Origin of the sequence: Allobaileyella intestinalis (assembly GCF_009695865.1) — a bacterium.
In the GTDB taxonomy this organism is placed as follows: domain Bacteria; phylum Bacillota; class Clostridia; order Peptostreptococcales; family Anaerovoracaceae; genus Allobaileyella; species Allobaileyella intestinalis.
The window spans coordinates 229,762-345,104 of sequence record NZ_VUNB01000002.1 but is presented as its reverse complement, the minus strand read 5'-3'; the positions used below and the strand labels follow the sequence as shown (position 1 = coordinate 345,104).

92 protein-coding genes, 1 tRNA gene and 1 other annotated feature (2 of these 94 only partly in view) are annotated in these 115,343 nt (G+C 47.1%); of the genes, 8 read left to right on the top strand and 85 right to left on the bottom strand.

Annotation, left to right across the window (positions count from 1 at the left end; genetic code table 11):
• The 5 genes from FYJ66_RS03450 to FYJ66_RS03430 form a co-directional block, all read right to left on the bottom strand.
• Positions 1–951, bottom strand: partial view of an FtsW/RodA/SpoVE family cell cycle protein gene (locus FYJ66_RS03450; protein ID WP_338071116.1) — the 5' portion only. The gene continues 678 nt to the left of window position 1, outside the view; 951 of the gene's 1,629 nt are visible here — the first part of the coding sequence; it begins with the start codon at positions 949–951; its stop codon lies off the left edge, out of view.
• Positions 952–1,136: 185 nt separating this feature from the next.
• Entirely contained in the window at positions 1,137–2,789 is a 1,653-nt protein-coding gene (locus FYJ66_RS03445) for a glutamine--tRNA ligase/YqeY domain fusion protein (protein ID WP_154572104.1), read from the bottom strand.
• A gap of 161 nt (positions 2,790–2,950) precedes the next feature.
• Positions 2,951–5,428 (bottom strand): ABC transporter ATP-binding protein/permease, encoded by a 2,478-nt coding sequence (locus tag FYJ66_RS03440; protein ID WP_154572103.1) that lies wholly within the window; start codon positions 5,426–5,428, stop codon positions 2,951–2,953.
• Positions 5,429–5,431: 3 nt separating this feature from the next.
• Complete coding sequence (locus tag FYJ66_RS03435) at positions 5,432–7,825, bottom strand: ABC transporter ATP-binding protein/permease (protein ID WP_154572102.1); 2,394 nt, start codon at positions 7,823–7,825, stop codon at positions 5,432–5,434.
• Between the two features lie 368 nt (positions 7,826–8,193).
• A complete protein-coding gene (locus tag FYJ66_RS03430; RefSeq protein ID WP_154572101.1) occupies positions 8,194–9,660 on the bottom strand; it encodes a hypothetical protein in 1,467 nt (488 codons plus the stop codon).
• Positions 9,661–9,757: 97 nt separating this feature from the next.
• Here FYJ66_RS03430 and FYJ66_RS03425 point away from each other — a divergent pair.
• Positions 9,758–9,831: transfer RNA gene (locus FYJ66_RS03425), tRNA-Gly, on the top strand.
• 531 nt (positions 9,832–10,362) lie between these two features.
• Here FYJ66_RS03425 and FYJ66_RS03420 read toward each other — a convergent pair.
• From FYJ66_RS03420 to FYJ66_RS03345, 17 genes are all read right to left on the bottom strand, one after another.
• A complete protein-coding gene (locus tag FYJ66_RS03420; RefSeq protein WP_154572100.1) occupies positions 10,363–13,551 on the bottom strand; it encodes an EAL domain-containing protein in 3,189 nt (1,062 codons plus the stop codon).
• A complete protein-coding gene (locus tag FYJ66_RS03415) occupies positions 13,535–13,786 on the bottom strand; it encodes a PAS domain-containing protein (protein WP_154572099.1) in 252 nt (83 codons plus the stop codon). Before FYJ66_RS03415 ends, FYJ66_RS03420 begins: the two co-directional genes overlap by 17 nt.
• Before the next feature lies 1 nt (position 13,787).
• A complete protein-coding gene (locus tag FYJ66_RS03410; protein WP_154572098.1) occupies positions 13,788–14,858 on the bottom strand; it encodes a GGDEF domain-containing protein in 1,071 nt (356 codons plus the stop codon).
• Positions 14,859–15,483: 625 nt separating this feature from the next.
• Complete coding sequence (locus FYJ66_RS03405) at positions 15,484–15,825, bottom strand: HIRAN domain-containing protein (protein WP_338071114.1); 342 nt, start codon at positions 15,823–15,825, stop codon at positions 15,484–15,486.
• A complete protein-coding gene (locus FYJ66_RS09290) occupies positions 15,818–15,976 on the bottom strand; it encodes a hypothetical protein (protein ID WP_235897339.1) in 159 nt (52 codons plus the stop codon). Before FYJ66_RS09290 ends, FYJ66_RS03405 begins: the two co-directional genes overlap by 8 nt.
• 2 nt (positions 15,977–15,978) lie before the next feature.
• Positions 15,979–17,091 carry a PDDEXK nuclease domain-containing protein gene (locus FYJ66_RS03400; protein ID WP_154572096.1) on the bottom strand — a complete coding sequence of 371 codons (1,113 nt, stop codon included), beginning with the start codon at positions 17,089–17,091 and terminating at the stop codon, positions 15,979–15,981.
• Positions 17,092–17,096: 5 nt separating this feature from the next.
• Positions 17,097–17,255, bottom strand: coding sequence for a hypothetical protein (locus tag FYJ66_RS03395; RefSeq protein ID WP_154572095.1), 159 nt, complete (start codon positions 17,253–17,255; stop codon positions 17,097–17,099).
• Positions 17,256–17,277: 22 nt separating this feature from the next.
• Positions 17,278–18,582: a DNA (cytosine-5-)-methyltransferase gene (dcm, locus tag FYJ66_RS03390; protein WP_154572094.1), complete on the bottom strand. Its 1,305-nt coding sequence runs from the start codon at positions 18,580–18,582 to the stop codon at positions 17,278–17,280.
• 101 nt (positions 18,583–18,683) lie between these two features.
• Entirely contained in the window at positions 18,684–20,153 is a 1,470-nt protein-coding gene (locus FYJ66_RS03385) for a Sau3AI family type II restriction endonuclease (protein WP_154572093.1), read from the bottom strand.
• 7 nt (positions 20,154–20,160) lie between these two features.
• Positions 20,161–20,337 carry a helix-turn-helix domain-containing protein gene (locus FYJ66_RS03380; protein WP_154572092.1) on the bottom strand — a complete coding sequence of 59 codons (177 nt, stop codon included), beginning with the start codon at positions 20,335–20,337 and terminating at the stop codon, positions 20,161–20,163.
• A 714-nt stretch (positions 20,338–21,051) separates the two neighbouring features.
• Entirely contained in the window at positions 21,052–22,317 is a 1,266-nt protein-coding gene (locus FYJ66_RS03375; RefSeq protein ID WP_338071113.1) for a toxic anion resistance protein, read from the bottom strand.
• A 39-nt stretch (positions 22,318–22,356) separates the two neighbouring features.
• Positions 22,357–23,637 carry a 5-bromo-4-chloroindolyl phosphate hydrolysis family protein gene (locus FYJ66_RS03370; protein ID WP_154572091.1) on the bottom strand — a complete coding sequence of 427 codons (1,281 nt, stop codon included), beginning with the start codon at positions 23,635–23,637 and terminating at the stop codon, positions 22,357–22,359.
• 665 nt (positions 23,638–24,302) lie between these two features.
• Complete coding sequence (trmB, locus tag FYJ66_RS03365; RefSeq protein ID WP_154572090.1) at positions 24,303–26,225, bottom strand: tRNA (guanosine(46)-N7)-methyltransferase TrmB; 1,923 nt, start codon at positions 26,223–26,225, stop codon at positions 24,303–24,305.
• Positions 26,226–26,281: 56 nt separating this feature from the next.
• On the bottom strand, positions 26,282–27,079 hold the full coding sequence (locus tag FYJ66_RS03360; protein ID WP_154572089.1) for an energy-coupling factor transporter transmembrane component T family protein: 798 nt from the start codon (positions 27,077–27,079) through the stop codon (positions 26,282–26,284).
• A 3-nt stretch (positions 27,080–27,082) separates the two neighbouring features.
• On the bottom strand, positions 27,083–28,918 hold the full coding sequence (locus FYJ66_RS09285; RefSeq protein ID WP_235897338.1) for an energy-coupling factor transporter ATPase: 1,836 nt from the start codon (positions 28,916–28,918) through the stop codon (positions 27,083–27,085).
• 272 nt (positions 28,919–29,190) lie between these two features.
• On the bottom strand, positions 29,191–29,412 hold the full coding sequence (locus FYJ66_RS03350) for a tautomerase family protein (RefSeq protein ID WP_154572087.1): 222 nt from the start codon (positions 29,410–29,412) through the stop codon (positions 29,191–29,193).
• A gap of 93 nt (positions 29,413–29,505) precedes the next feature.
• Positions 29,506–30,504: an ornithine cyclodeaminase family protein gene (locus tag FYJ66_RS03345; protein ID WP_338070515.1), complete on the bottom strand. Its 999-nt coding sequence runs from the start codon at positions 30,502–30,504 to the stop codon at positions 29,506–29,508.
• 207 nt (positions 30,505–30,711) lie between these two features.
• Here FYJ66_RS03345 and trxA point away from each other — a divergent pair, with 207 nt between their 5' ends.
• The 3 genes from trxA to FYJ66_RS03330 all read left to right on the top strand — a co-directional run bounded on the left by trxA (position 30,712) and on the right by FYJ66_RS03330 (position 33,323).
• Entirely contained in the window at positions 30,712–31,017 is a 306-nt protein-coding gene (gene trxA, locus FYJ66_RS03340) for a thioredoxin (protein ID WP_154572085.1), read from the top strand.
• Positions 31,018–31,327: 310 nt separating this feature from the next.
• Positions 31,328–32,869 (top strand): 4Fe-4S dicluster domain-containing protein, encoded by a 1,542-nt coding sequence (locus FYJ66_RS03335; RefSeq protein WP_154572084.1) that lies wholly within the window; start codon positions 31,328–31,330, stop codon positions 32,867–32,869.
• A 169-nt stretch (positions 32,870–33,038) separates the two neighbouring features.
• Positions 33,039–33,323 (top strand): hypothetical protein, encoded by a 285-nt coding sequence (locus FYJ66_RS03330; protein ID WP_154572083.1) that lies wholly within the window; start codon positions 33,039–33,041, stop codon positions 33,321–33,323.
• Positions 33,324–33,560: 237 nt separating this feature from the next.
• On the opposite strand, the gene tuf is transcribed toward FYJ66_RS03330, so the two are convergent.
• The 39 genes from tuf to FYJ66_RS03130 form a co-directional block, all read right to left on the bottom strand.
• Positions 33,561–34,754, bottom strand: coding sequence for an elongation factor Tu (tuf, locus tag FYJ66_RS03325; protein ID WP_154571841.1), 1,194 nt, complete (start codon positions 34,752–34,754; stop codon positions 33,561–33,563).
• Positions 34,755–34,848: 94 nt separating this feature from the next.
• A complete protein-coding gene (gene fusA, locus FYJ66_RS03320; RefSeq protein WP_154572082.1) occupies positions 34,849–36,912 on the bottom strand; it encodes an elongation factor G in 2,064 nt (687 codons plus the stop codon).
• 43 nt (positions 36,913–36,955) lie between these two features.
• Positions 36,956–37,426, bottom strand: a complete 471-nt coding sequence (rpsG, locus tag FYJ66_RS03315; RefSeq protein WP_270303507.1) for a 30S ribosomal protein S7 — start codon at positions 37,424–37,426, stop codon at positions 36,956–36,958.
• 107 nt (positions 37,427–37,533) lie between these two features.
• Positions 37,534–37,947 (bottom strand): 30S ribosomal protein S12, encoded by a 414-nt coding sequence (gene rpsL, locus FYJ66_RS03310; RefSeq protein WP_154572081.1) that lies wholly within the window; start codon positions 37,945–37,947, stop codon positions 37,534–37,536.
• A gap of 178 nt (positions 37,948–38,125) precedes the next feature.
• On the bottom strand, positions 38,126–42,163 hold the full coding sequence (locus tag FYJ66_RS09280; RefSeq protein WP_235897337.1) for a DNA-directed RNA polymerase subunit beta': 4,038 nt from the start codon (positions 42,161–42,163) through the stop codon (positions 38,126–38,128).
• Between the two features lie 15 nt (positions 42,164–42,178).
• Positions 42,179–46,003: a DNA-directed RNA polymerase subunit beta gene (gene rpoB / locus FYJ66_RS03295; RefSeq protein ID WP_154572080.1), complete on the bottom strand. Its 3,825-nt coding sequence runs from the start codon at positions 46,001–46,003 to the stop codon at positions 42,179–42,181.
• 373 nt (positions 46,004–46,376) lie between these two features.
• Positions 46,377–46,745: a 50S ribosomal protein L7/L12 gene (gene rplL / locus FYJ66_RS03290; protein WP_154572079.1), complete on the bottom strand. Its 369-nt coding sequence runs from the start codon at positions 46,743–46,745 to the stop codon at positions 46,377–46,379.
• 97 nt (positions 46,746–46,842) lie between these two features.
• The gene (gene rplJ, locus FYJ66_RS03285) at positions 46,843–47,373 is read right to left on the bottom strand and encodes a 50S ribosomal protein L10 (protein ID WP_154572078.1); all 531 of its coding nucleotides are present in this window, start codon (positions 47,371–47,373) and stop codon (positions 46,843–46,845) included.
• 69 nt (positions 47,374–47,442) lie between these two features.
• Positions 47,443–47,553 (bottom strand) — a sequence feature (ribosomal protein L10 leader region).
• 7 nt (positions 47,554–47,560) lie between these two features.
• Positions 47,561–48,256 carry a 50S ribosomal protein L1 gene (gene rplA, locus FYJ66_RS03280; RefSeq protein WP_154572077.1) on the bottom strand — a complete coding sequence of 232 codons (696 nt, stop codon included), beginning with the start codon at positions 48,254–48,256 and terminating at the stop codon, positions 47,561–47,563.
• A 50-nt stretch (positions 48,257–48,306) separates the two neighbouring features.
• The gene (gene rplK, locus FYJ66_RS03275) at positions 48,307–48,735 is read right to left on the bottom strand and encodes a 50S ribosomal protein L11 (RefSeq protein ID WP_154572076.1); all 429 of its coding nucleotides are present in this window, start codon (positions 48,733–48,735) and stop codon (positions 48,307–48,309) included.
• Positions 48,736–48,751: 16 nt separating this feature from the next.
• Positions 48,752–49,342, bottom strand: coding sequence for a transcription termination/antitermination protein NusG (nusG, locus tag FYJ66_RS03270; protein WP_154572075.1), 591 nt, complete (start codon positions 49,340–49,342; stop codon positions 48,752–48,754).
• A gap of 26 nt (positions 49,343–49,368) precedes the next feature.
• Complete coding sequence (secE, locus tag FYJ66_RS09275; RefSeq protein ID WP_154572074.1) at positions 49,369–49,677, bottom strand: preprotein translocase subunit SecE; 309 nt, start codon at positions 49,675–49,677, stop codon at positions 49,369–49,371.
• 23 nt (positions 49,678–49,700) lie between these two features.
• Positions 49,701–49,850, bottom strand: a complete 150-nt coding sequence (gene rpmG, locus FYJ66_RS03260) for a 50S ribosomal protein L33 (RefSeq protein WP_270303530.1) — start codon at positions 49,848–49,850, stop codon at positions 49,701–49,703.
• A gap of 212 nt (positions 49,851–50,062) precedes the next feature.
• Positions 50,063–50,788 carry a 23S rRNA (guanosine(2251)-2'-O)-methyltransferase RlmB gene (gene rlmB, locus FYJ66_RS03255; protein WP_277007933.1) on the bottom strand — a complete coding sequence of 242 codons (726 nt, stop codon included), beginning with the start codon at positions 50,786–50,788 and terminating at the stop codon, positions 50,063–50,065.
• 339 nt (positions 50,789–51,127) lie between these two features.
• On the bottom strand, positions 51,128–51,619 hold the full coding sequence (locus FYJ66_RS03250) for a dihydrofolate reductase (protein WP_154572073.1): 492 nt from the start codon (positions 51,617–51,619) through the stop codon (positions 51,128–51,130).
• Between the two features lie 53 nt (positions 51,620–51,672).
• Positions 51,673–52,503, bottom strand: coding sequence for a thymidylate synthase (thyA, locus tag FYJ66_RS03245; RefSeq protein WP_154572072.1), 831 nt, complete (start codon positions 52,501–52,503; stop codon positions 51,673–51,675).
• Positions 52,504–52,509: 6 nt separating this feature from the next.
• Positions 52,510–52,959, bottom strand: coding sequence for a Mini-ribonuclease 3 (locus FYJ66_RS03240; RefSeq protein WP_154572071.1), 450 nt, complete (start codon positions 52,957–52,959; stop codon positions 52,510–52,512).
• Positions 52,960–52,996: 37 nt separating this feature from the next.
• A complete protein-coding gene (gene cysS, locus FYJ66_RS03235) occupies positions 52,997–54,397 on the bottom strand; it encodes a cysteine--tRNA ligase (protein WP_154572070.1) in 1,401 nt (466 codons plus the stop codon).
• A gap of 88 nt (positions 54,398–54,485) precedes the next feature.
• Positions 54,486–55,064, bottom strand: coding sequence for a chromate transporter (locus FYJ66_RS03230; RefSeq protein ID WP_154572069.1), 579 nt, complete (start codon positions 55,062–55,064; stop codon positions 54,486–54,488).
• 11 nt (positions 55,065–55,075) lie between these two features.
• Positions 55,076–55,669 carry a chromate transporter gene (locus FYJ66_RS03225; protein ID WP_154572068.1) on the bottom strand — a complete coding sequence of 198 codons (594 nt, stop codon included), beginning with the start codon at positions 55,667–55,669 and terminating at the stop codon, positions 55,076–55,078.
• 194 nt (positions 55,670–55,863) lie between these two features.
• Positions 55,864–57,648 (bottom strand): proline--tRNA ligase, encoded by a 1,785-nt coding sequence (locus FYJ66_RS03220; RefSeq protein ID WP_154572067.1) that lies wholly within the window; start codon positions 57,646–57,648, stop codon positions 55,864–55,866.
• Position 57,649: 1 nt separating this feature from the next.
• Positions 57,650–58,864: a 2-C-methyl-D-erythritol 2,4-cyclodiphosphate synthase gene (ispF, locus tag FYJ66_RS03215; protein WP_154572066.1), complete on the bottom strand. Its 1,215-nt coding sequence runs from the start codon at positions 58,862–58,864 to the stop codon at positions 57,650–57,652.
• Positions 58,865–58,939: 75 nt separating this feature from the next.
• Positions 58,940–60,049, bottom strand: coding sequence for a PIN/TRAM domain-containing protein (locus FYJ66_RS03210; protein ID WP_154572065.1), 1,110 nt, complete (start codon positions 60,047–60,049; stop codon positions 58,940–58,942).
• 69 nt (positions 60,050–60,118) lie between these two features.
• Positions 60,119–60,592, bottom strand: coding sequence for a CarD family transcriptional regulator (locus tag FYJ66_RS03205; protein ID WP_154572064.1), 474 nt, complete (start codon positions 60,590–60,592; stop codon positions 60,119–60,121).
• 266 nt (positions 60,593–60,858) lie between these two features.
• Positions 60,859–62,265, bottom strand: coding sequence for a HAMP domain-containing sensor histidine kinase (locus FYJ66_RS03200; RefSeq protein WP_154572063.1), 1,407 nt, complete (start codon positions 62,263–62,265; stop codon positions 60,859–60,861).
• A gap of 31 nt (positions 62,266–62,296) precedes the next feature.
• Positions 62,297–62,989 carry a response regulator transcription factor gene (locus tag FYJ66_RS03195; protein WP_154572062.1) on the bottom strand — a complete coding sequence of 231 codons (693 nt, stop codon included), beginning with the start codon at positions 62,987–62,989 and terminating at the stop codon, positions 62,297–62,299.
• 127 nt (positions 62,990–63,116) lie between these two features.
• Positions 63,117–64,481 (bottom strand): DNA repair protein RadA, encoded by a 1,365-nt coding sequence (radA, locus tag FYJ66_RS03190; protein ID WP_154572061.1) that lies wholly within the window; start codon positions 64,479–64,481, stop codon positions 63,117–63,119.
• Between the two features lie 119 nt (positions 64,482–64,600).
• Positions 64,601–66,544, bottom strand: coding sequence for an elongation factor G (locus tag FYJ66_RS03185; protein ID WP_154572060.1), 1,944 nt, complete (start codon positions 66,542–66,544; stop codon positions 64,601–64,603).
• A 116-nt stretch (positions 66,545–66,660) separates the two neighbouring features.
• On the bottom strand, positions 66,661–68,055 hold the full coding sequence (gene asnS, locus FYJ66_RS03180) for an asparagine--tRNA ligase (RefSeq protein WP_154572059.1): 1,395 nt from the start codon (positions 68,053–68,055) through the stop codon (positions 66,661–66,663).
• 162 nt (positions 68,056–68,217) lie between these two features.
• Positions 68,218–68,712, bottom strand: a complete 495-nt coding sequence (locus FYJ66_RS03175) for a methylglyoxal synthase (RefSeq protein ID WP_154572058.1) — start codon at positions 68,710–68,712, stop codon at positions 68,218–68,220.
• A complete protein-coding gene (locus FYJ66_RS03170) occupies positions 68,709–70,046 on the bottom strand; it encodes a replication-associated recombination protein A (protein ID WP_338070521.1) in 1,338 nt (445 codons plus the stop codon). The genes FYJ66_RS03175 and FYJ66_RS03170 overlap by 4 nt, the downstream gene beginning before the upstream one ends.
• An 8-nt stretch (positions 70,047–70,054) precedes the next feature.
• Positions 70,055–71,227 carry a SpoIIE family protein phosphatase gene (locus FYJ66_RS03165; protein WP_154572056.1) on the bottom strand — a complete coding sequence of 391 codons (1,173 nt, stop codon included), beginning with the start codon at positions 71,225–71,227 and terminating at the stop codon, positions 70,055–70,057.
• Positions 71,220–72,890 (bottom strand): [Fe-Fe] hydrogenase large subunit C-terminal domain-containing protein, encoded by a 1,671-nt coding sequence (locus tag FYJ66_RS03160; RefSeq protein ID WP_154572055.1) that lies wholly within the window; start codon positions 72,888–72,890, stop codon positions 71,220–71,222. Before FYJ66_RS03160 ends, FYJ66_RS03165 begins: the two co-directional genes overlap by 8 nt.
• A gap of 215 nt (positions 72,891–73,105) precedes the next feature.
• Positions 73,106–73,264, bottom strand: a complete 159-nt coding sequence (locus FYJ66_RS03155; RefSeq protein ID WP_154572054.1) for a FeoB-associated Cys-rich membrane protein — start codon at positions 73,262–73,264, stop codon at positions 73,106–73,108.
• 81 nt (positions 73,265–73,345) lie between these two features.
• Positions 73,346–75,370, bottom strand: a complete 2,025-nt coding sequence (feoB, locus tag FYJ66_RS03150) for a ferrous iron transport protein B (RefSeq protein ID WP_154572053.1) — start codon at positions 75,368–75,370, stop codon at positions 73,346–73,348.
• A 69-nt stretch (positions 75,371–75,439) separates the two neighbouring features.
• Entirely contained in the window at positions 75,440–75,664 is a 225-nt protein-coding gene (locus tag FYJ66_RS03145) for a ferrous iron transport protein A (RefSeq protein WP_154572052.1), read from the bottom strand.
• 219 nt (positions 75,665–75,883) lie between these two features.
• Entirely contained in the window at positions 75,884–78,526 is a 2,643-nt protein-coding gene (locus FYJ66_RS03140) for a heavy metal translocating P-type ATPase (protein ID WP_154572051.1), read from the bottom strand.
• Positions 78,527–78,571: 45 nt separating this feature from the next.
• Positions 78,572–78,940, bottom strand: coding sequence for a metal-sensing transcriptional repressor (locus FYJ66_RS03135; protein ID WP_465250556.1), 369 nt, complete (start codon positions 78,938–78,940; stop codon positions 78,572–78,574).
• 230 nt (positions 78,941–79,170) lie between these two features.
• The gene (locus tag FYJ66_RS03130) at positions 79,171–80,151 is read right to left on the bottom strand and encodes a DJ-1 family glyoxalase III (RefSeq protein WP_154572050.1); all 981 of its coding nucleotides are present in this window, start codon (positions 80,149–80,151) and stop codon (positions 79,171–79,173) included.
• 153 nt (positions 80,152–80,304) lie between these two features.
• Here FYJ66_RS03130 and FYJ66_RS03125 point away from each other — a divergent pair, with 153 nt between their 5' ends.
• Positions 80,305–81,651 carry a BaiN/RdsA family NAD(P)/FAD-dependent oxidoreductase gene (locus tag FYJ66_RS03125; protein WP_206156978.1) on the top strand — a complete coding sequence of 449 codons (1,347 nt, stop codon included), beginning with the start codon at positions 80,305–80,307 and terminating at the stop codon, positions 81,649–81,651.
• Between the two features lie 81 nt (positions 81,652–81,732).
• On the opposite strand, the gene FYJ66_RS03120 is transcribed toward FYJ66_RS03125, so the two are convergent.
• The 3 genes from FYJ66_RS03120 to surE all read right to left on the bottom strand — a co-directional run bounded on the left by FYJ66_RS03120 (position 81,733) and on the right by surE (position 85,075).
• On the bottom strand, positions 81,733–82,983 hold the full coding sequence (locus FYJ66_RS03120; RefSeq protein ID WP_154572048.1) for an MFS transporter: 1,251 nt from the start codon (positions 82,981–82,983) through the stop codon (positions 81,733–81,735).
• Positions 82,984–83,082: 99 nt separating this feature from the next.
• Positions 83,083–83,787, bottom strand: a complete 705-nt coding sequence (locus tag FYJ66_RS03115; protein WP_206156977.1) for a B3/B4 domain-containing protein — start codon at positions 83,785–83,787, stop codon at positions 83,083–83,085.
• A gap of 10 nt (positions 83,788–83,797) precedes the next feature.
• Positions 83,798–85,075: a 5'/3'-nucleotidase SurE gene (gene surE, locus FYJ66_RS03110; protein WP_154572046.1), complete on the bottom strand. Its 1,278-nt coding sequence runs from the start codon at positions 85,073–85,075 to the stop codon at positions 83,798–83,800.
• Positions 85,076–85,242: 167 nt separating this feature from the next.
• Here surE and FYJ66_RS03105 point away from each other — a divergent pair, with 167 nt between their 5' ends.
• Complete coding sequence (locus FYJ66_RS03105; RefSeq protein WP_154572045.1) at positions 85,243–86,274, top strand: biotin--[acetyl-CoA-carboxylase] ligase; 1,032 nt, start codon at positions 85,243–85,245, stop codon at positions 86,272–86,274.
• Positions 86,275–86,371: 97 nt separating this feature from the next.
• Here FYJ66_RS03105 and pdxR read toward each other — a convergent pair whose 3' ends face one another.
• Both pdxR and FYJ66_RS03095 read right to left on the bottom strand, forming a co-directional pair.
• On the bottom strand, positions 86,372–87,868 hold the full coding sequence (pdxR, locus tag FYJ66_RS03100; protein WP_154572044.1) for a MocR-like pyridoxine biosynthesis transcription factor PdxR: 1,497 nt from the start codon (positions 87,866–87,868) through the stop codon (positions 86,372–86,374).
• Positions 87,869–87,878: 10 nt separating this feature from the next.
• The gene (locus tag FYJ66_RS03095; protein ID WP_154572043.1) at positions 87,879–88,931 is read right to left on the bottom strand and encodes an FAD:protein FMN transferase; all 1,053 of its coding nucleotides are present in this window, start codon (positions 88,929–88,931) and stop codon (positions 87,879–87,881) included.
• 68 nt (positions 88,932–88,999) lie between these two features.
• On the opposite strand from FYJ66_RS03095, the gene FYJ66_RS03090 reads away from it, so the two are divergent.
• Complete coding sequence (locus FYJ66_RS03090) at positions 89,000–89,380, top strand: NusG domain II-containing protein (protein ID WP_154572042.1); 381 nt, start codon at positions 89,000–89,002, stop codon at positions 89,378–89,380.
• Positions 89,355–89,906 carry a Gx transporter family protein gene (locus FYJ66_RS03085; RefSeq protein ID WP_154572041.1) on the top strand — a complete coding sequence of 184 codons (552 nt, stop codon included), beginning with the start codon at positions 89,355–89,357 and terminating at the stop codon, positions 89,904–89,906. Before FYJ66_RS03090 ends, FYJ66_RS03085 begins: the two co-directional genes overlap by 26 nt.
• Positions 89,907–90,063: 157 nt before the next feature.
• Here FYJ66_RS03085 and FYJ66_RS03080 read toward each other — a convergent pair whose 3' ends face one another.
• The 19 genes from FYJ66_RS03080 to FYJ66_RS02990 form a co-directional block, all read right to left on the bottom strand.
• Positions 90,064–91,263, bottom strand: coding sequence for a pyridoxal phosphate-dependent aminotransferase (locus tag FYJ66_RS03080; RefSeq protein WP_154572040.1), 1,200 nt, complete (start codon positions 91,261–91,263; stop codon positions 90,064–90,066).
• Between the two features lie 120 nt (positions 91,264–91,383).
• Positions 91,384–92,745: a cation:proton antiporter gene (locus FYJ66_RS03075; protein WP_154572039.1), complete on the bottom strand. Its 1,362-nt coding sequence runs from the start codon at positions 92,743–92,745 to the stop codon at positions 91,384–91,386.
• 249 nt (positions 92,746–92,994) lie between these two features.
• On the bottom strand, positions 92,995–93,897 hold the full coding sequence (locus tag FYJ66_RS03070; RefSeq protein ID WP_154572038.1) for an RnfABCDGE type electron transport complex subunit B: 903 nt from the start codon (positions 93,895–93,897) through the stop codon (positions 92,995–92,997).
• 12 nt (positions 93,898–93,909) lie between these two features.
• Positions 93,910–94,491: an electron transport complex protein RnfA gene (locus tag FYJ66_RS03065; protein ID WP_154572037.1), complete on the bottom strand. Its 582-nt coding sequence runs from the start codon at positions 94,489–94,491 to the stop codon at positions 93,910–93,912.
• Positions 94,491–95,210 (bottom strand): electron transport complex subunit RsxE, encoded by a 720-nt coding sequence (gene rsxE / locus FYJ66_RS03060; RefSeq protein WP_154572036.1) that lies wholly within the window; start codon positions 95,208–95,210, stop codon positions 94,491–94,493. Before rsxE ends, FYJ66_RS03065 begins: the two co-directional genes overlap by 1 nt.
• Positions 95,210–95,788 carry an FMN-binding protein gene (locus FYJ66_RS03055; RefSeq protein WP_154572035.1) on the bottom strand — a complete coding sequence of 193 codons (579 nt, stop codon included), beginning with the start codon at positions 95,786–95,788 and terminating at the stop codon, positions 95,210–95,212. The genes rsxE and FYJ66_RS03055 overlap by 1 nt, the downstream gene beginning before the upstream one ends.
• The gene (locus tag FYJ66_RS03050; RefSeq protein ID WP_154572034.1) at positions 95,778–96,752 is read right to left on the bottom strand and encodes an RnfABCDGE type electron transport complex subunit D; all 975 of its coding nucleotides are present in this window, start codon (positions 96,750–96,752) and stop codon (positions 95,778–95,780) included. The genes FYJ66_RS03055 and FYJ66_RS03050 overlap by 11 nt, the downstream gene beginning before the upstream one ends.
• Positions 96,752–98,065: an electron transport complex subunit RsxC gene (gene rsxC / locus FYJ66_RS03045; protein ID WP_154572033.1), complete on the bottom strand. Its 1,314-nt coding sequence runs from the start codon at positions 98,063–98,065 to the stop codon at positions 96,752–96,754. Before rsxC ends, FYJ66_RS03050 begins: the two co-directional genes overlap by 1 nt.
• Before the next feature lie 202 nt (positions 98,066–98,267).
• Complete coding sequence (locus FYJ66_RS03040) at positions 98,268–99,725, bottom strand: aminotransferase class I/II-fold pyridoxal phosphate-dependent enzyme (protein ID WP_154572032.1); 1,458 nt, start codon at positions 99,723–99,725, stop codon at positions 98,268–98,270.
• A 161-nt stretch (positions 99,726–99,886) separates the two neighbouring features.
• Positions 99,887–101,158: a serine--tRNA ligase gene (gene serS, locus FYJ66_RS03035; RefSeq protein WP_154572031.1), complete on the bottom strand. Its 1,272-nt coding sequence runs from the start codon at positions 101,156–101,158 to the stop codon at positions 99,887–99,889.
• 180 nt (positions 101,159–101,338) lie between these two features.
• Positions 101,339–103,255 carry a glutamine synthetase gene (locus FYJ66_RS03030; RefSeq protein WP_154572030.1) on the bottom strand — a complete coding sequence of 639 codons (1,917 nt, stop codon included), beginning with the start codon at positions 103,253–103,255 and terminating at the stop codon, positions 101,339–101,341.
• Between the two features lie 311 nt (positions 103,256–103,566).
• A complete protein-coding gene (locus FYJ66_RS03025) occupies positions 103,567–106,479 on the bottom strand; it encodes a UPF0182 family membrane protein (protein WP_235897335.1) in 2,913 nt (970 codons plus the stop codon).
• 139 nt (positions 106,480–106,618) lie between these two features.
• The gene (locus tag FYJ66_RS03020) at positions 106,619–109,384 is read right to left on the bottom strand and encodes a zinc-ribbon domain-containing protein (protein WP_154572029.1); all 2,766 of its coding nucleotides are present in this window, start codon (positions 109,382–109,384) and stop codon (positions 106,619–106,621) included.
• Positions 109,385–109,828: 444 nt separating this feature from the next.
• Positions 109,829–110,179 (bottom strand): hypothetical protein, encoded by a 351-nt coding sequence (locus FYJ66_RS03015; protein ID WP_154572028.1) that lies wholly within the window; start codon positions 110,177–110,179, stop codon positions 109,829–109,831.
• 177 nt (positions 110,180–110,356) lie between these two features.
• A complete protein-coding gene (locus FYJ66_RS03010) occupies positions 110,357–111,583 on the bottom strand; it encodes an aspartate aminotransferase family protein (RefSeq protein WP_338071108.1) in 1,227 nt (408 codons plus the stop codon).
• 89 nt (positions 111,584–111,672) lie between these two features.
• On the bottom strand, positions 111,673–112,575 hold the full coding sequence (gene argB, locus FYJ66_RS03005) for an acetylglutamate kinase (protein ID WP_154572027.1): 903 nt from the start codon (positions 112,573–112,575) through the stop codon (positions 111,673–111,675).
• A gap of 1 nt (position 112,576) precedes the next feature.
• Positions 112,577–113,800 carry a bifunctional glutamate N-acetyltransferase/amino-acid acetyltransferase ArgJ gene (gene argJ, locus FYJ66_RS03000; protein ID WP_154572026.1) on the bottom strand — a complete coding sequence of 408 codons (1,224 nt, stop codon included), beginning with the start codon at positions 113,798–113,800 and terminating at the stop codon, positions 112,577–112,579.
• 18 nt (positions 113,801–113,818) lie between these two features.
• Complete coding sequence (gene argC / locus FYJ66_RS02995; protein WP_154572025.1) at positions 113,819–114,850, bottom strand: N-acetyl-gamma-glutamyl-phosphate reductase; 1,032 nt, start codon at positions 114,848–114,850, stop codon at positions 113,819–113,821.
• Positions 114,851–115,028: 178 nt separating this feature from the next.
• Positions 115,029–115,343, bottom strand: partial view of a polysaccharide biosynthesis protein gene (locus tag FYJ66_RS02990; RefSeq protein ID WP_154572024.1) — the final stretch only. Its footprint extends 1,317 nt past the window's final position; only the last 315 of its 1,632 coding nucleotides appear in the window; its start codon lies beyond the right edge, outside the window — the gene reads right to left on this strand; the stop codon is at positions 115,029–115,031.

The window sequence follows — 115,343 nt, the reverse complement described above, 5'->3', positions numbered from 1 at the left end:
GAACACCATCAGGTTTCTCTTGTCAAACAGCTCTTCCAGAGTGGCTGAGCCGATACAGATAAAGGCTATCTTGACCAGCTCGGAAGGCTGGACAGAAACTCCTCCGATATTTACCCAGTTGGCAGCACCGTACTTGATAGTACCGAAAACCAGGTTGAAGGCCAGAAGGCCTACGGAAAGCCAGATGAGAACAGGTCTTAGTTTCTTTGTTCTGTTCAGGTCTCTCAGGTAGATACACATGAAAAGGAACAAGCAGATTCCGATGACTATGGCAGCCAGCTGTTTAATTGCCGACGCCGGTGCAGAGGAGGCCGTTACCGCCATGGAGATGGTGGACATGAAGAAAGCGATGAGCTCCATCTCGAAACCTCTTGCTCCAAAGGAGCGGGATACAATTACGTAGACCCACATTATCACGGAAAGAAGAAGCATGGAAAAAACAGCCACCGGAGTAATCTTGGTACCCAGGGCAATAATAAGCTGGATAATAGTAAGAATCTGGAAAGCCGTAATGGCAATCATGGTTTTCCACGGCCTCATGGGCTTCTTGTCCAGTTTCCTCAGTTCTTCATTGTTGTTGCTCTCCTCGATGCTGACCGTTGCCAGAGTACACCTGGTTCCACCCATCACTATCTCATCTCCGGGGTTTATGATGTACCTTTTGCTTGGGATCAGCTGAGTTCCGTTTACAACAGTTCCGTTCTTTGAGTCCAGATCCTTGATCAGCCACTTGCCGTCCTTCCTGCGGATCAGTATGCACTGATTTTTCGAGATCGTGGGATTCTGCAGCCGTATGTCAACAGATTTGGATCTGCCGATAACGTTCTCCCAGTGAGTAATTGGAATTCCTACTCCATCTTCCACATAAAGATATCCCCAGACCTCAGGGGTTGCTCTTGTGGAAAGAAGGGAGAGAATGCATTTCAGGAGAATATATATGGCCAGCACCACAAACACCCATCTCAGCGTGGTGGTAAAAACCTTTGCAAAGACAGGCTGTGTATTGGCTATTCCTACTATTGTGTAAAATAAGCTGTTAATAGCACTCCTCCCTGTTCATAATCTTCAACATCTGGTGTATACAGATTATGCTCAGCAAGATCCTTAGGAGAACTGCTGAGCATAATAAAATTATTCTATTTCTTCCATGAGCTCTTCAGGCTGACAATGCTGTTGAACACCTTCTCTGTATCGGTGGTCAGCTTAGTATCTGCAATGTAATAGCCTTTTCTGAAGAACTGGAATCTCTCTCCCGGTTCAGCTTTTGCCAATGAAGGCTCTGCATAGCCCCAGGTTTCTTTCAGAGAGTCCTGGTTGAATTCCATTGAACCGTCTTCCAGGGTGTTCATCATGTGACCGTATTCTCTGATCCTGATTCTGACTGCTGAATCGGCTTCAACGAAATGAATGGTACCCTTTACTTTACGGCCGGCATTTACTCCGCCGCCACCTGTGGCAGGGTCATAGGTGCAGTGAAGCTCCTTGATTGTGCCATCTTCGTTTTTCACTACTTCATTGCAAGTAACGAAATATGCACCCTTGAATCGCACCTCGTTACCTGGGAAGAGACGGAAATATTTTTTTACAGGAACTTCCATGAAATCATCTCCGTCAATCCACAGCTCTCTGCCGAAAGGCACCTGTCTGTCTCCCATCTCAGGCACGTTTCTGTTGTTCTCAACGGTAACCATCTCTTTCTGCCCCTCTGGGTAGTTGGTGATGATAACCTTGATCGGGTTCATTACCACGTTTCTTGCAGGCACTTTGTTCTGCAGATCGTCTCTCACTGCTGCCTCCAGCTGAGCTGCGTCTACAGTGGAGTTAGCCTTGGCCACGCCGATTTCCTCGCAGAACTTCCTTACTGCTTCCGGGGTGTAACCTCTCCTCCTGATTCCTGCAATGGTAGGCATTCTCGGATCGTCCCATCCATCTACTCTGCCCTCATCTACCATCTTCTTCAGATATCTCTTGCTCATCAAGGTATCTGTAATATTGAGGCGGGCAAATTCAATCTGGCGTGGAGGGTTTGGCCAGAAGCCTACTTCCTTGAGAACCCAGTCATACAGAGGTCTGTGATCCTCGAACTCCAGGGTGCACAGGGAGTGGGTGATTCCTTCGATAGCATCCTCAATGGGATGAGCGAAATCGTACATCGGATAGATGCACCACTTGTCTCCCGTATTGTGGTGAGTTGTATGTGAAACTCTGTAGATTACAGGGTCTCTCATGTTTATGTTAGGGCTGGCCATGTCAATCTTAGCTCTCAGCACAGCTTCTCCATCACCGAACTCTCCGTCTCTCATCTTGTGGAAGAGTTCCATGTTTTCCTCGATTGTCCTGTCTCTGTACGGGCTGTTCTTGCCTGGCTCTGTCAGCGTTCCTCTGTACTCTCTGATCTGGTCGGCAGTAAGATTGCAGACGAAAGCCTTGCCCTTTTTAATAAGTTCTTCTGCTGCCTCATACATGGTATCGAAGTATTCTGAAGCCCAGAGTCTCTTGTTCCACTGGAATCCCAGCCACTTTACATCTTCTTCTATGGCATCTACATATTCCACGTCTTCCTTTACAGGGTTGGTGTCATCGTATCTCAGGTTGCAGGTGCCTCCATATTTCAAAGCCGTACCGAAGTTCAGGCATATGGATTTAGCATGACCTATATGAAGATATCCGTTAGGTTCAGGGGGAAACCTGGTAGCGATCTTTGTTACCTTACCCTGGGCCAGTTCTTCATCAATGATGTCATGGATAAAATTGTTCATCATTTCAGAATTGGTGTTATTTTCACTCATATGTTTTCCTCCGGTTTTCTTGTATATTAACGGAAAAATTATATCACTTTGATTGTACGCTTACAAATAAACCAGGCGGTTTTCCCGCGAAACAGGGAAGGGGCCGCCCGGTTTTCAGATCAGCTATCAAGTGTCATATGTCATATATCAGATTTCAGTTATCAGATATCGGTTCTGCTCAGTATCTGGGCCGGTCTCTTGCTCAGAGTTCTCCATACAGGAATAAGTCCAACCACGATATTGAAGGCCATCATCAAAACAAAGGACAAAACAGCCACCGACGGAGTGACCATAAACTGGCTGGCCAGGAAGCTGGTGATCTTTATTACATTGGTCATGATGTAGTAGATCAATATGAGCCCCGGTATGGCCGTGATGGTTGTAATCACTATTATCTCGCCCAGGAACATGGAGTAAATGTCTTTCTTCTTGAGACCGATGGCTCTCAGTGTTCCCACTTCCTTTATTCTGGAAAGGAAGGATGACCTGAGCATCAGGTACATCTCGATGAGAGCGATGGCAAGGACTACTCCTGCAAGAATAAGAGCATTTCTGGTCATGCTCTTCTGAGAATCTTTAAACTCGGCTTTATCTCTGTCGTAGTTAACCTGACCATCCAGGCCTGCGGCCTTCAGCTCCGATACCAGTTTCTGTGGATTATCAGAGTAAACGGACATCACTTTCTGCTTGCTTACGTAGTTGTTGTATATGGTGCTGCTGTTTACGTAAGTGTTGTCCTCCGGTGTATCGTTAGTGTAATATCCCACTACCTTCAGAGGAGTGTTGTTCATCTTCTTGCTGATGGTCTTGTTCAGCGGGAACTCCTCTGCATGGGAGTAATTTACCAGCGCCTCGTAATCGTTCTCAGGAGCCCTGCCTTTTTTTATCTTAAGGCCCGACGGTCTGAGGGCGTAATCTATTACAGATGAAGCCGCTGCTCCTGTCTGAGCTTCTTCCTGATCTCCTCCCTGGCTCACGTCAAAGGCTGAAGAATCTCCCATGAGCTGGTTCTGTCCCTTAGGGGAATTGGCGATGTAGTACATCACCTGATCCTGGGGAACGTAAATTGAAGGAGAACCTGTGTCTGTTATTCCGGTGATCACCCGGTCCCCTACGTTTGGAATAGTCACCGTCCTGTTGAGGAACTGGTCATAGGAGGTGATGCCTGCAGTTTTCCCAGCCTTTGCCTTCAGATATCTGCGGATCATCATTTTGTCCACGGCCATCTCGCCGCTGCCTGCCGGCAGCCTTCCGTATTTAACGTCTTTATCCGTTATCATATCGGATCTGACTATTGAACCGCTCAGGGCTGCAGATGCCATTGATGTCTGAATGTAGTCATTTAGAGGCACCTTTATGGTAACTGTGGAATCTCCCGGCACCACATAAGTGCTGTTCTTCATCTGGCTTACCCGGTTGATGAGATCCGTGTTTTTTGAAGGATTCGACACTGTAACGTAATGTCTGTCCGAAAGCATGAAGTCGTTGTCATCTATCTGGAGAACTCCCAGCACGTTGCTGGTTGCCACAAAGGTGAACATGGCTGCAAAAACGAAGCCCAGAAGCAGCAGCTTCTTCAGCCGCCTGAAGCCTTTCACGGTCTTGAAGCCCTTGGCCACCATGTTGAATGGAGTGTACACGGACCTGTATTTTGCCTTGAAATTCTCCGGCATGTACTTGTCGTACTGGAATCTTTCATCCTGGTATACACTTTCATCCATGGCAGAGTAGTGATCATCAATGAGCTGGATATTGCTGGTCTCGTCGATGACATTGTATTTTCCGCCGGTGTCAATGAAGAGGTTTCCCCCTCTCAGCACCATCTTTATGTTGCCTTTCTCCCAGGGCCTGTCGCTGTACACAGAAACAGTCATATCATCTTTGCGGAACCGTCCTGCCACAGGCATATCCTTCAGATAAATCCTGTTCTCCAGCTGGTAATCAAGATACTTAGATGAATCGTTAATCTTGTCAGAAAGAACCTTTCCGTCCTTCATTTCCAGGATTCTGTCAGAATAGAACTGGGCTATCTCCCTTTCGTGGGTAACCAGCAGCACCAGCCTGTCCCTGGATATGGTCTTGATGATATTCATGACCTGAATAGTATTTACGCTGTCCAGGTTTCCTGTGGGCTCATCGGCAATGATAATTCTCGGGTTCTTCACGATGGCCCTTGCGATGGCCACCCTCTGCCTCTGACCTCCTGAAAGGGCACCTGCATCTTTATTCCTGAACTGGTATATTCCCACAGCCTCCAGGCAGTAGTTCACCCTCTCTTTAATTATTTTCTTATCTTTGATTCCCACCATGCGGAGAGCCACAGCCACGTTTTCGAAGACGGTCTGATCATCCAGCAGGTTGAAATTCTGGAAAATATATCCGATTCTTGCATTTCTTATGTCGTCGATTTTTCCGGTGCTGTGGCGGGTTATGAGCTGGTCGTCAATGTAGATTGAGCCAGAATCCACCTTGTCCAGTCCGCCTATTGCATTGAGGAGGGTGGTCTTTCCGCATCCGGAAGGTCCCAGCATGGTTACGATGCCGGAATCAGGCAGTTCCACAGAAGTGTTGTCGATTACATGAATCTCGTTCTGTTTCCGCCTGTTGTAATACTTATTTACTCCGGTAAGTTTTATCATCACCTATTCCTCCTCTCTGTATGCACTCATGGCACTTTTTCTGAACAGCTTAGCAGAGTACCTGGCGGCAATCAGAATAGACATTACCAGCAGTCCTGCAAAGAGCAGCAGATAATCCTTAACTGTAAGGAAAGCAATGAGTCCGCTTATTGTTGAGGAATGAATCACACCGTGTTTGACCAGCATGAGTCCCAGCATGTCCACCGCTGATGCAATGATCATCATCAGCACCAGCTCTATCCGTAGAATCATGGCTGTGTCTCCCCTGGTTGCTCCCAAAATCCTCAAAGTAGAATAATAGGAATTCCTGGACTTCATTATGAGCCGGACTACAGCATACAGTATGAAGAACATGACAACCATCTCAATGATGAATCCGCCCATGGTCATCAGCTTTATGACGAAGCTGAATCCGCCGGTATAGTCGCTGCGGGCATCTTTCAGCGGAATGACTTTGTAGCCGTCCTTTCTAAGAAGGTGGGCCACATTTCCAGCATCCAGCTCGTTCTTTACTATGACAGACACCTGATAGTTTCCGTTGCTGAAAAGGTTGTTGTAGTCTGCGCTGTTCACAAAAACGCTCTGGCTGTATGACGGATAGTCATCCTTCTTGTATCCCAGAACTGACTCAATAGTTTTTTCAGTGTATATTTTCCCTACGGTGAGGGATACGTCTTTCTGGAAAAACATATTTTTCGCTGTGAGGTTCAGCGGCTTTCCAATTACAGATGACTCTGCCGGAATGTCAGAACCCGGTTCTTTTGCAAAGTATGAAAGCTGATCCTGGCTTATATATGCTTTCCCTGCCGGAACCCTGTCCGAAATAATGACAGGAATGCCCTGGCCTGCAGAAGTCTTGACCTTCATTCCGTTGTAATCCAATGTAATATCAGAGGCCATTGCAATCTTGTTCATGTTCAGCTGGCTGGCCAGGTTGTCACTTACATAGATTCTGGAATTGCCTGTCTCCATGTTTATCTGGCTGTTTTTCGACTTGCTGCTGTCTACAAACAGAATACCTGTAACCCTGAGTTTCTGGGGTACAGGTCTTGCAGGATCATCGGAATTGAAGCGGTAGCAGTAAAATTCGCTTCCAAGAATCTTGGATGGATCTGCCTTCAGCTCCTTGGATGACTGTGCGTAGGCAGTGTCGAACTGACATACCACATCGTTATCTCCTTCAGGCATGGTTCCTGCAAAAAGCTTTTTCTCTGTAAGGCCTGACTCACTGAGGTTATACACTGCACCTCTGATATCGGCCTGGTCTGTCTCCAGGCCGATGCTGTTGTCAAGGCCGATGTCGTTCTGTATTACCTTCTTTACTCCGGTTGTGGACTTCAGCTTGTTAATGTCCTCCTGGGTTATTGGTGTTCTGTCTTCCCTGGCCACCACGATTCTGTCAGGGGCTGTATAGCTGAAGTATGGATTGTATCCCAGAAGGTCTGTTTCGTGGAGGCTGCTTCTGGTTGATGAATATCCTCCCAGAACTGCAGCAGCTGCAAACATGTACACCAGAAGGAGGAGGATGAATTTTGCAGGGAGGTTGAAGGTGTTTCTCACTCCCAGCATCATCCTGGTGCCGCGGGTCATGTTTCCGGAAGGCTGTTTGCCTCCTTTAATCTCGAAGTTTTCGGAATGTTTTCCGGCTCTTCCCTGTTCCCCTGCCGGCTGTTCATTTTCAGGTTCTCTTATGCGGGTGTCTTCAATTATGCGGCCGTCATGCATGGTGATCTTCCGGGAAACGTAAGGCTCCACCTGGTCGTAATTATGGGTGACAATGACAACCAGTTTTTCCCGTGAAATCTTGTGGAGAGCTTCCATGACGATGGCTGCCGACTTGCTGTCCAGGTTTCCTGTTGGCTCATCGGCCACAATTATGGGAGCGTCTTTGGCCAGGGCTCTGGCGATGGCCACTCTCTGCTTCTGTCCTCCGGAAAGCCTGGAAGCCCTTGTTCTAGTGTATTTGGTCATGCCAACCAGCTCCAGCAGTTCCGGTATCTTTTTCTTGCAGGTTTCTTTGTCAATTCCGCAAAGAAGCATGGAAAGCTCCACGTTCTGATAGACCGTGTAGCTGTTTACCAGGTTGAAATCCTGAAAAATATTGCCGATATACTGTTTCCTGTATCTCTCGTAATCTACTGGCCGGAAGCCGCTGGTGTCCTCACCGCCAACGAACATCTCGCCTTCTTCGTAGGTGTCCAGACCAGAAATAACGTTGAGGAGGGTGGATTTACCACTTCCGCTCTCTCCTGTTATGGCAACAAACTCCCCCATATCCAGGGTGAGATCAAGCTTTGAAAATCCTGTGCTGACGGTGTCCCTGTTTGAATAAAACTTGGACACCCGCCTGAGCTCGATCATGTGCTGATGCCGTTCTTTTGAATCGCTGTTAAGCATAGTATCCTCCGTGGAAAAAAGTGATGGGATTCAGCGCCAGGCTGCGAGGCGCTGCTTCTTGCGGGCTCTGGCAGCGCCCCTGGGCTTTGCCATTACCCGGCAGGGCCACATGGGGTCCAGCAGCGTCCCGGAACTTCTCCCTTATCAGGAAAGGCCACACAAAAAAAGCATTCCCCCGATCTTCGTGTATCAAGTATATATGATGATCATGAGGAATGCTTTTACGAATTCTTAAGTATTATTAAGTATTATTTAAATATATTGTTAATGTACACCAGGGCCGGCAAAACCATATGTCAGGGCCGTGCCCAGAATCCGGGATATGCCATGGGACCTGCTGCAAACTCCCTCCTTAAAAGATTCTCCGGCTACCAGGCAGTTGCCAGATCCAGCTGCTGAGGGTTAGAGGATGCGAATCCGCCGGTGTCCACAACGATGGCCAGGCCAAGGCTTGATTTTACTATTGATCCCTTCGGGTGAACGCCGTAATTGGCAGCAACCATCACATAGTTTCCGAACATTTTTACGCCGTCACTTCTTACCCAGTATGTTCCGCTGAATCCGGCGCTGTGCATAATATTCACAACTCCGGACATGTTCAGATTATAGTAGGTCTCCCTTCCGTTAGGGCCTGTTACTGATCCCCTTCCGCTGCTTAGATGAGGACCATTGAAGTAATATGCGCTCTGTACTATTCTGTAGGTTTCGGAATTCTCGATATCGGTGCTTCTCTCTTCGGGGATTCTCTCCATGGCAGCGGCTCTTCTTCTGAGATTTTCCACCCTGGCGTTGTTGATCTCTGCATCTGCCTTGACTACAAGCTGGTTATAGCCGTTCTCCAGAACCGGTCCCTTGGCCGCTGTAACAGCAGAGGCTGTTTTCTTTGCATCGGCTTCCAGCCACTTCTGGTGCTCCCTTGTCTGCTGAATCTGCCAGATACCTCCTGCCAAAGCCGCAACAACTGCAACTTCGATGATGATCATCAAAACCAGGTTCTTTTTGTGGAGATGAATGATTTTTTCTTTAAGACTTGCTTTGTGGGCCTGCTCTGCTTCCGGCTCTGAAGATTCCGGCGGAACTGACGGGCCTTCCGGCTCTGAAGATTCCGATGGAACTGACGGGCCTTCCGGCTCTGAAGATTCCGATGGAACTGACGGGCCTTCCGGCTCTGAAGATTCCGACGGAACTGACGGGCCTTCCGGCTCTGAAGATTCCGACGGAACTGACGGGCCTTCCGGCTCTGATAGAGGACCGCCTTCTGACGGCTCCACGTGTTCTGATGGCTCAGCAACACCCGGTGACTCTCCCCCTTCTTCCCTGCCCAGGAGTCCCAAAGCTTTTGCAAAAGAAATTGCCTCTTCCCTCTCTTCATCGGAGAAGGACAGGTCCTGGTCTTTATCGTCTTCATCCAGTTTCGAAATATCAAACTCACTGCCGATCTCCGCCTCAGCCTCAACAGCCAGCTGAAGTTTTTTTTCATCCTGACTGAGCCGGGCCGCCGAAATCGCTGCCAATCCCGTTTTTGAGAAAATATACTCAAGCTGGTATTCCTTTCTCAAATCCTCAAGAGCCGCAGCAATCTTCCTCATGGCCGCCGGATCGTTGAGCACCTGGATTACTCGCTCCCGGGCAGCCGGATCCTCAGGAAGAAGTTCCTCAGGAATATTATCCGCCACAGAATGAGATGAAGAATTTACCTCATCAATCTTTGGGCTCTCACCAGGTATTTCCTCATCCGAAACATGGAGAAGGGGCTCCTCGGAAAAATCCAAAGACTCAGCTTCCACCTCATCAGATTCTACAACACCTTGATTTATATTTTTCTTATTCCACATATATCGAATAACTGTCCTTCCATGTTGCTACCAGCATTATACTATTGCAGCTTTCTCTTTATTAGTTTATAATCATTTCGTTATAAGAATCAACCCTGCGGGTGTAGTTTAATGGCAAAATTCGAGCTTCCCAAGCTTGCGTCGAGGGTTCGATTCCCTTCACCCGCTCCACGTAAAGTCCCCGAAAGGGGATTTTTTACGTGGAGTAGGTCATGGGGAAAGAACCCGAGACGCAAGCTTCCTCTGACATGGAGAGGGTTCGGATGCGGGTGTACGATGGAAGCGGACACCCGGAAAACGGCAGTCAAGGACGCCGCAGGCGCCGCGCAGCGGGCGAAGATCCTTGACAGCCGGATATTCCCTTCACCCGCTCCACGTAAAGTCCCCGAAAGGGGATTTTTTACGTGGAGTAGGTCACGTGGAAAGAACCCGAGACGCAAGCTTCCTCTGACATGGAGAGGGTTCGGATCCGGGTGTACGATGGAAGCGGACACCCGGAAAACGGCAGTCAAGGACGCCGCAGGCGCCGCGCAGCGGGCGAAGATCCTTGACGGCCGGATATTCCCTTCACCCGCTTCACACAGTAAAAAAGATGGCTTTTCGGCCATCTTTTTTTTACCGCAAATTAATGAAACAGAGCAGCCTTACAGCGGGATCCCAAATTCATCTCAATTTATACTGCAATTTTTCTAAGTATTGCTTCTAAAGGTTTTCGTGATCTTTGGTGTTCAGTATCAGCTGGGAAAGTCCGCTTATATATGACTTTCTGTCATTGCTGGATTCATCTGCATATGAAGCTCTGATTTCAACGCTGCAGTTTCCGCTCCACTGACCGGCTTTTCTAAGGGACTCGATGGCAGGGCGGATTTTTCTGGCCACATTTCGCACATCTTCTTTGCATTCAAAGTTCATCAGAATGTAGAACAGACTTTCCTGAACCCTTCCGATAACGCAGCCTTTGCCGGCGGCTTTTTTCAGAGCCATACCCACTTCCCGGAGCAGGCAGTCTCCTGAGTCGTCTCCGTAAAGATTTACTATCTCCCTGTATTCAGGAACGTAGACTTCCATTAATGCCACATTGCTTCCCGTCCGCCAACGCTTGTTCAAGTATGTGTAGATGCTGTCTGATAAACCACGGGCGTTGGCAAGGCATGTAACCTCATCAACGGCGGTCAATTTATGTTCCCTCTGGAAGAATTGGGAGGTTAATTCTGCATCTACTACTGTTCCCAGTATTCCAATGATCTTTCCATCACGGTAAATCGGTACCTTGCTAGCAATGATATCCCGGTTTATGCCGTTTACAATGCATCTGCCTTTTCTCAGGTAGATTTTTTTGCCTGTGCTGATTACCTCTTCTTCGTCATTTTTGAAAGGAACAGGATCGATGTGCCATCCCATGTCCTCGTCGGTTTTTCCGATTATCTCCTTATCAGAACTCAGGCCGAAATACTTGAGGAAACTTCTGCTGGCTCCAAGGAATCTCCTTTGATCATCTTTCCAGAAATACATGCGCCTTGCATTCAGGATCAGGTTTTTCCAGAGCACCTCATCTGTTATTCCAACAGTAAGATAATCCGATTCTCCATCAGACAGGGCAGATGCCACTTTTTTGATACCTTCTTCATCCACCCCCACTTCAAGGGTAACGTGAACAGCCCTATTGAAATCCGATCTCTGTACCGGAACGATAAGATGGAGGAACCAGCGGTATTCTCCTGAAGCTGTAATGCTCCGGAACATTCCTGTGAGAGTCCGGTCTTTGTTATTAATTAAGCGGGCCCTGAGGGTAGAAATATCCATAAACTCTGCAAAACGCTTCTGATCCGGAAGGTAGCAGTAATTCATTGTCCATGAATTTACAACAGAGTTAACATCCCTCAATTTAAATCCCACGCCCATAGGCTGATCTGACAAAGAGGATTTTATTCCCTCAACTGTGTTGTTTTCCAGGTCATAGATGGCGATGTCATTGCACATGTAATACAGATTGCTCATGGATTCCATTCTGATCTGCTGATAATCATCAACCTTTAACGTCACGTACTGTATCTGGACTGTATACAGGTAGTGGTTATCCTGAACGGCCACCACAGAACCGGTTAGCTGCATATAGTGGTCACCAGAAGGATATGCAGTAATCTGAGGGCCTTTCAGTTTTCTCAGCTGCTGGTCGGCAAAATGCCTGTGGAAGATGTGAATAGGGTCTCCCAGAGTGTTGATTTTTCTCTCCCAGTCCTTCAGACTAGCAACATTGTCTTCCCTCAGAATATCTATATATATCTGGTTGGCAAAAATAAGATTCAGCTTTTCTCCGTCATCATCCACTACGCAGAGAGGTTTGTCTGTAAGATAGTCGATGCGGCTCATCTTGGAAAAATAGTTTCTCCATTTGGCTGGTTCCTTGGCCAAACCCCTGTGTTTTAATTGCTCCAGGGATTCATCTAAAGGTCTAGGGCGGCCGAAATAGTAGCCCTGGATTTTTTCACAGCCGATTTTCCTCAGGAAAAGGTATTGTTCTTCTGTTTCAACGCCTTCTGCCAGTGTGGAAATTCCAAGGGCCTTGGCCATTCTTACTATAGATGTAATTATCTTCCTGGACTTCTCATCAAACTCCCTGAGGAAGGACATGTCGATTTTAATCTCATCAAAAGAGTAATTTTTCAAGACTCCAAGGGAAGAGTAGCCTGAGCCGAAATCGTCCATCCATACTCTGTATCCCAGATGATGGAATCTCTCGATCAGCATGTCAACCTTGTCAATGTTTTTTACAAAAGCGCTTTCTGTTATTTCGATATTTGTAAATTCTCTAGGTACTCCGTATTTACGGGAAATCTTGTCAATGGTGTCTGGCAGGTCGTCGTGGAGGAAGTCTTTACGAGACAGATTAACGGATACAGGAACCATCTCCCTTCCGGTCCTTGTGCCGCTGCTATAACCTTTGCATGCCTCCTCGAACACGTAGAGATCCATTTTGTATATCTGGCCCGTCTCTTCAAGTATTGGAATAAACCGGGAGGGAGATATTACACCGCGCTCAGGATCTATCCATCTCACCAGTACCTCGCCGTTGCAGACTGTTTTAGTCATAGTGCGGACGATTGGCTGATAATAAACCTGAATCCATCGATTTTTCAGGGCTTTATCAAAATTCCTCATAATATAATATTTAAATGAGGCATTCTCCATTATCTCGTCATCAAACCATTCAAAGACAGAGGTGTTTGTCTTTGAAATGGATTCACAGGCCAGTCTGGCTCTGTCGCAGGCATCGGTGAGCCTGGTGCCGTCCTTTTGGAATTTAAAGAGCCCGACCTTGATTGCCAGGTTGTTTCCCCCATTAAGATCCTTCATCTGCGAGAAAAGGTCCATCAAGCGGGACTCAATCTGGTCATCTCCGGTATATGCAACAAAATGGTCGCTTTCAAAGCGGGAGGATTTATCTTCCTGGAAATATTCTTTAATCAGTTTTCCAAGGCTGCAGATCTGCTGGTCTCCTGCTTTTAAGCCATACCTTCTGTTGTATACCTTCAGGTCGCAGAGATCGAAGTACATAACTACTGGAGTCTGGCCTTTTTCCCACATCTTCTCAATGCCCGGGCCGGCATAATCAAGGAAGTGGGTCATGTTGTGCAGTCCGGTAAGCTCGTCGTAATGCTTTGTGAATTCAGTGCTTTCCGATGGGGAATACTTATCAGATAGTGTAGTCAGCACTGCCTTTACCATTTCATCATTACCGGCATCGGCAGTTTCATCTGTATATGTGATAAACGCAATGCTGGCACCATTTACGGAAATATGTTTGCCTGTTCCGTGAATAATATGGTAATCGGACTGGTCTTCCCTCTTGTTTCTGAATACCACATCGTAGCCATCATTCCTGAGTGGCAAAATCGTAGGAATACTCCTCCATCCTGACTATGTCATCAGGATGAATATTTCTGTAAAGGTCTGTGTTCAGGCAGTACACCGCTTCCTGGCAGCTGTTGTAACCGAACAATTTGATGTAGGCCTTCGAAACCAGAAGGGGCTTTATCTGATGGTCTACGTACTGGTATACAGCCAGAGGGATTGGAATGTTCTCAAGAAAGGATTGTGTGTCAGATGAAAATTTATAAGTTCCCATTTTATCTGCTCCTCCTGTCATTTTCCGCATTCTGATAATGCTGACGTTTAACTTCCGACATCTCACGTGCTGCGGATTTCGTCAATGCACTCATATGAATTTCATCTTTTTCCATAGAAGACATGCCTATTGACACGGTGAAACCGGCTCTGGTTGTTTCTTCATAAACCAGGCCTGTTAATTCCCTGATACGGCTTTCATCTGCATCTGGAATGATAGCCACAAATTCATCTCCACCTATGCGGTAAGTGTTCTCACTGCCAAATGTTTTCTGGAAAATATCTGCAGTGGTTTTCAGAATTCTGTCGCCAGCATCGTAACCCTGATTAATATCCACCTCGTGGAGGCCGTTAACGTCCAGAAAAACGCAGCAGAGTTTTTCCGTGCATCTCTCGGGGTAACCGGCTAAATCCTGCTCGTACCGGTTTCTGCTGTTCAGACCTGTCATGAGATCCGTCTCACTGATATGCTTCCATTTTCCTTCATAATATAAACGCTGGATCTTGATCCTGGTAAGATATGTACTGGTTACAATGCTTACTGTTCCGAAAATCAGCGAGTGAACTATGTCTACCGCCAGAACGTCCTTGCAGTCATAAATAACTGCACTGGCTATGAATATAGCTGTGCACACAGCAATGTACAAGCTGATTCTCACCGGCCGGTCTGTAAAGAACATGGGGATGGTCATTATAAAAGCAATGTATTTTACGGCCATGGTGTCGGGATTCATTATGGTACTCAAAACGATGCTGTAACCCATGAGCACGCTGATGAACACATACATCTGGAGATTCGTATCAAGATCTGTTCTCTTCCCGCCCTTTTTCGCCAGCACAAATGAAACAAGAAGGGCGAAGAACAGAGACACGTAAATCCAGAATTTGCGCACCGGACCTCCATAAATGAAGAACACAGACATAGCCCCTGGTACAGAAAGGACGCAGAGAATCCTGGACAAAAATATCAGGTTCTTCTGATTCTCCTTGTAAATTCTTCCCTTCAATCTTCCATAATCTGCTTCTGAGATTCCTATTCCGAAAAAATCACTGACTATATGTAAAAGTTTCAAGTCAACCCCCTGGCGCCGCGTATTTTCATTTAAACTATCATTTATATTATACTCTTAAGATTGCAGAAAACACAAAATTAAAGTCCTTTTGCTGTTTCTGGGCACGCCAAAAGCGACAGACTGTAATTCAGTCAGCCGCCTTTAGTAAAATGTAAAGTGTGGACATCATGAGATAATAGGGTTTTTCCTTTTCGAAAAATGACATTGCATTATAGCGTCCCACAACTGCAGGATAGAGACTTTGCTCTGTCTCCTCACGCCACTGATCATCAGAAAATGTCGCCCTTGTCAGGGGGCCCATGTGCTACCAGTCGACGAAGCCATGCACTTTCGCCCTGCTGAAGAACGTTTGAATCTGTTTCTTATATTCCTTAACTATTGGGCTGTCTATAGCGGTGTACCGCCTCTCCCTTTCAAAATGCAAATCTAGTCCTATATCAGTTCCAGATCCCTTTCACTGTTTGATGCCATGGGTATATCTCTGATTCAGTCATCCCACCCCTGGAATGAATTCTATTATCCAAGCATCTCTATATACGCCTGTATCCTCGTATCCATCTGTGATCCATCGCCTGGTGCGCAGTCCGTGATGAAAGGGAGCGGAAAGCACTGTGCCTTTTGAATATTATAAATCATCGAAATTCCGATAGAATTTGTATCCATAATCCACCAGATATATGCCGATCCCGATCCTATGGAATGTTCCCCTCAGTTCGTGGGTATTGATTCTTGCTGTGAGCAGTTTCCCTGCGTCCATGAGTCGGGAAAAGACCAGATTGTCTTTCTCTGGTACGTAGCCCAGCTTGCGGCCGTCAGCGGTCTTTATCACTATAGCTTTTTCGTCGAATTCGTTCTCTTCTCTCACGAGAGAGAGCTTGTCATCCAGATGGATCTGGTCGAGTACCGTTTTGTCTTCAAGGTGAGTCGTTCCAGCAACGTATGTATCGAAAAGATGGACCTCATTCACCAGATTCCACCAGCAGATCAACAAAAATCTGGTAATAGCTGACGAGATACTGCTCCCACTGCTTGCGAAGGCTGTCTCTCTGAAGCAGGAGTTCTTCATATGTGGAAAGGCCGTTGCTGTCTTCAGATATAATGATGTCGCTGCGCCCCATAGCTACACCTTCAAATCGTTTCGACGCATAATCTCTTCAACTTTATTCAAATAGTAGAAATCTTCCTGTATTTCAATTTCAGCTCGCAGTTCTTCTTCCGCAGGAAGATATTGCTTGTATTTTGATGCAAATATCTGTTCATTTCCATGGAATACTGAATATCTGACAATTTCCTCATGAGTATCTGCACAAAGCACAATACCAAGTGTCGGACCATCGTCCGGCTGCTTTTTAAGTTCGTCGTACATTCTGATGCACACATCCATTTGTCCGATATCCTGATATGTGATCTTTTCTGTTTTCAAATCAATTAGGACAAAACATTTCAGGATGTAGTTGTAGAATACGAGATCAATGCTGCAGTCTTCTTTTTCTGTATGTATACGCTGCTGCCTGGCAACAAGGGCGTAACCTTTTCCAAAATTAATAAAATATTTCTGGAGAGCATCAATGATAGACTCCTCCAGATCCAATTCATAATGTGACGCATCTTCCTGAAAACCGAGGAATTCTGCAATGACCGGATCCCCAGTAAACTCCAATTTATTCTGGTATTGCGACGTAAGTTCCTTCGTTTCGTTTTCTACGCACGCATTGCCCTGTGTCTTTAACATTCGGTAGTAGTATTGCGAAGAAATAATTTTCTGCAATGTGGTAACGCTCCAGGCCTGCACATAGGCCTCTCTTGCATACCATCCTCGGGCAACTGCATCTTCGACCTGTGTCAATATCCTGTAGTGTGTCCATGAAAGGATCCCGGACCGCGAATGAAATCCGTCCACTTTTTCTCCATTCCGCAATTGTTCACCTGCTTCATTCGCAATCGATGGAAACATACGATAAACGCGCAAGCATTGATAAAGGAAGCTCTTCGAATACCTCTTGCCATATTCATCAGTCAGTTCAGAAGCCAATTTCTGAATGATTCTGGCTCTACACTTTTCCCGATCCTGTCCGGAAAGTATCTCCTCGTTTATTCTTTTTCCGATATCCCAGTTGCGGAGAACAAGAGCCGTGTCCACAGCACGATATGCAGATTGCTGAGCGTCATCAATAATATGGCAGACATCCCTAAAATAATTATCTGATTTTACATATTGAAGGATCTCACTCATACCAATCAGCCCTGGATCAGTTCCATGTCCCTTTCTCTGTCAAATTTTCTGATGATAATCTTGATCTTATCAAGCGGATATGGTGCCTCTTCCGCCGGGTGATACTCCACCGATTCGATCCTGACGACGGCCTCATGGTCGTCTTTTCCCGCAGGCACGACCACCAGGTCGCCAACATCGTGATCTTCATATTTCCGTCGATATTATTGTATCTACAATTTTTCCCATTCTTGTTATCATTGGTACCACCAATGCATTTCCCATACAGAAATATCGCATTCGCTTTGGCATTTCCACCACTTCTCCGTCTACAAGACAGTTCTTTGTCCAGTCATCATCAAATCCTTGAAGACGTTCTGCCTCGGTTTCTGTAAGTAACCTAAGTCTACCATTTGCTGGATCTGCAACAACATGAGTACTTCTGTTCTTTGTGCTTTCACTTGTGAGCATTGTTCTACCAGGTCTGTCCAATGGATCAGGGAATGCAATCGGGCCTTCAGAGAATATATAGCTGTGTCCACTTGCAGAAGTTCTCGGAATCTTTTTTGCTCCCTTCATATACGTCCATGACGCCATATCTTCTTGCCGTATATAATAACTGTCATCCACACCACTCTGAACAATTTTATTTAACAGGATAGGCTCTATTTGAATTGGGATTACCTTCATTGTTGTTATCTGTCCGCCTATCATATATCCCGCATCCAAAAATCCAAACTTAAAATCGCTTGTCATTTTGATAAGATCATTATCGCTGTCGACAGTTCCTACAGAAAGCATCGTATCAATGTCTACATCAGAAACGTTCGTATAACCAAATGCTCCAATCTCTATATCTTTATAACCACTAATAGGGAATGCTTTAGCCATGAGCCCTGATTCAGTTATAACCTCACTCGGCTCCAAGCCATCCATTTTCTTTGCATATTCCGTGCTTTCATTATATGCAAAGATAAACGTTCTTCTTCTCCTCTGTGATGCACCATACTCAGCAGCATTTATTACACGCCATTCAACTCTATATCCAAGCTGAGCAAATGAAGCTAGAATAATACCGAAATCTCTGCCTCGCTGAGATGCGGGAGACTTAAGCAATCTATCCACATTCTCAAGCAAAACAAATGGTGGTCTCTTTGCAATTAATACATCTCTAATCTGCCACCAAAGAACCCCTTTCTTTCCCTCAATACCTTTTGATGATGATAGGGAATGCGCCACACTATAATCCTGACACGGGAATCCTCCTGTCAGCAAAGTATGGTCTGGTATTTTTCTTTTATCGACTTCGGAAATATCAATTCCTGTTGTGTGTTTACCATCAAGATCTGTTTCATCGCCGAAATGATACACGTAACAATCATGTGCCCATTGTTTCTTCTTGCCGGGTTCCCACTGAGAAAACCAGCTTGTTTTCCATCCGCTGTTCAATCGTTCAAGTCCAAGCCTGAACCCTCCGACTCCAGCAAATAGTTCTACCATTGTCTTTTCCATTAAGTCCTCCTTTAACTGTCAATGCAGTCAGCTCACTTATTCTTCATAGGCTTTTAGTATTAGCACCGACGAATGTCGGATCGTTGCCTATTAAAAGCATATTAAATATATTCAAGTATTTGTTCTTTCAAATACGATTTGTTAATCCAAAAGCTGTGATTCGTCATCCATCTGCCATCAGGAAGTTCATTAGCATCCCTTGTTTTTCTACCTTTTCCTATAACTGTGCCGTCACCTAAATCATAATATGTCTGATTTGCATGTGTTCTGACATGTGCTACCTGATTCTCTCTCATTCCTGGTAGATTATTACTTACCGTATTACCTGACACTGTAAGTTCTACACCATCCTTTATTATTTCAACAGTTCTTTCCCATACCACTCTGACTTCATTTTCTATATCTGAATAAGGCATGTTCCACAACTTTGCTCCTCTGAGATAGTACTTGTCACCATTCTTCTTATAAACAACAAAAAGATATTTTGTTTCTGACAGTTCATGGTACAGTTCAGATTCTTCCCAGGTTTCTTTGATTATTTGTTTATATTTGAAAGTTGGCAATGGCCAGCTTTCTTTAATATTTCCATTCTCTTCAACTCTCACTGCCTTTACTTTGATGTTCGCTTTCAGGAATTCTTCTGCCTTATTTGATTTGATGCCTAATATTCTATATGCCAAATCGTTCCACTGAGCCTTATTGTTGTTGTATTCTCTCTTAAATATCTTGCAAAGCTCTTCATCGCTTTTTCCAGAGAAACTCGCAATTTTGGATACAACATAAGCTTCAAACGATTTGTTCTTTAGTTCTTCACCATCTTTTATTATGGATTCTGCGTTATCGTACGTTCTAAAATCATTAACTATATAGTTATTTAGGACATAAGTCATATATGAGGTTTTAAAGCAAAAAGCTCTTTTCCTCGCTGGAATGTGCTCACCGTAATATTGAGGGACAGTACTTTTTTCGGCTGTTGAACCTTTAGTACAGGCTCCCAAATACATAGTATCGCCCTCAGATAGTTCATGCGCTCTTCCCGAAGAAATCTTCTCGTATATGATTTCATAATCATGTTCTATAATTTTCAAATCTTCTTCTGTTGGTGTAAAGAGTGTCGCATAATCTATTGAGTATAAAAGGTTAGAAGCAAGTTCTTTATTCCTTAAGTAATAAATAAGTAATATCAATTTACACTTTTGCCACGCATGCGATTTATAAAAGTCACTCTCTATTGAATGTTCATAGCTAATCATTCCGAGAACTAGCCTTTCCCCGGCAATGAGTTTTCCATTTTTTTTGCGCTCATATGGTGTAACCTTAAGTTCAACCCCCGCCTTAGGAAAGTCTGGTTCTGGGGAGCTATTAGGTTCGTATCCGAAATACTCTCTTTCAAGGAGATTGCCTAAGCCTCCTTTTCTGCTTACATTTCCATATTTTGTAGCAGAACCTTCCTTTAATTTGGTGTGGGTATTCCACTGCAACACATCTTCAAATGTGTGTCCAATTAATTTTTTTGCATATGCTTCGATACTTATTGGATTTGTATCGTCATATTCTAGTAAATAATCCATAATCATCTCACTTAGATTCTTTTTTTCTTCTTAAATCCACTGGCTTGACTACATCAATCGGAATTAACCATGTTTTTCCTTTAAGGATTGCTCCTTCGAGTCTTCCCTCGATACAGAGTGTTGTTACTCTTCTTCTAGAGATTCCCCATTTCTCGGCGAGCTCACTTGTTGTGTAATAATCCATTAATGCCTCCAGAATATGCTCGATAGAATACCTCTACAGGAACATTATAGCATCGTAATCATGAGTTTAACAATTCTTACCGTTATACATGGAACATGATACAAAGGAGCCGAAATTTCCCTCTTGAAAGCAAATTCTATCTCTTCCATCCTCTATTTCAATTCTTCTCTGCAGCCTTCCTGCTATTTACGTGTACATTCATAAACTGTTCATAGTCCAGTTTCATTCTCACGGCATTGCTATGTCTGGTTGAATATTCATTTATTTTTCTCCATAGAATATTTCCTGGTTTTGAGCAGTATCATCAACTGATTACTCACTTTGTACTGCTTTTTGATGTCAAATTAGCAGTACTGTTGATGGAAATCTGTTTTTCTACTGCTTGTGAAAGCTGATTCGAGCAGTGCTATCAATGGATTCTTCCTACTCTACTGCTCATGGGCCTCAAAACGAGCAGTAGTTTCAACTGATTTTCCATTTTGTACTGCTCACTGAATCATAAGCCGGCAGTACTTTCATCAGATTTACTATTCTCTACTGCTTATGGGCCTAAATGAAAGCAGTACCATTATCGGATTCAACGCCCGGTACTGCTCCATAATTTCCTTTCAATCAAAAAACAGCCGCAAATTCAATCGTAAAATTTTGCGATTGAATTTGCGACCGAATCTTCCGAATCTTCTGGGTCTATTCTAAATTCCTTCTGGATTCCCTTTATTGCTGGTTGTTTTGGCTCATGGAGACTTCTATGAGTTTTGATTTAAGCTGTTCTTCTATGCCGCTCAGCTCGGCTTCCGCGGCGGCTCTCTTTTCCCGGCCTTCTTTCTGGATGGCGATGACTTCGTCCAGGGTTGAGATGAGGGCTTCGTTGGTGTGCTTCAGGGTATCAATTTCTACGATGCCCCTCTCGGACTCCCGGGCAGTCTCCACCGTGGCGGTCTTGAGAGAGTCTGCGTTTTTCCTGAGGAGCTCGTTAGTCATGTCGGTGACCTGTCGCTGAGCCTTGGCGGCCTCCATGGAGTGCTGTACTCCCAGGGCGATGACCATCTGGTTTTTCCAGAGGGGGATGGTGTTCACGATGGTGGACTGGATTTTCTCAGCCATCACGTTGTCTGAAGCCTGGACCATCCTGATCTGAGGGGCGGTCTGCAGGGAGATGGTCCTGGTGAGCTCCAGGTCGTGGAGCTTCTTGTCAAAAGACTCGCACCGGTCGGCCAGGTCCTTTGCGGCCTGGGCGTCTTCCGGCCTGCCGGTCTGGTTTGCCACTGCCTGAAGGCGGGCCAGCTCACCGGATCTTACGTTCTCAAGCTTTTTTCTGCCGGCGGCGATGTACATGGTGAGCTCTTTGAAATAGGAAAAGTTTACCTTGTACATGCGGTCAAGGACGGCTGAGTCCTTCATGAGCTGCACCTGGCGGTTTTCCAGCTCCTTCTGGATTTTGTTCACATTGGTTTCCACCTTGCTGTAGCGGGCCTTCATCATCTCCAGCTTGTTTTTCTTTTTCCTGAAAAAGCCTTTTATCCCGCTGTCCTCAGCGTCCACGTCGAAGTTCTTGAGGTCCAGCACCAGGTTGTTGATCATTTCTCCGATTTCGTCCATGTCCTTGGAGCGGACGTTGGCCAGGGCGCTCTCGGAAAAAGAAGCCATCTTCTTCTGGGTAGCTGAGCCGTAGTTGAGAACGGCCTGGGAATTAGTCAGGTCGATCTTTTCCACGAAGGCATCTACCTGATCCCTCTCCTCCTGGCTCAGTGAGTTCTCCAGCCTTTCAACAGGATCTTCTTTCTTTTCAGGTGAAACAACTCCCATTTCTGCCAGCGGGTTCAGGCCGCTGGCCTGGTTCATGGAAGCCATATCTGGAGCAGCTGAAGTGGAAGCCCCCGCCATCTCCTCATCGAAGCTTAAAGCCGGTGCCGGTGCCTCCTGAAAAGCCTTTTTTTCCTGATCTATATCTGCGGAAACTCCGTTAAAATCCTCTGCCATTGGTAACTCCTCTCATCTCTGTTATGCACTGGATTGTTTTTAAAATTTCAATGGACCGGTCTCGCTCTCCGGATTCTGGTCTTCCCTGGTCAAGCCGTCCCGGGAGGCCATGGTTTTCAGCACCGAAATGTCGGCGGCTATGTCTTCGGCAACATCCCGGAACATGGCGTTCAGCAGAGATTGACAGGCCTGGATGATGGTGTCCATTCCATCTTCTATCTGCTTCTTTGTGCTGGTTATGTTGCTCCCTGCATCCGGCTGTTTGTTCATTTCCACGTAGGCTTTCATCAGCTTCCTGGTAGTTGGAACGTAGTAGCTCATGAACCGGCTAAGTTCCCCTGCACTTTCCGGGTGTTTTTTCACGTGGTCGAAAATGCGGGCCACTATATCCTCCAGGTCATAGAGCTTGTCGCTCATGTATTCGTCCGGGATCTCATCGTTGGCCCGGCGGATGTCCTTTACGAATTTCTCACCTTCAGTAATAATCGACTTGACCTCAGGAGAGATGTTATCTGTATTCAAGTCGGTCATGGCCTTGTCAGTTCTTGCATCCAGGTCGTTTTTTCTGGCCAGGGCATCCTGGTAGGCAATCATAGCCTCGTCTGTAAGGAAAAGGTTCCTGCCGGATTCGTCAATGATTCCCTGAGGGAGCCAGCCCTTGGTCTTGAACTTGTTCATGTCTTTCTTTACCTTGTCGCTGCTGATTCCAAGGGCTTCGGCCAGTTTGCTGATGGTGATGCTGTCTCTGTTTCCGATGACCTGGCTGTAAAGGTAAAACCTCTTGATCAGGCCGTTGTTCCTGATGGTGCTGATGAAAACGAAAAGGCAGAATGCGAATATGGCCATGCCAAAGATCGCGTCATCCGGTTCGTCTCCGATCTCCGAAAGCATGCTGGCTCCCACTATGCCGCTGACCCACAGCCGGCCTTTGTGGAGGGTTTTGCTTGGCTTGTGCAAGAGGAAGGGAGCCGTATTTCCGGACCGGCCGGACCGGCTGGACCGGCGGGACTGGGCCGATGCAGCTCCTGTGTTTCTCGGGGCTCCAGAAGATTCAGCGGTTCTTGCGGTTCTTGGGGCTCTAGTTGATTTCGCCTCTGGTGAGTACGGAACCATCTCATTCTTTACTTTGAGGTTCATGGTCATGGCGCCGACCTGCTGGTTCAGGGACCTAGTGAACGTATCCACCTCCTGCTGGATACTGTCTGACAAACTGTCAAAATCCCTGGCTGCCATGGGCTGCCACTGATCAGCTGCCGGCTTTCCAGTCGATACAGCCTCTTCCCTCTCCGGGAAATTCTTTGTATTCTTATCTTCTACCATAGTGTATCTCCAAATAACTGCCGCTACCTTAACTGGGCGGCTTCATGTCTTTAATTATATAGCCCCTGGAAAAACCTGTAAACTCAATTGTTAGGGTTCGGGCTGGTGATCCCAGGCGGGCTGGCGATCGGGATCGGAGTTGAGGCGGACTTGCGGTACCCGGCGGGCTAGCGATTGGGGCGGATTTGCGGTACCCCGAAAATCGCAAAATCCCATATCCCGCGGTGCCGTACAAGATTTTTTGCGGTAAAGATACCGCGGGATTTCCAAGTTTAAGAATCTCGCGGTATTCAGCCCATCAAATTGGGGGAGTCGAAGGCATCTGTACTCTTTAAATTTAAATTAACTGCACAAAATGCAAAGTACAGATGCCTCTTTCCTAACCAGAAGCCCAGAATTGTACAGCGAGAATCTGGGAAACTAGGATCCCGGGGTACAAAATCAATGTTTTTTTGAACGGCGTACCGCGGGATTTCGAAATTTTTGAATCCCGGGGTAATGTGGCAATCCCCGCTGCAATGCCGCAATGCCCGGGGCAATCTCCTCCGTAATGACCAACTCAATCCCCGCCGCAATGCCGCTGCTCCCGAATCCCATCAATAATCCCAATGAAACAGGCTGCCGCATTTTTTAAATGCGACAGCCCACATACTATCTTAAACTTGTTAAGCTTCCATCTTGTCCAGCACTTCTTTAATTGCTGCAGGAATTACTCTGCACTTATCCTCTGCCACAGATGCAACGGAAACCCTGACGCCCTTCGCAAAAGGAACTACGAAGATATTCTTTTTTTCCAGCTCCCTGCTTACGCCGTCCGGATCACTGCAAGGCACGGAAGTGAAGAATCCTCCTCTGTATGGAACCATCTTGAGGCCTGCCTTTGCGGCTTCTTCCTCAAAGGCTCTTCCCCTTGCCAGCAGCATGTCTCTGAAGATTTTCCGTTCTTTGTCAACTTTCTCAAGGAGCTCCGGATCCTGGTAGATCTTGGCAATTACCTCCTGAGGTCCTCTTGGTGAATTGGACCAGCTGTTTCTGGAGGAGAAGGTCACTGCTCTCTCAAACTCTTCCTTTTCCTCTTCTGTCTCTGCAAGGCACATGAGGACAGCGGATCTGCATCCGTAGAAGGTGAAGGTCTTGGATGCGCTGTATGCCAGCAGCGGCATGATGTTTGAGTTCAGCTGCTCCAGGTATGGCAGGAAGGTTCTTGTCTCGTCAGTCTCACCGGCAAAATCTATGTATGCAACGTCCACACACAGTGCGACGGTCTTGTCATCACCGGTTTTATTGAGGATTGCAACAACCTGCTCCCACTCTTCATCGGAAAGGCTGTAACCTGTAGGGTTGTTGGCCGGGGTGTTAAGAATGATCAGCACCCGGTCCTGAATGCGCAGCAGCTTGCTTACCTTGTATTCGAAATCTTCCAAGTTGAACTCACCCTTATCGTTGAACATGTCGAAGGTCTCAACAGTTCTTCCCTGCTCAACTGCAATGGAATCGTAGGTGGTCCAGTGCCAGTCGTGAGTCAGCACCTTGTCTCCTGGACATGTAAAATTAGCAACTGCATTGCGAAGGGATCCGGTCCCTCCCGGGGAAGCCACTACTCCCACGTGGCGCTTGGTCTGGAAGTTCCCGAGAGCTGCCTTTTTGATAGCCTCCTTAAAAGCCGGAATTCCTGCAATTGGTGCATAAGATGCATATTCTGCCGGGCTCAGAGACTTCATTGCTTTGTCCACTGACTCAAGGACGATGATGCTGCCCTCATCGTCCAGGAGAGTTCCGATAGTTGCGTTAATTACCTGATCTTTGCCGTATTTGTCAATAGCAGCCTTTGCTCTTCCGCTTATTCCGAAAATCTTGTCTTCCTTTGGGATCTTTCTTCCGTTGTAAGCGATCATACTTCTGTTCTTTCCCATTTCCCCGTCCTTTCCAGCCTTTCTCTTAAGGTTGATCCAGTTAATATTTACCCCGTCCGGGCCGCCGAACTTCCTTTCGTATTCGGTTTCCGGACTGTCGAATCTGTATTCTGACGAATGGAGATCTCTTGTAATCCCCTGAATCTCCAGGTCTGCCGCCAGTGCTTCCTGTACAGAGAATTCGAAGAGATCCTTGTTGTCTGTCTTGAATGTAACCGTTCCATCAGGGCCCATTGTGTCGAAGTATTGTAAAAGTTTTGTTCTGTAGGTCAGACGATGGCGGTAGTAGCTGGGCTTCTGCCATGGGTCGCTGAAATTCAGGAAGATCTTTTCAACTTCGGCGGGACCGAACCACTCTCTCAGGTCCTCAACAAAGGATGGAATGAAGATCACATTTTTCAAATTCCTGTCCCGGATCTTCTCCATGGCCCTGAGCAAAACGCTTCTGTTTCCCTCTACAGCAATGAAGAAACTATCCTTGTGTTTCTCAGCCATGGCGGCGATAAACGCCCCTTTGCCGCAGCCGATCTCCACCTGGGGAGCTCCCTTTACTGTGAATCCTCTTTCTTCCAGAACACTGATCCATCTTCCTTTATTTCTCTCCGGATGATATTCCAGAATATCCTCGTACACAGCGTATTTTTCCGGCAGGTTCTTAACTTTTCTCTGTCTCAAAACTTTCTCCTTCTAATGGGGATCTGCAGTATTTCAATTATATATTATATCCGGCTTTACAGCACCCTCATGGCGATTATTGCACCCATGAAGGTAGCCATAAGGACTGCACAAACCATGTCTCTTCCCGAGAACTTGCTTTCGTTCATCCTGGTTCTGCCCTTTCCTCCGTGATAGCACCGGGCCTCCATGGCCAGCGCCAGATCCTGGGCTATTCTGAAAGAACTGATAAACAGTGGAATCAGAATAGGAATGAGGGCCTTGGCTCTCTGTATTATATTTCCCGACTCAAAATCCGCACCTCTGGCCTGCTGAGCCTTCATGATCTTGTCGGTCTCTTCAAGCAAGGTGGGAATGAACCTGAGCGCTATGGTCATCATCAGGGCGATTTCGTGAGCCGAAACGCCCACCACAGTCAAAGGTTTCATCAATTTTTCCAGGCCGTCTGTCAGCTCCATAGGCCTGGTGCAGAAGGTCATCAAAGATGTTCCGATTACCAGGAGCACCAGCCTGATAGCCATGAAACATGCCCGGTAGAAGCCTTCCCGGGTCAGGGTGAGGAACCCCCACTTCCACCATACCTTTCCGTCAGTCATAAACATGTTCATCACAAAGGTGAAGATCAGAATGAGGAAGATCACCTTAAGGCCACGGAAAATAAACTTAATGGGAACCTTCGATATCAATATGATTCCCAGCAGAACTCCCCCTGCAACAGCAAAGCCCGTAAAGGAATTAACCACAAAAAGAGCTATTATGTACACCAGGGTCCAGATTATCTTGGTCCTGGCGTCAAGCCTGTGGAAAACAGAATTCCCGGGATAATATTGTCCTAATGTAATATCTCGTACCATTTACTAATTCGCTTTTCCTTCCAGATATCTGAGGATCTCCGCCTCAGCCTCATCGTAGGTCATGGATTTCTCCCGGACTTCAGGGGCCTTCTCCTTGAGATTCATCATTATCTCCATGGCAGGAGGAACTCCCAGTCCTATTTCCTTCAGTTCCTGTCCGTGGCTGAACACTTCCTCAGGACTTCCTTCGTACTTAAGCCGTCCCTTATCAATTACCAGAACCTGGTCAGCCAGCTCCTGAATGTCCCCCATGTTGTGAGAAACGAAAATCATGGTGTTTCCAGTGGTTTCATGGATGTGGCGGACCATTTCCAGAATCTCTCTGTGGGCAGCTGGGTCCAGCCCTGCTGTCGGCTCGTCCAGAATGACAACCTCAGGCTCCATTGCCAGAACTCCTGCAATTGCCACTCTTCTCTTCTGGCCCCCGGAAAGCTCAAAGGGCGACCTGTCTTTTACCTCTTCATAATCCAGGCCCGTCATCTCCACAGCCCGGCGAACTACCTTTTCCAGATCATCTCCCTGAATTCCCAGATTCTTCGGTCCGAAGGCCACGTCCTTAGCCACCGTTTCTTCAAAAAGCTGGTACTCCGGATACTGGAAAACCAGCCCCACCTTCTTGCGAATCTCCGTCATCACTGCCTTGCCATCTGTTATGCAGGTGTCTCCAATGCAGATACTGCCTGAAGCCGGATGGAGAAGGCCGTTCAAATGCTGGAGCAAGGTGGACTTGCCGCTTCCCGTGTGTCCGATTATTCCGGTGAATGCTCCTTTTGGTATGGAAAAACTTATGTCGTCCAGTGCTACTGTTTCGTCTGGAAGTCCGGGAGCGTATACGTATCTCAGGTGCTCAGCCCTCACTGCCCATTTCCTGTTTACATCTCTGTCTCCCTCTATGTATTTGTCTCTCCCTGACTCCCCTCCATGTTCTGCTTCGGAATCGTGGACGTCATTCTCCTGACCAGCTTTGATGACAACTCCTTCAGGCAGTCCCTTCTGATCAGCAATCCAGTCTGTCAGCTGTTCTCCGCTGATGACGGTGCTGTCAATGTTAAGTCCTCTGGCATTGAGCCTGTCTTTCAGAATAACTGCTGAAGGCTTCTCAAGGCCTGCCTCTCTCAGCTTTTCATTCTCTGAGAAAAGCTGAGCCGGAGAAGCATCGGCGAAGATACGCCCTTTTTTCATTACGATTATTCTTTGAGCCTGAGCAGCTTCTTCCATGAAATGGGTTATGAGAATTGTGGTTATTCCCTGGCCGTTAAGCCGCTTTATTATTTCCATGACCCGTTCTCTTCCCTGAGGATCCAGCATGGCTGTAGGCTCGTCGAAAACTATGCACTCAGGCCTCATTGCCACTGCTCCGGCAATGGCCACTCTCTGCTTCTGGCCTCCTGAAAGCTGATGGGCTCCTTTACGGCGGTTCTCATACATTCCCACTGCCTTCAGAGCCTCATCTACCCTTGTTCTTATTTCTGCCGGGTCGATGCCCAGATTCTCAGGTCCGAAGGCCACATCGTCCTCTACCAGTGAAGATACGATCTGGTTGTCCGGATTCTGAAAAACCATTGCTATATTTGACCTCAGATCCCAGATAGTCTCGTCATCTCTGGTGTTGTATCCCATTACGGTTACATCTCCTGAGGAAGGGAGAAGAAGGCCGTTCAGGCATTTGGCCAGGGTGGACTTGCCTGAGCCGTTCATTCCCGCGATGGCCACGAAACTGCCTTTTTCCACATCAAAGGACACTCCGTCTATGGCCCTGGTGACCCTTTCCTCTCCGGAAACATCGTCATGAGTCGAATATTCAAATGTCAGATCCTTTACGCTTATTATGGATGACATGTTTACCCCGGTTCTCCTGTTCTTCGTTATACGTATTAACCGTTTAATTATATAACAGCGGCCTTGTAATTCCAACGAACAAAAACACGAACAACGGGCTGTCTCATTTGGAAAAAATGGGGCGGTCCCAGCGGATACTGCGGATTTCATTTCCAGAAGGCCCCCTGGAACCTGGGACAAAATAAAAAAGCCGGGCGTCCCGCTTTTACGGGATACCCGGCTATCTTTCTGTTAATAGGAATAATTTTTTTACAGAACAACTTCACAAAAGGTTATTTAGTCCTGTACATTTTGCCTGTTACTATGGACTTTTCATCTACCTTGTCAGCAATATCCTGGTTCCAGTTCTCAGGAGCCACCTCGTGCATGGCTACAGACAGAGCCTCTCTTGGTGCTCCAAGAATTTCCATAGCATCTTCTACTATCTTGTCAGCCAGTTTCTGCTTCTGCTCCTCAGTTCTTCCCGGAAAAAGATTTACGTCGATATGAGGCATTGTTCTCTCCTTTCAATTATAAAGCGCTTTAACACGCTGGAATACGATGCTGTAACAAACAGCTGGTAAACGGATTCTGAAACCTATTATACCCTATTCATTCCATTTAGTTCCTGCCTTGTTCTCTCTGGCCTTCCTGTATATTGATTCTGCAGCCACAAGGTCAAGAATACCGATTCCCACGTTCTTGAACAGAATTATCTCATCTTCACTTTCTCTTCCAGGGACCTGTCCCAGAATTACCTGGCCCAGCTCACCTGTGAAATCATTCTCAGTGATGATCCCCTGCTCCAAAGGCCTGTGCACATCTCCAGATTCCTCCACACAAGCCTCTGTAGAGTCAAAATAAATCTTGCTGGCAATTCCAAAAAGTGCAGGGTCCAGCTCGTTCATGTCGTCTCTGTATGAGCCTACGGCACTGATGGTGGCACCTTTCTTTACATTTTCAGCTGAAAAAACAGGAACAGGAGAAGGGGTCACTGTAATGATCAGATCTGCATCCTTCACTGCTTCGTCCCCTGTTTCGCATGGAACGATCTTCGCAGAGCAGTTCTTGAACAGGCTGCTCATGTCCTCTGCAAACTTCTTTGTCTTCTGGAAGTTTCTTGCTGCGACCCGCACCTCATCCAGGTCAGCAACTGAAAGCATTGCCTCCAGCTGACATCTGGCCTGTCCGCCGGTTCCGATCAGTGCGCCGATTCTAGGATTTCTGCATCCCAGAACATCGAAGGCAGCTCCGCTGGCGGCACCAGTTCTGAAGGCTGTCACAAAAGTACCGTCCATTACGGAAAGAAAATCTCCGTTCTTGCCGTCAATGAGAATGACCTGCCCCTTAGTTACTGCATCTCCGCTCTTGGCATTCTCAGGAAAAGTTGTGACGATCTTGATTCCTGCTGCTTCAAGATCCGGCGCATATGCAGGCATGAAGATGAAATCGGAATTCTTATCTTCATCGTGGATCACCGGTCTCAGCGGCACCTCAGTTCTACCTTCTGAGAACATTTTGTAGGCTCTCTCGTTGGCGTTAATAATATCTTTCATTGTGCATACTTTGCGTATGTCCTTCTCTGTCAGTAATAAAATTGTCCCCACCTCCCGATTATTTCAACACTATGGTTCATTTTGCGTTTTTGTGAGAAAATAATCAATTGTTGACAACCAAATTTCTGCTGATATAATCACACATGAAAGGTAAAGATATTCTTTCCGGCGGGCAGGACGGTTCTGCCATGCGGTTTCAGGAACCTGATCCGCAGTGAATTTGACATTAACTCCAGTTGTATTTGAAGGGAGAATCATATGGCTATTACAATGCTTACAAATGAAAATTTTGACTCTGAAGTAATGAACGCAGACAAGACTGTTCTCGTAGATTTCTATGCAGACTGGTGCGGACCTTGCAAAATGCAGTCACCAATCGTTGACGAGATCGACGGCGAGAGAGATGATGTAAAAGTATGCAAGATCAACATCGATCAGCAGCCAGAGCTGGCAATGCGTTTTGGTGTTATGAGCATTCCTACTATCATGGTAGTAAAGAATGGCGAGACCACATTCAAGGAGCCTGGTCTGATGCAGAAGAGAGACCTTCTGAAGCTGCTGTAAGACTGATACCAGGCTGAATATATTCTGAGGCTCCAGCCTCTCATAATTCGAAAAATTTCGATCTATCCTTCCGGCACCCAGGTGCCGGTTTTTTTATTCAAACACGGTACAGACCCTATCCCCACCTTCCTGCCGCACACGTAACTACAGAAGGCATCTTTTTTTCCAAAAAACTCTCCCGAAATCCTGTTAATTCCTGTTGTTATCGCCCACGCTCCATGTTAGTATAGAAAAGCTGTGTCAACAATTTAACGACAAAAATATGACTATCTGACGGCACAGTTACATTTTGATTTGATGGAGGATTAATATGAAGGGATATGCCACTGACAAAAGGCGGCTGCGCAGAAAGGTTTTTGAGGAAATAGCCAGGCTGGGATATGAGGGTGCCGGTCCGGAAGCCATAGATCAGCTTCCGTTTAAAATCGTCCCCCTTAATGACGAACCATTCCGGGATACTATCTTTCTGGAGCGGGCTGTGGTTGGCGAAAGGCTGAGAGCGGCTATGGGGCTGCCTCTCCGTCCCATTGACACTTATGTTCCTGCCTCTGCCGGTGTAGATGAGAGCATGATTGCCGATACATATTACGAGCCACCCCTGCTGGACATCATAAAAGTTGCATGTAACAGGTGTCCGGACAACAGGGTTTTTGTGACCAACGGATGTCAGGGCTGCCTTGAGCACCCTTGCATGGAGGTGTGCCCGAAAAAATGCATTTCAATGAAGGACGGCCGCTCTTTCATCGACCAGGACGCCTGCATCAAGTGTGAAAGATGCCTGAAGGCATGTCCGTACAATGCCATTATTCACCAGAAAAGGCCTTGTGTTCAGGCCTGCGGTATCGGCGCCATCCACGAAAACCAATACGGTCACGCAGAGATTGATCAGGAAAAATGTGTGTCCTGCGGCATATGCCTGGACAGCTGTCCTTTTGCGGCCATTGTAGACAAAGGTCAGATATACCAGACTGTACGGGCGCTGGAAAGCGACACCGACGTGTATGCAATCGTCGCTCCGGCTATTGCCGGGCAGTTCGGAAAATCCTTTACTGATACTAAAATGAAGGAAGCCTTTGGAATTCTGGGATTCAAGGATGTAATGGAGGTAGCCGTGGGAGCTGACCTCTGCACCATTCAGGAAGCCGGCCACTTCCTGAAGGACGTTCCGGAAAACATTCCTTTCATGGGCACCAGCTGCTGTCCTGCCTGGTCGATTTTTGCAAAAAAGGAATTTCCGGAATACGCAAATACCATCTCCATGGCTCTGACACCAATGGTTCTTACCGCAAGACTTGTTAAGAAGAAGCATCCTGACTGCAAAATCGCTTTCATCGGGCCGTGTCTCTCCAAGAAAAACGAGGCCAGCCGCAAGTCCGTAAAAAGCTTTGTGGACTTCACCCTCACCTTCGAGGAACTGGCCGGAATGTTCACTGCAAAGGGACTTAATTTTGATGAGATGACGGAAAAAGAGCCACTGAGAAAGGCCAGCAGGGATGGATACGGTTTTGCCAGAAGCGGCGGCGTGGCTCAGGCCGTTGCCAACCACATTGAGAAAACTCATCCTGAAATTGAAGTCAAAATCGCAAAAGCTGAGGGACTGGCTGAATGCAAGAAGATGATGCTCCTTGCCAGCAAGGGAAAATACGACGGCTATCTTATTGAGGGCATGGCCTGTCCCGGCGGCTGCATTGGCGGAGCAGGAACGCTGGTACCTATGAACAAGGCTGATCACCAGCTAAGCGTGTCCCAGAACGAAGCAGGTGTTACCAATGCCATTGAAAGCAGGTACGCTGACTGGCTGCCTACTGTTGAAAATCTGGACAAGGAGTTTGAGTACTCGGAGGAAGAGTAGGGACCGGCTTGAGGCCCAGTTGAGGCTGAGTTGAGGCCGACTTGAGGAGTAATCAGGAGGCTTGGCCGGACAGTAATAATTCCATGGTGTGGATAATTTTTCCTTATACCATGGAATTATTTTTTGTGGATTATTTGGGTTCCATGGTATAGGATTTTTTCCATATATCATGGAAGACTTTGACCGCTGGTTCCATGGTATAGGAATTTTTCCATATATCATGGATGGCTTTGACCGCTGGTTCCATGGTATAGGATTTTTTCCATATATCATGGAAGGTTTTGACGCCGGGTTCCATGATATAGGATTTTTTCCATATACCATGGAAGGTTTTGACGCCGGGTTCCATGGTATAAGTATTTTTTCATATATCATGGAATGTTTTGGCAGTCCCCTTCCACGATATGAGAACTTTTCCGTATACCATGGAATATTTTCAATTCCCCTTCCATGATATGAGAACTTTTTCGTATATCATGGAAAATTCGTCCCCTCCGCTCCATGATATACAACTTCCTGCATATATCATGGAATTTCAGCCTCCAATACGCCTACGATTGCCCCTGGACACCTGCTAGTTTCCTCCACTGTCCTCTTATACTGAAAAAATGGGCTGACGCAAAAGACGCGTCAGCCCATTTTTCACTTATAGACCCTTTCGAGTCTATTCATTTCATTTTGTCAGACGTAATTACTCGAGAATCTCTGTAACAACGCCAGAACCTACTGTTCTACCACCCTCTCTGATGGCGAATCTCAGTCCTTCCTCGATAGCAATTGGTGTGATCAGGTCGATCTCCATTACTACGTTGTCTCCAGGCATGCACATCTCTGTGCCTTCTGGAAGCTTCAGATCTCCTGTTACGTCAGTTGTTCTGAAGTAGAACTGTGGTCTGTATCCGTTGAAGAATGGAGTGTGACGACCACCCTCTTCCTTCTTCAGTACGTATACCTGGCCCTTGAACTTTGTGTGAGGATGAATTGTACCTGGCTTTGCAAGTACCTGTCCTCTCTCGATCTCGTTCCTCTGTACACCTCTCAGCAGAGCTCCGATGTTGTCTCCTGTCTCTGCCTGATCCAGTGTCTTCTTGAACATCTCTACGCCAGTTACTACAACCTTACGCTTCTCGTCTGTCAGTCCTACGATCTCTACCTCGTCGCCGACCTTCAGCATTCCACGCTCTACTCTTCCTGTAGCTACTGTTCCACGTCCTGTAATGGAGAATACGTCCTCTACAGGCATGATGAACGGCTGGTCGTTTGCTCTCTGTGGCTCAGGAATGTAGCTGTCTACAGCCTCCATCAGCTCTACTACCTTGTCTCCCCAAGGACCTGCTGGATCCTCAAGTGCCTTCAGAGCAGATCCTCTGATGATTGGTGTGTCATCGCCAGGGAAATCATACTCGTCAAGAAGCTCTCTTACTTCCATCTCTACCAGGTCCAGAAGCTCCTCGTCGTCTACCATATCGCACTTGTTCAGGAATACGATGATGTAAGGAACGCCTACCTGACGGGACAGAAGAATGTGCTCTCTTGTCTGTGGCATTGGTCCGTCTGTTGCTGCTACTACCAGGATAGCTCCATCCATCTGAGCTGCTCCTGTAATCATGTTCTTTACATAGTCAGCGTGGCCTGGGCAGTCTACGTGAGCGTAGTGTCTGTTAGGTGTCTCATACTCTACGTGTGCGGAAGAAATTGTGATTCCTCTTGCCTTCTCTTCCGGTGCCTTGTCGATCTGATCGAATGCAACGTCTGCACCCAGTCCGTATCTCTCGTGCAGTACCTTTGTGATAGCTGCTGTCAGAGTTGTCTTACCATGGTCAACGTGGCCGATAGTACCAATGTTGATATGTGGTTTGGTTCTCTCATACTTCTGCTTTGCCATATCAAATTTCCTCCATATGGTTCATGCATAAAAATATAACGACACAGGGCAGATGAATCTGCCCTGAAATATTATTGTAATCCTTTACGGAAAACTACTTTGCGATCTTCTCCTGAAGGCTTTCAGGCAGCTTAGCAAAGTGGTCGAACTGCATTACATATACACCTCTTCCCTGAGTCTTGGATCTCAGGTTTGTGGCATATCCGAACATCTCGGACAGTGGAACGAATCCTCTTACGATAGCAGCACCATTGTTGATGTCAGATCCCTCGATCTTACCTCTCTTGGAGCTGATATCTCCGATAATGTCTCCCATGTAGTTCTCAGGTACAGTTACCTCTACCTTGAAGATAGGCTCAAGCAGAACAGGGGCAGCCTTTCTGCATGCTTCCTTGAATCCCATGGAAGCAGCAATCTTGAATGCCATCTCTGAAGAGTCGACTTCGTGGTAAGAACCGTCGTACAGATCGATTCCGATATCAACCATCTGATATCCGGCAACCGGACCATTCTGCATGGCCTCTCTGAATCCTTCCTCGATCTTTGGAATGTATTCCTTAGGAATGTTACCACCGGTAACAGAGTTCTTGAACTCGAATCCGGAGCCTGCTTCTCTCGGATACATTCTGAACTTGACGTGTCCGTACTGACCAGAACCACCAGACTGTTTCTTGTGCTTGTAATCCTCGTCCACTTCCTGAGTGATAGTCTCCTTGTAGGAAACCTGTGGCTTACCTACGTTGGCCTCTACCTTGAACTCTCTGAGAAGTCTGTCTACGATGATCTCCAGGTGAAGTTCTCCCATTCCGGCGATGATTGTCTGTCCGGTGTCAGGGTTTGTATATGTCTTGAAGGTTGGGTCCTCCTCTGCCAGCTTGGCAAGGGCCATACCCATCTTCTCCTGGCCTGCTTTTGTCTTTGGCTCGATAGCAATCTCGATTACTGGGTCAGGGAACTCCATTGACTCCAGAACAATCGGATGATCCTCATCACAGAGTGTATCACCAGTTGTGGTGTTCTTCAGACCTACAGCAGCAGCGATATCTCCTGCGTAAACCTTGTCGATCTCTTTTCTGTGGTTTGCGTGCATCTGCAGGATACGTCCGATACGCTCTCTCTTGCCCTTTACAGAGTTATATACATAGGAACCTGTGTCCAGTGTTCCTGAATATACTCTGAAGAATGCCAGCTTACCAACATAAGGGTCAGTCACAATCTTGAATGCCAGTGCGGAGAATGGCTCCTTGTCGCTAGGGTGTCTCTGGTCCTCTTCCTCTGTATCAGGGTTTACACCCTTGATAGCAGGAATGTCCAGAGGTGATGGCATGTAATCTACAACACCGTCCAGCATCATCTGAACACCCTTGTTTCTGTATGCTGAACCGCAGAATACAGGGAACATCTCGTTGGCGATTGTTGCTCTTCTGATTACTGTCTTCAGTTCGTCGATAGTAATCTCTTCGCCCTCGAGATACTTCATCATGAGGTCCTCGTCCTTATCAACAACGGCCTCGACCATCTTTTCTCTCCAGGCCTTTGCTTCATCCAGCATGTTGGCAGGGATTTCCTCGATCTCAATCTCCTTGCCCAGCTGATCCTTATAAACCTCTGCCTTCATAGTCAAAAGATCTATGATTCCGGCGAACTCGTTCTCTGCACCGATAGGAATCTGTACAGCAACTGCGTTCGCCCTCAGTCTCTCCTGAACCATCTCCACAACGTTGAAGAAGTTTGCACCGATGATATCCATCTTGTTGACAAAAATCATTCTTGGTACTTCATACTTCTCAGCCTGTCTCCAGACAGTCTCTGACTGAGGCTCTACACCCTCTTTGGCACTCAGCACCATAACAGCTCCGTCCAGTACACGCAGGGATCTCTCTACCTCAACGGTAAAGTCTACGTGTCCAGGGGTGTCGATGATGTTGATTCTTGTGTTCTTCCACTGAGCTGTAGTAGCAGCAGAGGTAATAGTAATGCCGCGCTCCTGCTCCTGTTCCATGTAGTCCATGGTAGCGGCTCCGTCATGGGTCTCACCGATCTTATGAGTCTTTCCTGTATAGAACAGAATTCTCTCTGTGGTAGTTGTCTTACCAGCATCGATGTGTGCCATGATACCGATGTTTCTCGTATTTTCAAGCGAAAAACTTCTTGGCATTATATCCTCCCTTCTACTTTATTACTGTCAGGTATCTCATCAATTAATACCTGAAGTGTGCAAACGCCTTATTAGCCTCAGCCATCTTGTGGGTGTCTTCCTTTCTCTTAACGGATGCACCTGTGTTGTTGGCTGCGTCCATGATCTCGTTAGCGAGTCTCTCGGACATGGTTCTCTCACTTCTCAGTCTTGTGAATCTTGTAAGCCATCTGAGAGCCAGTGTCTGACGTCTTGCTGGTCTTACTTCGATTGGAACCTGATAGTTTGCACCACCAATTCTTCTAGCTTTAACTTCCAGCACTGGCATGATGTTTGCCATTGCCTTCTCAAATACTTCCAGTGGCTCCTCGCCGGTCTTCTCTTTTACCTGATCAAATGCATCGTAGACGATTCCCTGGGCAACGCCCTTCTTGCCGTCAAGCATAATGCTGTTAATCAGCTTGGCAACTACTACGCTGCCGTATACCGGATCTGGAAGTACTTCTCTCTTTGGTGTGTTACCTTTTCTAGGCACTTCTCTTCCCTCCTTGCAACGCGGGGTACTCGGCCAAGCTTCTGTCACTGGCCGTGGCGCCTTAATATCTATTTATATTAAATATTAAGACAATATCCCGAAATCAACTACTTCTTTGGTCTCTTTGCTCCATACTTGGAACGTCCCTGACCACGATTTGCAACACCGGCTGTATCCAGTGTTCCTCTTACGATATGGTATCTAACACCAGGCAGGTCCTTAACTCTTCCGCCTCTGATCAGTACTACACTGTGCTCCTGAAGGTTGTGACCAATTCCAGGAATGTATGCAGATACTTCCATACCGTTTGTCAGACGTACTCTTGCAATCTTTCTCAGAGCTGAATTCGGCTTCTTAGGAGTTACAGTTCTTACTGCTACACATACTCCTCTCTTCTGAGGGGAATTTACGTCGGTAAGAGTCTTCTTCAGAGTGTTCATGTTCTTACCGAGTGCAGGAGCTGCAGACTTCTTTACTGAGCTTGTTCTGCCCTGACGTACTAATTGATTGATAGTAGGCATTATTGTCTCCTTTCCTTTAAAATTTTTTATCAAGAAAAGCTACGGGCCCGGGGGTCCGCAAGCTGTCTCGAACCGTTAAATTATAACAATTTCACCGCAGGCGTGTCAACATATAAAAAACAGGTTTTAACGATAAAAATCGATAAAACCTGTTTTGCACTTGTCCAGGTACTTGTGACTATCCTTCGATCTGATCTTCAGATACCTGTGTCAGTCCTGCTGTATCAGTTTGACCGGTTGTCATCTCCATTGTGATGGATGCCAGACCTTCTGAGGTGGTACCTTCTTCAGGCTGAACTTCCTCTGCCTGTTTTCCTGCCTGACGCATCATTTCTTCATTCTCGCCGTAATCCACCTGAATGTTTCTGTAACGCTTCATGCCGGTTCCTGCAGGAATCAGTTTTCCTATCATTACATTTTCCTTAAGTCCGTTCAGATGGTCGGTCTTGCCCTTGATTGCTGCATCAGTGAGGACTCTTGTTGTCTCCTGGAAGGATGCAGCTGACAGGAATGAGCTTGTTGCCAGTGCAGCCTTTGTGATTCCCAGAAGGACTCTTTCGTAAGTTGCCGGCTCTCCGCCATTTTCAACGGCTTTGGAGTTTGCCTCCATTACTTCGAAACGGCTGTACATGCTGCCAGGCAGCAGTCCTGTGTCTCCTGCCTTCTCGACTTTGTACTTGGAAAGCATCTGGCTTACGATAACCTCAATGTGCTTGTCGTTGATGTCTACACCCTGGCTCTTATATACTCTCTGAACTTCTCTGAGCAGATAGTCATATACTCCAGGAACACCCAGGATTCTCATGATGTCATGAGGGTTCAGCGGTCCTCTTGTAAGAGGTGTACCAGCCTTTACCTTGCTTCCAACCCCTGGGATGATTCTGGCACCGTATGGGATTACGTATGTTCTCTGTCCGTCTTTCTCATCAACGGTCAGGTCTGTCTTGTTGTCGTCTCTTGTCTCTATAGAAGATACAATTCCGTCAGCCTCGCAGATCTCAGCAATACCCTTAGGTTTTCTTGCCTCGAAAAGCTCCTCTACTCTTGGAAGACCCTGAGTGATATCTCCACCGGCAACTCCGCCTGTATGGAATGTTCTCATGGTCAGCTGAGTACCAGGCTCACCGATGGACTGGGCAGCAATGATTCCAACTGCTTCACCAGGCTGTACCAGCTTGCCTGTAGCCATGTTTCTTCCGTAGCACTTAGCACAAACACCCCTTCTGCTGTGGCAGGTCATGATGGATCTGATCTTGACGTTGGTGATTCCTGCTGCCTCAACAGCCTCTGCCATGTCGTCAGAGATGAATTCATTGCTGTGTACCAGAACGTTTCCTTCACTGTCGACAATGTCTTCCTTTGCGTATCTGCCCGCAATCCTCTGGGACAGCGGCTCAATTTTTTCATTTCCGTCAACGAATGCGCTGATATCAATACCTTCGTCAGTGCCGCAGTCGTCCTCAGTAACGATAACGCTGTGAGATACGTCTACCAGTCTTCTTGTCAGGTATCCTGAGTCGGCTGTTCTCAGAGCTGTATCGGCCAGACCCTTTCTGGCACCGTTAGAGGAAATGAAGTAATCCAGAATGGAAAGTCCTTCACGGAAGTTGGAAGTGATAGGCACCTCTACAGTGTGTCCTGTAGCGTTTGCCATCAGTCCTCTCATTCCTCCGATCTGGCTGATCTGGCTCTTGTTACCTCTGGCTCCTGAGTTAGCCATGATGTACAAGTTATTTGTCTCGCTGAGGGATCCCATCAGGATGTCTGCAACTTTCTCGGTTGTCTCTCCCCAGATCTTGATGATCCTGTCGTATCTTTCGTCGGCAGTCATGAGACCCTTGTCATAGTAGCTCTGATAAAGCTCCTGTCTCTTGTTTGCCTCTGCGATGATAGGATATTTTTCCTGAGGAATCTCCATGTCGGAAACACCGATTGTTACGGCAGCCTTTGTGGAATAGTGATATCCCATGGATTTGATGTAGTCCAGCATCAGTACGGTTTCTGTATTGCCGTGGGTCTTGAAGCACTTGTCAATGATTGATCCAAGGTTTTTCTTACTTACCAGGAAATCAATCTCAAGATTGTATTTGTCCTTGCTTCTGTCTACGAAACCGATGTCCTGAGGAAGTCCCCTGTTGTAGATGAATCTTCCGACTGTTGACTCTACAAGGTGACCTCTGTCATCTTTGTCAGTTCCAACACCAAACATTCTGACTTTGACCTTGGCGTGGATTGCCACGATTCCGGTCTGGTAAGCCATCATCATTTCGTTGATGTCTGCAAAGCACTTACCGTCTCCCTTTTCAGGGATTCTTTCGTAGGTGGTTGTGCTTACAACTGAGCCGTCTTCAATGACTTCTCCGTTCTTCATCTCGGATCTCAGCTTTGTGATTGTAATCACTTCGTTGGTGTTTGTAAGCTCGCCGTCTACTGCATCTACAGGCCAGATATCATACTTGACCTCGAACACTTCTTCACCGGTCTTGGTCAGCTTGTTCTTGCCTTCTTTGATGTCTTTTCTCAGCTCGGCTATTTCGATTCTGTGCTTGTTGTCTGTATACTTGACGTCCTTTACTCTTGCACCCTTGATCTGTCTGTATCCCTTGCGGTCAGTCTCAGTAAAGGTATCCATTGCGTCAATGACAGTTTCTTTTCCGTCCTTGACTTCAACCTTCTTGCTTCTTCCTGGATATGTTAGATAGTAAGCTCCCAGAATCATATCCTGTGTCGGAATGGTAATAGGAGATCCGTCCTTAGGTGCAAGGATGTTGTTGATTGAGAGCATGAGGAATCTGGCCTCAGCCTGTGCTTCGACAGACAGCGGAACGTGAACGGCCATCTGGTCTCCGTCGAAGTCGGCGTTGAAAGCTGTACATGCCAGAGGGTGAAGCTTGATAGCCTTTCCTTCTACCAGCACTGGCTCAAATGCCTGAATTCCCAGTCTGTGCAGTGTAGGGGCACGGTTCAGGAGAACCGGATGATCCTTGATGACGTAGTCCAGAACATCCCAAACTTCCGGTTTAACCTTTTCCACCATTGTCTTGGCACTCTTGATGTTGTGTGCCTTGCCTCTCTCAACCAGCTCTTTCATGATGAAAGGCTTGAAGAGTTCCAGTGCCATGGTCTTAGGAAGACCGCACTGGTAGAACTTCAGCTCTGGTCCTACTACGATTACAGAACGGCCGGAGTAGTCTACACGCTTACCCAGCAGGTTCTGACGGAAACGTCCCTGCTTGCCTTTCAGCATGTCGGACAGGGACTTAAGCTGTCTTCCTGCAGCTCCTGTTACCGCTCTTCCTCTTCTGCCGTTATCTATGAGGGAGTCTACTGATTCCTGGAGCATTCTCTTCTCGTTCCTGATAATGATGTCAGGAGCACCAAGTTCCAGCAGCTTCTTCAGACGGTTATTTCTGTTGATTACTCTTCTATACAGGTCGTTCAGGTCAGATGTGGCAAATCTTCCGCCATCCAGCTGAACCATAGGACGGAGATCTGGTGGTATAACCGGAACTACATCCAGTATCATCCATTCAGGCCTGTTTCCTGACTGGTTGAATGCCTCAATTACTTCCAGTCTTCTTACAAGCTTGATCTTCTTCTGTCCGGAAGCCTTCTCCAGCTGTTCTCTGAGCTCGCAGGCCAGCTTCTCTGTGTCTACATCAGAGAGAAGCTTCTTGATAGCTTCTGCGCCCATTCCAGCCTCGAAGTTCTTGCCGTAAATCTCTCTTGCTTCGTTGTACTGATTTTCCTCGATAATCTCCTTGTACTCGAAAGGAGTTTCTCCCGGATCAGTTACGATATATGATGCGAAATACAGGACTCTTTCAAGATTCTTTGGAGTGATGTCCAGCACCAGTCCGATTCTTGAAGGGATTCCCTTGAAATACCAGATGTGAGAAACAGGAGCCACCAGACTGATGTGTCCCATTCTCTCTCTTCTTACCTTTGACTTGGTAACTTCAACTCCGCAATAAGGGCATACCATACCCTTATAACGGATCTTGTTGTATTTACCGCAGGAACATGTCCAGTCTTTTGTTGGTCCGAAAATCTTCTCACAGAAGAGTCCGTCCCTTTCAGGTTTGAGAGTTCTGTAGTTAATGGTCTCAGGCTTTGTTACCTCACCGTGGGACCACTCCAGCATTTTCTCAGTCGATGCCAATTTGATCTGCAGAGATTCGAAATTTCTCAGATCGTAATTGTTATCTTTGTTCATGCTTCCTCCCTTTTGTTAGTTGTCAATATCGGACTCAGTACCGCCAATGAGCTTGTCGATATCCTCCATGGATTCTGAAGAATCGTCATCATCCACATCGTCCATGTCGTCATCTGGCTCAAGACCTGCCTGAGCTTTTTCATTGAATTCTTTGTCCAGCTCATTGTCATCTGGCTCAGCATCTTCATCTGACTCTTCATCAGCTTCTAACTGAGCCTTTCTGGCTCTCTCTTCTTCACGAGCTTCTTCTCTGGCTCTCTTTGCTTCAGCCTGTCTGTCGGCTTCTTTCAGCATGCGGTCAACAGTTGCGGCGTCATCGTACTCAGAGGTTTCTCTCAGCTTGATCTCCTTGTTGTCACCGGACATTACTCTTACATCCAGTGCCAGGGCCTGCAGTTCCTTGATGAGTACCTTGAAGGACTCTGGAATACCAGGTTCAGGGATGTTGTTGCCCTTGACGATAGCTTCGTATGTCTTTACACGGCCGATGATGTCATCGGATTTTACTGTCAGGATTTCCTGCAGTGTTGATGCGGCACCGTAAGCCTCAAGAGCCCAAACCTCCATTTCTCCGAATCTCTGGCCTCCGAACTGAGCTTTTCCGCCCAGAGGCTGCTGTGTTACCAGAGAGTAAGGACCTGTTGATCTGGCGTGAATCTTGTCGTCTACCAGATGGTGCAGTTTCAGCATGTACATGTAGCCTACTGTTACAGGATGGTCGAAGTATTCGCCCGTTCTTCCGTCTCTCAGCCACAGCTTGCCGGATCTGTCGTATCCTGTTTCTTCCAGGAGATCCTGTATGTCTGTCTCCTTGGCTCCGTCAAATACAGGTGTTGAGATGTACCAGCCCTTTGCCTTGGCTGCCAGTCCCAGGTGAACCTCCAGTACCTGTCCGATGTTCATTCGGGAAGGTACGCCCAGAGGGTTCAGCATTACCTGTAATGATTCGCCGTCATCCTTAAATGGCATATCCTCCTCAGGAAGGATTCTTGAAATTACACCCTTATTTCCGTGACGGCCGGACATCTTGTCTCCGACTCTGATCTTTCTCTTTGTGATGATGTAAACTCTGACGATCTTGTTTACTCCCGGTGGAAGCTCACTTGTGCCATCATCTCTTGAGAATGTCTTTACATCTACTACGATACCCTCTTCTCCGTGAGGTACCTTGAGGGAAGTATCTCTTACTTCCTTAGACTTCTCGCCGAAGATAGCTCTCAGCAGTCTGATCTCAGCAGACAGGTCTGTTTCGCTCTTAGGAGTAAGCTTTCCTACCAGGATATCTGAAGACTTAACCTCAGCACCTACTCTGATGATTCCGTCTTCATCCAGATCCTTCAGGGCATCTTCTCCAACGTTCGGAATATCTCTTGTGATTTCCTCAGCACCCAGCTTTGTATCTCTTGCCTCGCACTCATATCTTTCAACATGGAGAGAAGTGAGCACGTCGTCCATGAGCAGACGCTCATTGAGGACGATAGCATCCTCGTAGTTGTAACCTTCCCAGGTCATGTATCCGATAAGAAGGTTCTTACCAAGGGAAATCTCTCCCAGGTTTGTTGAAGGGCCGTCTGCAATTACTTCTCCGGCCTCAATGTGCTCACCATAGGAAACGATCGGCTTCTGGTTAATGCAGGTTCCCTGGTTGGACCTCTTGAACTTGAGCATCTTGTACTCGTCCATGGTGCCGTCATCGTCTCTTCTAATCTTGATGTACTGGGCATCGATGAACTCAACCACACCAGCATGCTTGGCCAGAACTACTGCACCAGAGTCGCAAGCTGCCTTGTACTCAATTCCGGTTCCAACAAAAGGAGCCTCTGTCATAAGAAGTGGAACTGCCTGTCTCTGCATGTTTGATCCCATGAGAGCTCGGTTGGCGTCGTCGTTCTCCAGGAACGGAATCATAGCTGTAGCTACTGATACTACCTGCTTAGGAGAAACGTCCATGTAGTCTACTTCTGAGCGAGGTACCATGGTGATCTCTCCGGCAACGCCTCTTACGGCTACCTTCTGATTTACGAATCTGTCGTTCTCATCCAGCGGTTCGTTGGCCTGAGCTACGATCATCAGTTCCTCATCATCGGCGGAAAGATAATCTACCTGCTTTGTGACAATTCCTGTTTCTTTATCTACTTTTCTGTATGGAGTCTCGATGAATCCGTATTCATTGATGATTCCGTAAGTGGTCAGAGATCCGATCAGTCCGATATTAGGACCTTCAGGTGTCTCTACCGGGCACATTCTTCCGTAGTGAGAATAGTGTACATCTCGAACTTCAAATCCGGCTCTCTCTCTTGACAGACCGCCAGGTCCCAGGGCAGACAGTCTTCTCTTATGAGTCAGCTCTGCCAGCGGGTTGTTCTGGTCCATGAACTGTGACAGCTGTGAACTTCCGAAGAATTCTCTTACTGCAGCAGTAATAGGTCTGATGTTGATGACCTGCTGAGGAGTTGCATTCTCAGTAGTCATTCTTTCTCTTACTGCCTTCTCCATTCTGGCAAATCCGATGCGGAACTGGTTCTGCAGCAGTTCGCCTACAGTTCTCAATCTTCTGTTGCCCAGATGGTCGATATCGTCGGTCTTTCCAAGGCCGAAGTTCAGGTTCAGCATATAGCTGACGGAAGCGATAATATCCTCAAGGATGATGTGCTTTGGAGAAAGCTCGTGCTTCCTGGCAGCCATTGCAGCCTTGATGTCCTCATCTGTGTCGTTCTCGTCCAGAATCTCTTTCAGAACTGGATAGAATACCTTCTCTGAAAGCTTCAGAGGTGCAACATCGAAGTTTACGTACTTTGAAGGATCAACGAAGTTGTTTCCGATGACCTTTGTAGTCTCGTGTTCGTGCTGCTTACTCTTTACCTCAACGGAAAGAACACCGGCATCTTCGATGGTCATTGCCATAGCTCTGGAGATTACCTGTCCTTCTTCTACAAGGACTTCTCCGCTGTTAGGATCTATTACGTCCTCTGCAGCAATGGCATCCACAAGTCTGTCGTGAATTCCCAGCTTCTTGTTATACTTGTATCTTCCTACCTTTGCCAGATCATAGCGCTTCGGATCAAAGAGAAGTGCGTTGAGCATGGACTTGGCATTCTCAACTGTAGGCGGCTCACCAGGTCTCAGTCTTCTGTAGATCTCTCTGAGTCCGTCATCTCTGTCCTTGGCACTATCCTTCTCGAAGGTGCTCATCAGTCTCGGGTCATCTCCGAATACATCCAGGATGTCCTTATTTGTGCTGAGACCAAGAGCTCTCAGGAATGTAGTGATCGGCAGCTTTCTCTGTCTGTCAACTCTGGCGTAAAGTATGCTGTTGGAATCTGTTTCATACTCCAGCCAGGCTCCCCTGTTAGGGATTATCTGTGCAGAATAAAGGCTCTGATTGGATTTATCCACTTCAACGCCAAAATACGGTCCTGGAGAACGAACCAGCTGTGTAACAATGGCTCTCTCCGCACCGTTATAAATAAACGTGCCTTTTTCTGTCATCAACGGGAACTCGCCCATGAACACGTCCTGCTCCATAATGGCGCCTGTCTCCATGTTCTTGAGCCGTACCTTGACAGTTAGGGAAGTTGCGTATGTGGCCTCTCTGTCCTTACATTCCTCCTGACTGTACTTTGGAGTATCAGAAAAGGAATAATCAGTGAAAGAGAGGCGGAGCGTATTCGTTGTATCCCAGATTGGGGAAACGTCCTCCAGCACCTCGGCAAGACCTTCCTTGACGAACCAATCGTATGATTTCGTCTGGATGTCAATAAGATTTGGCATCTGGCAAACCTCATTGATTTTAGCGAAAGTCATGCGCTCTTTCCTTCCGACTTTTACAGGTTTTGGCATGTTATTACTCCTTATTGATTCATAACTTTTCGACTCTATAGCAACTTACAATTATATTGAAATCTTCTTCAATAATCAAGGATTAATCCTGATGAATAAAGTATATTTTCCCATGCATATGCATTTTCCCCGGATCCCCGCTCCTTCCGGCATTGCCAGACAGGTTTTTCCATATATCGATTATGGAGATGTCCCCATTCCCGCATCTCAATTTGATGCCCGGCAAAGGAGGACAGGGGGAAAGTGCATATAGATGGAAAAAAGGGCATTTCACGCCAACTCAGCCGGCTTCCATGCCCCATTTATCGCAGCATACCAAAAAATTGAACCCTGCCAAAACAGGGTCCAATTTCTGCTTTGCTTAACTTCTGAACTACTTCAGCTCTACTACTGCGCCAACCTCTTCCAGTGCAGCCTTCAGAGCGTCAGCCTCAGCCTTCTCTACGTTCTCCTTAACGTTTGCAGGAGCTCCGTCTACCAGTGCCTTAGCCTCCTTCAGACCAAGTCCAGTAGCCTCTCTTACAGCCTTGATAACCTTGATCTTGTTGTCGCCGATCTCCTTCAGAACTACTGTGAACTCTGTCTGCTCCTCAGCAGCGTCAGCGCCAGCGCCAGCACCAGCAGGTGCAACAGCTACAGCTGCAGCAGATACGCCGAATTCTTCCTCACAAGCCTTAACCAGCTCGTTGATCTCAAGCAGTGTCATACCCTTCAGGGCTTCAATGATCTGATCCTTATCCATTGTTATTTTCCTTTCGTTTATTAGTGTAGGGGATCGTCCCGCCTATGCGACCGATCCGTAAAAATAGTATTCATGCTGCCCTATGCAGCGGTGAATCCTAAGCTTCTGCTGCCTCGGATTCCTGAGGTGCTCCTTCTTCGCCGCCCTCGTCCACAATAGCCTTGAGGGTTCTTGCGAACTTGGAAATAGGAGCCTGGATGCTTCCCATGAAACGAGCGATAAGCTCCTCTCTTGATGGGATATCTGCCAGTGCAACGACCTGCTCTGGTGTGAGAACTGCTCCGTCAAGAACTCCGCCCTTGAATGCCATCTTCTTGTACTTCTTGATAGCCTTGTTCAGAATTCTTGCAGCTGCTGTTGCATCTTCGGAGCTGAATGCCAGGGCGCTTGATCCCTTCAGGCATTCGCCAAGTTCTTCATACTCTGTTCCTTCGATTGCACGCTTTACAAGTGTGTTCTTATATACAGTAAACTGTACGCCTGCCTCTCTGAGTTCCTTTCTCAGAGCATCAGCCTCAGCTACTGTGATTCCCAGATAATCAACAACTACAACGGAAGATGAATTCTCAAATCTTTCCTTGATCTCGTCGATGATCACCTGCTTAGCTGCTTTTGCTTCTACAGACATTGTATCTCCTTTCCTGAATGGAAATCTCCATTCAAAATTTTGTTTTTCGACCTGTCACCGTACCTGGTGTCTGGGGTACAAAAAACCCCGCATTTTTCCAAAGCGAGGCAATATATATTGTACCTCGGCGGGTTATTGAGCTTACGCACCCGCTGTCTTAGGCTGGTATTCCATTGTCATCACTGATTTAGCCCAGTGAAGCTGTGTTGACTTTCACTCCAGGTCCCATTGTTGAAGTCATGGTAACGCTCTTGAAGTACTGACCCTTTGCTGTTGATGGCTTAGCCTTTGCAATAGCACCGATCAGTGCGTTAGCATTGTCAGTAAGCTGATCCTGTGTGAAGGAAGCCTTACCGATAATAACGTGGATGATGTTAGCCTTGTCCAGACGATACTCTACTTTACCAGCTTTGATATCTTCCAGAGCCTTTGTCAGATCCATTGTAACTGTACCTGACTTAGGGTTTGGCATCAGTCCCTTAGGTCCCAGGACTCTACCGAGACGACCTACAACACCCATCATGTCTGGAGTTGCAACTACTGCGTCAAAGTCGAACCAGTTTTCTTTCTGGATCTTCTCTGCCATATCCTCAGCACCTACGTAATCTGCACCAGCAGCCTCTGCCTCTTCAGCCTTAGGTCCCTTGGCAAATACCAGAACCTTCTTGGTCTTACCTGTGCCGTGAGGGAGAACTGTTGCGCCTCTTACCTGCTGATCTGCGTGTCTTCCGTCTACACCCAGACGGATGTGGAGTTCAACTGTCTCGTCGAACTTTGCGCTGCTTGTCTTCTTTACAAGACCTGCAGCCTCTGCAACGCTGTATGACTGTGTCTTGTCGAATGACTCCAGAGCAGCGTTGAATCTCTTGCTTCTCTTTGGCATTTTTTCCTCCTTGTGGTGCTAACGGCAGTTCTTCACCGCCTCCCACATAATTAGCCTTCTACTACTTCTACACCCATGCTGCGGGCTGTTCCCTTGATCATGTCTGTGGCAGCCTCAAGGGATGCTGCGTTCAGGTCAGGCATCTTTGTCTGAGCAATCTCCTGTGCCTGTGCCAGTGTGATCTTTGCAACCTTAGTCTTGTTAGGCTCTCCGGATGCTGTCTCGATTCCTGCAGCCTTCTTGATCAGAACTGCTGCTGGCGGAGTCTTGCATACGAATGTGAATGATCTGTCTGAATAAACAGTAATCACAACTGGAATGATCATTCCGGACTGTCCAGATGTCTGAGCGTTGAACTGCTTACAGAAGTCCATGATGTTTACGCTCTTCTGTCCCAGTGCAGGACCAACTGGCGGTGCCGGAGTTGCTCCTCCTGCAGGGATCTGAAGCTTGATATAGCCTTCGATCTTCTTAGCCATTGTCTACTCCTTTCTTCTATAATTTATCCACCTGTGAAAACTCAAGTTCCACAGATGTATCTCGACCGAACATTGATGCTCTGGCCTTTACCACCTGCTTCTCAGTGTTTATATCCTCAACGATGGCCATATGACCTTCAAAAGGACCACTGACGATGCGGACAGTATCACCAACCTCGATGTCCAGTTCGATTCGCATTTTCTCCATTCCCATTCTGACAACTTCTTCTTTGGTCAGTGGAATTGGATCTGAGCCGTGACCTACAAATCCCGTTACGCCTTCGGTGTTTCTTACCAGGTACCAGGTCTCATTGGTGACGATCATCTTTACAACAACGTATCCGGGATAAAGCTTTCTCTGCCTTACTTTCCTCTGTCCGTTCTTGATCTCCACCCTGTTCTCTGTAGGAATGGCCACTTCAAGGATCAGGTCCTGCATCCCCCGGTATTCAACCATGCGCTCGATGCTGTCCTTAACCTTGTTCTCGTATCCGGAGTAAGTGTGAACAACGTACCATTTTGCTGTTCCGTCGCCACGAAGTCCTTCTCCCTCAAGAGGTGAGAGGGACGGCCTTACATCCGTGCTGTTTTCGTTGATATCTGCCATTATAATCTCCCGTTTCCTTTATTCTATTAAGACATAGAAATACCCAGAATTGATCTGAGTACAGCAAGGAATCCGGTATCAATCAGCCAGAAGCCGACTGCGAAGAAAGCGCATACAGCAAAAACAACTACAGTGCTTGTTCCGAGTTCGTTCTTAGTAGGCCATACGACCTTCTTGAACTCCTGACGAACTCCTTTGAAATAGCTCATGATGCCGCTGCGTTCTCTTTTGCTCTGAGCACGTCCCGCAGAGGAACCGTAGCTTGCTGCTCTGCCCACAGCAGATCTGCTGCTTCCGGATTTTTTATTGCTGTTGTTGCCTTTGTTCTTAGCCATAAAAATACTCCGTTCTCAGTGAACTATTTTGTTTCCTTGTGGAGAGTCTCCTTGCCGCAGAACTTGCAATACTTCATCAGCTCAATACGGTCAGGATCATTCTTCTTGTTCTTTGTTGTGTTGTAGTTTCTCTGCTTGCATTCTGTGCATGCGAGTATGATCTTGTTCCTCACGATGATCTCCTCCTTAAATATATGATAACTGTTTTTTATCTCTATTCTTCGTCAACCTAAAAGTACAGAGCGTTTTATTTCCGCTCCGCACCAGTGTACATAAAGACGCCTATTAATGTTACTCTGACCCGTTGTCAATGTCAAGGCTTTTCATTAAGTACTCTGTTGTTTTTCTATACATTCATTGCTGCAGCCTGAGGGGAACCTGTAGATCACTCATCAAGCATGTCTCTCCGCCTGCGAACTTCGTACATAATAACCGCAGCCGCATTTGATGCGTTAAGAGAATTTACTTTTCCCTTAAGAGGCATGGAAACCGTAAAGTCGCACTTGTCCTTTACCAGCTTGCTTATTCCAGATCCCTCGCTTCCGATTACCACTGCCAATGGCCCTGAGAGGTCCGCCTTGTAATACAGCTGTCCTCCCATATCGCAAGCGGCAATCCAAAGGCCCAGTTCCTTCAGTTCGTCCAGGGTTCTGCTTATATTTGTAACTCTCACTACCGGAACCGATTCAATGGCCCCGGCAGAAGCCTTTGCTGCTACGCCCGTAAGGCCGCAGGCTCTTCTTTTTGGAATTATAACGCCGTGGGCACCAGCACACTCTGCAGTTCTGATAACTGCGCCAAGATTGTGGGGATCGCTGATTTCATCAAGAACGATTACAAACGGATCCTCTCCTGATTCTTCAGCTCTTTTGAACACATCCTGAATAGTGGAGTAGCTGTACTCGGAAACTCTGGCAGCCACCCCCTGATGTCTTTCTCCCCGGGCCATGGCGTTGATAACTTCTCTGTCCACGAAATCCAGGGGAACTCCGCTGTCTTTCGCCATGCCGGCAATCTGTTTTGCAGATCCTTCTGAGCCCCTGGCTATATAAATATGCTCCACTTCTCTTGAGCCCCGGAGAGCAGCAATCACCGGATTTCTGCCGAAGATCTTCTCAGCGCCGTCGTCGAAAACAGCTTCCTGATCCCTTCTCAGATCTTCCTCTCTATAACCATATCCGGATCCATATCCCGCTGGTCTTCCGTCTCTGGACCGGCCGTATTTTCCGGCCTGCCTTTCTTTCATGTCCCCGGTTGCCCCTGCACTTTTCTTTTTGTATCCGTCTCTTCTCCGGCTTCCCTTGTCCTGGTTCTTTCCTTTGCGGAACCCTGACTCAGCCTGTTTTTCCATTCTTTCGGCTCTGTATTTGTTCTGGCCCTTGCTCATGGTCCTCTCCCGGTCCTCAAGGCGGCTGTACATCCGCCCTGTCTGTCATCCTCAAAAACTCAATTATCTTACATTCTCATAAGTACAGAATGTATAGTTTATTCCATTATCTTCCTGCTCAGGGCTGACATTAGTCAGCTTGAAATCATCATCTTCGTCCAGGTTCACCATGAAAGTGTCTGCATCGAATTCTGCATTTATCTTTGTTATATAGCATACAGAACAGTACTTGTAGAACTCTCTGTAAACTGATCCCCCGCCGAGAATGAACACCTTCTGGTCATCATATTGCTCAAGGAGCTTCATAAGCTCATCTCTGGTGTGAACCACCTGGGCATCCTTTGCCTGGTATTCCGTGTTCCTGGTGAGGACGATGTTGACCCTTCCCGGTAGTCCTTTTCCCCCGGGCATACTTTCCAGAGTCTTTCGTCCCATGACTACCACTCCGCCCATGGTGGTGTTCTTGAAAAACTTCATATCACCCGGCAAATGGGCCAGGAGCTTATTGTCTCTTCCTATTCCCCATTTTCTGTCTACAGCAACTATGAGATTCATGTCCGGTCTCCTTTTCTGTAAAAATTCTATTCACTGTGCGGCAGTTCCCGGGGCTATATAGCCACAGGAATGTTCTTGACCTGAGGATTTTTCTGGTAGTCCTCGATGATCAGGTCTTTGTCCGTAAACTCATAGAAATCTGTTATATCCGGATTCAGTCTCACCTTCGGTGCCGGATACTGAGGCCTTTCGATCAGCTCTTTTACAATATCCACGTGCCTGTCGTAAATATGGGCGTCGGCAATGACGTGAACCAGTTCTCCTGCCTTAAGACCGCTGACCTGAGCCATCATCATGAGAAGAAGTGAATACTGCACAACGTTCCAGTTGTTTGCCGTAAGGACGTCCTGGGATCTCTGGTTAAGTATTGCGTTCAGAGTGTTACCTTTTACGTTAAAGGTCATGCTGTAGGCGCACGGTTCCAGACCCATTTCGCTGAGATCGGCGAAATTGTACATGTTCGTCATTATTCTCCTGGAATAACGGTCGTTTTTCAGAAGCCACAGCACATTGTCTACCTGGTCCATTTCTCCCTGCTTGAACTTGTACGGAATGCCCAGCTGATATCCGTAGGCCTTGCCAATGCTGCCGTTTTCATCTGCCCACTGATCCCATATGTGGGAATTCAGGTCTTTAATATTGTTGGACTTCTTCTGCCATATCCACAGCAGCTCGTCGAAGGCCAGACGAATGGCTGTAGGTCTCAAGGTAAGGGCTGGAAATTCTTCGCTTAGATCGTATCTGTTTACCACTCCGAAATTCTTGATTGTGTGGGCAGGAGTACCGTCGTCCCACCTTGCTCTTACGTTGTTGCCCTCTGTACTGAAACCATTTTCCAGAATGTCACGGCACATCGAAACAAACTTCTCATCTGCTTTGCTCATTGCTACTTATTCCTTCTCTCTATCTGCAGTTGCTGTATCAATGCCGGCGGCTTTTTTCTGTGCTGAGCTGCTGCGGCCGTTGATAATATGAACAGACTGGCTTATCACCTGATTCAGCCGCTCTTCATCACCCTTCAGGTCCAGATAACCGATGAGGGCCTCAAAGCCGGTGGCCATCTTGTATTTTCTTGGATCTACATGCCTGGGATGAGAGGTGGTCTTATGATTTCTCGCTCTCTTAACAAGCCTCACCTCTTCTTCTGTGAGGAAACCCTTGCACAGCTCTGCAGCCGCCCTTGACTGGCCTTCAGCCGACACGTATTTGACGGCAGCCCGGTGGAGCCTGTCAGCCTGGTTCAGTCCGTTCTCCACCAGCATCCTCCTGACAGCCTTCTCATACACTGCATCTCCCAGGAAAGCAAGGGTTGCCGTCTGTACATTATCAATGTTTATCATCTATGATCTGTCTTTCTATCTTTATTCCTGCAGCTGATCAATCCTTGATGAGCTGTGCACCCTGAGGTGTATCTTTGATGGTATATCCCATTTCCTTAAGCTTATCTCTGATCTCATCAGCCTTTGCCCAGTTCTTTTCTTTTCTTGCAGCCTGGCGCTCATCCACAAGTGCCTGAATCTCAGGATCTGCTGAATCCTCATCTTCTGTGTGCTGCATTACGCCCAGAACGTCCGTAAGCTCCTTGATGTGCGCAATTCCTTCTTTTGCAAAAATCTTTGAAGCTCCGTTGCGAACGTATACGTTAATATCAGAGACCATTTCGAAGATGGCGGAGATTGCGTCAGCAGTGTTAAGATCGTCGTCCATTGCTTCAATGAACATATCTCTGTACTTGTCCAGGCCCTTCAGCTCTGCCTTGTCAGCATCTGAAAAATCATCTGTGCCGTTTTTCTCCAGGTGTTCGAGGGTCTCAACACATGTGACTATTCTGTTCAGTCCCTGCTTCGCCTGCTCCATCAGTACGTCGCTGAAGTTAATAGGGCTTCTGTAATGGCCTGAAAGAAGGAAAAATCTGATTACGTCACCGCTGTAAAGCTTTCTTATATCTCTGACAGTAAAGAAATTGTTCAATGATTTGGACATTTTCACGCCATCGATGGTGATGTAGCCATTGTGCATCCAGTATTTTGCAAAAGGAACTCCGTTGCATGCCTCGGACTGGGCAATTTCGTTCTCATGGTGAGGGAACTTCAGATCCTGTCCGCCTCCGTGAATATCGATTGTAGGTCCCAGATGCTTTCTGGCCATGGTGGAACACTCAATGTGCCAGCCTGGTCTTCCCATTCCCCACGGGGACTTCCATGCAATCTCGTCCGGTTCCTTCTGAGCCTTCCAGAGAGCAAAGTCCAGCGGATCGTGTTTAACCTCTCCTATGGCGATTCTTGCTCCAGACTCCAGATCATCTATGTTCTGGCCTGAAAGCTTTCCGTATCCCTCAAATTTCCTTGGAGAATAGTAAACGTCACCATCGGCTTCGTAAGCGTATCCCTTGTCAATAAGAGTCTGAACGAAGTCGATAATATCATCGATATGCTCTGAAACCTTTGGATGAACGTCTGCAGGAAGTACATTGAGAGCCTTTGCGTCTTCAAAATACTCTTTAATGTATTTCTCAGAAACTTCCGGTGCTGTTATGCCCTCTTCTCTTGCTCTGTTGATGATCTTGTCATCCACGTCAGTGAAGTTCTGCACGTACTTGACTTCATATCCTCTCCAGATGAAATATCTTCTCAGTGTATCAAAAACCACGAAAGGTCTTGCATTTCCTATATGGAAAAAATTGTATACGGTAGGTCCGCATACATACATTTTTACCTTGCCTTCTTCCAGTGGAATAAACTCCTCTTTCCGGCCGGTAAGTGAATTATATACTTTCATTGACTGCCTCCTTGTTTTGGCACAATAAACTTTTTCACAGAATCTCATAGTGAATTATATAGTTTAATTTGTTTATCTACAATAGGCATTATGCTCCCAGTATTGCACCAACAACTGCCATTATCAGCAAAATCTTTATAGGATCTTTTTTCACAGGGCCAATAAGGATAACTGTAACTACTGCAAGAACCAGGGATATGAGATCCCAGGCCGGCGGCATCATGGCCAGTAAATGGTGGAAATTAGCCCCCAGATGAGCGTCACTTATAATTACAGGCTTGCTGACTGTCAGAAAAGCTGCTCCTATCAGTCCTGCAGCAGCCGGCCTGATTCCGGAAAGTGCTCCCTTGACAATCCTGCTGTCCTTGAACTTTTCCATGGCCCTGCTGACCATTGAAATTATAACGAAAGATGGAAGAGCCACACCGGCAGTTGCAACAGCCGCTCCTGAAATACCTCCGCTTACAAAACCAATATAGGTAGCTGTGTTGATGGCAACCGGCCCTGGTGTGACCTGAGCAATGGCTACAATCTCAGCAAACAGTGAAGGGGTTATTGCAGCAAACTGCTGGATGCTGTCGTATATCAGCTGAATGATTGCCAGTCCCCCTCCAAATCCCAGAAGACCTATTTTCACGAAAGCAAGGAAAAGTTTTATATATAGCATGTTACAATCTCCTACTCTTTATCTTTCTTTGTGCTTTCTTTCTCATCTGCGTTGATAGCTTCCGGATCCAGGGCAGGTTTTCCCGGGAAAAGGAATTCTTTGGCCACCCCGATCAGCAGGAATAAAATAATTACATACACCACATTGATATCAAACACAGCAATCAGGAGGAAGGCTGAAATTGCACATAGAGCAGAGAAAACATCGCTGACGGCTGTTCTTCCCACCTGCCATACGGCAATGAGCACCAGGCCGGCCGCAGCTGCTTTAAGACCTCCAAGGGCGCCCTGGATGTAAATATTTTCCCTGAACATAGTAAGAGATTTGGCGATCAGCAAAATCACAATGAAAGATGGAAGAATAACTCCAAAGGTTGCCACCATAGCTCCTGCAAGTTTCTTCTTCTTGTATCCCACAAATGTGGCCATGTTAACAGCAAGGACTCCCGGAAGTCCCTGACAGATGGCTATGATGTCCATCATCTCGTCATCAGTAAACCACTTGAGTTCCTGCACCATTCTCTTCTGCAGGACAGGTATCATGGCAATGCCCCCTCCCACAGTAAATATTCCCAGCTTAAAAAATATTGTGAACAGTTCCCACATTTTCTTCTCCTGATTTATACGAATTTATACGAATCTTTTCTACATACAGAATGCAGCCCCGCACGGCGGAGCTGCATTCGATTTTCTGCCTTCTTATTTAAGATGTCCATAAAATTAATGGATATCTTAATGGTTCTTTTTTTATGCAATGGGGGAACAGCCCGGCTTAAGCAAGGTATTTCCAATTCTTCCCACTACTTGAGGCGTCCGTTGTGATACTTGAACTCAGGCATTCTGATGTGGTCAGTTCCAAAACGCTCAGCCTCTACCAGTTCCTTGGCTGCCTTTACTGCCTCCTGGGCTGTCATCAGAGTAACCTGGGATTCTCTCCTCAGTTTATACTCTACCTGTCCTTCTCCTGCCTTCTTGCCTACAGTAATTCTGATCGGGCATCCTATAAGGTCTGCATCCTTGAACTTAACTCCAGGTCTGCCGTCTCTGTCATCAACCACAACTTCTACATTTCTCTGCTCAAGCTCTGACTCGATCTGCGCTCCCAGTTCCATCTGAGTTTCATTAGAAGGATCGATAACTGTGATCCATACGTGATATGGAGCTACTGAAACAGGCCAGATAATTCCGTCATCATCATGGTGCTGTTCAATAATTGCGGACATAGTTCTGGTAACGCCGATTCCGTAGCATCCCATTTCGTATTCGTGATCCTGGCCGTCCTCATCCTTGTAAGTTGTGTTCATGGAGTGAGAATATTTCTTGCCCAGCTTGAATATCTGTCCTACTTCAATACCTCTGGTGTGCTTTACAGGTGCGCCGCAGTGTGGGCATGGGTCTCCTGCCTGGAGAACCTTGACATCTGTTACGATGTCACCCTTGTAGTCTCTGCCGTAGCATACGCCCATGAGATGGTGATTTTCCTTATTGGCTCCGGCACACATGTTAACTGTACCTACCAGCTCGCTGTCTACAACGATCTTGCAGTTCTGCAGTCCCACAGGGCCTGTAAATCCTCCTACGATGCCTGTAGCTGGTCCCATCTCCTCCTCGTTTGCGAACTCAATGTTGTGTTCAGGAATTCCCAGGGCATTTACCAGCTTGATCATGTTCAGCTCTCTGTCTCCTCTGATAAATACGCAAACATATTCATCTGGATTCAAATCTCTGTCATAGGTTACGAACATAAGAGCCTTGATGGATCTCTTTTCATCGATTCCCAGGTAGTTGCACACATCTGCAATAGTCTTTGTTCCAGGTGTGTATACCTCTCTCAGCTCTTCCATTTCCTCTACAACAGGAGCATCATCTCTGCACTCTGCTCTCTCTGTAGTAGCTGCCATGCCGCACTTCTCACAGTATGCGATCTCACTTTCTCCTACATCTGACAGTGCTGAGAACTCGTGGGAATTGCTTCCGCCGATTGGACCGTTATCTGCCTCGATTATTCTGTAATCCAGTGCGCAGCGGTCGAAAACGTTCTCATATGCGTTGTAGTAAAGGTTGTAGCTGTAGTCCAGCATCTCCTTGTCAGCATCGAAGGAATATGCATCCTTCATGATGAATTCTCTGCCTCTCATCAGTCCGAATCTAGGACGAGCCTCGTCTCTGTACTTGAACTGAATGTGATAGAGCTGGAGAGGAAGTTCTCTGTAAGAAGATACTTCATTCTTCACAAAGTCGGTGAACACCTCTTCGCAGGTTGGTGCCAGGCAGAATTCCCTTCCGTTTCTGTCTTTAATTCTCCACAGCTCAGGACCGTATGCATACCATCTGCCCGATTCCTTCCAGAGCTCTGCAGGATTAACGTGAGGCATGTGGAACTCCTCGCCTCCGATTCTGTCCATCTCTTCTCTGATGATCTGCTCGATCTTCCTTACCGTTCTCCATCCCATTGGCAGATAAGCGTAGATGCCTGATGCCAGCTTCTTTATCATGTTAGCTCTAACCATCAGCTGATGGCTGACAATTTCTGCTTCCTTTGGCGCCTCCCTTAGTGTCTTGAGGTGCTTGTCAGATAGTCTCATTTCAGAATCTCCCTTCTATTGTGACAGCTGCCATAGCCGCCATTCCTTCTCCGGTGCCGGTGAAACCCAGCCCTTCTGTTGTGGTAGCTTTAATATTCACACGATCCTCATCAATCCGGAGAACCTCTGCAATTCGTTTTCTCATTTCGCCTTTATACGGCGACAATTTCGGCTTCTGAGCAATGATAGTCACATCTGCATTGACTACCTGCCAGTCCCCGATTATCTTCATTGTTTCCTCCAAAAGACGGAGGCTGTCCGCGCCGAGATACCGGTCATCAGTATCGGGAAAATGCTCCCCGATGTCTCCTTTGCCTGCTGCCCCCAGAAGTGCATCCATTAAAGCATGGGTGGCCACATCTGCGTCTGAATGACCTAGCAGCCCGACGCTGCTGGGCACAGGAGTACCGCAGAGAATAAGAGGACGGCCCTCTGCAAACCTATGTACATCGAAGCCTGTTCCTGTTCTGACAGTCATAGGCATGTCCTTTCTCGTAGTTATCTTAATATTGCTCAGCTCTCCATTAACCAGGGCCACAGGAATCCCCGCATATTGAGCCACCGATGCATCGTCAGTTCCAAGATAACCTGCCTCTGCAGCGACGGCATAAGCCCCCAGGATTTCTTTCAGCCTGAAGCTCTGTGGAGTTTGAACATTGTATACGAAGCGCCTTTCCAGCACTTTAGAGTCCATTATAAGCCATCCATCATTCTGGCGCAACTGCCTTGGAGACTCTGAAAGCCGCATAGAATCAACGGCGGGGACTACCGTGCACACCGCATTGGATACATTCAGTCCCCTGATATTTCTGTCAATAATCTCTTCAGTTACTTCCGGCCTGGCTCCGTCATGAATAAGAACATAGACATCCTCTTCCCCTATGCCCTTCTCTTTCGTCTGTTTTTTCACATATTCCAGGCCCTTCATGACCGAATCTCTCCGTTCACTGCCGCCCCGGACGATGGCCACGGGTTTTCCCGTTTCACTATGGAGCCGCTCTGCTATTTCCTGGAAAAAAAATTTTTCTCCCTGTGAAGGTATTACGATCACCGCTCCTGTAATTCTTTCATCCTCAAGAAATGGCAGTGCCGCTTTTTCAAGTACAGCTCTTCCTTTGTACTGTAACAGCTGTTTTGGAATTGAAGCTCCCATGCGGGTACCGCTTCCTCCTGCAGGGAGTACAGCCCAGTACTCTTTCAATCTTGTTTCGGTCATTTTTCGCGCCTCATAAAAAGCCCGGTGGCCGCCTTATATTCGCAGCACTCCGGGCAACTGTGTACCTATCAGTCATCAGCTTGCAGTCTGCCTCATACTGACTCTTCCAAATATCATTTTTCCTGCAGAGGTCTGGATTACACTGGTCACTGTAATCTTCACCTTGGAACCTATCTGTTTCCTGCCGTCTTCCACGACCACCATAGTTCCGTCATCAAGGTAGGCAATTCCCTGTGCCGGTTCTTTACCTTGCTTTACAATTTCAACCTCAAGAGATTCTCCCGGAATAACTGCCTGCTTAATGGCGTTGGCAAGGTCATTGATATTCATAACCTTGATTCCATTTATTCCTGCCACCTTGTTCAGATTGTAATCTGTGGTCAGCAGCCTGCCTCCCAGGTTCTGTGTCAGCTTAATGAGCTTCACATCTACTTCAGGAATTTCATCAAGGACTGTTATCTTGGATGTATTATAAATTTCCACTCCAAAATCCTTCTGTATTCTGTCAAGGACGTCCAGTCCTCTTCTTCCCTTGGCCCTCTTCAGGCTGTCAGATGAATCGGCAATGTGCCTGAGTTCTACAAGCACAAAATCCGGAACAGCAACTGGCCCTTCCAGAAATCCTGTATCCATGATGTCAGCAATTCTTCCATCTATGATTACGCTGGTATCCACTATCTTCGGAACGGAATCTGCCTTTCTTGACATCCTGGAGGAGACAATTCCTTCAAGGACGGAGCCAGGCGATTTGTCCTTGGACAGTCCGATTCCAACTGCAAAGCCCAGAAATCCGCAGAGAATATACAAAACCATAGTAACTATTGCGTACCAGCCGCTGGACAGCACAGATCTGTAGGTCATTGAAATAAGTAATGCAAGGATAAGTCCGGTAATAATTCCTACAGTTCCTGCCAGAACGCTTCTGCTGGATACTCCTTCAAGGTCTCTGCCGATGTTCAGAGTTACTTTGGCTCCCTTCTTGCTGACTACAGGAGCAAGAAAGTAAAAAGTAAATGCAAAAACAAAAACACTGAGGATAAACATGCTGTAATCCCCATTGTCTCTTAGAACCTTCTGTCCCGCTTCATAGTCAGGATCAATTACTATTTTCATAATGTAATAAAAGACCCCGCCGAATATTCCGCCTAATACAAGCATAAGAGCTGAATATATTTTCTTAAGCAATCTACTCACCTCCTTTCCGTATACAATTCTATCTATATCTGTCTGGATGCACTCATGCCGTCATTCAGATCAGATATGATCCAGCACCATTGTTTCTGCTTCATCCAGGGTTATTCCCCCTGCCAGAACCAGTTCACTTTCAAGAATCTGCTTGGCATTATTAAGGAGCTTGTTCTCCCCTGTGCTCAGTTTCTTGTTCCTGTCGCTTCGAACCAGGTCTCTAACAACTCCTGCCACCACGTAAATGTCTCCGGTCTTCAGCTTCTCCGTGTTCTCTCTGAAGCGCCTGTTCCAGTTAGATGGCATGGGCTGTGTCTCTTCACCAAGAGTCTTCATTACCTGCATTATCTCATCCTTGGATATAACAGGCCTGACGCCCACCTTCCCCGAGCTGGAGACAGGAATCATAACGTTCATCTTACTGAAGGGAAGGCTGAGAATGTAGTAGCTCTCAGTCTCTTCTCCAGACTCGCTGTGCTGGATATCTGTAATTGTCCCTGCGCCCTGCATCGGATAAGCAATATTATCCCCTATCTGGTACATCTCATACCTCCATTCTATACTTTAGATGAAAGTATTATACCAAAAAGTTATTACAAAAAGCAAATTTACAAAAATGTGTATTCTACTACAATCTCCACAATCATGTCAATGATATGGTTCCCGGTTTTTTCCATATTCAGGGGAGTTTCCATTGTCAGGTTCTGAAAGCCGCTTATTACCGAAAAAAGACTTCCATGGACAAGCCATGAAAGTCCTCCAGTTTCCGTGTAATATTCTGTCCGGCTTCTTTCCTGATTCTCCTCCGGTTATTTTCTCACCGTATCCATTTCAAACCAGAAATCCGAGCCGCTTCCCTCTCTCGACTCAACACCGTAATTTGCATTATGGAGAGTGAGAATTCCCTTGACGATGGAAAGGCCAAGACCGGATCCTTCTATCTTCCTGTCGTGATTGGCACTGGTTCTGTAATATCTGTCCCAAACATGACCGATCTCATCTGACGGAATGCCCACACCGTGGTCTATTACATCGAACCTCACCTTCCTGCCTGTCCGCTTCAGCTCAATGGCCACAAACTTATTTTCCCCGCCATACTTCACGGCATTGGAAATATAGTTGGACATTACCTGCTTCAATTTTTCTTCATCTCCGTAAACCCAGGCAGACTTGCAAATACTTACGTTTATCTCATAGCCCTGTTCTGAAAGGACTCTGTATGTATCCGCAACCTCACTGGCTGCCTCGGCAATATTGAACTTGACCTTGTTCAGCTCAAGGGCGTTGGACTGAAGCTTGGATACAGATAACATGTCTGTAACAAGCTTGTTCAGCCTGTCAGCTTCCTGAATTATTACGTGGAGATGCTGCTTCCTCTTAACAGGATCATCCCCTGAGATATCATCGATAAGCTCTGCATATGATTTTATCATGGTGAGAGGTGTCTTAAGGTCATGGGAAACGTTGGCTATCAGGTCCTTCTGATAAGAATCTGTCTTCTGCATTTCATAAGATGCAGTGTTCAGAGTTCTTGCCAGTTCCTTCGTCTCTGTAAAACCGCTGCCATTGAACTTTACGTTGTAGTTTCCCTGTGAAAGTTCAATAGCCGAGTCTGTTATCCTCTCAATAGGCGCAGACAGCCTTATGGACATGAAATATGCAAGAATGGCGGCTATCATCATGGCAATGAAAGTAATATACACCAGCTGCTGTCTGAGGATAGATATGGTTGACTTAACAGGGTATAATGGCGCAATCACATAAAGCATGTTTCCGCTGTCCCTGCCTCCAAGATAACTGATGTGTATTAATTTGGACAAACCGTCGTTATTGTTGTCCTTTACTATCACGGCCGCAGAATCGAAGGAACTCTGCTTCAGCTGTTCTCTGGCAGCCCCCAGCTCCGGGCCGTATGGCATCAGTGATCCGTCCTGTTTAGCTCCATTATCGTAAATGGTTACTGAATCTGCAGTTTCCACCCTGATAGTTGAGCCGCTGCTTATGGAATAGTGAATTGCAGTTGAATCGAACTTATCTGATTGTTTCTCATAAAGCTGTTCCAGGACATGAGATGTCTGATTGGTCTCCCTTATCTTCATCCTCTGATAGTAGTTGTCCATGAAGAAGGTCTGGAGGGTCCAGATCAGTATCAGGAGAATCGTTGCAAACATGAGAAAATAGAGCAGTGTAGCTGTCTTTATACTGCTCATATCCATCCGCGGTCTCTTACGATTGTAGCAATTTCCGTTATTTGTCTTTGTCCTTGTCTTCGTACTCAAACTTGTATCCTACTCCTCTGAGGGTAACGATGAAATTCCTGTATGGGCCCAGGTTGTTTCTCAGGTTCTTGATGTGAGTATCGATGGTCCTGTCGTCTCCGAAGAAATCATATCCCCAGATATCCGAAAGCAGTTTATCTCTGGAAAGAGCGATGTTCCTGTTCTGAATCAGGTAGAACAGAAGATCGTATTCCTTCGGAGTCAGGTCTACCCTCTTTCCGTCTACAGTAATAGTTCTGGCCGCAAAGTTAACTTCCAGACCGTCAAACTTCATGATATTGGAAGTAGTCTGCTCTCCTCCGCTCCTTCTTGTAAGAACAGCATTTACCCTGGCCATCAGTTCCTTAGGGCTGAAAGGCTTAACCACATAATCGTCGATGCCCAGTTCAAAACCGAAGAGCTTGTCGTACTCCTCTCCTCTGGCGCTGAGCATGATCACAGGAATATCCTTGATCTTCTTGATCTCCTTAATAGAGCTGAACCCATCCAGTTTAGGCATCATGACATCCATGATTATCAAATCATAGTCGTTGAGCTTACAGAGGCCGATGGCGCTCATTCCATCCTCCGCCTCAGTTACATCATAGCCGCTGAACTCAGCATACTCTCTGATGACCTCTCTGATTTTTGCTTCATCATCAACTACAAGAAGTTTCTTCATTTCTGCATTTCTCCTTGTCAAACTTTGTCCTCAAAAGTTACGGCGCCTTATGCGCCAACTGTTTACGCAATTATAACACAGCATCATTTGTTCTAAAACGAAAGTTGTTTTACAGATTCATGGGGCTTCAGTGAAAAAATCTGATGGCATCCCGAAGGCCAGCGGCTTTCAGCACACGTATGGATATCTGTTTCTGTATTGAAGTTCTTTCCGGCACAATCACGGCGTCGAATCCAAGCCGCTCTGCTTCCGGCAAAATCTTGTCCACATTCCGCACGGACCTGAGATTACCTGTAAGGCCTACCTCTCCCAGGGCCATAAGCCTGGAGGAAGGAGCGATTCCCTTGAAGGAGCTGTATATGGCCAGAGCTACTGCCAGATCTGCAGAAGGGCTGTCCGGCTTGATGCCTCCCACTACGTTTACATATACATCGTAGTTCAGAAGGGAAATTCCAGCCTTTTTCTCCAGAACTGCCAGGATCATGTTAAGCCTGTTGTTGTCCACTCCTACGGAAGTTCTCCTGGCGAATCCCACGTTAGCCGGAGATACCAGCGCCTGAATTTCGAAAAATACGGGCCTTGATCCTTCGTAGACTCCTGAAACAACTGAGCCTTCTTCTCCCACATCCATGTTCTCTATGAGGCTTCCAGACAGATCTGTCACCTGTTCCATTCCAAGAGCACCCATGCGGAAAGCACCGATTTCTTCTGTAGTTCCAAACCTGTTTTTGAATGCCCGGAGGAGCCTCAGCTCTCCGTTCCGCTCTCCTGTGAAGCTGAGCACAACGTCCACCATGTGCTCTATGGTCTTTGGGCCGGCAATGTCTCCTGATTTGTTTATATGGGCCACAATGAATACGGGCACCCCTTCTGCCTTGCCGTACTGCATCAACAGGTTTGAACAGGCCCTGATCTGGGTGATGCTGCCCGCAATATTGTCCAGATCCTGGGTGTACATAGTCTGAATTGAGTCTATAACCAAAAACTTAGGTTTAAGTTCACGGCAGGCCCTGAGAACTCTTTCCATGTTGGTTTCAGAAAAAATATACAGCTCATCAGAAATTCCGGGGCATACCCGGTCGGCCCGGAGTCTGATCTGCTCTTCAGATTCCTCTCCGGACACGTAAAGAACCCTTCCATAGGTCTTTGCCACGCTGTCAGAGGCCTGTATGATCAGGGTGGACTTGCCTATTCCCGGCTCTCCTGAAATCAAAATCAGGGATCCGGGTATAGCGCCGCCACCTAACACTCTGTTCAGCTCCCCGATTCCTGTGTCTATTCTTGAATAAGTTCTGGTTCCAACCTTTCCCAGCTGCACTGGCCCCGGAGAATCAGAGAGTTTCCTCCTCCTGTCATCAGGTCTGCTTTCTGCAGGCGGCGTGTATTCCTGCAGGGTTCCCCAGGATCTGCAGTTAGGGCACTGTCCTGCCCAGGCAGGGCTCTCGAAACCGCACTCCGAACAGAGAAATATTTTTTTAATTTTTTTTGCCATTTATCTATCCCCCGGCTCTCTCATATCAACAGAAGCCCCGGCCAGGGCCGGAGCTTCTGTTTCTTTTGTGTTTAGTGCCGGTTCCCCTTTCCACGGGCTCCCGGACCAGGTATCTGCAATTACTTTTCCTCTTCTGCTGCGTGCTCTGCGATTACCTTCTCTGCCAGATTTCCAGGCAGCTCCTCGTACTTGCAGAACTCCATCTCGAAGGATCCTCTTGCCTGGGTCATAGCTCTCAGCTTAATAGCATAATCAAAGAGTTCTGACTGTGGTGCCTCTGCCATGAGGACGGTCTTGCCGTCTTCAGAAGGCTCCATTCCAAGAATGCGGCCTCTTCTCTTGTTCATGTCTCCCATAACGTCTCCGGTATACTTCTCCGGTACGGTGATGGTCAGCTTCATTACAGGCTCCAGCAGACAAGGCTTTGCTGCCTTGATACCCTTCTTGAAAGCTATGGAAGCTGCAATCTTAAAGGATACTTCGTTGGAGTCCACCTCATGGTAGGATCCATCGTAAAGTACTGCCTTAACACCGACTACCTTGCAGCCAGCCAGAGGTCCTTTGTCCATACATTCTCTCAGGCCCTTTTCAACAGCCGGAACATAGTTCTTAGGAACGGATCCTCCGAACAGCTCCTCGGAGAACTCGAATTCTTCCTTCGACGGGGAGAATCTGATGTGTACATCTCCATACTGGCCTGCGCCGCCAGACTGTTTCTTGTGCTTGCCCTGTACATCGGAGTTGCCCTTGATGGTCTCTCTGTATGCGATCTTCTGAGGAACTGTCTTTACCTCTACTCCGTAACGCTCTTTAAGCTTGGCGAGGATGATATTCAGATGCATATCTCCCTGGCCACCCAGAAGAGACTGATGTGTCTCGCTGTTTCTCTCCAGAACGAATGAAGGATCTTCTTCATGAAGCTTGTGGAGGCCCTGTGCCATCTTCTCTTCATCGTTCTTGTCCTTAGGCTCGATAGCAATGTAGTATACAGGCTTAGGGAAGTGGATCGGCTCCATTGTAACAGGTCTTGCCTTAAGGCAGAGGGTATCTCCTGTTCTTGTATTCTGAAGTTTTGCCAGAGCTACAATATCTCCTGCAGGCACTTCAGTTGCCGGCTCCTGAGTCTTTCCTCTTACGAAGAACATCGAACCAAGTTTCTCGTTCTTCTGTGTCCTCGGGTTGTACATCTCAACACCAGATTTGACTGTTCCTGTAATTGCCTTGGCATATGAGATCTTTCCCAGGAACGGGTCTGCAATAGTCTTGAATACATAGAGCAGTGGATCCTGGTTTACATCTGTTGCAATCTCAATGTCCTCACCTGCATTGTTAACTGCAGGGTATGGATCATGGTCCTCAGGATCAGGAACGTACTTGCTGATACATCTCAGAATCTCGTCAATGCCGTCTCCACCCTTGAGAGCAGAGCACTTGATAATAGGAACGATGTCACCTGTAGCGATTCCGTTCTTCAGACCGTTTGTGAACTCTTCTTCTGTAAAAGGCTCATCGTTGAAGAACTTCTCCATCAGCTCTTCGGAGGCACCTGCTACAGCTTCGTTAAGTGCATCCTGGTCATCGTCTGTAACTACAGAGTTGCCGAACACCTGACGAATCTGTTCTACTACCTTGTCGGCGTCAGCATCGCTCTTGTCCATCTTGTTCAGAACCATGAACTTAGGAGTGTGATACTTTCTGCACATCTCCCATGCCTTCTCTGTACCAACCTGAACTCCTTCAGAAGCGTCGACCACGATAATGGCAGCTCCTGCAGTGCTCAGCGCAGAGATAACCTCTCCCTGGAAGTCGAAGTATCCGGGAGTGTCAAGGAAATTGTACTTATATCCCTTGTATTCAACGGGTACCAGTGTTGTGTTGATGGAAAACTTCTTCTCGATCTCCATCTTGTCATAGTCGGATACAGTGTTTCCGTCCTCAACTCTTCCGAGTCTGCTGGTAACGCCTGTTGCCAGCAGTGCAGCTTCGATCAGTGTAGTCTTGCCGCACCCGCCGTGTCCGAGCAGAACAACGTTTCTTACCTTATCGCTGGAATATCCCTTCATCTTCGATCCTCCAATCATTTTTTGATTATTTTTGCAGTGTCCGTAGAGTGACTGCGTTTAAATTATATCAAACGGCCCAAGTCCCTTCAATTGCGGGAAACCGTCAAATATCATTCCTAAAACTCGCAGTTCTTAGGAGTTCTCGGGAAAGGAATCACATCTCTGATGTTGCTCATTCCCGTGAGATACATGATCATTCTCTCAAATCCCAGTCCGTATCCCGCGTGCTTTACACCGCCGTATTTACGGAGATCCAGATACCAGTCATAGCTGCTGCCGCCCATTCCCAGTTCTTCCATTCTTCTGGTCAGCACATCCATTCTCTCTTCTCTCTGGCTTCCTCCGATAATCTCTCCTACGCCTGGCACCAGCATATCACATGCTGCCACAGTCTTACCGTCGTCGTTAAGCCTCATGTAGAATGCTTTTATATCCTTCGGATAGTCAATTACGAAAATAGGCTTCTTGAATACCTCTTCAGTCAGATATCTCTCGTGCTCTGTCTGAAGGTCGATGCCCCACTCAACAGGATACTCGAATTTCTTGTCAGCCTTTTTCAGGATTTCTACTGCCTCTGTGTAAGTAACTCTGTCAAAGTCAGAATTTACGATGTGATGGAGTCTGTCCAGCAGTCCCTTATCAATGAACTTGTTGAAGAATTCCATCTCTTCTGGTGCGTTCTCCAGAGTGTAATTGATGATGTACTTCACCATGTCCTCTGCCACGTCCATGTCATCTGACAGATCGGCAAAGGCAATCTCAGGTTCGATCATCCAGAACTCTGATGCATGGCGGGCAGTATTGGAATTCTCGGCCCTGAAGGTAGGTCCGAAGGTATACACTTTTCTGAATGCCAGTGCAAAAGCCTCTGCTTCCAGCTGTCCCGAAACGGTCAGGTTTGTTTCCTTGCCGAAGAAGTCCTGGCTGTAGTCGATCTCACCGTCCTCTGTCAGAGGAGGATTCTTCTGGTCCAGAGTTGTAACCTGAAACATCTCCCCAGCACCCTCTGCGTCACTTCCTGTAATCAGCGGTGCGTGAACGTATACAAATCCTCTTTCCTGGAAGAACTTGTGAATTGCATAGGCAACTATGCTTCTTACTCTGAATACTGCAGAGAAAGTGTTGCTCCTTGGTCTCAGATGGCCTATCTCTCTCATGAACTCCATTGAGTGGCGTTTGTTCTGAAGAGGATAGTCAGGAGCTGAAGCTGCCTCTATGACAATCTCTGTGGCCTTGATCTCAAAAGGCTGCTTTGCCTCTGGTGTCAGACGGAAGAACCCCTTTACCATAAGTCCTGAAGCAAGGTGAGCCTTGGCAATTTCCTCATAATTCTCGAGATCCTCAGCTTCGTATACTACCTGCACAGGTTTGAAAAAACTGCCATCATTAAGTTCAATGAATCCGAACTTCTTTGAGTTACGGTTGTTTCTGATCCAGCCTCTTACAACAATCTCCTGGTCGCTGTACTTCTCACTGTTTCTGAACAACTCTCTGATCTCGATATCTTTCATATGTTATACCTTCCTGTAATCATTTTCGTTAATGTCTCAACAAGACAAAGTATATCATAGGGTTTTAGCCTTTTCCATAATAAAAGCCCCGGGAACTTCTTTGTCCTGAGGCTTATGGTGAAAGGGATTCTTCGCGAATCCGCAAATGTTCAAATGTTCATGTTATTTTTTTTCGGATGAATCTATCTCCGCCTGGATACTCTTTACCCTCTTGTCGTTCATCTCCGTATAATCTTCCTCAGTACCGGTGTACTCTGTACCGAAAAACCTGCTGGTTATCATGAAATCTGCAGTTGCACGGTTGGAAGCATAAGGTATGTTGTAAACATTGGCAATTCTGAGAAGAGCCTTAATGTCCGGATCGTGAGGCTGGGCTTCCAGAGGGTCGCTGAAAAAGATAACCATGTCCACTTCGCCCTGGGCAATTCTTGCACCTACCTCCTGGTCTCCTCCCAGAGGGCCGCTTTTCAGGGCCTCCACAGGAAGGCCTGTGTTTGATGAAATCAATTTTGCCGTGGTCCCAGTGCCGCACAGGAAATGCCTTCCCAGAATCTCTTTATTCTGTTTGCACCAGTCCACCATTGTGTCTTTCTTGTGGTCGTGGGCAATGAGGGCGATCCTCTTCTGAGCTTTCATGGTTTTCTGATATTCCTTCATTTTTTCCTCCTCTCCATATCCTTCCACTGACGGATTTTCTCAAGTCTCTGTGCCATTCGGACCTCCATTCCCTGGTCAGATGGCTCATAGTAGTGCTTTCCCTCCAGGGAGTCGGGCAGGCACTGCATTGCTGTTATGTGGCCCTGGTAATTGTGGGCGTACTGATAGCCCTTTCCGTATCCCTCATCCTTCATGAGTTTTGTAGGAGCATTTCTGATGTTCATTGGCACCGGTTCTGCCAGCTGTTTCAGTGCGTCATCTCTAGCGGCAAAATAAGCGTTTTCCATAGCGTTGGATTTCGGAGCAAGAGAGAGGTAGATCACCGCTTGTGTGAGATTCACGCTGCATTCCGGCATTCCAATGTAGTGGCAGGCCTGATATGCGGCAACAGCCATTTCCATGGCCCTTGGCTCTGCCAGCCCCACATCTTCAGATGCAAACCGTATGACTCTCCTGGCAACATAAAGGGGATCTTCTCCGGCTTCCAGCATCCTGGCCAGCCAGTAAACTGCCGCATCAGGATCAGAGTTCCTCATGCTCTTGTGAAGTGCCGATATAAGATTGTAGTGCTCCTCGCCGTTCTTGTCGTAAAGGAGAGATTTTTTTGACAAGATCTGTTCAAGAGTCTCCTGAGTAACCTTTATCTTTCCCTGGGGGTCCATATCACCGTTGAGAACCACCATTTCCAGAGTTGACAGGGCATTTCTCCCGTCTCCATTGGCGAATCCGGCGATGGCGGAAATCATTTCATCTGAGATTTCCACAGGGCTGTTTCCAAATCCCCGGGGATCGGTGAGAGCCCGCCTGATGAGAGTCTCTATATCCTTCTTCTCCAGCTGTTTCAGCACGAAAACCCTGCACCTGGAGAGAAGCGCTCCGTTAACCTCGAATGAAGGGTTCTCCGTAGTCGCCCCGATGAGGACGATGCTTCCTTTTTCCACAAAAGGCAGGAAAGCGTCCTGCTGTGCCTTGTTGAAGCGGTGAATCTCATCTACAAACAAGATGGTTCTCTGTCCGAACTTCCGGTTCTTCTCTGCATCCTGCATTACCTGGCGTATTTCTTTAATGCCGCTGGTCACTGCGGAAAAATCTATGAACCGGGCCTTCGTCTCACTGGCGATGATCCTTGCCAGCGTAGTTTTTCCTACTCCGGGAGGTCCCCAGAAGATCATGGACGTTATCTGATCGCTGTCTATTATTTTCGTAAGGACTTTTCCAGGACCTATGAGATGGGACTGGCCCACATATTCACTGAGATTCCGCGGCCGCATTCTTGCAGCCAGAGGTTTCAGCCGTTCATCTTCAAGATTCAGTTCTGCATCTGTAAACGACATTTGTTCCATCAGAACAAGCTCACTTTCACATTTTTTCCCATTGATTCAAGGCACTTTGTCAGCTCCCCTATCAGATTCACCTTGACGTTGAAGCTGATGCTGTTGCTGCTCCCTCTGTGAGCGGGATTTATTGCCTTTCCAACCATAAAGTTTATATCAGTTGCTTCTTCAAAGAGTATTCTGCTGATTTCCGCAGCGGCATCGTGCTGGAATCCCCACTGCATGTATCCTTCATCTCTGTCCAGGTACTCTTTGGCATATTTAAGGACCTTGTCCATTGTGACTATACCCTCTGTGACCAGGTCCACTCCCTCGATTTCAGACGTAGGCGGCACGTCTCTGCTGACGATCTTCGTCGTATATGTTATAGGCTTCCCCAGGTAGTCAGCGGCAATCTTGGCGGTGGTGCCTCCGCAGATAATCTTCTTTCCTTTCTTGGAAAAAAACAGTGTCATCATCCGGTCGCAGTCGTCGGGATCTGCAGGGGGACCGAAGAGCAGGTTGACCTGCTGCCGCTTGATAACCCTTACTATGCAGGCAGTGGCATCGTCCAGAGGTTTTCCGTCATAAAGCTTGTTGCATTCCTCGATCAGAATGGCGGCAAGGGTCTTTGCAGTATATCCCACATGAGATATGGTAGCCATAAAGTCTGCAATATCAGAGACCTTCCAGTTCATGTTATAGGTCCGCTCGGCGTTGGCATGAGGGCAGCCGTCGCTCATGGCTACAAATATATCACCTTCCTCCAGGGCGATTACAGACCTTAGGACCTTGTTGCCGTCGATGACCGTTTCAATGGTCTCGTATTCGAAGACCTTGTTATCCCTGATCATGATAACCTGGGGGTTCTCAAATTGAATAACCTCGGCGGTCTCGTTCTCGATGATGTGGATGATGGTGAATGTGGAATAGGCCACCCCGTGATCCTTGTTTACAGGGAGGGTTGCGATAATAGTTCTTACGCATTCTTCCAGGCTAAGCCCCTCTGCCATCATAGTTGAGATGATCTTTGAAGTAAGGGTGGAAAGGATGCTGGCCTTCACGCCGCTGCCAAGGCCGTCGGCCAGAACAACTACTCTGGAATTCGGCCCCTGCTCCACAACATCCACATGGTCACCGCAAAGCTGTTCGTCCACGTGATTTATGCTTCTATAACCGATATCAACACTTAAATCATTCATCTGATATTGACTCCTTCAGCTTCGTCAGTGCAATCTTGGTTTCTGCAGCCGTTTCTCCCAGAAGGGAGGCAATTTCCTGAACGATCCTCATCTGCTTGTCTACCACCTTATCTGCAATATCTGTGGTCTGAAGGCGGATCTCTTCTTTTCTGGCTCTCTCCCTGGCCTCGTCGCTTACGTCTCTCATGAGGCAGAAGACCATTCCGTATTTTTTATCATAGAGGACGGTCTGCTCCACATATCTGTCGTATTCAGCCAGATATACGCACATGAAAACCGGTTTTCTGGTTTCCAGGGCGTCCATGAAAGGCTTTGGCTCAAGGAGAGTCACAATCTGCTCACCCATAACGTCTGTAGCCCTTCTTACGTTCAGGATCTCGCAGGCAGCCGGGTTCAGCTGCTGGATTTCCAGCCTTTCATTTACAACAATAAGTCCGTTAGGAGTGTTATCAAAAATAATATTGGAGAAGTCTTCTGCTTTCTCTCTCATGTAAGGCAGGCACATTCCTATTTCCGCCTTGCCCTGAAGGACGGCGATAGCTTTCTCCCTGCAGGATTCATAGCCGCAGGTGCCGCAGTTCAGCTGGTCAGAAGGCTTGTACTTTCCCATCTTCCTCAGTGTTGCCTGGATCTCTCTTTCAGGAGGTTTCATCTGATTAAGATCTATTACGTCGAAATTCTTCCTGATCTGGTTAAGTTCAGGCTGTTCAACCGGAAAATCTTCCATTCCCGCATATCCGGCTATCTCCATGTACTCAATAACAGGATGGGAATTGTACTTCTCCATTACAGGTCCGTTCATGCAGCTGCCTGAGCAGGCGGACATCTCGATGAAAACGTTTCCCTTCCCGCCGTGCCGGATGTCTTCAAGGGCCGCCATGCAATTTTCCACTCCATCTACCACCATGTACTTGAAGTTTGGATTGGACTTCTCCATGGTCTTCAGAATACCTCCGCTGGTAGGAAAGATCCTGGCCTTTGACTGGTTTCTGGAATCCTTCTTGTCCTCCAGCACAATTCCTTCTTCGTTAAACCAGTTAGAAAGGTTCTCGAAGGTCAGGGTTGCGTCTACAATGTCTGCATACTGGAGAGCCTCGTCTTTCTTGGCCACACAGGGCCCTACGAAGACAACTTTTGCATCCGGGTGTCTTCTCTTGATGTCTATGGCATGGGCCTGCATAGGGCTGGCAATATCCACCAGCCGGTTTAACAAATCAGGGTAATGCTTTTGTATGAGGAGATTCACCGAGTGGCAGCAGGATGAGATCATGCAGGACTCATCTCCTGCATTCACCATTTTGTCGTACTCTCTCTTTACTATAGTGGCGCCTATGGCCGTTTCCTCTGCCCCGGCAAACCCAAGTTTTACTGCTGCATCGTTAATAGATTCAATGCCTACATGGTAATTTGCCACAAAGGAAGGAGCCATGCTCAGGTAAACAGGTGCATCCTGCTGGAGCATTACTTTCACCAGTTCTGTGTCATCCACTATTTCCTTTGCATTCTGGGGGCACACTACGAAACAGGTTCCGCAGAGTATGCATTCGTCCTCGATTATGTGAGCTTGTCCGCCGGAAAATCTGATTGATTTCACGGGACAGTGCCTTATGCATTTGTAACAATTCTGGCAATTCGATTTTTTCAGCCTTAATACGTGGGACATTTTTCCCTCCTATGAGACCACACCAACCACAGTTTTACACGGATACTATATCATTACATGGAAAAAAAGTCATTTCCCGGCGGGAGGCTTCGGGGGGAAGTTACTGTTATTTTTTTGTAAAGGAAAAGCCCGGCCATCCCGAAAAGAGAGGGCCGGGCAAGACAAAAAGTGAACTTGAACTTTGAGGTATTGTGTTTATTAAATAAGCTGGAAGGCTAGTGGCAGCTGCCGCCGCTGTTGTGCTTGCAGCACTCTCCCGAATAAGGGCATCCTATACATTGGTTTCCCCTTTTTTTCTGCTTGTATATATATCTGACAGCGAAAAATACAACCAGTGCCAGTGCTATAACAGCAATTATTGTTGCAATGTTCATTTTTCCTGCCTCCTTTCGATAACAGTTCTTCCTGTTTTTAATCTATCACTAATTAGTGCAGATTGTCTGAAGTTAATGTGATTATTCCAGGCTGATGCTTCCAGATAATCTTCCATCCAGTCTGTATTTTTTGTCAAAGCCTGCTCTGACTTTGATTCCTGTAATCACAGTAATTGCCACGAAGCTTATTACTGCTATGAGTCCAGGAACGAAACCTTCTGCCAGATGTCCGTAAACTACCAGTGTTCCAATCTGATTTACCAGGAAGGCAACAGTGTATCCTGTGGCCAGCTGAAGGCCTACTGCGGCAAGAAGCCACTTCCTGCTTTTCAGCTCTGAATTCATGGCTCCAATTGCTGCAAAGCATGGAGGTGTGTAGAGATTGAAGAACAGATACGCCAGGGCGCTTACTGTGGTAAGGCCCATTGCAGCTGCTACCTGGCTGCCGCCTCCTGTGAGGGCGTTTTCGTCAGTGTTGATGAAAGCTGTAAGTCCGTATACTACCGCCAGGGTTCCTACAACATTTTCCTTGGCTATGAAACCTGTAATTGATGCTGCTGCCAGCTGCCATGCTCCAAAGCCGAGAGGTATGAGGAGAACGGCGAAAGGTGTTGCTACAGACTGGAGAATCGATCCGCTGTCGTTAACTACAGGCTGCAGTTTCCAGTTAAAGCCCTGCATGAGCTGTACGATCAGGTTGCAGACCAGGATTATAGTGGCTGCCTTTACGATATATGCTTTTCCCCTTTCCATCATGGACTTGAACGCGAACTTAAGACTAGGTCTCTTGTACTTAGGGAACTCCATGATGAAGAAGGATTCTCTGTATTTATATCCTGTAATGGTTTTGATCAGCAGGGCTCCCAGGAAGATCAGAACCAGTCCCAGGAAATAGCTTGCTGTGCTGACCCAGCCCTTTCCTGCAAAGAAGGCGCCGGCGAACAATGCTATTACAGGAATCTTGGCACCGCATGGAATGAAGGTTGTTATCATTGCCGTAGCACGTCTCTCCCTCTCATCCCTGATAGTTCTGCATGCCATAATTCCCGGGATGCCGCAGCCTGTGCCGATGACCACAGGAATTACGGATTTTCCAGATAAACCTACTCTCTTGAAAATAGGGTCCATAACGGCGCTTACTCTGGCCATGTAGCCGCAATCTTCAAGAAGGGCAATGAGGAAATACATGACCATTACCAGAGGCAGGAATCCCACAACGGCTCCTACGCCGCCGATAATTCCGTCAGCGATAACTGCTGTCAGAATCTGAGGACTGTCTGCCAGCTGCGCCGTTGTCCATTCCTGAAATGCTGTAATGTATGAAACCATCCAGTCGGCTACTGCAGGCCCTACTGCTTTCTGGGAAATCCAGAACACGGCTGCCATTACAACAGCAAATGTTCCGATTCCAAACACTGGAGTTGTGAGGAAAGCGTCCAGTTTATCAGCAAAGGTGATTTCAGATGCCTGAACCTTCCTGGTCTCCACCTGGTCCACAATGGAATTGACAAAATCGAATCTTCTTCTGTCTTCCAGTTCTACTGCGTCTTTGCTGCTGAGATCAATGTCCTTCTGTCTGAATGGTGGTTCTGCTGCAGAATAAGGTGTTCCTGACTTGGCCAGCTCAACGGCCTTCTGCACAACCTCTCCCACCCCGTGGGATTCGATGGATACGGTCTTCAGCACCGGACAGTTCAGCTTTCCGGCCAGAGCGTCCACATCGATTACTGTTCCTTCTTTCTCGTTGATGTCGCTTTTATTCAAGGCCACAACCACCGGTATTCCCATTTCCAGGAGCTGGGTGGTCAGGAAAAGACCTCTTCCAAGATCTGTAGCATCAACGATATTGATAATTGCGTCCGGTTTTTCGTTCAGGATATACTGGCTGGTAATCCCTTCTTCCGGAGTGAATGGTGACATTGAATATGCTCCAGGCAGATCTACTGCAACTACATCATCTGCTCCTGCATATTCACTTTTTATGGGAAATTCCTTTCTGCCTACAGTTACTCCTCCCCAGTTTCCAATCTTCTCGCTCCTGCCTGTAAGAGCGTTGTACATTGTGGTCTTTCCGCTGTTTGGATTGCCTGCAAAAGCAATTCTCATACTTCACCTTCCTTGTCTCTTCCAATAACTTATTACCTTGATAAATGTGTCTGAATTTATAATCAAAGTTTATAAAACAATGGCTCTTGCCAGATTGTTGTCCATGCTGTATCTGCTGTTCTTTATAACCGCCACACAGCTTTTTCTCTTCTTGGTTACCACTGTTACAGGTTCTCCAGGGTAACATCCCAGTCTGAGAAGGAATCTTTCCATCTCTTCGTCATTTGTATCCACCTGGCTTATTCTGTAAGTCTTGCCTGGTTCTGCATCCAGCAGTGTCCTGTTCTCTTTCATGGAAACCTCCTTCCGGCCTTCTCCGGGAAATAATTGTAAATTCCTAAAGCCCTTGGGTTAGCTTTATCTAACTCAATCAGTGTGTTAAGTATATTTAACTCGATTAGACTTGTCAACCACTTTTTTCCTATCAGCCAGAATCAGACAAATAAAAAGAGAATGGAGCCATTGCATTTGCCCCATTCTCAAATCTTTGTTTCTTTATATTTTGCAAATGTACTAGTTTACAGAAACCACTGTGTAATCCTTGTCTTCTACAGCCTTCTTAAGTGCATCGTCAGCTACATCTGAAGTCATGGAAACCACTGCTTCTCCAGCCTCGTGGCTTACCTTTGCTTCTGTAACTCCATCAAGGCTTTCAAGAGCCTTCTTTACAGTGGCCTCGCAGTGAGTGCACATCATTCCCTCAATCTTCATTGTCTTTGTCATAGTATTTTCCTCCTTTGGTTCAGTTATATTATCAGCTGAAATTACAGCATTTTCTGATTGTTGATTCTTTTCATTTTCCTCTCTGGCCGGCTCACTGTCAGTCTGCCCTGACATGTCCGGAGAGTCTTTGTGGATCTTGAAAAAGTTAAGCCGCAGTGCGTTCATGCACACGGAGAAGCTTGAAAGGCTCATGGCGGCAGCTCCAATCATAGGATTCATTGTCCATCCGTGGAACAGGGCGGTATACAGACCGGCAGCCAGAGGAATCAGCAGAATATTGTAGAAGAAGGCCCAGAACAGGTTTTCCTTTATGTTCTTCACTGTTGCTCTGCTCAGCCTTATGGCTGCAGAAGCGTCTGTCAGCTTGCTGTTGACCAGCACCACATCGGCTGCATCTACTGCCACATCGGCTCCTGCTCCTATAGCGATTCCTATGTCTGCTCTGGTGAGAGCCGGGGCATCGTTGATGCCGTCCCCTACCATTGCCACCTTGCCTGTTTCTCCCAGCCTGCGGATTTCTTTTTCCTTCTCTCCCGGAAGGACTCCTGCTATAACCTGGTCTACACCGGCCTGTTTTCCAATAGCTGCCGCAGTTATCTGATTATCTCCTGTGAGCATTACTACCTTGATGCCCATTTCATGGAACTCTCTGATAGCCTGTGGGCTATCTTCTCTGATGGTGTCTGCAACAGCAACAATTCCTGCGAATTTCTTATCCCTGGCAAAATAAAGGCATGTTTTTCCCTGTCCGGCCAGCTCTTCAGCTGCAGAGCCGGCAGTTTTGGAAAGATCCAGGCCCAGTTCACCAGCGATAAACGGCAGATTTCCTGCCAGAACCCGGGAACCGTCTATCACAGCCGAAAGGCCTTTTCCAGGAATGACCTTGAACTCCCCTGCTTCCTCAGGTGAAAGCCCTTCTTCCACAGCCTTTGTGATTATTGCCTTTGAAAGAGGATGCTCGCTCTTCTTTTCGATAGAATAGGCCAGAGAAAGAAGCTGTTTTTCCTCAAAACCCTCTGCCGGAATGAGGTCTGTCACTACTGGACGGCCATTTGTAATGGTTCCTGTCTTGTCCAGAGCCACGATATTGATGCGGCCCGTCTCCTCAAGAGCTGCGGAGGTTTTGAAGAGGATTCCGTTCTTTGCCCCCATGCCGTTTCCAACCATGATGGCAACAGGTGTGGCCAGGCCCAGTGCGCAAGGACAGCCGATTACCAGCACGCTGATGCCTCTGGCCAGGGCGAATCCAGGTGTTTCTCCCAAGAGAAGCCAAATGGCCGTAACTGCAGCAGCAATAATGAGGACTGCCGGAACGAAAATTCCCGATACCTTATCTGCTATTTTTGCAATAGGTGCTTTGGTGGCCGCAGCATCGCTGACCATAGAAATTATCTGAGACAAGGTGGTGTCCTGACCTACCCGGGTTGCTCTCGCCCTGATATACCCTGACATGTTTACGGTTGCAGCAGAAATCCGATCTCCCGGCCCCTTGTCAACAGGAATGCTTTCTCCAGTCAGTGCCGATTCATCTACGGCGGCTTCACCGCTGACAATCTGGGCATCAACAGGAATGCTCTCTCCTGCCCGGACCACAATCAGATCTCCCACAGCCACCTGGCTGACCGGAACTTCTTTTTCCTCTCCACCTTCCTCAATTACTGCAGTCTGTGGCACCAGCTTCATCAAGCTCTTGAGAGCGTCTGTGGTGCGGCCCTTGGACATTGCCTCAAGCATTTTGCCTACAGTAATCAGAGTTACAATCATGGCCGCCGACTCAAAATACAGGCCGTGCATATCCTTCATTACAGCCGCCCCATCACCGGCCAGCTGATCCGAGGTCATCTTAAAGAGGATAACCATGCTCCATGCAAAAGAAACGAAGGAACCCATTGCCACCAGAGTGTCCATGTTTGGTCCCCCATGGATCAGGCTGGAAAAACCGCTGGTGAAGAAATCCTTGTTTATCAGCATTACAACAGCGGCAAGAATCATCTGCACAAGAGCCATTGCAATGTGATTGCCTTCCATCTGAGGCGGAAGAGGCCATCCCCACATGCTGTGTCCCATGGAAAAATACATGAGCACCAGCAGGAAGGTTGCCGACAGGATGAGCCTCTTCCTAAGCCTCGGAGTATCTCTGTCTTCCAGAGCTTTCTCCTGCTCTTTCAAGTTCTCATTGAACTGGCTCACTGCTTCGGAAGTGGATTCCCTCTCTGAAGCCCTGGCCTTTCCTTCTCCCATCAATGCGGCTTCGTATCCTGCATTTTCCACAGCCCTGATTATTTCTTCAGGCGAAGCGCTGCCCTCAACTCCCATGGAATTAGTAAGAAGACTTACGCTGCAGGAGTCAACACCGGGCACCTTGTTTACGGCTTTTTCTACCCGTGCACTGCATGCAGCACAGTGCATGCCATCAACACTATACTTGTTCATCTATACCCTTTTCCCCTTTCTTTTAATTTCATATATTTCCGCCCCTTATTTCATCAGCTTGCGAAGAAGCTCCACCAGCTCGTCAACGGCCTCGTCTTTTCCTGATCTGATGTCCTCAACCACGCAGCTTCTCAGATGTGAAGCCAGCAGCTCCTTGCTGAAACCGTTCATGGCGCTGTTTATGGCAGAAGCCTGAATCAGAACATCAGGGCAGTAGGCATCTCCTTCGATCATCTTCTCCAGCCCTCTCACCTGGCCTTCAATGCGCTTAAGACGGTTCATAAGCTTTTTCTTTTCCTCTGGAGAACGGTTCTTCTTTCTGTCTGAGCAGCAGCTGCAGTTCTCAGGTGACATGTTCTCATACTGACGGTCACAGCTTTCCATGGTTTCATTGTCAATATCTGTGGTCTTCATGGCTGTTCTCCCCTTTGAAAAAAAATATTTCTAAATGCAGATTCTTCCGGCGGGCTGACCGCCCGGGTTATTTGTACTTTTCTGATGTTGTTTTTGCTAGAAAGGATAATATACCCCCGAGGGGTATATGTCAACAAGTTTTTCTGCACAAAAAAGGAAGAATGCCTCATTTACTTTACAAAATGACGCACTCTTCCTTATTGTCTGTTAAATATTATATTCTGCTGGTATTAATACAGCTCCTGTGGAAGAAGATCTTTTATCCTCATCTTCCGCACTCCCGCCGGAACTTTTACAAGAACCATGGCGTCCGGGCTAACATCATAAATGGTCTGCCTTGCGATACCGTCTGGCATAACCATTCTCCTGCCGGACTGACCTTTGACGGTAACCACCGTCGTAATCGCAGTCTCTCCTCCGGCAATTGCCCCGCTTATTGCCGCCTGCTCGGCGCTGATGCTGTCCCCTCTGGTGTTGACCAGATTAACTGCAGTATAAATCTTTCCGGATCCGCCACGGACACCGGTTGCTTCAGTGGATGTATGGGCACCGGACTCAAAGTATGTGACGATAGTCCTCTGTGCCTCCTTAATCAGTTCAACATCATCTCTCGTAAGGTTGTGCTCTTCATGACGGATATTGTACTCCATGTAGCCCACCAGCATGTCGTCTCTGATGATAGCTGCCTCAGCGGCCCGGCCCATTGCTTCCAGTATGGTAAGAGCAAAATAAATGGTCGTAGCAGGGCCTCTGGATGTAATCAGATTTCCGTCAATGCACACGGGATTGATCTCCATTCTGTCGTAGGACAGGTAGTTGTCAAAACCGGGATAGCAGGTGCCTGTTCTTCCTTTGAGGATGCCCGCCTTCTCCAGAACCACCGGTCCGGCGCAGATTGAAGCAATGAGCTTGTTTCTCTCATTAAACGCCCGGATAAAATTAAGTACATTCTCATTTTCCGACAGTTTCTCGTAGGCGTTTCCTCCCGGAATTATCAGCACGTCATAGTCCATGAAGCGGCTGCCGTTTCCCAGAATATCAACGGCCTCCACCGTAACTCCCCGGCTGCTTCTGACACGCAGGTTTTCCTTGACACTTACCAGCTGTGCCTCAATACCGCCTCTCCTCAGCACATCATAAGTTCCAAGAGCCTCTATTTCCTCAAATCCATCTTCCAGAAGAATCAATGTTTTCTCAAGAATTTTACCCATATCAGCCTCTCAATCTATCTGAATGATGCAGATTTTCATTTCCCTTCACTCTCATTTACCTGGATTATAACACATGAATGTGATGGCAAATACAAAATGTATTAATCGTGTTATCATATGTTTAAACAAGTTTTAATTAGCCAGGAGAATTATATGGAAAATAAGGGTTTCAGGCCCACCGGGAAAAATACTTATTCTGTTGTTGTGGTGGGAGCAGGGGCTTCGGGGCTGCTTTTTGCAGCCGGTTACACTAACCTTAATGGCGGCAGTTCCACTGATGGCAGGGGATTCTCAGGTCTGATCATCGATCACAACGGAAAGGCCGGGGCAAAGCTCCTGATATCCGGAGGGGGCAGGTGTAATTTCACCCACGGAGGAAACATTAAGGATTTCCCCTCTCACTATCATAATGGAAAAAAAATCAGGTCATCTCTGTACAAACACAGCAATAAGGCCTTCGTTGATTTCATGGCCGGTCTTGGAATCAGCGCCACAGAAGAAGAGGACGGAAGGATTTTCCCTTCTTCAATGAGGGGATCGTCGGTTGTATCTGCTCTTGAAAGGAAATCGGTCTCCAGTGGATTCACTCTCCTTCAAGGCTGCTCCATAACCGGAATAATCCCCCCAGACAGAAACAGCGGAGAGAATCTCTGGTGCCTTTCACTAAAAAGATGCGGCAGCAGATATCCCTTCTCTCCACGGGAGAACCAGGAAACAGCCATGATATACACCTCCAGCCTGGTAATAGCTGCAGGAGGCATTACATTTCCCGAAACAGGCTCTGACGGCAGCATTCACCAGATTCTGGAGCAAAACCTGGGAATAAGATTTACAGATATGGCTCCTGCTCTTATGAACATAAATTTGAAGAACAACCCTTTCGGACAGCTTGCAGGTGTAACCCTGGAGAGCACGACTCTCACCGTATTGAGGAGCAGCGGAAAGAAAGAGAAAGAAATATCCGGTTCCATTCTTTTAACCGGTTCCGGCATATCTGGTCCGGCGGCCATTAACGCCTCAGCCTGGATGGAGCCCGGCTCCTTCCTTCAGATATCATTTGTTCCTGATATGGACGAAGGCCAGGTCAGAGCCCTCCTGGAAAGGGAAATAAAAGGACGGACCCAGAACGTAAACAACATTGCTTCTGTTCTGTCCGCCTCAACGGCACTGCCAAAGAGTCTTACCCGTGTACTGGCCGCCATGGCTGCTGATGGTGACACTCCATCTCTTAAAAAACTGTCCCGGCTTCTCACCAGTTACCGGCTGGAACCGGATTTTTCTGATCTTTCTTCAGGCAGAATCCTGAACCGGGCCATGGTCACAAAAGGCGGAATCTGCCTTGATCAGATAAACATGAAGGCCATGGAATTCAAGGATTATCCCGGTTTATATGCCATTGGTGAAATTCTGGATGTCCACGGAGAAACAGGAGGATATAATATCCAGTTCGCCTACTCATCGGCTATGACTGCAGCATCCGCCATTTCAGGCAGACAATAAAGAAAAAACGCAAGACCTGTGAAACTTAATTCATCAGGGTCTTGCGTTTTTTTCAGTCAAGATAATGATAATGGCTTTTTACTAATTCTCGTACTTCTTGCTCAGAACATTCAGTACAGCCATGATAACAGCGCCCAGAACGGCGATTACCAGGATAGCCATGAAGTTGCTGCCGTAGTTTCCGTGAGCCTTTTCCAGAAGGCTGGCGGACATCATCGGTCCGATGATTGCTGCAGGCAGAAGGGAGAAGTTGGCAATGCTGAAGTTAGTAGCAAAGTACTTAGGTCCGAATGCCTTGTTTGTATAAGTAGAAGAGATTGTAGGTGTTCCGCCGTATGCCATTCCTACGAAGATCAATCCGATGATGACCATTGGCAGGTTGTCTGCTTTTCCACCGAAGATCAGCAGGACAGCTGCAATCAGGTAGAAAATGTTGTTTACAGTCATTGTGATTTTTCTTCCGAATTTGTCAAAGTTGTTTCCGGCAATAATTCTTCCGATTCCGTTAAAGAGAGAAATAATCAGGCCAAGTACAGCAGTTCCGCCGTATGCAACGGAAATGTTAGCTGCACTGTTGATAACCAGAAGACCTGCGGAGTTGAGGACGATTGTCCATGCCATGAACACCCAGAATCTTCCGGATCTCAGCATCTCTCCAGATGTGTAGTTCTTCTTGTGGTATGGATTTCCATCTTCCTCTTCTTCATCTGCAGCAGCTGATACATTGCTGGCAGCAGGTGCTTCAGGAGCCTTGATGATCAGGATTCCCAGAAGGAGAACTACTGCAATGGCAATGGACAGCACTCTGAATGTTGAGAAAATGCCCATGCTTCCAATCATTGAGTTAACGGCACTTCCCAGAGCCAGGCCTCCGATTCCGAATCCCATGAGCATGATTCCTGTAGCCAGACCGGTCTTGTCAGGGAACCATCTTGTGATAGTTGTTACAACAGCGTTGTACGCAAATCCTACTCCAGATCCACCGAAGACGCCGTAGAAAATGTAAACCATGATCAGGCTCTTGTGGGAGTCTCCTGGTGTAAGTGTGGAAACTGTAAAGAATCCGACAAAGAGGAGAACCAGGGCGATCAGAAGTCTGATCTTAACGCTGAACTTCTTGGACAGCAGTCCTCCCAGGTATCCGCCGATGCAGAAAAATGCCATTGAAATAGTAAATGTCATTGAGAGCTGCGACAGTGTCCAGTCAGAGTAGATCTGGCTGAATGGGACCTTGAAAATCGACCATGCGTAAATAAGTCCCACAAAGAGCAGCACTACTGTACCTGCTGCCAGGTACAGCCATCTCTTGCTGTTGTTTGTAATATTTTCCATCAAAATCTCCTTATAACTAATAATTTTTCATCAAACAATATTTCCCACTAAAAAACAGCTGCCCGCTTCGAACAGCTGCGGAAATATGGAGATATTGTATCACAACTGTGTTTCAAATTCCATATTTTCTTTATTGATTAAACCTTCTTTTACCTTGCCTCCCAGATGTTTTCTGCAGAGGTCTGCCAGATCCCGGCGGCACTTCATCACAGAGTCCAGATTGCTCTCGAAGCCGTCGATGATGAAGAGCACATGTCCTGTTTCTTCGGTGATCTTACCCTCATCTCCCTGTCTCCAGGTCCACCTTCTGGTGCGCACGTGGTTTCCTGTTACGTAAACCACTTCTCCTTCCGGTACAGGTTCCCTTTCCTCTGCTCCGAAAGGAAGGAAGGTATCACCTTCAACGGCCGGTCTCACTCCGAAATCCCCAATCATGGAATCCAGATCGTGGGCTCCGATTGGGATAATGTACTTGTATGAAAGGGCGTTTCCCATATCCACAATCTTGTTTATGGAATGCATTCCCTGACCTTTTGCTACTCTTGTCATCAGCGCCTCTGCTGCGCACATATATCTGTTGGGATTAATACCCATGGCCCTGAAGGCTTCTCTGTATGGCTGAAGTTCCGGTTCGTTCTTGACCTTCTTGTCTTTAAAGTGCTCACTGCACTCTTCGATAGACTTATTGAGAAGGTCGGCAATCTCCTTTTCTTCTCCCCTGTTGTCTCCGCCTTCAACACTTACAAGGCCGAACTGTGCATCAGGTATCATTTCGAAGACCTTTTCGGATACGTAAAATCTCATGTTCCCTCCTTTATCTGAATATCTGACTGACAGCCTCCGGGCCGGCTTTTCCAGTGGCTCTGCCAACTTCTGCAGCCCAGGCTTCACTGGTGGTAATGCGGCATCCTTTCTGTCTGAGATATTCAATTGCCGTTTCATGGTCTAACCTTGTTGCTGAAGAACAGCAATCCTTAAGAACTGTTACGTTCATTCCCATGTCAATAAACTCCAGTGCTGTGGACTGCAAGGCCAGATGGGTCTCTGCTCCTGCCAGCACCACATTTCTGCCGGAAAAACCTTCTCTCATCTTCTCAGCCACATCCGGCTCATCGAAGATGGTGAATCCCATTCGTTCCACAGTTGTGCTGCCATCCAGGTTTCTCGTAATGTCAGGGGTTATTACGTCGCCCCTCCGCCCTTCTGGAATAGTCAGGATTGTGTAAACACCCAGTCTTCCCAGGGCATCACTGAGTCTCACAAGATTCTCTCTCAGCTTTTCTCCATGCCACATATCGTAAATAACCGTATCTACAGGGTCGGACATAAGGCACAGAACCTTCCCCCCTTCTCTGAGCCTTATGCGGTTCAGGGCCTGACGGTCTGTCAGGTCCACTGACATCGGTGTTACCACAGCATAGCCGTTATGAAGTGCAGCCAGATCATTAGACGTTCCATGCACCGAATGGTCCTGAGGGACACCCTTATATCTGTAGATATTACCTTCTTCTGTCTCCACAAGCTTGTCGTTAAAGCTTCTTGGTCCCATAGGCAGGATTTTCACCCCTTTTATCTTCCAGGCAGGCAGATCCGGGACATTTACGTTCAGGACCGTATTGCAGTCCAGTTCCCCTGATATTTCTATAAGCTCAGGAATCATATCGCAGATGAACTGAAAATTCTCTGGTTCCCAGCTGTCCACTGAAAGGGCAATGGAACGGATGCCGGACATAGCAGCTTCCACTGCTGCTCCCACAGTTCCAGAATAGTGGATGTCCGTTCCCGCATTTGAGCCGTGATTTATTCCGGAAAAAGCAAAGTCGATTTTCTTGCCTTCTTCTTCCAGGGCCTGAATGGCAAACTTGGCGCAGTCCGCAGGAGTACCGCTGACCGTCCAGGCTTTTTCCCCGTATTTAAATGGCACTTCCTGGCATCTGATCTGGTCAAAGAGGGTCACAGACTGGGCAGTAGCGCTCCTCTGCCTGTCCGGTGCGCACACATATACCTCTCCCCGTGGCTTAAGGGTTTTGGCCAGCACCTGAATCCCTTTGGAATCAATGCCGTCATCGTTCATTACTAGAAATCTCAACATTATTTTACCTTACAAAACAAAAAAACTAGAATTTTAAATAGTTTATCACAATTTTTTTATTGTCTCTATAGCGACTGGTATTAATATTCTTTCTATTTTGTGTACACTGGATATATAATAGCCAGCAGAAATCTATTGAGGGAAATTGCGAAGAAGAGGGGAACAACATGTCAGAAAGGTCTACGAGGGAAAAAGTTCTGTGGATATTGAGCAAGGCAGGTGGCCGTCCGGTTTCAGGCAGTCAGCTTGCAGGGGAAATGGGGCTTTCCAGGAACGCCATATGGAAGGCCGTAAAATCTCTTCAGGATCAGGGTTATGAAATCCAAAGTCTGAAGGGCCGGGGGTACGTCCTCAGAAGCAGCGGAAATATTCTTTCAAAGGCCCTCATAGATAATCGGATCAGGGAGCTGTCAAGAGAAAATTCTGTGCCAGTTCCGCGCCTGATAGTTCTGGACTCTGTAGACTCCACAAATACATATTGTAAATCCCTGGACCACCCGGAGATTCCTGCCGTCGTTGCCGCCGAAGAACAGACTGCCGGCCGTGGTCGAAGAGGCAGATCCTTCTCCTCTCCGGCAGGAAGTGGTCTGTATTTTTCCTTTGCCTTTAAACCTGAGTTTCCCCTGGAAGATGCCATGAAGGTTACAGCTGTATCTGCTGCTGTCACCCACCAGGTGCTGACCGAAATGACCGGCAAGGAAATAGGAATCAAGTGGGTTAACGACCTCTATATAGGACGAAATATGGAACGGCGGAAAATTACAGGCATTCTTACAGAAGCCGTTGCCGGACTGGAGGAAGGGGGAATCGAGAGGATAATAATAGGAACTGGTATCAACTGCTTCCCCTGGGCCCTTCCGCCGGAGCTGGAGGGTATAGCCGGCTCCTTGTGGGAAGAGGGGGAAGATCATCCTGGTTTCACCAGGAATGAGCTGCTGGCACGGCTTATTGTTTCCATGAACCGTGAATTTACTGGAAAAAACAGCCTGGATTCAGATCGGTGGGTTGATTATTACAGGAGCCACTGCTTTGTCATCGGCAGAAAGGTTCTGGTAGAAACTGCAGGCCGGCCTTCTTATGAGGCAGAGGTATTGGATGTAGATGATAATTTCCAGCTGGTGGTCCGGGTTCTTGATGGCACAGAAAAAGGCCGCAGGATTTATGTTTCCAGCGGCCAGGTATCTCTCAGGCCATTGTAGTGCGGCTTGTACAACTGCTTTTAACGGAGCTTGCGTCACTGCTTTAAGGTGGTGCTTTATACTGAGAACCGGGATTTATGAATACCTTTAATCTTTATTAATCTCTCTGGAGGCCGTAGGTTTTTCCTTCCATTTCCTCCATCATTTTCCTCTTCTCTTCCTGCAGGCGGGCCTGCTCCATGCGTTTCTCTTCACGCTCAATATTTTTTACAAACATAGGAATGAGCATTTTCAGCAGGCTGTTAGATACTCTGTAGAAATAAAAAGTCACAGCCTGTTCCTCCCGGGTGCAGAGATCGTCTACCGGCAGAATAAGAAGCCCCAGTTTTCTTCCGATGTAGCAAAGGTGCTCTGGGGAAAGGCCGGTCTGAATCTTCAGAAGCACCGCCAGTCCTGACCTGGAGTTTACAGGAGTCACCTTGCCCTTTCCTGCCTTTCCGAATTCTCTCATGGTCGTTTCCAGTTTGCCTGCGTAAAGTTTCCTGCACTTCTTAATATTCTTTTGGTAGAAGCCTTCTTCCATGTAAAGGGCCAGGCATATCTGCTCAGCCTTTGAACAGGTCTGGCTGTACTTGCTGCTGAACTGGTGGAAAACCTCAACCATTGATTCAGGCAGCACCATGTAGCTGATCTTAACCGCCTCAAACAAGGTGGACGAGAAAGATCCCAGATATATTACTCTGTCATCATGATCCAGTCCCTGAAGGGCTGGAATAGGCTTTCCGAAGTATCTCAGCTCGCTGTCGTAGTCGTCTTCAAGGATGTAGCTGTCGTTTTCCTTGGCCCAGTTAATAAGGGCATATCTTCTTGCCACAGGCATTACTGCTCCCGTTGGAAACTGGTTGCTTGGGTTTACGTAGACTATGCTCCTCATGTTGGTAGGGAGCTTTTCCAGAACGATTCCGTTTTCATCAACGGGAATATTCAGAACTGTAAAGCCATGTTCCTTGAAAATTTCCCTTACAGGACCGTAGCCCGGGTTCTCTGCTGCAGCGTTTGCGATTTCCATTTCCTGGAGGATCCTGCACAAGTGGCCTGTCAGCTGCTGGGAACCTGCACCGATCACGACCTGGTCAGGGGAACACTTAACCCCTCTGCTTTGAAAAAGATATTTTGCTATTTCGTACCTGAGGGCAGGCTCGCCTTGAACGTCTCCTGCGATCCTGAGAAGGTGCTGGTACTCGTTGAAGACCTTGTGCATGCACTTCTTCCACCTGCCGAATTCAAAACTTTCCTCATCATAGAGAAGGGGTATCTCATTTCCCACATGAGATCCCTCTGGAGGCAGAAGCTGATCCAGTGTCATCCCCCTTTCCTCTTCAGGATTGTCCTGGGCTTCAGATGCAATAGAGTTCCTCACATAGTATCCGGACTTTGGTCTGCTTTCTACATATCCTTCTACAAGCAGCTGATTGTACGCTTTCTCCACTGTCGTTACGCTGACTCCGTTCTCGTCAGAGAAACGTCTCAGAGAAGGAAGCCTGCTTCCCGCCTCAATGCGGCCTGTGAGAATGCTGTCCTTCATCTGATTGTAGATCTGTTCGTACAGGCTTTCACCTGCTGTGTTATCCAGGTTTAATGTTATGCTTTTCATCTAAATCTCCCTACTCAGCCTGAAATCTTGCATCCTTTGACTTGTATATTTTTCCGTCATGTGTGCAGAGCACAGCTTCTGTATCATCACGGCTGTTTATCAATTTCAGTGCCTCATCTTTTCCCTTTATCAGGCAGATGGTGCTCAGGGCATCGGTGTCCATGGACATGCCCCTTGTGGACATAAGCGTTATGGAATCCAGGTCTGTATCTACCGGGTAGCCTGTCTTTGGGCTGAGAATGTGATGGTAAACCTTGCCTTTGTATTTGAACTGCCTCTCGTAAACTCCGGAGGTTACCACTGTTCCGCTGGAAATTTCAGTCTTTCCGATCAGCTCGCTTCTGTCGCTGTATGGTTTCTCTATTCCGATGGTGAAATCGGTTCCGTCCGGCTTGCTTCCGATGGTAACAATATTTCCTCCAAGATTTACAACTGCAGATGTAACTCCGTTGTTTTGAAGAGTATCTGCCACCTGGTCCGCAATATATCCTTTACCGATTCCTCCAAGATCGATCTTGCTTTTCGGATCTGCAAGTCTGACGCTGTTTCCCTGTATCTGTATATTCTTGTAGTTTACGTGGGTAAGGGCTTCGTTTATTTTGTCCTGGGAAGGAACCTTCGGGTGGTCCGAATGATAATCCCAGAGATCTGATACGGTTCCTATGGTAATGTCGAAGTCGCCGCCGGAAAGGTCGCCGTACTTGATTCCACCTTTAATTACTGTCAAAGCATCTGGACCAACCTCAGTCCACTGGCCGCCGCTGTTGTTTATTTTGCTGATGTCACTTACATCTACAGTGTTGCTCAGCTTCTTGTCCAGCTCACGGCACCGGTCGTAAGCCTTATCGATGGCTGCGTTGGCCTTCTTATCCGTCATGCCTCCATCCATGTCATAAACACTGATCTTGCATACTGTATCAAGGTAATATCCTTCCTGTTCTACAGGTTTCGCCTCATTTTTATTGACGCTTTTCGAACAGCCAGTCTGTGTTATAATTAGCGGCAGTATGGCCAACACAACTATAAGCCGGATTATATTTTTCCTAGATAATAATAAACCCATTCTGATTCCTTTCCATTGGATGCGCCTTCTGTCCGCCGGACAGCTGAAGGCACACAGGAGATAGATATATGAAGCTGATTAAAAGTTTTTTTACAAAAGCGGATCTGATTCTCATGGCCGCAATAGTCATTCTAGGCCTGGGGATATCCATTTTCCTTGCTGCTGGAAGCCACCAGGGCAATAAAGTGGAAATCACCAAAGACGGAAAGCTCTGGGGCACCTATTCTCTTGACGGAGAGCACAAAATCACCATCCGCGACGGAAAAGAGCGGAACGTAGTGAAGATATCAGGAGGAAAGGTGACCATGGAATCGGCCAACTGCAAGAATCAAGTCTGCGTTCACCACAGTCCTGTATCCCGCACAGGGGAGTCCATCGTCTGTCTCCCTCACAAAATTGTAGTATCAATCAAAGGAGAAGATAATGAGTATGATACCATCTCCAATTAACAAAAAAAATGATTCCTCAAGGCGGAACCGCGGACTCTATGTGTCAACAGTAGCCCTTCTGGCTTCACTGGCTCTGATCTTCTCATACGTAGAGGTCATTATACCATATAATGCTGGTATTCCGGGGGTAAAACTTGGCATTGCCAACATCGTAACCGTAATAGCAATCTACAAGCTGTCACCCTGGCACGGAGCTGCGGTGAATGCCATACGAATAGCCGTTGCAGGCCTTCTTTTCAACGGGCTTTTCGGCGCGGTATACTCCTTTGCTGGAGCCACTCTAAGTTTCATCGTCATGATTTTATTGAAAAAAACCGGAAAATTCAGTGTAGCCGGAGTGAGTATGGCGGGGGGCGTCTTCCACAACATGGGGCAGCTCATTATTGCATCTTTTCTTGTTCAGGATCTGCGGATGTTCTTTTATTTTCCAGTTCTTCTTTTTTCAGGAATGATTGCAGGCATAGCCATTGGAATTGCCGCATCAATGATAATTCCCCGCCTTCCCGATATTAACAGGCAATACTAGAATGATTTTGTTCTGATTCTGAATTTGTTGAATTTGTCATTATTGAACAAGGAGCTGCCGCAATGCGGCAGCTCCTTGTGTATTCTGTGTATTCTTTTCAGCTATGCTGTGACACCCCTTTCTTCAGGGTAATCATTACAGCAGACCAAAAAACTTATTAGCCGAAGTATTTCTTTCCGAGGTTTGCGAAAGACTCAGCAGATCTCTGAATTGTCTCGTTAGCAATGCAGAATGAAGCTCTTACGTAACCTGGGCAAGCAAATGCGCTTCCTGGTACGATGAGGATTCTCTCATCCTTAGCTGCGCTTACAAACTCCTTCTCGTCCTCTACTGGTGACTTGATCCAGAGATAGAATGCACCCTGTGGTACGATTGCCTTGAATCCTGCCTTTGTTACGATATCATAGAGATCCTTGGCATTCTTCTCGTAGTAAGGAATATCTACTCTTGCGTCCATGCATCTCTCAACTACCAGCTGCATGATTCCAGGAGCGTTTGTATCTCCGCATACACGGTTTGCTACGATAGCTGCCTGAATGAATTCATCTGCTCCCTCTGCCTTGTCAGGAACTGCAACGTATCCGATTCTCTCACCAGGAAGTGACAGTGACTTTGACCATGAGTAAGCCATGATTGTGTCATCATAGTAGTCAGGAATGAAAGGAACTTCCTTGTCTACATATACAAGCTCTCTGTAAGGCTCATCGGACAGGATGTAAATTGTGTGTCCGTACTCTTTCTCCTTCTCCTTCAGAACTTCTGCGATCTTCTGGATAGTCTCTGCGGAGTAGATAGCGCCTGTAGGGTTGTTAGGGTTGTTGATGATAACCAGCTTAACCTCTGGTGTGAGGGCTTCCTTCAGTGCCTCAGGATCAGGCTCAAATCCGTTTGCTTCGTTAGGTGGAACTACGATTGTTTCTGCCAGGTAGTTTCTTGCCCAGTTTGCATACTCTACGAAGTAAGGAGCAAATACGACCTGCTTGTCACCTGGATCGAATACAGTCTTCATGATGTCGTTGATTGCGGAGCCAGCACCTACGGTCATAATGATGTGCTCCCAGGAATAAATCTCCTTGCCCTTGCCGAATCTTCTGTTAAGATTCTCTGCAACAGCCTTTCTTGTAGACTCGAATCCGGCATTAGCCATATATCCGTGAACTACATGTGGATCCATCTCATTGTTAATATACTCGATGGCATCGTGAACTTCCTTTGGCGGATGAAGTCCAGGGTTACCTACAGAGAAGTCATAGACATTCTCTTCGCCGTAGACCTTTGCCATCTTCTTTCCTTCCTCGAACATAGCTCTGATTACTGAGCTTCCTGCGAGGAAAGGCTTCATGCTGTTTGCAATCATTGGTTTACCTCCTGTAATACCTTTATCATTTTGAGGGGAATTCGATAATTTCCCACGTAAGTGAATTGTATCACAATCATATATTTGTCACAATATTGACCCTGAGTCACTATCACCGTTTTAGTTGTTTTTCTCTCTCAGATTTTCCTTCTTATCCTCCCATTTCTCGTGGAGAAGCAGCCCCTTTTCCTCCATCTTGTACTTCAATGCTCTTTTTCTTTCCAGTTCAACATGGGAATGAACAATATCCATAGTGCTTTCCGGATGATGGGCTATTTCCACAATTGCCGAAATTGGCTCCGCATCTGCCACTGTATATGTGATTTTTGCTATAAAAGGCATGAGGAACACCGTCACAGCTCCTGCAGCCACCAGAACTGAAGCTACATCGTCCTCCATAATTCCGTTCTTCACACAGATACTGGTAATGGCAACTATGAGTGGCAGAGCCGTTGTGCAGTATGTAGCTGCGGAAATCCTGTTGTGCATGGAGATTTCTTTTCTCGTGGACTTTCTCAATGTAAGGGAGATCACAATCGGAACTGTCCGGATCAGCACGAGAGCCAGTATGAACAGAACCAGCAGCTGAGGTATCTTTGCTACCGCCCTCAAGTTGATTCTTGCACCGGATACAATGAAAAAAAGGGGAATAAACAGACCGTAGGCCATTCCATCCAGTTTAGTTTCAAGGGAGTGGTTTCCATTTGGTATTACGTACCGGAGGACGAAACCGGCTGCAAAGGCACCCAGTACAATGTCTATGTCGAATATCGCAGAAATTGTCACCAATATTACCAGAAGAAGTATTGTGATTCTGGTAAAAGTCTGGGAAGTGGACTCCGACTTGCTCTCCAGAAACTTGAAAATTTTCGATCCTCTTCTTTTTGCTCTGGCTCCGGCTGCTCCCAGCCACACGCAGAATGCCAGCAGTCCTGCCAGAATTACGGCTGTCTGCCATTTAGTTCTTGTTCCCAGAAGGACTGCAACAGCCAGCACTACTGCCAGCTCTCCCCATGTTCCATATGAAATGACTATCTCACCAACTCTGGTACCAGTTATGCCTCTTTCCTTTATTATGGGCATCAAAGTTCCCAGTGCTGTTGTTGTAAACAGCAGGGCTGTTGCTATCATTCCCTGTCTGCCTGATGCAATGGAAGGTGTGGTCATTGCAACCAGAATCGATATGGCCAGTGTAACTCCCCAGGTGGCAAGGCCGTGTATGCCATCCTTTCCCGTAACAGACTTTGGATCAATTTCGAATCCCGCCAGAAGGAACAGGAAAGCGCACCCCAGCTCAGACATGAATTCAATGGCAGGAGCTTCCGTTTTAATAAGATCATACATGTTTGGTCCCAGAAGGGCCCCTCCAAGTATGAGGATTACCGTCTCCGGAACAATCTGTTTAGGAATTATTCTGGCAAGTATGGGCGTTACTGCAGATATTGCCATAATTATTGTTAGTGAAACAAATACTTCTGCCATTGTAAGTCTCCCTTTAACGTGTTTTTTCCCTGCAAATAATAAAACAATTCAACTTAGAATACAAACTTATCTACCCATGAAAATCTTGTACGGTACCACTCCATATCACCTTTTCCAAATCCCGCCGTAACCAACCCACTAGAAAAGGAGCCGCCGCATTTTACTCAAATGCGGCAGCCCCCAAATTCAACTTATTTCACATCTCCCATTGGAGATGTTGTAGTTATATGCTACTCAGCTTTCAGCTTACTAAGCCTGCGGTGCCTGTGCAGCTTCCTTGGCAGCCTTTGCGGCCTTTGCTGCAGCAGCGTTAGCCTTTGCTGCTTCAATCTCTTCAGGAGTGAGCTTCTTAGGCAGTGGCTTAATAGGAATATAGCTGTTGATAGCGCCTGTAGGGCATACCCTTGCGCAGGCAAGACAGTTCTTGCACTTGTGGGGATCAATAGCAGCCAGGTTGTCCTCTACGTGAACTGCATCGAACTTACATGCCTTCTCGCACTTCTTGCATCCGATACATCCATTGTCGCAGGCTTTTCTTGTGACTGCTCCCTTGTCTGTTGAGCTGCACATTACGTGAACCTTGCTCTTGAAAGGAACCATCTTGATGATCTTCTGAGGGCATTCCTTAATGCACTTTCCGCAGGCTACACATGTGTTTCTGTTTACCAGAGCCACACCGTTGAACACCTTGATGGAATCGAAGTCGCAGACATTGACACAGTCACCAAGTCCCAGGCATCCGTGAGAGCAGGCATTCATTCCACTGAAGAATCCCTTTGCGCTCTTGCAGGACTGCATTCCCTGATACTCAAGGAAATCTCTGGAAACGCTGTGGTCTCCTGTGCACATTACCTGTGCAACTTCCTTCTCTGCTGAACCTGCGCTTCTGCCAAGAATCTCTGCAATCTGTTCAGCAACAGCAGGACCACCCGGGTTACATTTAGAGCAGGAAAGCTCGGAATCTGCCACCAAGGCACCAGCATAGTCATCACAACCTGCGAATCCGCATCCGCCGCAGTTTGCTCCCGGCAGAACCTCTCTTACAGCAGTCTGTCTCTCGTCAACAGGTACGAAGAATACCTTTGATGCGATAGTCAGCAGAACTGCACAAATGAATCCAATAACTACTACCAGAATAATTGGTGTTGACATTCATTGGCCTCCTTACTGGAACAGTCCGGTGAATCCCATGAAGGACAGAGCCAGAATAGATGCACTGATCAGAATCATTGGCATGCCCTTGAATGCTGCAGGCACACCGCTCTCATCCCAGAGCTTCTCTTCACGGATACCGGCAAACAGGACCATTGCTACGAAGTAACCAACGCCTGCTCCCAAAGCATTAACGATTGACTGAATATATGTGTAGTTGTTGTTGATGCTGAGGATAGCAACACCCAGAACTGCACAGTTTGTTGTAATAAGAGGCAGGAAAATTCCCAGGGCCTTCTGCAGAGATGGCATATACTTCTTCATGAACATCTCTACAAACTGAACCAGAGCGGCAATTACCAGGATGAATACTACAGTCTGGAGATAGCCAATGTCGAACTTGTTCAGCAGCTGCTGAATCGGCCATGTAGCAATCTCGGCAAGTACCATTACGAAAATTACGGCTCCACCCATACCTGTGGCAGATTCCATCTTATTTGATACTCCCAGGAAGGAGCAAATTCCAAGGAACTGAGACAGCACGAAGTTGTTTACCAGCACCATGGACATGAATATCAGAATCAGCTGTACCATTATGCTTCTGCTCCTTTCTGCTCAAGTGTGTTCTGTGCAGGCTCGATCATTCTAGGTGTCTCACCACTGCAGGAGTTGTACATCGGACATGCAGCACATCCGAAGCTCTTGCCCTTCAGAGCCTTGCCCTTTGTAATGATATTTACCAGAACTATCATCATTCCGAAAACGAAGAATCCGCCAGGAGCCAGCAGGAAGAATCCGATAGGTGTGAACCAGGATCCAAGAACCTGGAATCCTGCCAGTGTTCCCATTCCCAGCAGCTCTCTGATTGCTCCCATTACGGAAAGAGTAAGTGTGAATCCAAGACCCATTCCGATACCATCGAGAGCAGAATCTATAACAGTATTCTTATTTGCAAATGCCTCTGCTCTTCCCAGGATGATGCAGTTTACTACGATCAGTGGAATGAACAGACCCAGTGACTTGTAAAGCTCTGGTGCGTAGCCCTGAAGGAGGAACTGCACAACAGTTACGAATCCGGCAATTACTACGATGTAGCAAGGGATTCTTACTTTATCAGGAATCACCTTTCTCAGAAGAGAGATAACGATATTGGAGGCAATAAGAACTGCAGTTGTAGACAGTCCCATTCCGATACCGTTAATAAGTGATGTAGATGTTGCCAGTGTAGGACATGTTCCCAGCAGAAGAACCAGAACAGGGTTCTCCTTGATAAATCCATTAGTGAGGATCTTGAGTTTGCTCTGTTTAGCCATTACTTCACACCTCCCATTTTGTTATACTGCTTCAGTGCGCAGAATACAGCCTTATGAATGGCCTCGGAAGAAATGGAAGCTCCTGAAACGTGCTGAACTGTCGGATCGCTCTTGATCTGCTCGTTTCCGAGCTTCTTCAGTCCGTTATACTGTTTCAGATGACCAGGCTCCTGAGCTCTGGTACCTACACCAGGAGTATCAGATGCGTTGGTAACCTTTACCTTTGTAATAGCTCCGTCCTTGTCGATTCCTACCATTGCTGTAAGGAGTCCGCCGTATGAGCTTGACTCTACTGTGATGACACAGCCTGCTCCATTGGATGCCTTATATACGTCGTCTACAAAGACCTTGTTCTTCTCCAGAACAAGATGATCTGTCTTTACTTCTTCAAATTTGCCGTCGGCCTGAGGCATGATCTCTGCTCTTGCCTCGTTTGCAGCTGCCAGGGTGTTCTTGTCAATAATAGGCTTTGTTACACCGTATGTCATTGCCAGTGCAAATGTTACGACAAAGCAGATGATCACCAGAACAAGAATCGGGGCAACGAAATTATGGAAGTTATTGTCTTTACTTTTCATTCATGCCACCTCCGCAGTATTGCTTATAAGAAAGTCTGTTGATCAGCGGTGTGCAGATATTCATCAGAAGGATGGAGAAGGATACTCCTTCCGGATATGATCCCCATACACGGATAGCCATGGTAATAACTCCGCATCCGATACCGAATATCAGCTTACCTAACGGCAGCTTAGGAGTTGTAACATAGTCTGTTGCCATGAAGAAGGCTCCCAGCATTACACCACCTGCACAGATATGGAAGATAGCCATGTGGAAATCAAATCCATAAACCAGAAGTGCAATGACGAATACTGTTCCGATGAACGCACAAGGGATGATTGGGGAAATAACCTTTCTCCAGATCAGGAAAAGTCCTCCGATCAGCAGTGCCAGAGCACTAACCTCTCCAACAGATCCTCCGATGAATCCCAGGAACATCTCCATGTTGCTTGGGAGCTTGTCTACTTCGCCGCCTGCCAGCAGGTTCAGTGGAGTAGGACCTGTTACAGCATCAGTGGAAGCTGCCATTCTAGGCAGAGGCCATGTGGTCATCTGTGCTGCAAATGAAATGAACAGGAAAATTCTTGCTGTGATAGCAGGGTTTACGAAGTTCTTTCCAATTCCTCCGTAAAGCTGCTTAACGATCACGATGGCAAAGAAGCTTGCCAGAACTCCCATCCAGAGCGGCAGGGAGGCCGGAACGTTGAATGCAATCAGAAGACCTGTTACAGCAGCACTGAGATCTCCGATAGTCTGTTCTTTGTGAGTAATAATGTTGTACAGCCACTCAAATCCTACAGCTGATACAAGGCAGACTGCAGACAGAAGAATTACTCTTGCACCGAACACATATACACCTGCAATGAATGCCGGCATCAGTGCCAGAAGGACTGTACCCATAAGCTTCGTAGTATCCGAATCAGTAACGATATGCGGTGCTGAGGATACTATGAGTTTTTCATGAAATTTACTGGTCTTATCCATTACTTCTTCATTGCCTCCTTTACGAGTCCCTTAGCCAGAGTGTTGGTCATTGCCAGAGGTCTTCTTGCAGGACAGATGAATGAGCAGCTTCCGCAGCCCATGCACTGCATAACCTGGAATTTATTCAGTCTGTCAACGTCTCTTCTCTCATAAGCCTCGGCAAAGATCTGAGGCATAAGTCCGAATGGACATGCACTGTGGCAGCGCTGGCAGTTAATGCAAGCACTCTCTTCCTTGACCTGAGCAGTTTCCTTTCCGAATACCAGAAGGGAACCTGTATTCTTCATAATAGGAGCTTCATCAGAACTTGCTGCACGGCCCATCATCGGTCCGCCCATAACAATCTTCTTAGGCTCAGCCTTATAACCACCGCAGAATTCAACAATATCTGCAATCTGTGCGCCTATAGGAGCGAATACGTTCTTTGGTTCTGCAACTGCATCACCGTCAACTGTAACTCTCTTCCTTACAAGAGGCATTCCGGTTCTGAAGTATCTTCCCAGTTCTGCAACAGTTGTTACGTTGTCAAGAATGATTCCCAGCTGTGCAGGCAGTACTCCTGCATTCATTACCTTGCCGGTAATCTCATATACCAGAACTCTTTCAGCGCCCTTAGGATATCTGGACTGAAGCTTGAAAGTCTCGATATTGGTCAGGCCGTCCTGCTGAATCAGCCTGTTAAGATTGGCAATAGCATCAGGCTTGTTCTCCTCAATACCGATATAACCTTTCTTCAGGTTCAGATGCTTCATGATGATCTTCATTCCATCAAGAACGTCCTCACCCTGCTCAACCATCATTCTGTTATCTGCAGTAATGAATGGCTCGCACTCTGCACCATTTACGATAAGAGTGTCGCACTCATCCAGGTTCTTAGGGCTCAGCTTAACGTATGTAGGGAAAGACGCTCCGCCCAGTCCTACCATTCCGCTGGCTCTTACTGCCTTGATGAAGTCATCAAAACTGTCAATCTGAGGTATCTGTACTTCTTCGCTGACAGCCTGCTCCTTATCTGTTTCAATAACAATATGTGTCTCTGTTCCTCCCATTGAACCACGGAATGGAACAATGTCCTTTACTGTTCCGGACACGCTTGAGTGAACCGGTGCGCTGATGAAGGCGTCAGAGTCTCCGATCTTCTGACCGACTTTGACATAGTCTCCCTTCTGCACTAAAGGCTTGCAAGGGGCACCAATGCTCTGAGACATGCTAATTCTTACCACATCAGGAATTGGCATTACCTGGGTCTCAACGCCCGCGGTATTCTTATGATGTGGTACAAGAATGCTTGGTAAGTGTTTACCTTGACTCATCCTTCAGAAACCTTCCTTTCTTTGTAGAGATTCTTTTCTTTGTCTAATATAATGTTTCATCACAGACCCCTGAATTATACACCAGACAGTCACAAAAATCACTGGATTTTTACAGCATCTTCACATATGCACAATGCACTAAATACTATTCACATGCAATCTGCTGTCACGCATATCACCGTCCCAGAACCGGGGCGGAGTTTTACTGTTCTTTTCCCACAAGAACGCACCCTTCATCGTCCACGCCAATTAGCTGATCTCCCTTCTGAAGTCTGCCTGCAATGTGGGTGATTGCTTCATATGTAAGGACTTCTCCCGGGCATACCAGAGGAGTTCCAGGGGGATATGGAACCACAGGATCGTAGAGAACCCTTCCCACTGCTTCATAAACCGGCACTTTCTCGCATTCTGAAGGGACTTCACACTGCTGTAGTTTCCCGGAAAAAGGTTTTTCACTTCTCGGTGTTTTTTTGACTATGCCATAGTTTTCGGAGATTTCGTCAAGGGCTGAGAAGAGCTTTTCGTAATCTCCGCTCATGTTCCCTGGTCCGGTCAGAAGAAGAACGTAGTTTCCATGTACCATCTCAGGCCATATGTTTCTGTAAATCAGGTCTTCTTGAAGTCTCTCTCCAGTTACACCCCTGTCTGCCAGTGAAATATTGATTTTTGTTCTGTCATACCACCTGGGGTCTTTTTCGATTACCGTCAGACCGGAAATACTGCGGGCCCTGCTGTAAAATCTGTCCAGATCCCTGTTCCACCTGTCTATTATTTCCCTTCCGTGGTTTTCCATTATTCTCAGGCTTGCATCAAGACTTCCCATGAGAATATATGATGGGCTGGTGGTCTGAAGCATGGTCAGGAGGCGGGATATCTTGTCTGTGTCAGGGCGCCGGGAACAGACATTCAGGATGGCGGTGCTTGTGAATCCAAACAGGGATTTATGAATGCTGTTTATCACCAGGTCTGATCCCAGCAGCTCTGCACTTCTGTATGCAGGAGGTTCCAGTTCCTCCTGATTGGCCAGCTCTCTTTCCCTCATGTCAAAGTCCAGTAAATGGGCTCCGTGGGCCTGGTCTGTTATCAGTATCATTCCGGCTTCATGGACGATCTCTGCAATTCTGCTTATATCTGACAGCACTCCATAGTAGTTGGGACTGGTAATGAATACAGCTGATGCATCGGGGCAGCGGTTGACCGCTTCAAGAATAGCGTCAGGAGACATTTCCCCCTGAAGTCCCAGTTCCTCATCATACTCTGATTCCACGTAAACAGGTTCTATTCCTCCAAGCCTGATGGCGCTGTAAGCCGATTTGTGAGAAGCCCTGCCCATGATGAGTTTCCCACCCCTGGGAACAGAGCCCATTATTGCGGCCATTATGCCTGAGCTGCTGCCGTTTACCAGGAGTTCTGTATGCAGAGAGTGGTAGTGGCTGGCGTAGTCATCCATCAATTCTCTTATTATGCCCGATGGCTGCTGAAGGGCATCTGCTCCTGGAACTTCTGTAATATCTCCCTGGATCAGCCTGTCAGCAAAGGTTCCATATCCGTAGTGCCTGTATATTTCCGGCCGTCCCTTGTGACCCGGCATATGGAAGGACACAGGCCGTTCAGACGCCCGGTCTGTTAGAAAATCTGTCAGGGTCTCTTTTCTGTTCATTTTGCAACTTACCTTTCACCATTGAGCTGTTAAAACGCGGACTCTCCGGGCCCACCCTTATAAACTCATGGCCGCAGCATAACGCCGCGGCCAGTTGTTTTTTTCAGATAAAATCTATCAGGGTCTCTCTGCTATGTGCCTCTTGAGAAACCCGGCTTTCCTTACTTGATTACGTCGAAGCCTGTATATGGTCTCAGTGCCTCAGGAATTACAACTGAACCGTCTTCCTGCTGGCAGTTTTCCAAAATGGCTGCAACTGTTCTTCCTACTGCAAGGCCTGATCCGTTCAGGGTGTGTACGAATTCCGGCTTAACGCCCTTTTCTCTTCTGAAGCGGATGTTTGCTCTTCTTCCCTGGAAGTCCTCGAAGTTACTGCAGCTGGAGATCTCCACGTATCTTCCATAGCTTGGCATCCACACTTCGATATCATAAGTCATGGCAGATGAGAAGCCCAGGTCGCCGGTGCTCAACCTTACTACTCTGTAAGGGATGCCCAGTCTCTTCAGAACTTCCTCGGCGTCATTTGTCAGCTTCTCCAGCTCATCGTAAGATGTTTCAGGAGCTACCAGTTTTACCATTTCCACCTTGTTGAACTGGTGCTGGCGAATCAGTCCTCTAGTGTCTCTTCCGGCTGAACCTGCTTCCTTTCTGAAGCATGGAGTGTATGCTGTGTAGTATACAGGAAGCTCGTCAAAGTCCAGTATCTCATCATCTCTCAGATTTGTTACAGGAACCTCAGCTGTAGGGATGAGGAACATGTCCTTGTCCTGAATGTAGAACATGTCGTCTTCGAATTTAGGCAGCTGACCTGTGCCGGTCATGGCCTTTCTTCCTACCATGAAAGGAGGGAGAATTTCCGTATAGCCCTGCTCTTCTGTGTGGAGGTCCAGCATGAAGTTGATTACTGCTCTTTCCAGTCTTGCTCCCTTGCCTTTGTATACTGTGAACCTGGCACCTGAAAGTTTTCCGGCTCTCTCGAAGTCCAGGATATCCAGATCTTCTCCAATATCCCAGTGAGCCTTTGCATCAAAGCTGAACTGTGTAGGCTCTCCCCATTTTCTCAGCTCAACATTCTCTGTGTCGTCCTTTCCTGTCTGAACATCTTTATATGGAGTATTAGGAACGTTGAGGAGGGCGTTTCTCTGAGCCTCCTCTACCTCTGATACCTGGGCGTCAAGATCTTTGATCTTCTTGCTCAGCTCTTTCATCTCGGCGAAGAGGGCAGTTGTATCTTCACCGGCCTTCTTCATTGCCGGCACCTTTCTTGATGTGGTGTTCTGCTTGTTCTTAAGCTGTTCAACCTGGGCCAGCAGCTCTCTTCTCTTTGCGTCATACTGGAGAACGCTGTCCAGGCCGAAATCTCCCTTTCCTCTTCTCTCCACGGCGGCCTTAACATTGTCAAAGTCTTCTCTTACTCTTTTGATATCAAGCATTACATTGCCTCATCTTTCATAATATTTCATGTTCTGACTGATATTTAATATTACCTGTTTCCTGCCAGACTTCAGGGGCAGGATTGTTTCGTTCCATTATACACCAACAACCTCCTGATATGGGAGGCTGCGGTTAAATACTGTGTATTTATCTTATTTTATGGTGTTTTATGATGGAATCTAGAAAAGGTTCTTGGTATATGTTCTGTAAAGCTTCCTCAATTCTTCTGTCTTCTTCTGAATTTCGATTTCCAGTTCTGACACCAGATCGAAGTCCTTCTCGTCTATGGCAATCTGAGCTCTTGACAGAAGGGAAAGGCTTTCCAGATAATCTTTTCCCATATACTTCCTTAGCTCGTCCACCCGGCGCCAGTTCATGATGTCGAAGTCTGTTGCGTCAGTTTCAACATGCTGTTTTGTGCACCTGCGCACGAAGTCCATGGTATTAGGAATCTGTCTGTCGTGAAGCTCTGTGTACCACTTTGTGGTCAGCTGCTCTCTGAAGGATTTTACGATCAGCTCCATAACCGGATCGCCCTTTGTGATTTTCTTCAGCATGTCCGGATGTTCGTCCAGTGCTTTGAAATTTTCCCATACAGTGGCCGGAGCCTTGCCGAAGAGCTTCTCCCTCTCCTCAGGAGTGTAGAACTCAAATACGTTCTCCTCGCTTCTGTATTCTCTGTCTTTTTCCAGATAGAAGTCTTCTTCGCCTGCCTTCTTGGAAATTGATGCTTCCAGTTCCTTAGGGGTCTTGCCTGCACTGAGAGCTGCCTTGATTCCGTCAAGCATAAGCATGTATGCGGCTCCTACCAGCAGATATGTGTTGCTGTGTGGGTTCGGGGATCTGAGCTCGAACCTGGTGGCCAGTGGATTGCTGGAATCCCTTACCAGACCTGCCAGAACTGTTCTGTTCCTTGACGGATCCTCAACTGTCCTTCCAAGGGATGTAACGATGCATACTGGAGCTTCGTAACCTGGCTTCAGTCTTGCGAAGGCATCGTGAGTGGCACTTACAAAAGGATTAAGAATCTCGTAATTCCTAAGAAGTCCCATGAGTGCGCCAAAGCCTACAGGGCTCATGAACTCGTTTTCTCTATCCTTTGGAACGAAAAGGTTCACCCTCTTTCCGTTCTTGAGTTTTGCAGTCATTCCAAGGTGGGTGTGCTCTCCGTTTCCTGCAACACCGTCCATTGGTTTTGCCAGGAAAGTAACTTCCAGATTGTTTGCTCTGAACACATCCCTTACGATGTGTTTTACCTGTGCTTCATTGTCACAGGCCTGAATAGGGCTGGAGAATTTCCAGTCTATTTCCAGCTGCTCCATAATATGGTCATACTGGCCGGAGTTGCCCATCTTTGCTCTGATGCCTCCAACCTCCTTATGACCCATTTCCACTTCAAAGCCGTATCTGTCAAGGATTTCCAGCGTTTCCTCAAGGGCTGTTCCCACTGGTCCTACTGTTCTCTTCCAGTACTGCTCTTTAAGCTCCTGTGAAGTGAAGAGCTGAGCCCTGTCAGCTCTGTCGTCAGGGGTCTTGACCCAGAACTCCAGCTCAGTTGCGCTGGTCAGAGAAAGGGACTCTATCTCATCTGGTGAGTCTACTCCGTCGATATAATTGAAAACATCAGGGTTCTCGTTCAGAGCCTCCATAACTCCCTCTTTGAACCACTGTGTGCACCTGTTGTTAAACTCTCTTGATCCAACAAGTTTCTCGTTGTTGTGCCTCAGGAATGAAGGGATTCTCAGGGTTCCTACAGGCAGATCTGTTTTGTAGTCAACATTGTGAAAATTATATTCAACATACCAGTTAACATTGCTGTCAGGAATAATGTCAACTCTCGCATCAGAAAGGGCGGCTATAATAGGAAGTGCCACGCTGGAGCCGTCAGTCTGAACACCGTTCTTCAGAGTTTTCTCAATATTGTCTATAAACTCTCTCATAGGGATTTTCTCATCCGTTGAATGGTTTGCCAGGTCTACGCCGGTGAGAGACACAAACTTGACTTCCGGATGCTTTTCCAGCAGGGATCTGATTGTTGCCGGATCATGTTCTTCCGGCCTGATGGTAAACAGCATTTTGTCTAAGTCAAACCTCATATACGCCACCTTCCTTTTTCCAATACCCATTGGCTCCTAAAAAAATACTTTTTAATATTACAACATTATGGGGGAAATATCACATTATTAAAATGATTTTTTATGAATTCTTGATAAATTTATCTCTCTGAGCCGCTTGTTTTCGAACGTTATTTCCCGTACAGAAACTATTGTTTACAAATTTCCCCGGGTACTGCCGCAGTTCTCCGCCATATTGTTCACTTATTTTTCCATGAGCTACTTCGGCAATAAAATGACCGGCCGCAGTATTCCTTTCCTGCGCACCGGCCAATTAATAATACTCTGTTAAGCTACTCTGCAGACTCCATCTGATCCAGGTATCCGCTGAGCTTGTTTATGTGATCTCCATAGCCCTTCCAGTCACCGTTCTTCTGAGCATCAAGAGCGGCATCATACTCGTCACGTGCCTGTTTTGCCAGAGTCTTGAGGGACGGCTTTCCTGAATCCCTGCTATCCGTTCCTCCTGATGCGTTCGCTGGTCCGCTGTTATACGTGCCTCCGAACAGATCTTCCAGGGCTTCTTCAAGATTGGAACTGTAGCTGATCCTGTCTCCATAGGCAACGATTACTCTCTTCATCTCAGGAATGGCCTGATTAGAAGCTTCCAGATACACAGGCTCCACATACATGAGAGAATCCTTGATCGGTATTACGAAAAGATCTCCTCTTCTGTATTTGGATCCGGAGGAATTCCAGAGGGAGAATTCCTTGGAAATCTCGGTGTTCTGGTCTATCTGAGCCTCGATCTGCATAGGGCCGTAAACAGTCTTGCTCTTCGGGAACTTGTAAACCAGCAGCTGTCCGTAATTCTCTCCATCGTTCCGCGCCATCATCAGTGCCGTCATGTTCTGCTTGGACTTAGGGGTAAACGGAACCATGTTGATAAATTCCGCATTCTTTTCCCCTGGCAGCCTGAAAATATAGTAGCTCGGGTCCATCTGCTTCTCTTCCGTTCCGTAAATCTGATGAGCAATATCCCACAGGTCCTCCTTCTGGTAGAAGACTTTTACCTGATTCATGTGATACTTCTCGTAAACACTGGCCTGAATCTTGAACATATTGTTCGGATATCTGATGTGCTCTCTCAGGCCTTCAGGCATGGTGCTGATATTCTTGAACAGATCCGGATAGATTTTCTTATATGTCTCCGCTATTGGATCCTCATTGTCTATTACATAGAAATTCACATCTCCGTTATACGCGTCTATCGTAACCTTGATGGAGTTCCTTATGTAATTCGTAGAACCCACCTTTCCTGAATACGGTTCAGAATATGGATAATACTGGCTGGTGGTGTAGGCGTCCACAATCCAGTACAGCCTGCCTCCTACGATTGTCATATACGGATCGGATTCATACTTGAGATACGGCATGATCTTCTTCACCCGCTCTTCAATGTTTCTGTTGATAATTATCCTGGATCTGCTGTTAACATTTGAAGATACCAGGAGCTGCATGCTTCCTTCTCTCATGGAAAAAAGAAGACGGTTCAGCGGAGTCAGGCGAATACCCGCATTTCCCTTGTATTTCGTGTATTTGTTATTATTGCCGTCCGGATAGTTGAATTCCTTTTCGTTAGTATTAACAACTGCATAATCGTTTGTAAGCTCACCGAAATAGATTTCCGGTCTGGTGATCTTCAGCGAATCGACGTTTGTTTCCGGCGGAATATTCTTGACAACTACATCTGGCTGTCCGCTGGCAGTTACCTTATCTACCTGGGACACCGCAGCTCCGTATCCGTGAGTGTACTTGATGTGCCTGTTAAGCCAGGTGGAGCTGATCTTATTCTCATCTATCTCTCTTGGTGAGAGGTATGTCTGGGTTTCCTCTCCGTTAATATTGTACCGGTCTATATCAACATCATGGAATTCATAGTACTGCCTGATACTCTGAGTCTGGTTGTAGAAATCCTGTACAGGCTCATAGTCGTTTATCCTGATATTTCCAATGGTCTGGCTGTTATCCTTTATGGTCTGTTCATCAAGGGACTCATTGGCCGGGAAAGACTTGACTTTAACCTTGTCTATATCATAGGCGTGCTGAGTGTACTGAATATTATTCTTCAGGTACTTGCTTTCCTTGTTGATCTCATCTGGAGCAACCACCAGAGACTGGACGATCATGGCAACAACCACTCCAGCAATTCCTATGGCAACAATGGCCACAGGTGCCCTGAGGAGTTTCTTATACTCCTTCTTGTGCATGTGAATAACGAAGAACACTGCACCAACTACAGACGCTGCCATTATCAGCCTGTATACCCAGAGGGTCACATTTACATCTGTAAAACCTGCTCCGTAAACAGTTCCTGTATGTGCATGAAGGAGGTCAAACTGATTGAGGAAAAAGTCCACTGCCACCATTATGTATAAAACTACGCCTAGAATGGTCAGCTTTCCGGAGGCTATGGACATGAGATGCCTGAAATTACCTCTGTTTATTTCCGGCCTTTTGCTGCCTTCTGTAAACCTGCGGAATATATCCTCTCCATACTGTTTTTTGCCCCCAAAAGGAATATAGTTATTGTCACTGTCCCTGGAAAAATCATCTCCTTCAGTGTGATTCTCCTCCTCGAAAAAGTCCGGAGTTCTGACAGTCATCAGAATGCCGTAATACAGAACTGTAAGGAGAACCGCTCCTATTATTATTCCAATGGCCAGGGTGTTCAGTTTAGCAAGGAATTCCAGTTTGAACACATAGAACCCGGTATCTATTCCGAAAATCGGATCCTTAAGGTTGAATTTTGTGGAATGGGCGAACTGAAGGAAGTTCATCCACATATCTCCTGCTGAATAGATGGCAACAAGGAGGGCGAATATTCCTGAAAGAGACCAGGAAATAATCTTAAGCCGTTTGAGATCCGGGATTTCGTGGGATTCGATTTCCCTGAAATAGCCGTTTCTCAGGCTTCTCAGATACAGTCTTACCAGCAGTGTGGTAAACAGGAATACGGGAATTCCCACCTTAAGCTCTGTGATCAGCTTTTTCCAGAAAACCCCTGTGTAGTTCATTTCCCTGAACCAGAGATAGTCTGTGATAAATCCTACCAGGCTGGCAATTATCACAAAGGCGATGACCAGAATCATTATGATCAGGGCAACAGCCTTCCTGCCTCCGCCTTTTCCCGGTCTCGTATTGCCGCCGTATACAAGGCTGTCTCCTGAGCCGGAACTCTTCATTCTTCGAAGATCTATTTTCATATCAGAACCTTTCGTTATACAAATTATGCAGCGGCAGCGAATCTCGCTGCCGCTGCATACAGTGTCAGGTCAATATTCTATTTATGCCGGTACAGGGCCGGCCTTCTCAAATACCTGCCTCACTTGTAACTTTTGTAACTTAGCCCTGCTGCCCGATTCCCAGGAGCTTTGTAAGGTTTGCAATACTCTCGTTCAGTGTTGCTGCAACTCCGCTGTTCGGTGCAAAATTCAGAACCAGAATAATCACAAGAAGGATAACCAGAAGAACTGCCACGATAATGGCGATTACGGTAAGAACTCCGCCGCCCTTTCCGGTTTCATAGTCATCATCCTCGTCCTCTACAGGAGGAGCTGCCTTTTCCTTAACAGGAGCCGGTGTCTGAGTCTCAGCGCTGACTCCGGAGAAGTCCATAGCATCTCCAGCTTCTTTGCTCTCAGGTACTTCTGTTTCCTTTGGCTCAGCAGCTTCCTGCTGACCTGCGGCTTCTTCCAGTGCCTTGTTTACCTCCGCAACTTCCATTGCGATTGTGGCACCAGTACCGTACATGTTCTCAGTTCCTGTTTCCTCCACAGGCTCGTCCATCAGTGAGTAATCGGCACTTCCGGCTTTCAGCTTCTGATATTCCTCATCCAGAAGCTTCTGGAACTCTTCATTCTTCCTGTAAAGAGTGTAGAACTTCTCGATCTTTCTTGTTGCTTCAAGATCTGAATCCTCATCTTCACCAAAGATATCCTGCTCCAGCTCATCGATGCTCATTGTGCTGTCGTTGTCAGCACCATCTGCAGGAAGAACACTTGTATCTGTAGTAGCCTCAGTGAAGATCAGTCCTTCGTTATCTTCAGCTTCTTCCTTCTGCTGCTCAGGCTGTTCATCAGCTGCTGCTGGCTGATCACCCAGATCGAAGCCAAGGGCAGCCAGTTCCTTGTCGATGTCCAGATCTCCGGACTCTGTTTCGTATCCACCTGGAACTTCGTTATCTGAAGGTGCTGCAGGTGTCTCTGGTTCTTCTATAGTGAATTCGGCAGCTGCATCTTCAGATGTTTCTTCTTTCTCTGGAGCTACCTCTTCCTGATACTCTTCTACTGCCCCTTTGTTCTCAAGATCCATGAGAGCATCTGCGGCCTCATCGGAGTTGTCAGGGGTCTCCATGAACTCTGCATCGAACTGGCTGAAGCTGTCAAAGGTCATGTCTTCATTCTCTTCAGCTTCAGGTGCCTCTGCAGGCTCAGCAGTTACTTCCTCAGCAGTTACTTCCTCAGCTGCAACTGGCTGAACTTCCTCAGAAGTCTTATCTGGTTCTTCCACCTTCTCTGCCTTATCAGCTGTTCCGGTAAGCTGGGCAAGCTTCTTCTGAAGAGCCTCAATCTCTGCAGCCAGGTCGGCTACCTTCTCGTCTTCAGTTTCTTTATCTGCCTCTGGAGGAACAGTCTTCTCTGTCGGGGCTGAAACAGAAGCAGGTTCGGACTTCTGTGTCTCTGTGCCGGAAGCTGTCTCTTCAGCATCCTCAGCCGGCTCTTCAGTCAGATACTCATCAATATTAGTATCTGAAGTCTCCTCGGAACCCTCATCTGCAAATTCAGGAGCAAGGGCCTCCAGCTCTGCTTCCAGATCCTCATCAGGTTCTTCATCTTCAAGAGCCCTGAGAGCCTGTACATCGTGATTCCTGGCTGCTCTTCCTGTCCTGGATCTCAGTCTTGAATAGCTCTCCTCAAAGTCACTGTAAGCTTCCTCAACTGGCTCCTCTGCCTTTTCTTCAGATGGAGCAGATGGTTCTTCCTCCTCTGGAAGGTCGATATCTTTATCCAGATCGAACTCACTGCTTAAATCATCGTCCAGGCTGGAAGTTTCAGTTTCTTCTGCTGGTCTGAGAACAGGGCTTTCAGAAACTTCTTCCTTACGGTCATCCATAAACTGGCTGTCGTCTCCAAGAATTCCTGCCAGCTCATCCTCAATATCGCTGCCTGAATTGCTGTCGGTCAACCCGTTTCCTACTGCAGTGTTAAATGCAGTTCTTCTGCTGCGGGTTCCTTCCTCATGATCTCTGGTACGTTCCTTCTGAATCTCCTTCTCTTCTGCTTCAGCACTTTCCACAAAAGATCTAGGTGGTTCAGGAGTTACAGTTCTGGCCTGTCTTCTTGCTCTGATATATGCCAGCTGTTCCTCGAAATCAGGAATCTTGTTCTCATCGAAAGATCCGCTTCTGCGGCTGCCTTCGTCTTTCTTCTGCTCTACCCGCACTTCTTTGGCAGCAGGCTTCTCTGCCTCTTTATCATCACCGGTTCCAGCCAGTCTTGATACTATATCCTGAGACAGATCCTCATATCCCTGAGTCTTCTCCATCTCATCTCTGCTGAGAACAGGTGCCGGCTCACTCTCAGGGATGTCATCATCCCAGTTAAAAGTCTCAGTACCCTTCGGGTTCTTGAGGCCTTTCTCCTGTTTAAGGATGTCTATATATGTGAGAGTTCTTTCCCTTCTTGCAGGGGCTGGCTCAGCCTTTCTCTCCTGCCTCTCAGGAACTTCCGGTTCCTTCGTCTCAAACAATCCCGGACCATTGTATACAGCCGCCGGAGTCCTGCGCTCTTCCTCTTTCAAACCAGTGGACTCCCATGGAGATCTAAGGTTCTCATTAACCTTCCGATGGGAATCATCAATTACCGAGCTCCAGTCAAATGTCACTTTGTCAGCACTGCTGGCCCTTCTCTGGCGTCTATCGCTCTTCCACTCTGTATCCGTCATTGCAGGACGGTTCGCAGGCTTCCCGGATATGGCAGCTGTCTCTGCTCTTCTGACTGCGTTCTCGCTGATTGCCGGCTCCGTCCCGGATTCGACCCTTGCACCGCAAACGCTGCAGAATCTAGCCCCCTCGGACAGCTTATTGCCACAATTCTTACAGAACACCATGTTACCTCCTGAATGTCCGGTGCCAGGGCACCGTACTACTTATTCACGTCGCAACGCCAAAACTCTTAATTACTAACGGCTCTGGCCTTTCCGGCGCTTACGCATCACAAACCCTTCCGACTCGCCGTCGACAAATGGTCGGTAGGGTTTCTCCAAATATACATTTGAAATTATACAACACAGCCCTTCAAATATCAATGCTTTCCGCTATAATCACGGCTTACAGCGAATTTTTTATGCTGGATTTTACGCATTTTTTACTGTGGCCATGACCTGAAGTCACTATTTTTTACGGTGGAATCCAGAAAATATACAATTATTTCTGGATTTTTTCATGGTCAGGCCCGCTTTGTTCTAAAAAAAATACTGCACAGAATCTGCGCAGTATCTGCTCATTTAATGGATAAACGCCCGGACTGCCCGGAAAGTCTCCTTATTACCGGCTTACTGATCCTGATACTTCTCTACATCGACGTCTGTTACGTCTACAGCCGGCTCATTCTCAAAGCTGTCCCCATCGGAGAACACCATTTCTCCACTTGAAACAGGTTCTTCATTTTCCTCTGCCTTCTTTGCTTTACCCGGGTTAAGGATGAACGCCACCAGCCCATATCCAACGCCGCCGTACATACCGTTCTTCAGCGTATTTATGAAGCCCTGGGTAGTAGGGCCTTCAGTAAGAACGCCAAACAGAGTAAAGGCAGCAATGACGGTGAATCCAATGAGGAATCCCCATCCCATTCTCTTCAATCTTCCAACAAACCCATTCATATAAACAACAGTACCGCCTTTCATAAACTAGCCTTTCGGCTTCCCGGTTCCTGCCGGATGCCTGTCAAAACTGAGTGAAAGTATATAACAAACAGATTTGTTTATCAACGGACATAATATGTATTTCCTGTGAGCTCATGGATGGTCTTTCCTCACAATGATGCATACAGGCATACAGAGATACACTCTTACAATCATGGATCAGACGGTCATTTGGCCGGCGGCTTTCTCCAGAGAGATCACAAGTTTTTCCATCATTTCATCTACATGTTCCTTCTGGATGACCAGCGGTGGAATAAACCTGATCACATCTTTTCCAGCTCCAATAATCAGCAGCCCCTGTTCCAGAGCCTCGTTGACCACCAGGTTCACCGGAACTGACACCTTTATTCCCTGCATCAGACCGTATCCCCTTCTTTCTTTAACCATATCCATGAACCCGGCAATAGAATCCAGCTTTTCCTCCAGATATTTCCCTGTTTCCTCCACGTGCTCCGGAATCATTTTTTTCTGGAAAAGTTTAACGGTTTCAAGAACTGCTGTGGCAGCCAGGGGATTTCCCCCGAAGGTTGAACCGTGATCCCCGGGCTGGAGAGACTTTTCTGCCACCTTGTCTGTGATGGCAAAAGCTCCCACAGGGAAGCCGCTTCCTATGGCCTTGGCCATTGTGAGGATGTCAGGTTTTACGCCAAGCTTCTGCCATGCAAAATACCGTCCTGACCTGCCCATTCCGCACTGCACTTCATCGGCGATGAGAAGGGCTCCGTATTGGTCGCAGAGCTGTCTCAGCTCTATCATGAACTCCTTGCCAGCGCAGTTAATCCCCCCTTCTCCCTGAACAGGTTCAACTATTACGCAGCAGGTCTCTTCATCCATCAGTTCTTTCACTGAATCAATGTTGTTCAGCTCACCAAAGGAAACTCCAGGAACAAGAGGCTCAAAGGCCTCTCTGTAGTGGGAATTTCCCGTTACAGACAGGGCGCCCATGGATCTGCCGTGAAAGGAATTGTTCATGGCGATGACCTTGTATTTTCCTTCTGATGATCCGTATTTTCTGGCGGCTTTAAGAGCACCTTCTACAGCCTCTCCGCCGCTGTTTGTAAAGAACAGCTTGTCCATTCCCGAAACTCTGAGGAGAGCAAGGGAAGCTTTTCCTGCCACTTCATTGTAGTATAAATTGGAAACATGCCAGAGCTTGTCTATCTGAGCTTTCATGGCGTCATTAAGCTCAGGAACGTTGTAACCCAGAGAATTCACGGCGTACCCAGAGGTAAAATCCAGGTATTTTCTGCCCTGGGCGTCGTAAAGATATACACCCTCTCCGTGGTCCATAACCACAGGAAACTGGTTATATGTATGGATAAAGCCCTGGTGGTAATCTTCTGTATAAGCCATATTAATATCCTTGTATTCGTATTTTTCTTCCATGGTTCAGTTACTCACCTCCGCAAATCATTTCGTCTGTGTTTTTCAGATGCCATTGATGCCCCACATCCCGGTCAGCCCCGCTGGGCCGTTTAATTTTTTCCCTGAAAAAATCTTTCCGCCGTGTCGTTGATTATGGCCGTGCCGATACCTTTGTCGGTGAAAATCTCCAGCAGAAGGCAGTGGGGAACCTTGCCATTGAGAATGTGGACCCGGCCCACGCCTCCTTTCACCGCATCAATGCAGTTCAGAATCTTCGGTCTCATGCCCCCTGTGATAATGCCATTTTCCAGCATTTCCGAGGCTTCGCTTAATGTAAGCTCTGATATCATTGTTTCGTGATCATCGGGATTCATGTAAACTCCGTCAGTGTCAGAGAGAAAAGCCAGCTTTTCAGCGCCTACAGCCTTGGCTATGGCGCCGGCAGCTTCGTCTCCATTGATGTTGTATGTCTGAAAGTCCTCATCAAGGCCTAGAGGCGACACAACAGGGAGAAAATCTTTTTCCAGCAGATCCTGGAGTACTGTGGCATCCACCTTGCTCACCTTGCCAACGTAGCCTATGTCGTTTCCTTCAGGCGAAGCTTTTTCCACCTTTAGAAGTCCTCCGTCTTTTCCGCTGATTCCGATGGCTCTCACACCAAGGGATTCCACCATTCTCACCAGATTCTTGTTAACCTTGCCCAGGGCCATTTCAGCCACTTCCAGGGTGTCCTGGTCTGTTACTCTCAAGCCATTGACAAACCTGGTTTCCAGCCCTACTTTACCGGACCAGCGGCTGATCTCCCTGCCTCCTCCGTGGACTATGATGGGCTTGAAGCCTACTAGTTTCAGAAGAGTAACGTCCTCGATCACCTGTTTCTCAAGGTCACTGTCGATCATGGCCGATCCGCCGTACTTTACCACTATTATCTTCCTGTTGAAACGCTGGATGTAAGGAAGGGCCTCAATAAGCACCTCTGCCTTGGCAAGGTATTTTTCCATAGACTTGTCCATATCAGCTCCTGTAATCTCCGTTAATAGTTATATAGTCGTGAGTCAGGTCGCAGCCCCAGGCCACAGCCTCCTCTTCCCCTTCCTTTACGTCCACAATGCAGGTTATTTTTTCTGCAGAAAGGATTTCCGTAGCCTTATCCTCGTCGAAATCCAGGGCAACTCCGTTTTCAGCAATGGAGATTTCCCCGTCCTTGCTCTGGAAAGTAAGATCTACCTTTTCCGGGTCGAACTGGGCGCCGGAATAGCCCATGGCGCAAATAATCCTGCCCCAGTTTGCATCGTGACCAGCCATAGCCGTTTTAACCAGGTTTGAGCAGGCAATGGACTTTGCCAGAGTCCTGGCCTGTTCCTTAGAAGAACAGCCCTGAGCCTTCACTTCAAAGAGACAGGTTGCCCCTTCTCCGTCTCCTGCAATCTGCTGGGCCAGAAATTTATTTACTGTATTCAGGGCCTTGGAAAATTCCTGGAAATCCGGTGAATCCAAGGTTATCTCAGGGTTTCCGGCCTGGCCGTTGGCCAGGAGAAGGGCTGTGTCGTTGGTGGATGTGTCTCCATCAACGGAAATCATGTTGTAGGTGTCCACCACATCTTCCTTCATGGCCTTAGTCAGGGCTTCCTGGCTGATATTGCAGTCTGTTGCAATAAAGGCCAGCATTGTGCACATGTCGGGATGAATCATTCCTGAACCCTTTGCCATTCCTCCAAGGGTTACAGTCTTTCCTCCGGACTGGAAGGTAACTGCTATCTCCTTGGAATGGGTGTCCGTTGTCCTTATGGCGTTGGCGGCCAGATTACCTGTCTCTTCATCTGAAGACAGCTTTCCAGAAAGCACCTGGACACCGGCGCAGATTTTCTTTATTGGCAGCTGTTTACCAATGACTCCGGTAGAACAGAGAAGGATCTGATTCTTGCTGATTCCCAGAGCGGCAGCTCCCTCAGTGGCAGTGTCATCGCAGTAACCAAGGCCTTCTTTGCCTGTGCAGGCGTTGGCAATGCCTGAGTTCACTATTACTGCGTGGACCGCTTCTCCTTTTTCCACAATAGTTTTGTCCCAGATTACAGGAGCCGCCTTGGCCACATTAGTTGTAAAAGTTCCTGCTGCTTTGCATGGTTCTTTACTATAGATCATGGCCATGTCGTCCTTGCCTGTTTTCTTCAGCCCTATGGAAGTGGATGCTGCTTCAAAACCTTTTGCTGATGTAATTCCGCCTTTTATAATTTCCATTTCTCATACCCCTTTCTCTTAATTCGAAAGTCCTGTGTTTTCCGGGAAGCCGAAAAGCAGGTTCATGTTCTGCACTGCCTGTCCTGCGGCACCCTTCACCAGATTATCTATTGCCCCAAGCATTATTACCCTGTTTGTTCTCGGGTCCTTCTTGAAGCCAATGTCTATCATGTTTGTGTTCTTGACCCATCTTGTTTCTGGAGACTGACCCTCAGGAAGAATTCTCACAAATTCCTCATTTCCGTAGTATTTTTCATAAGCGGATTTTATGTCCTCTGATGAAACATCTGGCTTCAGCGACGCATATGCGGAGATCAGGATGCCTCTTTCCATGGGAACAAGATATGGAGTGAAGCTTACTGTTACTGGTTTACCTGCTGCATATCCCAGCTGCTCTTCAATTTCAGGTGTGTGTCTGTGGGTTCCCAGGCCGTAGCCCTTCACACTCTCGTTGACCTCGCAGAAGAGATTCTGCACTTTTCCACTTCTGCCTGCCCCGGAAACTCCTGATTTTCCATCGATAACCAGGGTATCCATGTTCACAAGGCCTTCTGCTGCCAGGGGCCACACCGTCAATATGGAACAGGTTGTGAAGCATCCGGGATTGGCGATTATTCTTACGCCAGGCTTCTTTATTTTTTCCCTGTTTATCTCACAGAGACCGTAAACTGCTTCATCCAGGTACTCTGGAGCGCCCTGTTCAATTCCATACCACTGTTTATAAACATCCGGATCCTTCAGCCGGAAGTCTGCGCTCAGGTCGATAATCTTCGTATTCTGAAGTATTTCATCATCCAGCTGGGAAGCGCAGAAGCCCTGAGGGGTGGCTGTAAATATTACATCCACTGTGGCAGCCATTTCCTTCATAGACATGGCTGTGCATTTTTTGTTCACCACGCCCTTCAGATCTCCGAAAATACTGCTGTATTCAATACCGTCAAAGCTTCTTGAGCCAAGGTACTCTATCTGTACATCGGGATGAGCCGACAGTATTCTGACCAGCTCCGCCCCTGCATATCCTGTTGCGCCTATAATTCCGGCCTTTATCATCTCTCTGTCCTCCTTACCCCCCTTCTCAGGGGGATTGTGGATAATAATACATTTTTATGGTTTAAAATGCAATGGAATTATATTCATATTTTTGTATATTTTTGCGGCCAAGGCTGTTTTTTCTGTTTCATTGCATAAAAAAGGCCTGGCAGTTAACCTGCCAGGTCTTCGCAAAAGTCTATCTTTTCAGATGGAGCTTCGTCATTATTGAATTCAGTTTTTCCTCGCCCATAAATCTGGCCAGAGCCCCGCTCTTGTAAGCCAGGCCGAAATAGATGACCGAGCTCAGCAGCCCGCCCATTCCGAAGCGTATTGCCTTGAATATCCAGCGGCTGGCCTCCGGCACCACCTTCTGGTAAGCAATCATGAACACACAGATTACCGCAGTTCCTATGATGCTCATGATCAGGGCTCTTGCAATGGACTTATATTTGAAGTGGAAGGTCTTCTTCATTGATACCAGAACAATTGTCAGGGATGTGCTCACTCCTGT

Bases quoted from the DNA above. Each gene is read 5' to 3' on its own strand.
- FYJ66_RS03360 (WP_154572089.1), bottom strand. From the start codon at position 27,079: ATGGTACGAGATATTACATTAGGACAATATTATCCCGGGAATTCTGTT.
- FYJ66_RS09290 (WP_235897339.1), bottom strand. From the start codon at position 15,976: ATGGGGCGCAGCGACATCATTATATCTGAAGACAGCAACGGCCTTTCC.
- FYJ66_RS03430 (WP_154572101.1), bottom strand. From the start codon at position 9,660: ATGTGGAATAAGAAAAATATAAATCAAGGTGTTGTAGAATCTGATGAG.
- dcm (WP_154572094.1), bottom strand. From the start codon at position 18,582: ATGGAAAAGACAATGGTAGAACTATTTGCTGGAGTCGGAGGGTTCAGG.
- FYJ66_RS03090 (WP_154572042.1), top strand. From the start codon at position 89,000: ATGAAGCTGATTAAAAGTTTTTTTACAAAAGCGGATCTGATTCTCATG.
- rplK (WP_154572076.1), bottom strand. From the start codon at position 48,735: ATGGCTAAGAAGATCGAAGGCTATATCAAGCTTCAGATCCCTGCAGGA.
- surE (WP_154572046.1), bottom strand. From the start codon at position 85,075: ATGTTGAGATTTCTAGTAATGAACGATGACGGCATTGATTCCAAAGGG.
- FYJ66_RS03200 (WP_154572063.1), bottom strand. From the start codon at position 62,265: ATGGATATGAGCAGTATAAAGACAGCTACACTGCTCTATTTTCTCATG.
- FYJ66_RS03170 (WP_338070521.1), bottom strand. From the start codon at position 70,046: ATGTCGTTTACAGATGCAGAACTGAATCTTGAAGATGAACGGCTGAAA.
- FYJ66_RS09285 (WP_235897338.1), bottom strand. From the start codon at position 28,918: ATGTCATCCATAATAAGCGTAAAGGATCTGACATTTGAATATTCGACT.
- argB (WP_154572027.1), bottom strand. From the start codon at position 112,575: ATGGACAAGTCTATGGAAAAATACCTTGCCAAGGCAGAGGTGCTTATT.
- FYJ66_RS03250 (WP_154572073.1), bottom strand. From the start codon at position 51,619: ATGAATCTCATAGTTGCTGTAGACAGAAAATGGGGAATAGGAAGAGAC.
- serS (WP_154572031.1), bottom strand. From the start codon at position 101,158: ATGCTTGATATCAAAAGAGTAAGAGAAGACTTTGACAATGTTAAGGCC.
- ispF (WP_154572066.1), bottom strand. From the start codon at position 58,864: ATGACCGAAACAAGATTGAAAGAGTACTGGGCTGTACTCCCTGCAGGA.
- FYJ66_RS03015 (WP_154572028.1), bottom strand. From the start codon at position 110,179: ATGAAAGGCGGTACTGTTGTTTATATGAATGGGTTTGTTGGAAGATTG.
- FYJ66_RS03220 (WP_154572067.1), bottom strand. From the start codon at position 57,648: ATGAGACTATCTGACAAGCACCTCAAGACACTAAGGGAGGCGCCAAAG.
- rpsL (WP_154572081.1), bottom strand. From the start codon at position 37,947: ATGCCTACTATCAATCAATTAGTACGTCAGGGCAGAACAAGCTCAGTA.
- rsxC (WP_154572033.1), bottom strand. From the start codon at position 98,065: ATGAGTCAAGGTAAACACTTACCAAGCATTCTTGTACCACATCATAAG.
- asnS (WP_154572059.1), bottom strand. From the start codon at position 68,055: ATGAAAGATATCGAGATCAGAGAGTTGTTCAGAAACAGTGAGAAGTAC.
- FYJ66_RS03145 (WP_154572052.1), bottom strand. From the start codon at position 75,664: ATGAAAGAGAACAGGACACTGCTGGATGCAGAACCAGGCAAGACTTAC.
- FYJ66_RS03445 (WP_154572104.1), bottom strand. From the start codon at position 2,789: ATGAGTGAAAATAACACCAATTCTGAAATGATGAACAATTTTATCCAT.
- FYJ66_RS03075 (WP_154572039.1), bottom strand. From the start codon at position 92,745: ATGGCAGAAGTATTTGTTTCACTAACAATAATTATGGCAATATCTGCA.
- FYJ66_RS03140 (WP_154572051.1), bottom strand. From the start codon at position 78,526: ATGAACAAGTATAGTGTTGATGGCATGCACTGTGCTGCATGCAGTGCA.
- FYJ66_RS03415 (WP_154572099.1), bottom strand. From the start codon at position 13,786: ATGGGAACTTATAAATTTTCATCTGACACACAATCCTTTCTTGAGAAC.
- FYJ66_RS03350 (WP_154572087.1), bottom strand. From the start codon at position 29,412: ATGCCTCATATCGACGTAAATCTTTTTCCGGGAAGAACTGAGGAGCAG.
- fusA (WP_154572082.1), bottom strand. From the start codon at position 36,912: ATGCCAAGAAGTTTTTCGCTTGAAAATACGAGAAACATCGGTATCATG.
- FYJ66_RS03030 (WP_154572030.1), bottom strand. From the start codon at position 103,255: ATGAGGTTTGACTTAGACAAAATGCTGTTTACCATCAGGCCGGAAGAA.
- FYJ66_RS03335 (WP_154572084.1), top strand. From the start codon at position 31,328: ATGAAGGGATATGCCACTGACAAAAGGCGGCTGCGCAGAAAGGTTTTT.
- rplL (WP_154572079.1), bottom strand. From the start codon at position 46,745: ATGGATAAGGATCAGATCATTGAAGCCCTGAAGGGTATGACACTGCTT.
- FYJ66_RS03085 (WP_154572041.1), top strand. From the start codon at position 89,355: ATGAGTATGATACCATCTCCAATTAACAAAAAAAATGATTCCTCAAGG.
- pdxR (WP_154572044.1), bottom strand. From the start codon at position 87,868: ATGAAAAGCATAACATTAAACCTGGATAACACAGCAGGTGAAAGCCTG.
- FYJ66_RS03155 (WP_154572054.1), bottom strand. From the start codon at position 73,264: ATGAACATTGCAACAATAATTGCTGTTATAGCACTGGCACTGGTTGTA.
- FYJ66_RS03055 (WP_154572035.1), bottom strand. From the start codon at position 95,788: ATGAAAAGTAAAGACAATAACTTCCATAATTTCGTTGCCCCGATTCTT.
- FYJ66_RS03330 (WP_154572083.1), top strand. From the start codon at position 33,039: ATGGAAGACTTTGACCGCTGGTTCCATGGTATAGGAATTTTTCCATAT.
- FYJ66_RS03160 (WP_154572055.1), bottom strand. From the start codon at position 72,890: ATGTCCCACGTATTAAGGCTGAAAAAATCGAATTGCCAGAATTGTTAC.
- FYJ66_RS03115 (WP_206156977.1), bottom strand. From the start codon at position 83,787: ATGAGATTTTACGTATCCGAAAAGGTCTTCGAAATGATACCTGATGCA.
- rplA (WP_154572077.1), bottom strand. From the start codon at position 48,256: ATGCCAAAGAGAAGCAAGAGATTCAACGCTGCTCTGGAGTCATTCGAC.
- FYJ66_RS03070 (WP_154572038.1), bottom strand. From the start codon at position 93,897: ATGTCAACACCAATTATTCTGGTAGTAGTTATTGGATTCATTTGTGCA.
- FYJ66_RS03175 (WP_154572058.1), bottom strand. From the start codon at position 68,712: ATGAAGGAATATCAGAAAACCATGAAAGCTCAGAAGAGGATCGCCCTC.
- radA (WP_154572061.1), bottom strand. From the start codon at position 64,481: ATGGCAAAAAAAATTAAAAAAATATTTCTCTGTTCGGAGTGCGGTTTC.
- FYJ66_RS03020 (WP_154572029.1), bottom strand. From the start codon at position 109,384: ATGGTGTTCTGTAAGAATTGTGGCAATAAGCTGTCCGAGGGGGCTAGA.
- FYJ66_RS03120 (WP_154572048.1), bottom strand. From the start codon at position 82,983: ATGGAAAATATTACAAACAACAGCAAGAGATGGCTGTACCTGGCAGCA.
- trxA (WP_154572085.1), top strand. From the start codon at position 30,712: ATGGCTATTACAATGCTTACAAATGAAAATTTTGACTCTGAAGTAATG.
- FYJ66_RS03010 (WP_338071108.1), bottom strand. From the start codon at position 111,583: ATGGAAGAAAAATACGAATACAAGGATATTAATATGGCTTATACAGAA.
- FYJ66_RS03165 (WP_154572056.1), bottom strand. From the start codon at position 71,227: ATGAATGATTTAAGTGTTGATATCGGTTATAGAAGCATAAATCACGTG.
- FYJ66_RS03375 (WP_338071113.1), bottom strand. From the start codon at position 22,317: ATGGCAGAGGATTTTAACGGAGTTTCCGCAGATATAGATCAGGAAAAA.
- argC (WP_154572025.1), bottom strand. From the start codon at position 114,850: ATGATAAAGGCCGGAATTATAGGCGCAACAGGATATGCAGGGGCGGAG.
- secE (WP_154572074.1), bottom strand. From the start codon at position 49,677: ATGGCTAAGAACAAAGGCAACAACAGCAATAAAAAATCCGGAAGCAGC.
- FYJ66_RS03440 (WP_154572103.1), bottom strand. From the start codon at position 5,428: ATGATAAAACTTACCGGAGTAAATAAGTATTACAACAGGCGGAAACAG.
- FYJ66_RS03240 (WP_154572071.1), bottom strand. From the start codon at position 52,959: ATGATAAACATTGATAATGTACAGACGGCAACCCTTGCTTTCCTGGGA.
- rplJ (WP_154572078.1), bottom strand. From the start codon at position 47,373: ATGTCTGTAGAAGCAAAAGCAGCTAAGCAGGTGATCATCGACGAGATC.
- rsxE (WP_154572036.1), bottom strand. From the start codon at position 95,210: ATGGCTAAACAGAGCAAACTCAAGATCCTCACTAATGGATTTATCAAG.
- FYJ66_RS09280 (WP_235897337.1), bottom strand. From the start codon at position 42,163: ATGAACAAAGATAACAATTACGATCTGAGAAATTTCGAATCTCTGCAG.
- FYJ66_RS03095 (WP_154572043.1), bottom strand. From the start codon at position 88,931: ATGGGTTTATTATTATCTAGGAAAAATATAATCCGGCTTATAGTTGTG.
- FYJ66_RS03400 (WP_154572096.1), bottom strand. From the start codon at position 17,091: ATGAGTGAGATCCTTCAATATGTAAAATCAGATAATTATTTTAGGGAT.
- FYJ66_RS03065 (WP_154572037.1), bottom strand. From the start codon at position 94,491: ATGGTACAGCTGATTCTGATATTCATGTCCATGGTGCTGGTAAACAAC.
- FYJ66_RS03370 (WP_154572091.1), bottom strand. From the start codon at position 23,637: ATGGTAGAAGATAAGAATACAAAGAATTTCCCGGAGAGGGAAGAGGCT.
- FYJ66_RS03230 (WP_154572069.1), bottom strand. From the start codon at position 55,064: ATGCTATATATAAAACTTTTCCTTGCTTTCGTGAAAATAGGTCTTCTG.
- FYJ66_RS03025 (WP_235897335.1), bottom strand. From the start codon at position 106,479: ATGAAAATAGATCTTCGAAGAATGAAGAGTTCCGGCTCAGGAGACAGC.
- FYJ66_RS03040 (WP_154572032.1), bottom strand. From the start codon at position 99,725: ATGAACAGAAAAGAGACCCTGACAGATTTTCTAACAGACCGGGCGTCT.
- FYJ66_RS03435 (WP_154572102.1), bottom strand. From the start codon at position 7,825: ATGCTTAACAGCGATTCAAAAGAACGGCATCAGCACATGATCGAGCTC.
- FYJ66_RS03185 (WP_154572060.1), bottom strand. From the start codon at position 66,544: ATGAAGGGATATTCCAGCGATAAGGTAAGAAACGTTGTTCTGCTCGGA.
- FYJ66_RS03380 (WP_154572092.1), bottom strand. From the start codon at position 20,337: ATGGATTATTACACAACAAGTGAGCTCGCCGAGAAATGGGGAATCTCT.
- FYJ66_RS03105 (WP_154572045.1), top strand. From the start codon at position 85,243: ATGTCAGAAAGGTCTACGAGGGAAAAAGTTCTGTGGATATTGAGCAAG.
- feoB (WP_154572053.1), bottom strand. From the start codon at position 75,370: ATGAGAATTGCTTTTGCAGGCAATCCAAACAGCGGAAAGACCACAATG.
- nusG (WP_154572075.1), bottom strand. From the start codon at position 49,342: ATGGCAGATATCAACGAAAACAGCACGGATGTAAGGCCGTCCCTCTCA.
- FYJ66_RS03135 (WP_465250556.1), bottom strand. From the start codon at position 78,940: ATGAAGACCACAGATATTGACAATGAAACCATGGAAAGCTGTGACCGT.
- thyA (WP_154572072.1), bottom strand. From the start codon at position 52,503: ATGAGCAAAGCAGATGAGAAGTTTGTTTCGATGTGCCGTGACATTCTG.
- FYJ66_RS03385 (WP_154572093.1), bottom strand. From the start codon at position 20,153: ATGGATTATTTACTAGAATATGACGATACAAATCCAATAAGTATCGAA.
- FYJ66_RS03225 (WP_154572068.1), bottom strand. From the start codon at position 55,669: ATGTGGGAACTGTTCACAATATTTTTTAAGCTGGGAATATTTACTGTG.
- FYJ66_RS03080 (WP_154572040.1), bottom strand. From the start codon at position 91,263: ATGATTGCAAACAGCATGAAGCCTTTCCTCGCAGGAAGCTCAGTAATC.
- FYJ66_RS03125 (WP_206156978.1), top strand. From the start codon at position 80,305: ATGGAAAATAAGGGTTTCAGGCCCACCGGGAAAAATACTTATTCTGTT.
- FYJ66_RS03130 (WP_154572050.1), bottom strand. From the start codon at position 80,151: ATGGGTAAAATTCTTGAGAAAACATTGATTCTTCTGGAAGATGGATTT.
- FYJ66_RS03195 (WP_154572062.1), bottom strand. From the start codon at position 62,989: ATGAAGAAACTTCTTGTAGTTGATGATGAAGCAAAAATCAGAGAGGTC.
- FYJ66_RS03050 (WP_154572034.1), bottom strand. From the start codon at position 96,752: ATGGATAAGACCAGTAAATTTCATGAAAAACTCATAGTATCCTCAGCA.
- tuf (WP_154571841.1), bottom strand. From the start codon at position 34,754: ATGGCAAAGCAGAAGTATGAGAGAACCAAACCACATATCAACATTGGT.
- rpoB (WP_154572080.1), bottom strand. From the start codon at position 46,003: ATGCCAAAACCTGTAAAAGTCGGAAGGAAAGAGCGCATGACTTTCGCT.
- cysS (WP_154572070.1), bottom strand. From the start codon at position 54,397: ATGAAAGTATATAATTCACTTACCGGCCGGAAAGAGGAGTTTATTCCA.
- argJ (WP_154572026.1), bottom strand. From the start codon at position 113,800: ATGGAAATTATAAAAGGCGGAATTACATCAGCAAAAGGTTTTGAAGCA.
- FYJ66_RS03205 (WP_154572064.1), bottom strand. From the start codon at position 60,592: ATGTACCAGATAGGGGATAATATTGCTTATCCGATGCAGGGCGCAGGG.